Raw genomic sequence first — 112,810 nt, 5'->3', positions numbered from 1 at the left:
CGAGACGCCGATCAGCGCCTCCTGCTGCCGCGTGAGCAGGGCGACCGCCCCCGACAGCGCCGCGAACAGGCAGCTCAGCAGCGCGACGGCGACCAGCATGACGAGCACGCCGGCCCAGCCGCCCGGGAACCGCGCCCCGCCGAGCCACGCGACACCCACGACGACCAGCGCCTGCGCGCAGCCGAGCAGCGCGTACCAGGCCATCGACGCGGACAGCAGCGCGCCGCGGCTGGTCGGCGAGGCGAGGAAGCGATCCATGACGCCGCGGTCCATGTCCTGCACGAACGTGGTGCCCGCCCAGGCCGCGCCGCCCATCGCCGTCATCATGACGACGCCCGGCGTGAGGTACTCGAGGTAGCTGACGTCCGCTCCCCCGGCGAACCCGGGGATCTCGATGACGGACCGGAAGAGCTGCCCGAACAGCAGCAGCCAGATCATCGGCTGCAGCAGGTTCATCACCATGAAGACGGGGATGCGCACGCCTTGCCGGGCCTGCCGCCCCGTGAGGAGCGCGGCCTGGGCCAGTGCGCTCGTGCGGCGGGCCGGACGGCGCGTCGTGGTCGGGTCGATCGTCGCGGTGCTCATGCCGCCACCTCCGTGGCCTCGGCGCCGGCGCTGCCGGCGGTCCCGCTCGCGGCCCGGTGGGCCGCCTCCAGGCTGCGGCCGGTGTGCCGCAGGTAGACGTCGTCGAGCGTGGGCCGGGACAGACCCGCCGCCCGCACGTCGACGCCCGCGGCGTCGAGCGCCGCGAGCAGCGCCGGGAGCGCCGTGGCCCCCGCGTCGGCCCGTGCGCGCAGCGTCCGCCCGTCGGGGGCGACGTCGACGATGCCGGGCACGCGCGCGGCGACCGGTGCGGCGGCGGCCGCGGCCGCGACGTCGTCGAGCTCGACGGTGACGCCGTCGCCGCGCAGCTCGTCCTTCAGCGCGTCGGGGGTGCCCGCGGTGACGACGCGGCCCGCGTCCACGATGACGACCCGGTCGGCGAGGCGGTCGGCCTCGTCGAGGTAGTGGGTGGTGAGCAGGATCGTCATGCCGTCGCCGGCCGCCATGTGCTCGATCTCGGCCCACATCGCGGCGCGCGCCTCGGGGTCGAGGCCCGTGGTGGGCTCGTCGAGGAACAGCACCTGCGGCCGGTGCACGAGGCCGACGGCGACGTCCAGCTTGCGCGCCATCCCGCCGGACCAGGTCTTCACCAGCCGGTCGGCGGCGTGCGCGACGCCGAACCGCTCGAGCAGCTCGCCGGCCCGCGACCGGGCGTCGCGGGCGCCGAGGCCCTGCAGCCGGCCGGCCAGGACGAGGTTCTCGCGGCCCGTGCCCATCGGGTCGGTGACGGGACGCTGCGCGACGTAGCCGATGGCGCGCCGGACGGCGGCCGGGTCGCGCACGACGTCGTGGCCCGCGACGCGCGCGGTCCCGCCGTCCGGGGCCGAGAGGGTCGCGAGGATCTTCACGGTGGTGGACTTGCCGGCGCCGTTCGGGCCGAGCAGCCCCAGCACGCTGCCGGGAGCGGCGGCGAGGTCGAGGCCGTCGAGCGCGCGCACGGTGCGTGCGCCTCGACCGGCGGTGCGGCCGGAGCCGTAGGTCTTGGTCAGGCCGGCGACCTCGATCGCCGGCGCCGACAGGGTCGGGGTGGACATGCTTCCTCCTTGCTGGATGGTCCAGGGGTCGGAGGGTCCGGTGCACGCCCTAGGGTGGGAGTGCGTCTCGTGGTGCGGTCGTGCACCGGACCCGAGCCACCGGTCCCGGGCGATGGCAGTCGCCCGGGACCGTTCTGCTGCTACTGCTTCTGCTGCTCCTCCGTCGACCGGAAGAGCATCCGGGCGAGGACGAGCATCATCACCGCGAGGGCGACGACGAAAGTCAGCCAGGACCACGCCCAGCCGACGGTGAGGCCGAGGACGACGAACACGACGAACGCCGCCAGCCAGATGACGACCGTGTAGACGCCGAACCGCGCGGCAGCGGCCGGGTCGTGGTCGAAGCGGTCGAAGTGGTGCCCGGAGGCGTGGGCCCGCGCGACGTCCCGCACCCACGCCTTCTTCCGGTTGGTCTGCGTGACGCCGAGCATCGTGAACAGGACGCCGCCCACGACGAGGGCGGCCCCCGCGACGACATACATCCACGGGTCGAACGCCCCGAGCAGCACGAAGACGGCCAGGAGCAGCGCGAGGACCGTGAGCCCGGTGGCCAGGTAGTAGCCGCCCGCGCGGCTCGACGGCATCGGGTGGTTGGTCGACGTCTCCTGCGAGAGCGAGGAGCCGACGACGAAGCCAGCCGCGCTGGACGCCGTCAGCAGGAGCGCGGCGACGACAAGGGCGGGCAGGGCGAAGACGTCGAGCGCCGCCAGCACGCAGACGGCGACGAGCGCCGCGAACACGAGGGACGCGAGCACGATGCCCAGCACGAAGCGCGGCCGGGGCCGGACGCGGTGCTGCTGGGCGGCCGCGAAGGCCTCCTGCATCGGGGTGCGAGGGGCGCCGCCGGTCTCGGCGGCCACGTCCGCCTGCGCGTCGGCGACGAGCGCGCGGACGTCGCCGAGCTCGTCGAACGCGCGCCGGGCGGCGTGGTCGGGCGACGCGCCGCCGGCCTGCAGCTCGGCGGCCCGGGCCTCGAGGTTCGCCCGGATCTCCTCCTTGAGGTCCTGGACCTCGGGGGACGGCTCGACGCCCGCGAACGCGTCGTCGAGGAGGCGGTGGACGGTGGTCATCGGGAGGTGTCCTTGTCTGTGCTGGTGCCCGTGCTGGTACCGGTGCTGAGGAGGGAGTCGATGACGTCGCGGGTGGCGACCCACGCGGCGACGTTGCTCCGGAACACGGCCCGCCCGGCGTCCGTGATCCGGTAGTACTTGCGGCGCCCGCCCTGGGACTCGTCGCCCCAGTAGGCCTCGACCAGGCCGTCCTTGGTGAGACGGCGGTACGTCGCGTAGAGCGTGGCCTCCTTGATCTCGTGCGCACCGCCCGTGGCGTCGCGGATCGTCTTGTAGATCTCGAAGCCGTAGCGGTCCCCGCGACGGAGCGTCGCGAGCACGATCGTGTCGGTGTGACCACGCAGCAGGTCGGCGGAGAACGCGTCGTCCGCCGTCGAAGGTTCAGCTCGCTGCATCACACCAATTACTGTATCTCATCAACTACTCGACGACAACAGGTGCTGCACGAGCCCCACCTCCTGCCGAGGGAGTACCCGGGCTGCCGAGGGAGTACGCGATCCGTCGGGGTAGTTCGCCGTGCCCTCCGACGAAGACCGTGCGAGCCTGCCAAGCGGGGACCTGCTCACCGTGCGGACGCCGTCGTCCGCCCGACAGGAAGGGCACGCGATGGCCACAGCACCGAGCGCACCACCCGCCGAGCCGGAGGCCCTGCCGCAGCGCAGGGTGCTGGCCATCTTCGGCGGGCTCATGCTCGCGATGCTGCTCGCCGCGCTCGACCAGACGATCGTCGCCACCGCGCTGCCCACCATCGTGTCCGACCTGGGCGGCGCGGAGCACCTGTCCTGGGTCGTGACGGCCTACATGCTCGCGAGCACGGCCACCACGGTGCTGTGGGGCAAGCTCGGCGACCTCTACGGGCGCAAGGCGCTGTTCATCGCCTGCATCCTCATCTTCCTCGTCGGGTCGATCCTGTCGGGCACGTCCCAGACGATGGGCCAGCTCATCGCGTGGCGTGCCGTCCAGGGCGTGGGCGGCGGCGGGCTCATGGTGCTGTCGCAGGCGATCATCGGCGACGTCGTCCCGCCGCGCGAGCGCGGCAGGTACCAGGGCTTCTTCGGCGCCGTCTTCGGCGTCTCGTCGGTCGCCGGCCCGCTGCTCGGCGGCTTCTTCGTGGACAACCTCGACTGGCGCTGGGTCTTCTACATCAACATCCCCATCGGCGTGGTCGCGCTGCTCGTGGTCGCCTCCGTGCTCCCTCACATCGAGGCCGGCCGGAAGCCCAAGGTCGACTACGCCGGCATCATCCTGCTCGCCACGGTCTCGACGGCGATCGTGCTGGTCACGAGCCTGGGCGGCAGCACCTGGGCGTGGGACTCCGTCGCCGTGTGGGCGATGATCGCGGCCGCCGTGCTCGGGATCGTCGCGTTCGTCGTGGTCGAGCGGCGAGCCCCCGAGCCGGTGCTGCCGCTGCACCTGTTCCGCAGCAGGGTGTTCACCGTGGCCGCGGTCGTCGGATTCGTCGTCGGGTTCGCGATGTTCGGCGCGATCACCTATCTGCCGCTGTACCTGCAGACCGTCAAGGGCTCCACACCCACGGAGTCCGGCCTCGAGATGACGCCGATGATGCTCGGCATGCTGCTCACGTCCATCGGGTCCGGGCAGCTCATCTCCCGCACCGGGCGGTACAAGATCTACCCGATCCTCGGGACCGCGATCACCTCCGTCGGCCTCTACCTGCTCTCGCTCATGGGCCCGGACACGAGCACGCTCCAGGCCGGCTTGAGCATGTTCGTGCTCGGCGCCGGACTGGGCATGGTCACGCAGGTCCTGGTGATCGCGGTGCAGAACGCCGTCGACTACAAGGACCTCGGCACCGCCACGTCGGGCGCCACCTACTTCCGGACCATCGGGTCGTCCGTGGGCGTCGCGGTGTTCGGCACCGTCTTCGCGAACCGGCTCGGCACCGAGCTCACCACCGCCGTCCCGGCGACCGCCCAGGGCCCCTGCTCACCGGCCGCCCTGTCCGCCTCGTCGCAGACGCTCGCGCAGTGCCCGCCCGAGGTGCAGAGCTGGTTCGTCGACGCCTACGCGGGCGCGCTGCACGTCGTCTTCCTCTGGGCCGTACCGGTGGCGGCGCTCGCCTTCGTCCTCACGTGGCTGTTGCCCGAGGTCGAGCTGCGCAGCGCCACCCGCGGTGACGGGCCCGGCAGCGCGGGGCAGGCCGCCGGTGAGTCGTTCGGGCTGGGGTCCGCCCGCACGTCGCTCGACGAGCTGCGGCTCATCCTGTGGCGCCGGGTGGGCAAGCTCGACCCGCTCAAGGTGTACGAGACGATCTCGCGCGACGACGACCTCACCGCCGAGGAGGCGTGGATGGTCACGCGCGTCTCCCTCAAGCGGAAGCGCTCCGTGCAGCTCATGGCCGAGCGCACGGAGGTCTCGCCCGAGACGGTGCGGCGGGTCGCGGAGGCGCTGGAGGCGCGCGGCCTCGTCGAGGTCGACGGCGACGCGGTCCTCGCCACCCCCGACGGCGACGTCGTGGCCGAGTCGATCCGCGAGGCGGAGCGGCAGCGGCTGCGGCGGTACGTCGCCGAGTGGCCCGGCGGCGACGAGCCCGAGGTCGACGAGCTCGTGGAACAGCTCGCTCACCAGCTCCTCGCCGACGACACGGACGCCGTCGAGCGCCGCTGACAGGTACTACCTCGGCGGGTTCGGTACTACCTCGGCACGGTCCGTCCTCCCCGGGCGTCACATCTCCGGGAGGGCGTCCCGCGCCTCCTCGGGCGGCAGACCCGCCGCCTCCAGCAGGTCGACGACGGGCGAGCGCAGCAGCAGCACCAGCGACTGCACCTGCCAGTGCCCCTCGCCCACGGTGCGCGGGTCGACGTCGCGCGCGACGTCGAGCAGCGCGTCGCGCGCCTGCCCCAGGCCCGTGCCCGAGCCGAGGGCGGCGGCGAGCAGCCGCACGCCGTGGGCGAGGCGCACGACGAGGTCGGCCACCGGGTCGGCGGTCGGGTCGACCTCCGGCGGGGGCGGGAGCCCGCCCGAGAGGGGCGCCGCCGTCACGCGGTGGCTCCCCTCCTCCCCCAGCTCTCCCAGCGAGCGGAGCGTCGCCGGGACACGCCGGGCGAGCACCCGCACGCTGCGCATGGCCCGGTCGACCAGCACCGCCTGGCCGGTGAGCCGCGTGATCTCCGCCCTGAGCACGCGGTTGACGCTCACCCGGGCGATCTCGTCCGACTTGGTCGCGACGTCGTGCCACTCCTCGAGCGACTTCTCGGCGGCCCGGCCGCGCACCAGCGCCGCGGCGAGCTCGTCGGCGTCGCCGTCGCGCAGGCCGAGCGCGACGGACTCCAGCGTCAGGGCCAGCTCCCGGGTCGCGCTCTGCGCCAGGTCACGGATGCGCCGCCGCGGGTCGCCGGGCGTGAGGAGCGCGACGAGCAGCGCGACGCCGCCCCCGACCAGGGCGTCCGTCCACCGACCGAACGCGCCGTTGGTCGCGACCGACGCCGGCAGGCCCACGACGACGCCCGCCTGGACCCCCGCCTGGATCGTCACCAGCGGGCCCCGGTCGACGAACCGGGCGAGGAGCGCCGAGACCGCCATCACCAGCGCGATCTGCCACCAGCCCGACCCGATGAGGTGGACCATGAGGTCGCCCAGGCCGACGCCGAGGGCCACGCCCGCGGCCACCTCCGCCACCTTCCGCAGCTCGCGATCGAAGCTGAAGCCGAGGCAGACCCACGCGGCGACGGCGGCGAAGAAGGGCTGGGTGTGCCCGAGCACGACGACCGCGATCCCGTACGCGACGCCCGCGGCCAGCGCCGCCTGGACGATCGGCCAGAACGCGACCCGGACCCGCGAGATGCCCTGCCGGAGCCGGATGCGCCGGGGCAGGGACCGCAGCGCGGCGCGCGCCGCGGCGCCCGCGCGGCGGGACATGTCGCCCGCGGGACGGGCCGCCGGCTCGTCGCTCACGGGCGCCTGCTCACAGCAGGCTCTGCGGGGCGTCGGGCCCGCGCGGGGTGAGGCCGCGGGTCAGCGGCCCGTGCGCCTCGGGGCGGTCGGCCGAGACGCCGTCGCCCGGCACCACGACCTCCTGCGCGGCCGCGACCTGCAGCTCCTGCCCACCGACGTCGCCCACCACGGTGAGCTCGGCGTCCTCGGGGGCGGACCGCTTGATCACGGCGAGCGCGACCGGTCCGAGCTCGTGGTGCCGCGCCACCGTGGTCACGGTGCCGACCGCACGCCCGTCGGGCCCGCCGACGAACACCTGGGCGCCCGCCTCGGGGACCACGTGCTGCGAGCCGTCGAGGTGGAGCAGCACCAGACGCCGCGGCGGGCGGCCGAGGTTGTGCACGCGCGCGATCGTCTCCTGCCCGCGGTAGCAGCCCTTGTGCAGGTGGACTGCGGTGCGCAGCCAGTCGAGCTCGTGCGGCACGCTCCGGTGGTCGACCTCGTGGGCCAGCCGCGGGCGCCACGCCTCGACGCGCAGCGCCTCGGTGGCCCAGGTGCCGGCCAGGCGCCACCCGGCGGCCTCGCGCTCGGCGACGGCGGCCTCCAGGTCGGCGCGCGGCACGAGGACGAGGCGCCACGGACGGTCCAGGCCCGGGTGCTCCGTCTCGGGCGGCCCGTACCGGGTGCCGCCCTGCGCGACGCGCGGCCAGGTGTCCCACCAGGTCACGGGCTCGCCCTCGACGCCCTCGGCGGCGACGGGCTCCCCCAGCGCCGCGTACTCGGCGGAGAGGTCGTCGATCTCGACCCGCATCATGAACTTCATGCGCTCGAGCCAGGCGGTGAGCGGCGCGGCGTGGTCGCCCTCGGTGACCAGCCAGGTGGCCTCGCCGTCGTCGACGACGCCGGCGGCGTGCTCGACGTGGCCCTGCGGCGACAGCACGAACAGCTCGGTGGAGGTGCGCGGCGGCAGCGCCTGCACGTCCTGCGACGTGATCGAGTGCAGCCACGACAGGCGGTCGGGCCCGGCGACGCGCACGACGCCCAGGTGCGACTGGTCGACCACGGCACCGCCGCGGGCGAGCGCGCGCTGCTCGGCCACCGGGTCTCCGTAGTGCCAGGCGACGCCCTCGTCGGCACCCGTGGCGGCCACGGCGCCCTGTCGGGCCAGGAGCGGCGAGTCCATCGGGGTCCCCTCAGTCGTTCTCGACGCGGTCGAGCTGGGCGGAGGCGTACGAGCCGAGCGGGTGCCCGAACGCGGCGAGCTCCTCGACCCACATCAGGCGCCCCTCGACCAGGCCGTACAGGCGCTTCGCCGCGGTGACCTCCGCGGCCGTCGAGGTGCGGGCCACGAAGTCCGTGGCCAGGTCGATGCGGCCGTTGCCCGCGACGCCGAGGAACAGGGAGAGGCGGCCGGACGCGTCGGTGACGAGCACCTCCAGCGCGTGCCGGTCGTCCTCCAGCCCCTCCGGTCGGTCGCTCGACACGCGCCAGTAGCCGGTCTCCGTCGACCAGACCGTGTCGGGCTCGTCGTCGCCCGGAGCGTCACCGCCCTCGCCGTCGGCCGCCGCGGCGGAGCGCACCCGCAACGTGGACTCGAACCGCAGGTAGGGGCCGCCGTCGTGGTCGAAGACGAGGTCGTGCACGAACGGCGTCTCGTCGATGCCGGTGTACTCGATCACGCCCTCGCCCCGCCAGCGGCCCACGAGCCACGCGAGCGGGTAGACCTCGGGCGCGAGTCCCTCGGGGAAGGCGAAGGGCATCAGCGCTGGCCCTGGAACAGCTTGTAGACGACGTAGCCGGCGAACCAGATGATCGTGATCGAGACGACGACCAGCAGACCGGTGAACACTGCCTCGAGAGCGTGGATCGACATGCCGCGATCCTACCCAGCCGTCGCCGGGTCGGTCAGCGTGAGTAAGGTCGCCGCCCATGAGCACCCCCACCGCTGCGACGCCCGCGCGCTCGCTCGTGATCAAGACCACGTCGGGGACGGACCGGCCGGAGGCCGCCAACCAGGCGCTCACCGTGGCGGCCGCGGCCGTCGCCGCCGGCGCGGAGGTGAGCCTGTGGCTCACCGGCGAGGCGGCGTGGTTCGCCGTCCCGGGCCGTTTGGCGGACCTCGAGCTCGAGCACGCGGCACCCGCCGCCGACCTGCTCGACGCCGTCCTCACCTCCGGCTCGGTCACCCTCTGCACGCAGTGCGCCGCCCGCCGCGACCTCGGGCCCGACGACGTCCTGCCGGGCGTCCGCATCGCCGGGGCGGCGGTCTTCGCCGAGGAGGTGCTCCGACCGGGGGCCCAGGCGCTCGTCTACTGACGCCCCGCACCGTCGTGTGAGGCGCACCACCCGGTCGGCGGACGCACTCCCGCCGGGCACCCCCCGTACCGTAGATTGAACGTTGAAGCATCGAGTGACGCCCCGCCGTCGAGCCGGCTGGCGGGCGCACGTGCCCCACGGGCCCGCCCCCCGGCGCCGGCCGACGTCGCGACCACGGAGAACCATCCATGACCTCGTCCACCAGGACCTGGAACGACCTCGTCATCCCCGCCGCCGGCGACTACGTGCTCGACAAGGAGCACCGGCGGCTCGGCTTCCTCGCGATGCACATGATGGTGAGCCCGGTGCGCGGCGAGTTCTCGTCGGGGAGCGCGACCATCCGTGTGGCCGAGGACCCGCTGCAGTCGTCGGTCGCCGCCAGCCTGGACGCCGCGTCGATCAGCACCCACCTGCCGGACCGGGACGCGCACCTGCTCAGCCCCGACTTCCTCGACGTGGAGAACTACCCCACGATCGACTTCCGCAGCACGGGCCTCGAGTGGCGCACCGAGGTCGACCCGATCTTCTCCTGGGCCCGGCTCAAGGGCCGCACCCCGGGGCGCGCCGACACGGCCCCCAGCACGCTGAAGACGTCGGCGAAGTTCGTGCTGCACGGCGACCTGACGATCCGCGGCATCACGCACCCCATCGCGCTCGACGCCGAGTTCGGCGGGGCCGGGCGCGACCCGTACGGCCGCGACATCTTCGGCTTCAGCGCGTCGGCCGACTTCGAGCGCGAGAGGTACGGGCTGGTGTGGAACGTGCCGCTCGAGGCCGGCGGCGTGCTCGTGAGCAAGAAGGTCCGCATCGAGCTGGCCGGCGAGGCCATCAACATGGCGGGCGTGGTCGAGCGCCCGGCGTGACGCCGGGCCGGGCCCGCCGCCGCGGGGCGGCGCGCCGGCTCAGGCGACGACGAGTCGCCCCACGACGAACACCAGGATGCCGCTCACGGCGACCGGCGCCGTGACCGCGGCCAGCATCGCCCGGCGGCCGGTCAGCGCGGGCTGACGCTCGAAGAGCAGGCGCAGCACGGCGACCACCAGGCCGGTCACGGCTCCCGCGACCAAGCCGCTCACCGGGTCGATCGAGGGCAGGAGCGTCGCCACCCCGCCCGCCGCGCCGGCGCCCAGCACCACACCCACGAGCGAGCCCGCCCAGCCGCGCGCGACCGGCGTCGCCGACACCCCTGCGGCGACCGCGAGGCCGAGCGCGCTCACGACCACGAGCGACGCGCCCGCCTCGGAGCGCCCGGCGGCCACCCAGCCGGAGCAGCACACCGCGACGACCGCGCCCGTCACCGTGCCGCTCACCGACTCCACGAGCCGGGGCCGCCCGCCGCGGCGCAGCATCTCCGCGACGAACGCCAGCACCAGCGCCATCGCGAGCACCAGCGGCACGTTCCGCAGCACCGGCTCGCCCTGGGTGGCCCACGCCACGGCGACGGCGCCGAGCCCTGCGACCGCCACGACGACCGTCGTCCCGCCCTGGGCGGGCAGCCGCAGCAGCGGGCCCCAGCCGGTCGCGAGGAGCAGCACGAGGACCCCGGCCACCGCCGTCAGTGGCAGGATCCCGTAGTCGTCGAGGGCGGCGGCCGCCGCGACGACGGCGGAGAGGACGGCCGTCCAGACGGCACGGGTGGTCACGGTCACGACGACGAGTGTCGCAGACGGCGGCCGGCGTCCCGCTGCTCGCGGCCCGGGCCGGGAGCCGCCGCCGACACGTCGCGGCACCCTCGCGGCCACGCCCGTCACAGTCCGGTCGTCGATCGGAAACGCGCCCGCAACACGGTTCGGGGCACACTGCGGGAACCGGTCACACGACCGGGACGGGTGCGGTGTGATCGACACCGCACCGCGGTACGTTGGCGGACGCACCTGTCGGACGCTGTCGAACGGACCGTCCGACGACCGGGAGGAGGTGCCGGTGGCCGAGCTGCTGATCCTCACGCCCGCGTCCGGCGGGTCGGTCGAGGTGCTGCCCGCACTAGGCCTGCTGAGCCACCGGATCCGGGTGCTGCCCATGGAGCCGTCCGCCCTGGTGGACGCCCCCGACTCCGACGTCGTCCTGCTCGACGCGCGTCGTGACCTCGTCGCCGCGCGCACCACGTGTCGGCTCCTGCACGCCACGGGCCTCACCGTGCCGCTCGTGCTCGTGCTCACCGAGGGCGGGCTGACCGTGGTCACGCACGAGTGGGGAGCCGACGACCTGCTGCTCGAGACCGCGTCCCCCGCCGAGGTGGAGGCACGCCTGCGCCTCGTCATCGAGCGGTCCGAGCGCGGCCCCGTCGACGACGGCCCGCAGGAGATCGCCGCCGGCGACCTCGCGATCGACGCCGGCGGCTACACCGCCCGGCTGCGCGGGCGGCCCATCGACCTCACCTACAAGGAGTTCGAGCTCCTCAAGTACCTGGTGCAGCACCCCGGGCGCGTCTTCACGCGGGCCCAGCTGCTGCAGGAGGTGTGGGGCTACGACTACTACGGCGGCACCCGGACCGTGGACGTGCACGTGCGGCGCCTGCGCGCGAAGCTCGGCCCCGAGCACGAGCAGCTCATCGGCACCGTCCGCAACGTCGGCTACCGGTTCGACCCGCCCAAGGAGCCGCGTCCGGCCGAGGGCGGAGACGTGCCGGTCGAGTCCGCCGGTTGAGTCGGGCCTCGGGTCCGCCCGTCGAGCCTGCCTGACCTGAGCCCGTCGAAGGGTCGGGCCCGACGGACGAACCTGTGACATCGCGCGCCTGTACGGGCCCCGGCGCGCCGCAGCGGGTAGGTTCGACCGGTGACCGCGATGTCGGACTCCAGCGACTTCTCCAGCGCCCTGGTCGACGGACCCTGGCGGCACGAGCTCGTGCCCGCGAACGGGGCCCGCTTCCACGTCGCGCTCGCCGGGCCCGACCGGACGAACGGCGGCCGCAGCCCGCTCGTCGTGCTGCTGCACGGGTTCCCCCAGTTCTGGTGGGCGTGGCGGCACCAGATGGAGCACCTCGCCGACGCCGGGTACCGGGTGGCGGCGATGGACCTGCGCGGCGTGGGCGCCTCCGACAAGCCGCCGTCCGGCTACGACGTCCCCACCGGCACCCAGGACGTCGCGGGCGTGGTGCGCTCCCTCGGCCACGACAAGGCGGTCGTCGTCGGGCACGGCACCGGCGGCATCACCGCATGGTCGATGGCGCGGCTGCAGCCGGCGGTGACCGCGGCCGTGGGCGCCGTCTCCGCGCCGCACCCGGCCCGCCTGCACGTCTCGGGCCGCCAGCTGCTCACCCCGCTGGCACGCCGCCAGCTCGCCGCCTACCAGCTGCCCACGCTGCCCGAGCGCCGGCTCACCGACGGTGACCAGGTGGCGCGCGTGCTCCGCGACGGCGCCGCGCGCCCCCTCGGCACCGACGCCTACGACCTGTACCGCACGGTGATGCGGATCCCGTTCGCGGCGCACACCGTGATGGAGTCGCTGCGCTGGATGGTCCGCTCGACGCCGCGCCCCGACGGCCGCCGCTACCTCGCCGCGCTGCGCGAGCCCGTCGACGTCCCGGTGCTGCAGGTGCACGGCGAGCTGGACGGCTTCCTCGCCCCCCGCCACGCACCCGTCGACGGCGCGGCGCTCGCCCGCGACTTCCGCTACGAGACCGTCGACGGCGCCGGGCACTTCCTGCCCGAGGAGGCCCCCGACGAGGTCGGCAAGCTCCTCGTCGACTGGCTCGACCACGCGCTCGCCGCCGCCCGCTGAGACCGGGTCACGGCTCGGCAGGGCTCAGCCCCGCGGCCCCGGCTTGACGAGCTTCGCCGCGGCGACCGGGTCGGTCTCCCCGATCCCGAACGACGGGCACCAGCGCGCCACCGGGCACGCCCCGCACGCCGGCCGCCGGGCGTGGCACCGCCGGCGCCCGTGCCAGACGAGGTGGTGGCTCAACATCGTCCAGTCCTTCTTCGGGAACAGCGCCCCCACCTCGTGCTCGACCTTGACCGGATCCTCCTGGTCGGTCCAGCCGAAGCGGCGCGCCAGCCGGCCGAAGTGCGTGTCCACCGTGATCCCGGGGACGCCGAACGCGTTGCCCAGCACCACGTTCGCCGTCTTGCGCCCCACGCCCGGCAGCGTCACCAGGTCGTCCAGGCGGGCCGGGACCTCGCCGTCGAACCGCTCGACCAGCGCCTGCCCCAGCCCGATGATCGAGCGCGTCTTGGCCCGGAAGAAGCCGAGCGGCTTGAACAGCTCCTCCATCTCCGCGGGGTCCGCGCCCGCGTACGCGGCAGCGTCCGGGTAGCGGGCGAAGATCGCCGGTGTGGTCGCGTTGACCCGCACGTCCGTGGTCTGCGCCGACAGCACCGTCGCCACCAGCAGCTCCAGCGGCGTCGTGAAGTCCAGCTCCGCCCGCGCGTCCGGGTACGTCACGGCCAGCTCGCGGTCGATGCGGCGCGCGCGGCGCACCAGCGCGACCCGCGACTCGCCCGTAGGCGTCGCGTCGGACGTGAGAGCGGTCGAGGAGGCGGGCTTCGTCGGCACACTGCGAGCGTAGCCACGCCCGCCCACACGGGCTCCGGCAACGCTCCCCCGGCGCCTCCCGGCGCTTCGTCGTGCCGCGATTTGGTGCGGTGAGGCAGACTGAGAACCGGAACACACCCTCTTGACAACCCCCGGACGACCGCACCCGACCCGGGACGGCCGCCCACGAACCACGTGAGGAATCCTGTGGACGACACCGTCGTGCTCTCCGCCCCTCTCTTCGCGGACATGGAATCCGAGGAGACGAAGGCGCTCTTCGAGTCCATGGTCCCGGTCGAGCTGACCCGCGGGGACGTCCTCTTCCGCGAGGGCGAGCCCGGCGACCGGCTCTACGTCATCGCGCAGGGCAAGATCAAGCTCGGTCGTCGGTCGAGCGACGGCCGGGAGAACCTGCTGTCGATCCTCGGCCCCGGCGAGATGTTCGGCGAGCTGTCCCTGTTCGACCCGGGCCCCCGCACCGCGACGGCCTCGTCCGTGTCCGACGCGCTCGTCTACGAGCTGCGCCACCAGGCCCTCGTGCAGTGGATCGCCGCGCACCCCAGCGTCGCCACCACCCTGCTCGGCGCCCTGGCCCGCCGCCTGCGCCGCACCAACGAGACCCTGGCCGACCTCGTCTTCTCCGACGTCCCCGGCCGCGTCGCCAAGGCGCTCCTCGACCTCTCCGCCCGCTTCGGCGAGCCCAACGACGACGGCATCCGCGTCGCCCACGACCTCACGCAGGAAGAGCTCGCCCAGCTGGTCGGTGCCTCGCGCGAGACGGTCAACAAGGCTCTGGCGGACTTCGCGACGCGCGGTTGGGTGCGTCGTGAGGGTCGCGCGGTCGTCCTGCTCGACATCGACCGTCTGGAGCGGCGGGCTCGCTGATCCTGGGTTTCGGTCGCTGGGTTGCGGCCGTCACCTCGGTTGCGGCCGACACCTCGCTCGCTGACGCAGGCGGGAGGGGCATTCTTCGCCGGGTCGCGTTCACGGGCGCCAGGGCGCCCTCCACTCCGGGACTTCTACGACCCGGCGAAGAACGCCCCTCCCGCCTGCTCTGCTGTCGTCTCACGGCCCTGATGCCCGACGACGGCGCACACCCCGCGACGTCGTCGCCCGCCCCGTGGCCCGAGGTTGCGCGACGTCGCGTGCGGTCGGGGTGAGGGCACGCTCGCTCGCCGTGGGGGGATCTGCCTGTGCTGTACCCCGGCCGGGGAGCCCCGTCCCTCGCGACCTGCTGTCGCCGAGCTGGTGTGACGCTGCGGGGAGCTGGCCGCCCGCTTGATGAAGATGGGGCCGTGGTCGCCGTCGAGCACGAGCCGATCCCAGGCCGGAGCTCCCGCGACCCTCTCCCTGTCCGGCGAGGGACCGCGCGACGCGCTGCGCGCCGTCACCACCGTCGTCGAGAGCGATTTGAGGTAGCGACGCGCGAGACGGTGCAGGAGCGGGTGGGGACGAGGTCCTCCGCCGGGTCGTAGACGTCCCGAAGTGGAGGGCCCCCTGGGGCCCGTGAACGCGACCTGGCGAAGGACCTCGTCCCCACCCGCGTCCGCAACCAAGAGCTACGGACAGAACCTCACAAAACCTCGACGACCAGCTCCACCTCGACCGGAGAGTCGAGCGGAAGCACCGCCACCCCCACCGCGGAGCGGGCGTGCACTCCCGCGTCGCCGAAGATCTCGCCGAGGACGTTCGAGGCGCCGTTGATGACGCCGGGCTGGCCGGTGAACGACGGGTCGGAGGCGACGAAGCCCGTCACCTTGACGATCCGCGCGCCGTCGAGGGTGCCCACGAGGGAGCGGACGGCGGCGAGCCCGTTGAGCGCGCAGGTGCGGGCCAGGTCGGCGGCCTCCTCCGGCGAGACGGCGGCGCCGACCTTGCCGGTCAGCGGCAGCGCGCCGTCGACGAAGGGCAGCTGGCCCGCCGTGTAGACGTAGTTCCCGGAGCGGACGGCGGGGACGTAGGCCGCGACGGGTGCGGCGACGTCGGGCAGGGTGATGCCGAGCTCGGCGAGCCGGGCCTCGGGCGAGGCGCTCATCACTGCCCGCCGGAAGGGCGCTTGAGGTAGGCGACCAGGTTGGTGCTGTCGGGGCCCGGGACGACCTGGACGAGCTCCCACCCGTCGGCCCCCCATTGGTCGAGGATCGCCTTGGTGTTGTGGATCAGCAGGGGGATGGTCGCGTACTCCCACGTGGTAGCCATGCCGCGATCGTAACCAGCGACCGACCCGAGCGCCGTCGTCCCGTCGCTCCCACGACGGGTCCACACGATCTGCACAGCGGGACCGGCGTCGCGGCCGTGCCGCCTCAGGCTCAGCCCGTACCCTGGTGGGCATGGCCAAATCCGACCCTCGCCGCATCACGCGCACGATGCCGGCGACGCAGCTCGTCGCGCTGCTTCTCGCGTTCGTCCTCGCGGCCGGTGTCGGCGGCGTCCTCGCCGCCGGGCTGGTCATCCCGATGGTGGCGGGAGCCAACGCCGCGGCCGACAGCACGGTCGCGATCTACGACGAGGTGCCCGCGGAGCTGGAGCCGCGGCCGATGTCGCAGCAGTCGCGCATCTACGCCGCGAACGGGAAGCTGCTGGCCACGTTCTACGCGCAGAACCGCATCGTGGTGCCGCTGGACGAGATCTCCGAGCCGATGCAGCACGCGGTGATCGCCATCGAGGACGAGCGCTTCTACGAGCACGGCGGCATCGACGTGCAGGGCATGACGCGCGCGCTGGCCAACAACGTGGCCGGCCATGCCACGCAGGGTGCATCGACGCTGACGCAGCAGTACGTGAAGAACATGCTCATCGACCAGGCGCTGCAGGACGGCGACCAGTTCGGCGTCATCAAGGCGAGCGAGGACTCGATCTCCCGCAAGCTCACCGAGGCGAAGATGGCCATCTCCCTCGAGAAGACGATGACGAAGGACGAGGTGCTGCAGGGCTACCTCAACGCCGCGCAGTTCGGGTCGCGCAGCATCTACGGCGTGGAGGCCGCGGCCCGCTACTACTTCGACAAGCACGCCTCCGAGCTGAGCATCGTCGAGGCCGCGACCATCGCCGGCATCACGAAGTCGCCGAGCCGCTTCGACCCCACGGTGAACCCGAAGGACGCCAAGGAGCGTCGCGACCTCGTGCTGCAGAACATGTGGAAGCTCGGGTACATCTCCACCGAGGAGCGCGACGAGGCCAAGGACACGCCGATCAAGAAGTCGCTCGACGTCAACCCCACCGAGATCGGCTGCGCCGCGGCCGCGGACTCCGCGTTCTTCTGCGACTACGTGACCAAGGAGATCGTCACCAACCCGGTGTTCGGCGAGACGAAGGCCGAGCGCCAGCAGCTGCTGTACCGCGGCGGCCTCGAGATCCACACCACGCTCGACCCGAAGAAGCAGAAGGCGGCCGCCAAGGCGGTCAAGAACGCCGTCCCCGCCGGTGACTCGAGCGGCCTGCAGTCGGCCATCGCGTCCGTCGAGCCGGGCACGGGGAAGATCCTCGCGATGGCGCAGAACATCCCCTACACGCCCTCCGAGGGCAAGGAGGGGACCACGCGCGTCAACTACGCGGCCGACCCGACCCACGGTGCGTCCGGTGGCTTCCAGGTGGGCTCGAACTTCAAGCCGTTCGTGCTGGCCGAGTGGCTCAAGGAGGGTCACACGCTGTCGGAGCGCGTGAACGCGAACGAGGTCACCCGCGTGGTGGGCAACTTCCAGACCAAGCCGTGCGTCCAGTGGCTCGGCCCCGAGACCTGGCAGCCCGGAAACTCCGAGGGCGGCGGGCGCGGGTACATCAGCGCCCTGCAGGCCACGTACGAGTCCGTGAACACCGCCTACGCGTCGATGGGCTACGAGCTCAACCTCTGCAAGCTGCGCAGCACCGCGTGGGACATGGGGTTCCGGCCCACCCGCTCGGTCCACAAGGACAGCAACGGCGGCGTGGTGACGTCCCCGGAGGAGAAGGACATCGACATCCAGGCACCGATGATCATCGGCACCCAGGAGTCGACGCCGCTCTACCAGGCCGCCGCCTACGCGACGCTCGCCTCGGGCGGCACGTACTGCTCCCCCGTCGCCATCACCGCGATCACGGGCCCCGGCGGCAAGGAGTACGACGTCCCGGACGCCAAGTGCGACAAGGACGCCCTGCCGTCCAACGTCGCGAACACCGTGGTGTACGCGATGGAGAAGGTCTTCACCGACGGCACCGCGCGGCGGCTCGGCGGTCTGGCCGACGGCCGTCAGGTCGCCGGGAAGACCGGAACGTCCCAGCTCTCCGCCCAGACGTGGTTCACCGGCTTCACGCCCAACCTCTCGACCTCCGTGTGGGTCGGCAACGCCGACAAGCCGATGGAGGACCACACCGAGGGCAACGTCGTCAACGGCCAGTACTACAAGGTGCTGTACGGCTCGACGATCGCCGCCCCGGCGTGGAAGGAGTACATGGACAAGGCGATCCAGGACGTCCCGGTGAAGAGCTTCGGCGCTCCCGACCAGTCCATGATCGGTGTCACGGCCCCGCCGCCCTCGTCGGGCGGTGACGACGGCGGCGACACGAGCGACGACGACGGCGGCGACAACGGCGGCGACAAGGGCAACGAGCCCAAGGGCGACAAGGGCAACGACCGCGGCGGCAACGGCAACGGGAACGGCCGCGCCGACGCGGCGGCCGCCTGGGACGCCGTCCAGAACGGTGACTGGGAGTCGCTCGGCGACGCCTGGGGCGACAACTGACCCCCGGCTGGCAGGTCGCGGGCGGGCTCGTCGCCGCCGGCGTCGCGGGACTCGGCTACGCCCACCTGGAGACCAAGCTCTTCACGGTGCGCCGGGCCACGGTTCCGGTGCTGCCGGCGGGCGAGCCCGACCTGCGGGTGCTGCACGTGTCCGACCTGCACCTCACGCCGTCGCAGAGCCGCAAGATCGCCTGGGTGCAGTCGCTGGCGGAGTACGAGCCGCACCTGGTGGTGAACACCGGCGACAACCTGGCCCACCGCGACGCGCTCGGGCCGCTGCTGGAGGCGCTCACCCCCCTGCTCACGACGGCGCCCGGCGCGTTCGTCATGGGATCGAACGACTACTACGCGCCGGTGCCGAAGAACCCGGCGCGGTACCTGCGGCGCGACACCCGCATCGTGCACACCCGCCCGGCCGAGCTGCCCTCCGACGAGCTGGCCGGCGCGATGGTCGCCGCCGGGTGGCGGGACCTCACCAACCGGCGCGACACGGTCGAGGCCGACGGCCGGCTGCTGTCCCTGGTGGGCGTCGACGACCCGCACCTGGACCGTGACGACTTCCCCCCGTCGTCGGCCACCACCGGCGGCACGCCGGACGACGCGGTGCTGCACCTCGGCGTCACGCACGCCCCGTACCGGCGCGTGCTGGACCGGATGCAGGCCGACGGCGCGGACGTCGTCCTCGCGGGTCACACGCACGGCGGGCAGCTGCGGCTGCCGGGCGTCGGCGCGCTCGTCACCAACTGCGACATCGACCGGCGACGGGCCAGCGGCCTGCACGGCTGGCCCGGTCCGAGGCCCGACGAGACGGGCGGCGCGGGCTCCGCGTGGCTGCACGTGTCGGCCGGCGCGGGCACCTCGCCGTACGCCCCGGTGCGCTTCGCGTGCCGCCCGGAGGCGACGTTGCTCACGTTCACCGCCCGGTAGCCGGATCTCGTTTTCGTCCAGGCCGGATCGTCGGCTATTCTGAGCAGGCTTCCGCACGAGGACGTAGGTCCTGCGGCGTGGGAGCAGGTCCTTCGGGGTGTGGCGCAGCTTGGTAGCGCGCTTCGTTCGGGACGAAGAGGTCGCAGGTTCAAATCCTGTCACCCCGACCACCAGAGAGGCCCTCTGAACAGCGGAAACGCTGGCCAGGGGGCCTCTTGCTTTGCCCGCTGGAACCCGGAACGGCCGCTGGGGGCTTGACCGGGGGGCCTACGCCTGAGGAGTGCGCCCGTCTCCCGGCATCGCACGTCGCAGGGAGTCAGGCATTGTCGGCCGGGGTGCTGGGCTTCACGGGCGGCGGGGGTTGAGCGGGTCATCGCCGGCCTCGCAGAAGGCCTGCAGGATGCGTGATGCCTCCTCGCGCGGTGGGGTTCTCGTGTTCATAGGGTGATGCCATGTCCCTGCCGCAGCTCCATGAAGAGCTCACCACCGAGATCGTGCGGGAGGTGCGCGGGGGCGGCAGCGTGGTGTTGACGGGGCTCCCGGGCTCCGGGCGCACGTCGCTCCTCTCCCGGGCCGGCGACCTGCTCGATGATGCTGGACACCGGGTGGTGCGGCTCCGGGGTGCGCTCGCGCTGCGCGACCAGGACCTCGAGGCACTGGCGGTCAGCGAGCTCGGGCGGCTGCGGCCTGTCCGGGGCCCGTCCCTGCTCGCCACGTACGTCACCGCAGTGCACGAGCTCGCGGAGGACCGAAGCCTCGTGCTGCTGGTGGACGATGCGGACGATCTGGACCGGTCGTCGATCGGGGCGCTCGTCGCGGCATGGGGGCGGCGGCCGTTCCCCCTGGTCACTGCCACCCGCCCGTACGCCACCCTGGAGGAAGGCCGGGCGTCGCTCTCCGCCGCGGTCAGCCCCGTCGTCCGGATGGCGGTGCCGGCGCTCAGCTACGAGGAGACCGCGCAGCTGGCCGAGAGCCTCCTGGGCGGTCCGATCGAGGCGACCACGGCGGGGCGCGTCCACGCGAAGTCCGGCGGGATGCCGGGCCTCGCCGACGCCATCGTGCGGGCGGCGCGGCGGGGGCAACGGCTCGTCGAGGTCGACGGCACATGGCGGGCGCGCGGCGAGCTTTGGACGCCGGACCTGGGCGAGGTGGTTGACCACCTGCTCGTCGGGCTCGAGGGCCCGGCCCTGCACGCCGTCCGGTCCCTCGCGCTCACGGGACCGGTTTCGACGACGGCCGCCGGGCGGATCGTGCCGTGGTCGGTGCTGGAGGAACTCGACGCCAGGAGTCTCCTGCGCACGCTGCCACAGGGCCGCACGACGCTCGTCGGGCTCTACCCGCCGCTCATCGCGGAGCACCTGCGGCATGCCGGACGCGACACGGTGATGATGCGTCTCTCCCGAGAAATCGAGGAGGCGTTCAGCCAGGACGCGAGCCCCGAGGATGCCGCCGCCATCAGCTCCGAGGGCGCGCTGCGGCGCGCGCACGCGGTGGAGAGCTTCTCGACGGTGGAGGGTCGTGAGCGCGCGGTGGTGCTCGATCGCTACCTCGCGCAGCAGGCGGCGCGCCTACAGCTGGTCCGGGCAGCCGAATGGCGGGACGAGCCCACGCCGACCACGGCGACGCGCTACCTCGAGACACTCCTCATGGTCGGCGCGAACCAGGCGGTCGCGAAGCGGATCGTCGCGGAGACGCCGGAGGTCGGGGACCCGCTGGCCGTGGTGCAGCTCCGCTCACTGGCCGCGATCCAGCTGGCGATCCTCGAGGGTGACATGCCCGCGGCCCGGGCGAGCCTGCGCCGCCCGCTGCCGACCGAAGTGATGGCGGCGGACCCCGACACGGCCGACATCCTCGAGCTGCTCGGGCGGCGCCTGGGGCTGACCCTCGAGAAGGTTCCGGCCGACCCGATCCCTGCCTGCGCTGGCGGGCCGGTCGTCACGACCCTGCGGACGTTGGTCGAGGCCGAGACCCTCGTCACCACTGGCAGCGCGGACGACGCGGTCCGCATTCTCCGCGACCTGGAGCCGGAAGCGCGGCTGGCCGACGACGCGCTCGAGCCGCAGTTCTCCGTCCTGGCACGGCCTCGTGCTGTGGCCCGTGGGCTCGCGCTGCTGCTCACGGGCGACGCCCGGGGAAGCCTGGCGTGGGCCTCACGCCATATGGACGAGGCCATGGCCGGACAGGACATTGAGGGCCTGTGGGCGCACGGATACGTCAAGGCGTTCGCGCTGGCTCTCGCGGGGCGGTTCGACGAGCTACGCGACCACGTCGGCACCGTGCTGTCGCTCGGACTGATCCCCGCCCGTCAGGCACAGCTCGCCGTCGGCAACCTGGTCATCGGCGCTTTCGTCGCCCTCCGGCAGGGCCGAACCGAGGCGGCACGCATGCTCGCGCGGCAGGCGCGGGGCGTGTCCCGGCTGCCCGGGCCCTGGCCCTTCATGTCGATCGGCTGGTTCGACGGCGTTGCCGCCGCCATGGCCGCCGCAGACCCGCGGGGGGAGGCGGACGCGTTCTGGCAGGAGGCGGAGGTGCTTGCTGAGCGCGGGTACACCGTCGCGGCCGCCGCCATGGGCGTCCTGTCCCTGGAGGCCATGCCCGACGGCGAGCGGGCCCGCCGTGTGCGCGACATGCTCGACGGCTCGCACTCCCTCGGGCTTGAGGCGCTCGCCCAGCTCGCCGAAGTGATCGTCGGGGACGACCCAGCGCCCGCGCTCCGCCTGTACCGGCTCGCGCTCCGGCACGGCGCGGGGCTGTACGCCGCGCGCGCCCTGCACCACGCCCTTCGGGGCCTGCGAGCCCGCGGCGACGAGGACGAGGCCGGGAGGCTGGTCGCCGAGGTCCGGGCGGACGACCTGCTCCCCGACGCCATGGTCTCGGCGATCGACGAGATCGACGCGCTGGACGGCACTACCGCACGCGAGCGCGAGGTCGCGCTCCTGGTCGAGAGCGGCATGACCAACCAGCAGATCGCCGGCCGGCTGCTCATCTCCACGTCGACCGTGGAGAACCACCTGAACCGCGTCTACCGCAAGCTCGGGATCGACGGGCGTGCGGAACTGGTTACCCGCCTGCGCCAGCGCGTCCGGTACTGACGGGCACGCGGGCCCTCCCGTCGTCACTGGTGGTGACGTGATGCCAGCCCGCGTCCCGCCCCGTGTGGTGCAGCCACACCGCGTGGAGGTACGCACGCTGCAAGGCAAGGTCGTAGAACAACTCAGGCAGAATCCCCGCCGCCAGGGCGCGAGCTCGCCAGCCGGCCTGCCACACGGTCGTGAGGCGCTCGACCAGGAACACCCCGCCGATCGCGAGCCAAAACGGCACCAACTGGAAGGTGCCGGTCACCACGGCAAGGACGGTGAGGCCGACAAGCGTGGCCAGCATGATCGCGCTCAGCGTGAGCATCACTTGCTGGCCGTGGTACCGCAGGGTCGTACGGGTCACACCATAGGCCGCGAGGTTGTCGAGCATGCCCTTGTACCAGCGAACCCGCTGCCGGTGCAGGTCTCGCCAACTGGGCATGAGCTCCGTCGTGCAGCGCATCGACAACGGCGACGCGAGCTCGTAGCCGAGCGTCCGCAGCGCGAGCGTCAGCTCGCTGTCCTCGGTGATCGCGGCGCGATCGTAGACGTCGCCCGCGACCCCGGGGAGCCGGCTACCACGCTCGCGCGCGACCTCCTCAAGCGCTTCGCGCCGGATCAGCGCGGCGGTGCCTGTGAGCACGCTCGTACGCCGGGTGACGTCCACCTGGACGCCGTAGCGTTCGTACTCGTTGGCCTGGCAGCCCCGCAGGTATCCACGAGGGGACTCCCCCTCGAACACCCCACCGACCGCGCCAAGGCTGGGCCGGGAATCGAGGAGACGCAGCCCGTCCTCGACGAACCGGGGCGTAATCGTCGTGTCGGCGTCCAGCGCCAGCACCAAGTCGGTCCGAACGCGTCGCAGCGCCTGGTTCAGGGCTCCGGCCTTGCGGTCGCGGTTGCCGCTCGTCTCGACGACATCTGCGCCGTGGGCGCGGGCAACGTCCGTGGTGGCGTCACTGCAGTTGTCCGCGACGACGACCACGCGGCCGGGGCGCAGCGTCTGGTCCGCCAACGACCGCAATGTGCGCGGCAGCGCCTCCTCTTCGTCGTGGGCGGGCACCAGGACCGTGACTCGTGGTGTGATCGGGCCTGCGGCCGAACGGGCCGCCGACCCCCGAGACGTCATCGCCCTTCCCTTTGAGCCCTGCGTCGCAGGACGCGGGCCGTCATCACCAGCGCGAGGCCCGCGACAACCAGCGTCCACGCCCCGATCACCATGTACGTCGAGGCGACCGCGCCGGTCATGGCAAGTGCGCCGCCCGACTGTGCCACTGCCGACTGATACATGTGACTCCTCCTTGTGGTTGGTGGAGCCCCACCGTCGAGCCAGCCGAGGCACGGCACAGACCCATACCTGCGTATGGGGTACAGGGGAGACCGGGGTCGGGTGCACATACCCAGCGGACTGGGCGCGATGTCCCGTCTACCTGTGGGCCGATCGAGGGCAGCACCCATGGGGCTGATCGATGGGTCGCGGAGATTTCGAACCCGGTCCTGGTGCACGTCAGAAACATCTGGTTCTGAAGCCCTCGGGGTGTGCTGCTCGTCGAGGCACACCCCCGTGGACCTCGCGGCGTTCCAACGTCGGGACACCGACGTGCCGCGCAGATTCAGGCGCCCGCTCACGTCGTCGCGTGAGAACTTTCCTTACTGACTCAAGCGCGCGGCTCCGCCGCGCGGGCTCGGCCTCCCGTGCTCCGCTACCGATTCATCGCCCTCCCATGTCCCCACCTCCACGAGACGACGCGCTGGGGGCGCAACCGGGGGCTTACCGCCGCGACCACCAGGGGACGCCGGCGGACGCCAACCCGCAGAACAACAACGAACCGAGACCAATGCCCGGCGTCGGATTGCCTGCGGGACGAAGAGGTCGCAGGTTCAAGTCCTGTCACCCCGACCACCAGAGAGGCCCTCTGATCAGCGGAAACCCTAGCCAGGGGGCCTCTTGCTCTGCCTGCTGAGGCCCGGGAACGGTCGTGGGGGCTCGGCTGGGGGCCCGCGCGCACGCGGTGACGGGTGGCGTACCGACCCACGTCCGGGGAGAGTCGCTGCGCGATCTGCAGACCGAGCCCTCCCTCGCCGGCAAGCGGTCGTCGACGTTGGGTGCCGAGCGGAGATCATGGTCGGCGACGTCCAGGAGCCGGACGGTCGCCGGTCGCCGGTCCGGCGAAGGACGCTAGCGCCCCAACCGTCAGCACGCGCGGCGAAACCCCCGGCTACCTGCGAGGCCGCCGTGTGCCCTTCGCCACGTGCCCTTCGGGATGCGAGCCACGAAGACCCGTGGAAATGTCCCGGCCCGACGCAGAAGTGCGTTTTGCTGTGAAGTTCTGTTTCCTGAACGAAAAGGAGATCGTCGTGAGCATCATCGGGTGGATCCTCATCGGGCTCATCATGGGAGCGATCGCCCGGGCCATCGTTCCGGGGGCGCAGAAGGGCGGCTGGATCGTCACGCTGCTGCTCGGGATCGTCGGCGCGCTCGTGGGTGGGTTCATCGCATCGGCTGTCTTCGGCACCAGCGTGAACGACGAGTTCTTCGACCTCGGCACGTGGGGCTTCGCTCTCGTCGGGTCGATCATCGTCGTGGCGATCTGGTCGTGGGCCACAGGTCGCAAGCACGCCTGACTCTCCGTCGCTCGCCCCCTGCGCGTCACGACCCGCGCAGGGGGCGAGTGCCGCAGTCCTGGGTCCGGCCGCGCGCCAGGCCGAGATACTGATCTCGATCGGCGCCGGCGTCGCCATGCGGGCCTACTACGGCGAGCCCGACGTCGACGGAAGGGATGACGATGCGCGGACGTGCGGTGGTCGCGGGCTGGAACGGGTTCATCGGGCACCGGCTGGTGGCCGACCTGACGGAGCGCGGGTACGACGTCGCCCGCGTGGGGCGCACGGGTCCCGAGGCCCGCTGGGGCGACCCCGCGGCGCTGGCCGCCGTCGTCGACGGCGCCGACCTGGTCGTGAATCTCGCGGGCAAGAGCGTCGGCTGCCGGTACACCGAGGCGAACCGCGACGAGATCCTGCGCTCGAGGGTCGCCACCACGCGGGCGCTGCACGAGGCGATCGCGGCGGCCACGGCGCCCCCACGACTGTGGCTCAACGCGAGCACCGCCACCATCTACCGGTACGCGGCGGACCGACCGCAGACCGAGTCCGACGGCGAGCTCGGCACGGGCTTCTCCGTGGACGTCGCCCGCAGCTGGGAGCGCGAGCTCTTCGCCGGCGACCTGCCCGGCACGCGCCGCGTGGCGCTGCGCATGGCGATCGTGCTCGGCGGGCCGGCGTCCGACCTGCTGGCCCGGATCGCGCGGCTCGGCGTGGGCGGGCCGCAGCACGACGGCTGGTGGTTCCCGCACCGCCGCTACCGCGGCATCGGCGACGAGCCGACGGGCGGCCCGGGGCCGGTCCACCGCTCGGGCGGCCGGCAGAAGTTCTCGTGGATCCACGTCGACGACGTGCTCGCCGCGATCCGGTTCCTCGAGTCCCACGACGAGCTCGGCGGGCCGGTCAACCTGTCCGCACCGTACCCGAGCGACAACCGCACCCTCATGGCAGAGCTGCGCCGCGCCGTCGGCATGCCGGTGGGCCTCCCGATCCCGCGCTGGCTGCTGGAGCCCGCGCTCTGGGCGCTCCGCAACGAGTCCGAGCTGGTGCTCAAGAGCCGCTGGGTGCTCCCGGAGAAGCTGACCGCCGCCGGCTTCGAGTTCTCCTGGCCGCAGATGGGGCCCGCGGTCGCCGACGTCGTCGGACGCCGCTGACGCGTCCGGGCGGAGGGTCGCCAGCAGCGCGGAACTGTGGCACCGTCGGCCTCAGAAGCCCTCGTCCCCGCTGGTCAGGAGTCCACCATGCCCGCGTCGTCCACCGCACCCGTCGTCGTCGTCGGAGGCGGCCTGGCCGCCGCCAGGGCCGTGGAGGCCGTCCGCGAGCAGGACCCCGACGTCCACCTCGTCGTCGTCACCTCCGAGGGGCACCGCCCGTACGAGCGCCCGCCGCTGTCGAAGGACTACCTGCGGGGCCAGGCGGAGCCCGACGTCATCTACCCGCTCAAGGCGGGCTGGTGGGACGACCACGCCATCGACCTGCGCACGCTCACCACCGTCGTGGACCTCGCCCCCGCCGACCACGAGGTGACGTTCGCCGACGGCTCCACGCTCGGCTACTCGAGGCTGCTGCTCGCGACCGGCTCCACGCCCCGCGCGCTCCAGGTGCCGGGCCGGAGCTTCATCGGCGTGCACACCCTCCGGACGGTCGACGACGCGGACCTGCTCGCCGGCCTCCTGCTGCCCGCGTCGCTCGAGGGCGAGGGCAAGGTGGTCGTCGTCGGGGACGGCTGGATCGGCACCGAGGTGGCGGCGTCCGCCCGGATGCTCGGTCTCGACGTGTGCCTCGTCGGCCAGACCGAGCACCCCCTCCAGGCCACGCTCGGCCCGGAGCTCGGCTCCCTGTACGGGCGGGTGCACGACGAGCGCGGCGTCCTGCGCCACCGGGGCGACGTCGTCGCGTTCACCGGGGAGTCCGGCCGGGTCAAGGGCGTCGAGCTGGCCGACGGCACCCACCTCGAGGCCGACCTCGTGGTGATGGGCGTGGGCGTCACGCCCAACGTGGGCATCGCGTCGGCCGCGGGCATCGAGCTGCGCTCGCGCGACCTCGGCGGCGGGATCGTCGTCGACGGCACCCTGCGCACCTCCGCGCCCGACGTCTTCGCCGCCGGCGACATCGCGTCCGTCCCCTCACCGCACTACGGCCGCCCGCTGCGCGTGGAGCACTGGGCCGTGGCGCAGGACACGGGCGCGCACGCCGGCCGCGCGATGCTCGGCGACGACGCCGCCTACGACGTCCTCCCGTACTTCTTCAGCGACCAGTACGACGTCGGGATGGAGTACAAGGGCTACGTCGACCCGCGCGCCGGCGACACCGAGGTCGTGATCAGCGGCTCCGTCGACGACCGCGAGCTCGTCGCGTTCTGGCTGCGCGACGGCGAGGTGCAGGCGGGCATGGCCGTCAACGTGTGGGACCGCATGGACGACGTCGAGGAGCTCATCCGCTCGCGCCGCCAGGTCCCCCGCGCCGAGCTGGAGGCGTTCACGGGCTGACCGTCGCCGGGCCGACTGCGGGGCGGCCGAGGGCGCGGACCCGCCAGCCGGCGGCGGCCCAGCGGTCGGCGTCGAGCGCGTTGCGACCGTCCACGACGACGCGGCGCGCGGGCTCGAGGGCCGCCGGGTCGAGGTCGCGGAACTCCTGCCACTCGGTGAGGTGCAGCACGAGGTCGGCGCCGGTGACCGCCTCCTCGACGGTGTCCGCGTAGCCCAACGTGGGGAACGTGCGCGCGGCGGTGGCGTTGGCCCGCGGGTCGTGCACGCGCACGTGCGCGCCCTGCAGCTGCAGCTGGGCGGCGACGTTGAGCGCGGGCGAGTCGCGCACGTCGTCGGTGCCGGGCTTGAACGCCGCGCCCAGGACGGCGATGCGGCGCCCGAGCACGCTGCCGCCGCACTCCTCGACCGCCAGCGCGACGGCGCGCGACCGGCGCCGCATGTTGATGGCGTCGACCTCGCGCAGGAACGTCAGCGCCTCGTCGACGCCGAGCTCGCCGGCGCGGGCCATGAGGGCACGGATGTCCTTGGGCAGGCAGCCGCCGCCGAAGCCGAGGCCCGCGCTCAGGAACTGGTGCCCGATGCGGGCGTCGTGCCCGATCGCGTCCGTGAGCGCGACGACGTCGCCGCCGGCGGCGTCGCACAGCTCGGCGATCGCGTTGGCGAACGAGATCTTCGTGGCGAGGAACGCGTTCGCCGCCACCTTGACCAGCTCGGACGTGGCGAGGTCGGTGACGAGGAACGGCACGCCGGCGTCGACGACGGGTGCGTACAGCTCGCGCAGCGCCTTCTCGTGCCGCGGGTCGGCGACGCCGACGACGATCCGGTCCGGGCGCAGCGTGTCCTCGACGGCGCGGCCCTCGCGCAGGAACTCCGGGTTCCACGCGACGCCCACCTCGACGCCCGCGGGGGCGAGGCGGTCGGCGAGCGCCTGCAGCCCGGCCGCCGTGCCCACGGGGACGGTGGACTTGCCGACGAGCAGCGCGTCGCCGCGCAGGTGCGGCACGAGCGCGGCCACGGCGGCCTCGACGTGGCTCGTGTCCGCGGCCATCGAGTCCCGGCGCTGCGGCGTGCCGACGCACACGAAGTGCAGGTCCGCGAACGCGGCCGCCTCCGCCGGATCGGTCGTGAACCGGAGGCGCCCGGCGGCGGTGTGCCGCTCGACGAGCCCCGCCAGCCCGGGCTCGTAGAACGGCAGGCGCCCCGCGGCCAGGTCGGCGATCTTCGCCGGGTCGGTGTCCAGGCCGAGCACGTCGTAGCCCAGCTCGGCCAGGCACGCCGCGTGCGTCGCGCCCAGGTAGCCCGTGCCGATCACGGTGACGCGCGTGGGCTCGGGCACGGCGGCGTCGGCTGCGGTCCCTGCGGTGGTCGTGGCGGTGGTCGTGGTGGCGTGCGTCATCGGTCCTCCAGGGTGAGCAGGGCGGGCTCGAACGGCAGGGGCCGGTCGAGGTCGGTCAGGAGCGCGCCGGGCACGTCGCGGGGCGCCGGTCGGAAGGCGTACACCGCGGCGAGGCGGGCCCGGGCGGCGGTCGCCCAGGCCCGCAGCGCGGCCGGGTCGGAGCCGGAGCCGTGGCCGTAGCCGTCGACGAGGGCGCGGGCCACGCGGGCAGCGCGGGCGGGCGGGCACAGGCCCTGGTGGACGCGCAGCTCGAGGTGCACGAGCAGGTTGGCCAGGTCGAGCGCCGGGTGCGCGACGGCGGCGAGGTCCAGGTCGAGCAGGCCGACGCGCACCCCGCCGCCGGCGACCGCGTCGTCGTCGAGGTGCACGAGCAGCTGCTTGTCGTGCAGGTCGCGGTGCGCGAGCACCGCGGGGCCCGCGGGGGCGGCGGCCAGCGCGGCACGCACCCGCCGGACGACGGCGTCCGCGGCCGCGTCGGTCGTCGCGCCGTGGGCGGCGGCCAGCCCCCACCAGCGGGCGACGACCGCACCCTCGGCCTCGGCGTCGTGCGCCACGAGGCCCGACGGCGCCGCGTCCTGCAGCAGCCGCAGCCCGCGCCCGACCGCGCGCCCCGCTTCGTCGAGCACGAGGCCGGGCACGGGGTCGAGCCCGCCGTCGGGCACGTCGGGCTCGCGCAGCAGCTCGTGCAGCGTGCGCCCGGGCAGCGCGGTGGTGGTGACGAACCCGTCGCCGCGGCCCACGACCTCCGGGGTGGCGAACGCCGCCGACGGCACCGCCACGTCGGCGGCCTCGCGCCCCGGCCGCGTGACCTTCGTGTACGTGCCGGAGGGGTCGCGCACCACGCCGCGTCGTCCCGAGCGGTGCGCGACGAGCGTCGCGCCGTCCCGCACGCGCGCGGCGAGCGACGGCAGGTCCGGGTCGGCGCCGTCGGGCTGGAGCACCAGCCCGCCGCCGGCGACCTCCCGCGCCCGGGCGTCCACCCGGACGGCGAGGCCCGCCGCCGTGCACGCGTCGGCGTCCCAGCGGCCGGCGACGACCCGGCCGTCGGCCTCGGTGCCGACCACGAGCAGGCGGTCCGCCCGCCGCGGGACCACGGCGGAGAGCCGCCGGCCGTCGTCGGCGAGGACGTCCGCCAGCGCGCACGCGACCGGCGCGTACCTGATCCGTCCCGCCGGCGGGACCGTGCCGTCCGTCGCGGTGGACGTCGCGGGCATGGCGGGCGGTGCGGGCACGGCGGGCGCCCCGGCCGTGCCCGCGGCGGTCCCGGTGCGGGCACGGCCGCCGCGCGACGCCGCGGCGTCGAGCACGTCCCCGAGGTCACCGCCGGCGCCGCCGAGGACGTCGCGGGCGAGGCCGACGAGCCGCGCGGTGCGGTCCGCCCAGCCCGCCTCCCGGCGGCGGAACGGCTCGGTGGCGCGGCGCAGCAGGTGCGCCGCGGTCGCGTGCCGCAGCGCGGTCCGGTCGGGGGCGGGCGCGCCCGCGTCGTCGCGCCCCGCGAGGACGGCGGCGAGCCGGGCCGCCGCCGGGACGTCGTCGTGCGCCCGGACGAGGCTCGCGGCCAGGGATCCCAGGTCCTCCTCGGGAGCGCCCCACCGGGCGGCGTCGCCGTCGACGAGCCACAGCGCGCCGGAGGGGTCGCGCACGAGCTGGTCGAGCGAGAGGTCCCCGTGCAGCGGGACGGCGCGGCCCGGGGCGGTCGGCCGGTGCCGGTCGAGCGCGTCGGCCAGCGGCCCGACCGTCTCCGTGAGCCACGGCAGCAGGCCCGCGAGCGCGTCGGCCACGGGCCGCAGCCCGGCCCGGGCGGGGACGTCCCGCGCGGGCCGTGGCAGCAGCGCGGTGGCCGACCCGTGCAGCGCCGCGACCGCCGCGCCGACGTCGCGCAGCCCGGCGTCACCGAGTGCGCCCGCGGCGTCGAGCGCGTCGAGCGGATCGCCGTCCACCCACCGCGTCACGACGACCCCGCGGCTCGGGTCGTGCGCCAGGACCCGCGACGCGGGCACGCCCGCCGCGGCGAGCAGCCCGTACCCGGCGAGGGCGCGCGGCACCGCCGTCGGTCGCGCCAGGCGCAGGAGCACGCCGCCGCCGTCCGTCGCCACGTGCAGCACCGCGCGCCGCTCGGGGTTGTGCCGCAACAGCCGGGCCGCTGCGCCCTGCCCGGGACCGTCCGGCCCTGCACCGTCCTGCCCGGCACCGTCCTGCCCGACACCGGGCAGGCCGAGGTCGGCGAGCACCGCCGACGCACCGCCGCGGGCGAGGAGCCGGGCTCCGGGCAGGTCGCGGTCGGCCGCCCAGCCGGTCACGACCAGCCCGGCGTCCGCGTCCGCCAGCACGACGTCGCCCGGCGCGGCACGACGCAGGGCCTTGGCGAGCTTGGGGTGGGCGTGGTCGGCGTAGGCACGTACGAGGAGGTCGCGCGGGGCGCCGACGTCGGGCACCCAGCGCGCGGCGAGCAGGCAGCTGGTGCGCGGCTTGTAGCGCAGGTAGGGCCGCGTCACGACGCCCGACGTGCCCGTCGCCGCCGCCACCCTCCGCGCCAGCGCCGCCGGGTCGAGGAGGTCGGCCAGCGCCGGCACGGCCGGGTCGCGGGCGACCAGCTCACGGTCGGCCACGCGGTCGGCCGCCCCGTCCATGATGCGACCGGGTGTCTCGATCAGCCGCTCAGCCACGACCCACCCCCGCGGGGGCGGCCGCGCCGAGCACGGCGTCGGGCGGGCCGGACGCCACGATCCGCCCGGCGTCGAGCCGCACGACGCGGTCGCAGTCGCGGGCGGCGTCGAGGTCGTGCGTCACGACGAACGTGGTGCGGCCGCGGGTGAGGCGGCGCATGGCGTCGACGACCTCCCGCTCGGTCTGCTCGTCGAGGCCGGTCATGGCCTCGTCGAGCAGGACGACGGGCGCGTCGAGCATCGCGGCGCGCGCGATGGCGATGCGCTGCCGCTGCCCGCCGGACAGGGTCGCGCCGCGCTCCCCCACGACCGTGTCGTAGCCGTCGGGCAGGGCGGTGACGAAGTCGTGCGCGCCCGCGACGCGGGCGGCACGCTCGACCTGGGCGTCGGTGGCGTCGGGGACGGCGGCGGCGATGTTCTCGCGCACGGTCCCCCGGAACAGCACGCTGTCCTGCAGCACGACGGCGACCGACTGCCTCACGCTGCGCAGCGTGAGGTCGCGCAGGTTGTGGCCGTCGATCCGCACGACGCCGGACTCGGGGTCGCGCAGGCGGGACAGCAGCGAGACGAGGCTGGACTTGCCGGCCCCGGACGTCCCGACGACCGCGACCCGCTCCCCCGGCCGCACGGCGAGGTCGAGCCCTCGGAGCACCGGGTGGCCGGGCACGTAGGAGAACCACACGCCCTCGAACCGCACGTCGCCGCGGGCGTCCCGCAGCGGGCGCGCCCAGCTCGCGTCGACCACCTCGGGGCTGCGCTCCAGCACCTCGACGACGCGCTCGCTCGACGCGCCGGCCTGCGCGATGCGGCCGGTGTACTTCGCGATGTCGCGCATCGGCTTGAACGCGGCCTTGAGGTAGGTGAGGAAGACGGTGAGCTCGCCCGGCGTGAGGGCGCCGTCGAGCACGCGCTGCGCCCCCACGTAGAGCACGACGGCGGTCGCGAGGCCGACCAGCACGTCGGTGGAGCGCTCGAGGCCGGCGGACAGCCGCTTCGCCTTGACCCCCTCGCGCAGGGAGGACGTGTTGGACCGGGCGAACCCGGCGCTCATACGGTCCTCGAGCGAGTACGCCTGCACCACCTTCACGGCCGCGAGCGACTCGGTGGCCAGGGACGCGAGCTGTCCCTCGGCCTTGCGCTGGTCGCGCGAGACGTGCCGGATGCGCCGCGACAGGCGGCCGCTGGTGAGCAGGAAGACGGGCAGGACGACGAGCATCACGAGCGCCAGGACCGGGTCGAGCACCGAGACAACCACGACCATCCCGACGAGCGTCACGACGTTGCCCAGCATCGGCAGCATCGCGGTGACGGACACCTCCTTGAGCCGCCCGACGTCGCTGGTGAGCCGGGTGACGAGGTCGCCGGTGGTGGAGCCGTCGTGGAACCTCAGGCTGAGCCGCTGCAGGTGGTCGTACAGGTCCGCGCGCACGCCCGTGAGGACGCGGTTGCCGGCCAGCGCGAAGCACACCGTCATGGCGTACGCGGCACCCGCCCGCAGCAGGACGACGACGAGCAGCGACCCCGCGGCCAGCGCGATGACGAGCCCGAGGTTCGCGGGCGCCGGCCCGGCGACGCTCGACCCGGTGGCCGCGACGATCCCGTCGACCACGTACTTCAGCGGCCACGGCTCCAGCAGCCGCATCGCGACCTCCGCGAGCAGCGCCAGGCCGCCCAGCACGAGCAGCCGCCGCTCGGGCCGCACGTGGTGTCGCAGGTGCGGCCAGAACCGGCGGAACGACCGGCCCGCCGCCCGCACCGACCGCTGGCGATCCTCAGCCACGGCGACCACCCCCGTCGGCGAGGGCCGCCGAGGTGTCGGGAAGCGCGACCCCCGCGAACCCCAGCGCCCGGCGCACGACGACCGACCAGTCGTGCCGCTCGACGGCGACGTCCCGGGCGCGGACGCCGAGCGCGGCGCGGCGGTCGCCGTCGTGCGCGAGCGCGACGACGGCGTCGGCGAGCGCCGCGGCGTCACCCGGCGGCACGAGCACCCCGGCACGGCCGTGCTCCAGGGCGTCGGGCAGCTCGCCCACCGCGCTCGCCACGACCGGCAGCCCGGCCGCCAGGTACTCGTAGACCTTGAGCGGCGAGAAGTAGAAGTCGTCGAGGTCGGGGTACGGCGCCACGGCGACGTCGGCCCGGTGCAGCAGCGCGGGGACCTCCGACGGCGCGACGGCGCCCGCGTGCTCCACGGCGTCCGCGATCCCGAGCGCGTTCGCCCGGGCGAGCACCGCCTCGCGCTCGGGGCCGTCGCCGACGAGCAGCAGGCGCGCGTCGGGCACGCGGTCGCGCACGCCGGCGAACGCGTCGACCAGCACGTCCAGCCCGTGCCACGGCTTGAGGGTGCCGACGAACAGCACGGTGAACGCCGTCGCGTCATGCCGGACTCTTCGCGCGGACGTCTCCCTCCCGACGTGGAGCGCGCCCTGGCGCCCGTGAACGCGTCCGCGCGAAGAGTCCGGCAGGTCGCGACGGCCCCCGCACCGGTCCGCGGCCGGAACGATCCGCCCGGTGTCCACACCGTTCGCCAGCACGTGGACCTTCTCCGGGTGCTCGCCGGCGCGGTCGGCCGCCCAGGCCGCGACGGGCCCGCTCACCGCCACGACTGCCGTCGCCGCACCGACGGCCGCGCGGGCGCAGCGCTCGGCTGCTGCCTCGTCGACGAGCTCGCGGTGGGTGCGCTGCTCGGCGACGAGCGGCGCGTTCACCTCCAGCACGCTGGGGACGCCGACGTCGCGCGCCCAGGCAGTGGCCGCCGTGCCCCAGAGGGAGTAGCGCTCGTAGAGGAGGTCGATCCCGGCTCGCTCGTGCAGCGCGTCGAGGAGGTCGCCGACCCGGTCGTCAGCGTCCCGCAGGGCCCGCTCGCGGCCGGCCGTCGATCCGGTCGGGGCCACGCGGACGCGGTGCATGACGACGTCGGTGAGGTCTTCGGGGACGTCGTCGCCGGGGCGCGTGGTGACGACGTGCACCTCGGCGCCGGCGCGCACCAGCTCGCGCAGCACGGCCTGGACGTGCACGGACGACCCCTTGCGGCCGAACACCGGCACCCCCGGATCGGAGCTCACGTACGCGACCCTCATGCCGCCCTCCCCTCCGCGACGGTGGCCGCCGCGGTCTCCAGCACGTCCAGCAGGCGGCGGGACGTGCCGACGACGTCGAACTCCGCCTCGATGTGGGCGCGCGCGCCGTCGGCGAGGCGGGCTGCCTCGCCCGGGTCGTCGAGCAGGGCGCCGAGCGCCGCGGCGAGCGCGGGGGCGTCGCCGGGCGGCACGAGCCGGCCGGTCGCGCCGTCGCGCACCGCCTCGGGGATGCCGGTGACCGGCGTCGAGACGACGGGGGTGCCGAGGGCCATCGCCTCCAGCAGCACGGTGGGCAGGCCGTCGCGGTTGCCGTCGGCGCCGAGCACGCACGGCGCGGCGAAGACGGCGGCACGCGCGACCACGTCACGCACCCGGTCCTGCGGCAGCGGGCCGTGGAACGTCACGTGCTCCGCGCCGCACCGCAGCAGGCCGAGCGCGGCGGCGCGGTCGCGCAGCTCGGCCTCCTGCGGCCCGGAGCCGACGAGGTCGAGGTGCACCTCGCGGCCGGCCTCCACGAGGAGGGCGAGCGCGTCGAGGAGGTCGCCGAAGCCCTTCTTCTCGACGAGGCGCCCGACGGCGCACACGCGCCCGGGCCGTCGGGGCGCCGTCGTGCGGGCGTACTCGTCGAGGTCGAGCCCGTTGTACACGCGCACGACGGCGTCCGCGGCGGGCCCGTAGGTGTCGCGCAGGTAGGCGAGGTTGTGGTCGCTCACGGTCACGACGGCGCGCGCGTCGGCGAGCTTCGTCCGCAGGTCGGCCGGGTCCACCGACTCGTGGAAGATGTCCTTCGCGTGCGCGGTGAACGTGTACCCGATGCCGAGGACGGCGGCGGCGAGCCGCGCGACCGTCGTCGCGACCGACCCGAAGTGCGCGTGCAGGTGTGTCAGGCCGGCGTCGTGCGCGGCGGACGCGACCCACAGCGCCTGCACGGCGTCCTCCGGGTCGGCGGCGAGCAGGTCCGCGAGCACGGCGGCGGGCAGGCTGCGCAGGTCGAGCCGGTCGTGGGCCTCCGCGAGCGCCCACCACGCGTCCGACGCGCGGGCCGCACGCGGCACGAACCGGACCGGCGCGGCGACGTCGGCCAGCGCCGCGTGGAAGCGGGTGTCGACGGGGGCGCGCAACGAGAAGATCTCGATCTCCAGGCCGCGGCGCTCCAGGCCGCGGACCTCGTTGACGATGAACGTCTCCGAGAAGCGCGGGTACATCTTGGTCACGTAGCCGACGCGCGGGGTCGGTGCCGTCGTCGAGGGAGTCATGGGGGTGGTCTCAGGCCGTGGCACGGTGCTCCTCCTCCTGCTGGTCCTGCGGGTGCGGGGTGGCTGCCGCCGGGCGGGCGGCGGCTTCGTTCCGGTGGGCGAGCCGATCCACGAGCGCGTCGACGAGCTCCGGGACGCGCGACAGCCCGTCGAGGTCGACGTCGACCTCCGGGCGCCGGGCCGCGTCGTCGGCGGCGGTGCGGGCGAGCCAGGCGGCCACCCGCTCGGGGGTGATCGCGCCGACGAGGACGTCGAGCAGACCGAGGTCGGCGAGCCGGCGGGCCCGCACGAGCTGCTCGGCGCGGGGATGGGTGCGCGGCACGACGAGGCCGGGCCGGCCGGACGCCAGCAGCTCGCACACGGAGTTGTAGCCGCCCATCGTCACGACGGCGGCGGCGCCCTCGACCAGGGGCACGACGTCGCGCACGAACGCGTGCACCTCGAGGTCGTCGCGGCCGGCGGCGACGGCGTGCAGCCGGTCCCGCGTCGTCTCCGGCAGGTACGGCCCGGTGACGAGCACTCCCCGGTGGCCCACGGGCAGCGGCGCGGCGGCGAACGCCTCCGCGAGGGACGCGCCGTCCTGCCCGCCGCCGACCAGGCAGAGGACGTAGGGCGCCCCCTCGCGCACCGGCTCGGCGAGGGACGCGCGACCGCGACCGAGGTATCCGGTGAACACCGTGCGGGCGGCGATGTGGTCGGGCAGCGCGTACTCGGCGAGCGGGTCGTAGACGTGCGCGTCGCCGTACACCCACACCTCGTCGAAGAACCGCTCGACGACGGACGTGCTGCGCTGCTCGTGCCACTCGCGGACGGCGACCTCGGGGGTGTCGAGCACGTCGCGCAGCCCGAGCACGCACGCGGTCCCGCCCTCGGCGCGCAGCCGCCGCAGCGCGAGCAGCAGCTCGCCGCCGACGCCGAGCGGCACCTTGTCCACCACGAGCACGTCGGGGCGGAACGCGGCCAGCGCGCCGTCGAGCACGCCCGCCCGGACACGGACGACGTCGTCCAGCGTGCCGCCCCAGGCGCGTGGGCCGTAGCCCAGGTCCGGGTCCTTGCCGACGCGCGGCAGCGTCACGACCTCCGTGCGCTCCGGCAGGGGCAGGCTCGTCGCCTCCCGCGCGCCGGACAGGAGGAGCACGTCGACGTCCGGGTCGGCGTCCGCCACCGCGCGCGCCAGCAGCGACGTGCGCCGCACGTGGCCGAGGCCCTGCGTGTCGTGGGAGTAGAACGCGACCCGGCGTCGCGCCGGGAGCTCGGGTTCGACCGCTGAGATCTGTCGCACCCTGGTCACCCTGCGGAGGTTGCCTGAGTCACGGATGAGGCGACCATGAGGGGGTTCTCATCCGGAATGGCGCAGCATCTGCACAGGGCGCGCCCAGGTCCGCCGCTCACCCGTCCCGCGGGTCTGGCACGCTCCCGTCGTGACCCGACGACGCATCTTCGTGCTGGTGAGCGCCCTGATCGTGGCCGCCGCGCTCGCGGCTCTCGTCGCCGTCTGGCGCCCCTGGGACCCCGTGCCGGACGAGCTGCGCGCGGCCGCCAGCCGGGTAGCCGACCTCCCCGGCGTCGTCTCCGCGGAGGTCACCGGCTACGAGGTGGCCTTCCGCGACGCGAAGGACGGCGACGTCGCCCTCGCGACGGTCGACGTCGTGCTGGACGACGGGCTCTCCCCCGAGGCCGCGAGCGCGGCCGCCGCGCGGGCGGACGGTCTGCTCGCGGCAGCGCGGGTCGACGGGGTGCGTACGCTGTCCCGCACCACGGCGGTGCACACCGGCGACCCGCGGACCGTGCACGGCGTCGAGGTCTACCCGCTGACCGCGTGGGTGACCGAGGACGGCGACGCGTCCTCCGTCGCTGACGCCGTCGTCCTCCGCCGTGCGGGCGCGACGACGGTGAGCGGCGCCAGCGCGGAGGCGGCCGACGGAGAGGGACTCGTGCGGCTGGCGGAGGAGGCCGCGGAGCACAAGATCGCCGCGTCGCTCGGCACCGCCGACGACGCCGTACGGTACGACGCCTCCGGGCGCGTCCCCGTGGTGGCGGCCGCGCGGCTGGCCGTCGACGCGGCCGGGCGGCCGGGCGTGGCGTCGGTCGTCGTGCACGCGGAGTTCCCCGCGGGCACGACGGCGGCGGGCGACACCGCGCTGACGCTCCAGGTCGGCCTCGCCGGGCCGACGTCGTCCCCCGAGGCGGACGGCGTCGCGCGCTGGCTCGACGACCCCGCCCGCGACGCCGGGGGCCGCCACCTCGCGTACACGCTCACCGAGCCGGGCTACGCCGCGCGCGTCGACGGCTGGGTCGCGGCCGCGCCGCCTCCGACGCCCGAGGAGCACACCGTGCCGCTGCCCGCGGGCGTCGGGGCGTGGCCGGCCGACGACGACGCCCCTGCCTGCGCGGGCGACGACCTCCGCCTCACCCTCGGCACGCCGGACGCCGCGGCCGGCGGCCGGTATCTCGCCGTGCTCGCCGAGAACGTGTCCGGGCGGCCGTGCGCCCTCGACGGCGTGCCGCGGCTGACCTTCCGGGACGCCGACGGCGAGCCGCAGGACGACGTCACGACCGAGCCGTCCGCGCCCGGCGTCGTCGCGGGCCGCGTCGTCGTGCCGGTGGGCGAGCGCGCGCTGGCGACCGTGGAGTGGCGGGCCATGTCGACGGCGAACGACCCGGACGTCACCACGACGGTGGACGTCGTCGCCGTCCCGGACGGAGATCCGGTCCCGCTGGTCCCGATCACCGAGCTCGACGTGCTCGACGGCGCCGAGGTGCGCGTCGGCCCGTGGGCGCAGGGGGCGGAGGGCTGGTCGTGACCTGCCAGGTCACCCGAAGGTGAACGTGTAGACCGCGACGCCGTCGGGCACGTCGAGCTCCACGACGCCCTCGGTCGGCCCGTCCCCGCGCAGCACGTCGTACAGCGTCGGGTTCCCGGACACGTCGATCTCGCGCTCGGCGCGCACGCTGCCGTCGTCGGCGAGCACGCGGGCGGTGACCGTCCCCTCGCCGCCGAGGACGCTGAACACGTCGGTCGAGCGGTACGCGAGCCGCAGGGTCGCGTCGCCGGAGCCCGCCGTCGCGCCCTGGAAGTCGACGTCCCACGTGCCGCCGAGGGAGAAGGTGTCGCGCGGCTGGCCGTCCGGGTGGGAGTACGCCTCCCGGCCGGAGCCGTACTCGGGGGAGCCCGAGTAGTTGAACACCTTGTTGAGGGCGAGGTAGGTCTCCGGGGTCGTGTCCTCGCCGGGCGTCGTGTCCGCGACGTCCGTGGCGGGCGGCAGGTCGACGTCCGGGTCGGCGGCGCGCAGCAGGTCACGGACGTGCTGCTCGGTGACGTCGTAGCCGCCCTCCCCGTGCTTGATGTAGCGGACGGTGCCCTCGGCGTCGATCAGGTACTCGGCCGGCCAGTACCGGTTCCGGTACGTCGTCCACGTGGAGTAGGAGTTGTCCTGCGCGATCGGGTACTCGACGCCGAGGTCGCGGGCGCCGGCGACGACGTTGCGCGTCTCGCGCTCGAAGGCGAACTCCGGCGTGTGCACCCCGATCACCTCGAGGCCGGCGTCCTCGTACGCGTCGTACCAGGCGTTCACGTGCGGGACGGCGCGCTGGCAGTTGATGCAGGAGTAGGTCCAGAAGTCGATGAGCACGACCTTCCCGCGCAGGTCGTCCAGGTCCAGCGCCGCGCCGTCCGGGGTGTTGAGCCACCGCGTGATGCCGGTGAGCGGCGGAGCGGTGCCGCAGTCGGCCAGCTCCGCCGACCCGTTGGAGCAGTTCGACAGCTCCCGGTTCGCGTCGGTGACGATCCCGCCCAGGTCGAGCGCGTCCTGCACGGAGGCGTTCTCGTCCACCTGCTGCTGCAGCGCGCCGGTGTAGTCCGGCAGCGCGCGCTGCAGCTGCTGGGGCAGGTTCAGCGCCAGGGCCCCCGCCAGCAGGAGGACGACGACGCCGCCCGTGACCCGGATGCCGCGCTGGTGGCGGCGGAACGCCGAGACCCGTTCCGCGACGCGTCGTCCGGCGAGCGCGAAGACCAGCAGCGGCACCGCCGCGCCGACGGCGAACGACACCGTGAGGGCCACCGTCCCCGGCCCGATGTCGCCCGTCGCGCCGGCGACCGTGATCGCCGCGAGGACCGGGCCGGCGCACGGCACGTAGAGCACCCCCAGCCCGAGGCCGAGCAGGAACGCGCCCCGGTCCTGGCCTGCCGCGCGGCGCGACCCCAGCGACGCGAGCCGCAGGAAGGGGCGCTCCAGCACCTCCTCGAACCGCGGCACGATCATCCCGACCCCGAGGGCCGCGAGCAGCACGATGCCGACCCAGCGCAGCAGGTCCTGCGGCAGCCCGAGCGCGCCCAGGACCAGCGAGCCCAGCAGCGTCATCGCGCTGAAGCTCAGCACCAGGCCGGCGATGACGAGGTACGGGCGCCACGACCGCGCACGGGCGCGGGCGGGCCGGTCCGCCAGGTCGACGGCGGCTCCCCCGCCGGTCGGCGCGACGCCCGTCTCGACCTGCCCGCCCGCACCGGTGCGCACCGCCGTCGGCACGTCGAACCGCAGCGCCGGTTCGCGCGCGCCCTGCACCCCGCCGGCGAAGAAGATCACCGGGAGCATCGGCAGGATGCACGGCGAGATGCCGGTGATGAGGCCACCGAGCAGACCGATCAGGACCAGGGTCTCCATGCCCGTCGTTCGGAACCGCGGGGCCGGCGGATGGGGTCGCGGACGACACCCATCCGACGCGGCGCCCGCTCCGAACCCCCGTCGAGCGCCCCGGACCGGAGGGGCGACGACGCAAGGAGAGAGAACGATGAACGTCCGCACTCGCACCCGCACCGCCGCCGCCGGCTTCGCCACCCTGGCCCTGCTGGGGCTCGCCGCCTGTTCGTCCGACTCCGGCTCCGACGCCGCCGGGTCCGGCTCCGAGGAGACGATGGCCGAGGAGTCGCCGATGGCCTCCGACGAGCCGTCGGACGAGATGAGCGAGGACATGTCCGCCGACCTGGCGGCGAACCTCGTCGGCCCCGGCTGCGACGCCTACGCCGAGCAGGTGCCCGACGGCGCCGGCTCCATCACGGGCATGTCGACCGACCCGGTCGCCGTGGCCGCGTCCAACAACCCGATGCTCACCACGCTGACGAAGGCCGTCAGCGGCGAGCTCAACCCCGACGTCGACCTGGTCGACACCCTCAACGGCGGCGAGTTCACCGTGTTCGCGCCGGTCGACGACGCGTTCGCCGAGGTGGACAAGGAGACCCTCGACACCCTCGCCACGGACGCCGACCTCCTGACCACGGTGCTCACCTACCACGTGGTACCCGGCCAGATCCTGCCCGAGGACATCGCCGGGGAGCACGAGACCGTCCAGGGCGACACCCTCGAGGTCACCGGTTCCGGCGACGAGCTCAAGGTCAACGACGCCAACGTCGTCTGCGGCGGCGTGATGACCCAGAACGCCACCGTCTACCTCGTCGACTCGGTGCTGATGCCGCCGATGTGACGCCGCTCCGGGGACCCCGGTCGTCCGTCACGAGGCTCGCAGGGCCGCCGCACGCAGGGGGTGCGGCGGCCCGGCGTGCGTGGACCTCCCGCGGCCGGCGCCCGGGGAGTCAGGACTCGATCGCCAGCACGGGGTCGGTGGTCGGCTGAGCCGAGCCTCCCGCGGGCTCCAGCGTCACCGCGACCACGTGCCCGGCGCCGCCCTGGACGAGCGCGCGCGACACGCCGCCGGAGGCCGCCGGCATCAGGCCTGCCGACACGGGCGTGTCGTCGGCGACGATCCACAGCTGCCAGTCGTGACCCTCACCGGGGGCGGGCATGCCCTCGGCGGAGACCAGGACGTCGTCGCCGGAGACCAGGGCGGTGGCCTCGCCTCCGCCCTCCACGGGTGCCGTGACGAGGCGGGCGTCCGGGTCGGCGAGCATCTGCGCGACGCGGTCCGCCTGCGCCTCCAGCCGGGTCGCCTCGCGGTGCTCCTGGACGGCGATCGTGGTCGGCACGGCGACGGCGACCACGGCGGCCGCCGCGGCGGCGACCAGGCCCCACCGACGGCGCGGCCGGGCGGCCGGCGCCACGGGCACGGCGGTCGCCCCCCGCGCGGCGTCCTGCGGGGTGCCTGCTACCCGCGCGAGCACCGCGTCGCGCACGTGCGCCGGCGGCTCCTCCTCCACCGCGAACGCGGCGACGACGTCGCGGTACTCGTCGAGGGCGCGCCGCGCGTCGGGGTCGGACTCCAGCAGCCGCTCGACGGCGCGCCGCTCCAGGTCGTCCACGGCGTCGAGGGCGTACGCGGGGAGCAGGTCCCAGGCGTCGCGCGTCGTGTCGTCGTCAGGCACGGGCCACCCCCAGGCAGTCGCGCAGGCGGCCGAGGCCGTCGCGGATCCGGCTCTTGACCGTCGGCAGCGCGGCGCCGAGGCGCTCTGCGACCTCGCGGTACGTGCGGCCGCCGTAGTAGGCCTCGACGACGGCCTCCCGCTGCGTCGCCGTGAGCGAGTCGAGGCAGCGTCGTACCGCCGCGCCCTCGAGCCTCCGCTCGACGTCCTCGGCGACGACGTCGTGCACGGGGGTCGCGGTCGAGGCGTCGAGGTCGCGCTGGTCGCGGTCGCGCCGGGACTGCTCCGCGCGGACACGGTCCACGGCCCGCCTGCGGGCGAGCGTCGCGACCCAGGTGCGCGCGGAGGCGCGCGCCGGGTCGAACCGGGCTGCGGTCTGCCACACCTCCACCATCACCTCCTGCGTCACCTCGGCGGCGTGGTCCGGGTCGCGGAGCACGCCGACGGAGACGCCGTACGCGACGGGCGCGAGCGCGTCGTAGACGGGCCCGAACGTGGCCGGGTCCGCGCCGACGCACGCCACGAGGGCGGCGTCGGCCGACCTCGGAGGCGTCGTGGCTGGCGGCACCTGGCCAGTCTGCCGCACCGGCCCGGCCGGATCGATCGCCATCGGCTCCCCGCGTGTCCGATCCCGGACCGTCCGGGACACCCGTGGTTCGGCGCGATCGGCGTCCCGGATGGGCCTCAGGGGTGTGCCGCTGGTCACTCCCCCGGCAACGTCCGTCCCTGCACACTGCTCTCAGCCGGCGGGAAGACCCGCTCCAGGGACGGAGGTCGGGCTGCCTGTGGAGAACGGGCCCGGCGGCGGCTCCGTCCTGGTGCACTCGGACGCGTGCCTCGACGTCTGCCGCCCGTGCCCGACCCGCTGCTGGCCGTCGCCGGTCGGCAGGCGGGGCTGGTGTCCGTCGGGCAGTGCCTGGAGCATGGCGTGACCCGCGACCAGGCCGCGGCGCACGTCCGGCGCGGCGACTGGCAGGTGGCGGCACGGACGGTCTACGACGTCGGGCCGGCGTACGGCACGCATCCCGTCGACCACGCCCGACGACGTGCGGCGGTCCTCGGGGTGCTCGCCCACCCGGGTGCGGTCGCGACAGGCCTGTGCGCGCTGGTCCTGCACGGCGTGCTGGGAGCTCCGCAGGTCGTCGAGCCCGAGGTCACCCTGCCCACCGGGGCCGCCCGCCGGCCGCGCCCGCCGGTACGCCTCCGTCGGATCGTGGTCCGGGCACGCACCGCCCCCGGCGGGTTCCCGGCGGCCACGGTCCCGGACGCGCTGGTCCAGGCGGTGCCTGCGCTGGACCGGAGGCACGCGGTGGCCCTCATGGACTCGGCCCTGCACCAGCGGCTCCTCACCCCGTCGGAGCTGACGGCGGCGCACGCCTCTGCCGCACGCCACCCCGGGATCGCACGCACCCACGGCTGGTGGCCGTCGGCCGACGGGGACGCGGAGTCACCGGCCGAGACCTGGGCACGCCTGTCCTGCGTCGACTCCGGGTGTCCGCCTGACGTCCTGCAGCTCCCGGTCGCCGATGGTGAGGGGCGGCCGTTCGCCCGCATCGACCTGGCCTGGCTGCTGCCCGACGGCCGGGCGCTCCTCGTCGAGATCGACGGTCGGGACGTGCACTCGACCCCCGAGGCGGTCTTCGCCGACCGCCGGCGACAGAACCGCATCGTGACCCCGCAGACCGTGGTCCGGCGCTTCTCGGGCCGGGACGCCTGGCGCGGCGAGGTGGGGCCGGCCGTGCGCCGGGAGCTGCTCGCCGCCGGTTGGTACCGGCGTCCCGTCCGCCCGGGGATCGTGCTGCGGCTCGACCGCTGACACGCGGCCCGACGTCCGTCCCCGGCGCCTGTCGTCCCCCAGGCGGAAGGCGGCAAGCAGGGACGGACGTCGGCCCGGTCAGCCCTCCCGACGCTCCCGCACGGCGGCGGCGAGGACGCCGAGCAGGTCGGCCGTGGTGTCCCAGTCGAGGCACGCGTCGGTGACGGACTGGCCGTAGACGAGGCCGTCGAGCGGCCCCGGCTTCTGGGCGCCCGCCACGAGGAAGCTCTCCATCATCAGCCCGGTGACGTCCCGCTCGCCGTCGGCGACGCGCGCCGCGAGCTCCCGCACCACCTCGGCCTGGCGCACGTGGTCCTTGCCGGAGTTGCCGTGCGACGCGTCCACCACGACGCCCGCCTCCACGGCCCCGCCGAGGCCGGACGTGCGCGCCACCGCCAGCGCGTCCGCGACGTCCTTCTCGGAGTAGTTCGGGCCGCCGCGCCCGCCGCGCAGGATGACGTGGCAGTCCGGGTTGCCGGTCGTCTCGACCGCGGCCGCGCGCCCCTCCGCGTCCGCCCCGAAGAAGGTGTGCTCGCTCGCCGCCGTGATGCACCCGTCGACGGCGATCTGCACGTCGCCGTCCGTCGCGTTCTTGAACCCCACCGGCATCGACAGGCCGGACGCGAGCTGCCGGTGCACCTGCGACTCCGCGTTGCGCGCGCCGATCGCGCCCCAGGTCACGGCGTCGGCGATGTACTGCGGGCTCGTCGGCTCGAGGAACTCGCACGCGGCGGGTACGCCGGCGTCGAGCACGCCCAGCAGCACCTCGCGCGCCAGGCGCAGCCCGTGGTGCACGTCGTGGGAGCCGTCCAGGTGCGGGTCGTTGATGAGGCCCTTCCAGCCCACCGTGGTGCGCGGCTTCTCGAAGTACACCCGCATCACGACGACCAGGTCGTCCGACAGCTCGCGCGCCACCGGCGCCAGACGTCGGGCGTAGTCGAGCGCGGCGGCCGGGTCGTGCACGGAGCACGGGCCGACGATGACGAGCAGGCGGTCGTCCTCGCCGCGCAGGACGTCGCGCACCTCGCGTCGGGACGTCGTGACGAGGTCGCTGCGCGGGGTGCCGAGCGGCAGCTCCGCCCGCATGGCGCCCGGCGCGGGCAGCGGGTCGAGCGCGCGGACCCGCAGGTCGGAGGTCTCTGCCATCAGGTCAGTATGCGGCCGGCCGGTATCGGACGGCGCGGTGCGGGCGGTGGTGGCGGGCGTGGTGCCGGTGGCGGTGCTCATCGTGGGGCTCCTGGAGGGTGTCGGCGGCGGGGCGGTCGGGGTGGGGCTCGGCGTCGTCGTCGTGACTTCTCGAACCGTGGTCCATGCCCGACCGGAGCGGCCCGTCTGACGACGAAGGGCCCGGACGCACGATGCGTCCCAGGCCCTGTGCTGGCTCCGGTGAAGTGGTGTCGGTCAGGCGTCAGCCCGCCGAGCCCCTACCGGAGCCGGCGTAAAGCGCCAATACCAACGGATGTCCACGGCCACGACGGTACGTCGCACCTCCCGGGTCCGTCCACTCGCGTCCATCATCCGGTCCGTCCGCGCCGCGACCGGCGCGCGAGCATCCGTCCTCGTCCCTAGCGTCGAGACGGTCGAGAGGTCGAGGTGTCAGTCACAGAGGGGCGGGGACGATGCAGGGTCTGGACGGCAAGGTCGCGCTGGTCACGGGTGCGGGGTCGGGCATCGGGCGCGCGACGGCGGTGCTCCTCGCCCGCGAGGGGGCCACGGTGGTCGCGCTCGGACACCGGCAGGAGAGCGCCGACGACGTCGCCGACGAGATCCGGAGCGGCGGCGGCACGGTGCTGCCCGTGGCGGCCGACGTCGCGGACGCCGGCGCCGTGCGCGACGTGGTCGCCCGGGTCGAGCGCGAGCTCGGCCGGCTCGACGTCGTCGTCGCCAACGCCGGCGTGAACGGCGTCTGGGCCCCGCTCGAGGAGCTGACACCGCAGGAATGGGCCGACACGATCGCCACGAACCTCACCGGGACGTTCCACACCCTGCGGTTCGCGGCGCCCCTGCTCGTGCGGCAGGGCGGCGCGGTCGTCGTGGTGTCGTCGATCAACGGCACCCGGACGTTCAGCAACTCCGGCGCCTCGGCCTACGCGACGAGCAAGGCCGGCCAGGTCGCGTTCGCCCGCATGGCCGCCGTCGAGCTCGGCCCGCGCGGGGTGCGCGTCAACTCCGTGTGCCCCGGGGCGATCGACACCGAGATCGGCGACAACACCGAGCAGCGGCACACCGAGGACCTCGGCGTGCCCGCCGAGTTCCCCGAGGGACAGATCCCGCTGACGGGCGAGCAGCCCGGCGTGGCCGCGCAGGTCGCGGCGACCATCGCCTACCTCGTGTCCGACGCGGCGAGCCACGTGACCGGCACGGAGGTGTTCGTCGACGGCGGTCAGTCGCTCGTCGCCTGACGACGGCCCCGGCGGCGGCCCGGCGATCGGCGCCGGACGGCCGTAGGGTCGGCGACATGCCCGTCCCCGACTTCGTCGCCGCCCTGCGCTCCCACGTCGGCCACGACCTGCTGTGGCTGCCGGGCGTGTCCGCCGTCGTGCTCGACGACGACGGCCGGCTGCTGCTCGGACGCCGCGCCGACAACGGCCTGTGGGCGGTGGTCTCCGGCATCCTCGAGCCGGGAGAGGACCCGGCCGTCGGGCTGGCCCGCGAGGTGCGCGAGGAGACGGGCGTCGACGTCGTGGTCGACGCGCTCGTGGCGGTCACCGTCACACCGCCTGTCGAGTACCCGAACGGCGACCGCTCGCAGTACCTCGACCTGTGCTTCCTGTGCCGCGCGACGAGCCCCGCGTCGGCCGCACGGGCGCACGTCGCCGACGACGAGTCCACCGAGGTCGCCTGGTTCGCGCCCGACGACGTCCCCGCGGACCTCGCCGTCTCGTCCGCCGAGCGGATCGGCCACGCCCTCGGCTGGCTCGCCGCCGGCTCCGGAGCCCCCTCCTTCGTGCGCTGACCGCCCGCCCGAGAGGACCGCGACCCGTGCCGACGCCCGCCACGCCGTCCACCCCCGAGGACCTGTTCGCGCACTCCCCCACGGGCCTGACGATCTGCCGGGCGTTCGCGGCGCTCGTCGCGGAGGTGACCGGCGACGACGTCACGACGCGCACCACGAAGACGCAGGTCGCGTTCCGCCGCAGGCGCGGGTTCGCGTTCGTCTGGCCGCCGTGGGTGGGGGTGCGCGACCACGTCGACGCGCCCGCCGTCGTCTCGTTCGTCCTCCCCCGCGAGGACCGCTCCCCGCGGGTGACGCAGGTGGTGCACCCGACGTCCAGCGCGTGGACCCACCACGTCGAGGTCCGTGACCCGGCCGAGCTGGACGGCGAGGTCGCCGCCTGGGTGCGCGAGGCGTACGACGCCGCGGGCTGACGACGTCCCCGCCGGTCAGCGACACGTGTCCTGTTCGTCTCGCGGGTGAAACCTGGAAGTGGTTATGTGTGCCCCGCCACAGTTTGCCCCGGCGCACCGACGCGCCCCGGCACGACGGTGCCCGGCCCCCACGGCCGGGTCGCTCCGACACCCCTGGAGGAAAAACCGTGAGAGCACGCACCACGAGCGCGTTCGGCGCAGCGGGAGCCCTGCTGACCGCCGCCGTCCTCGCCCCGGGCCTCGCCGCGTCGGCGTCATCGGCGCCCGCGTCCGACGCCCCACCGTCCGACCCCGCGGCGCACGTCAAGGAGGACGACCGTCCCGACCCGCTGGCCGAGAAGCGCACCGCGCTCAAGCAGGAGGCCGTCGACCGCGTCGCCATGGGTGACGCCACCGTGCAGACCCGGGGCAAGGGCGCCCACACGTCGAAGTCGGTGAAGGTCGGCAAGAACCAGTGGGTCGAGTACGAGACCGAGCAGACGGCGCAGCTGCTCACCTTCCTGGTCGACTTCGGCGACCAGGCCGACACGCGCTTCCCCGACGCGCCGCAGTCCGGCCCGAAGCACAACGAGATCCCGGAGCCCACGCGCAGCGACAACTCCACCTACTGGGAGCCGGACTTCTCCCAGGAGCACTACGAGGAGATGTTCTTCACCGGGCTGGAGGACCAGGGCGGCGAGTCGTTCGCCGGGGTCTACGACGAGATGTCCTCGGGCCGCTTCGACCTGCAGGGCGACGTCTCCGACTGGGTCACGGTCCCGTACAACTCGGCGTCCTACGGTCAGACCGAGTCGAACACGGACATGACGCGCTTCGTGCAGGACTCCGCCGACGCGTGGTACGCCGACCAGGTCGCGCAAGGCAAGACGGCCGAGGAGATCGACGAGTACCTGAAGTCGTTCGACGTCTGGGACCGTTACGACATCGACGGCGACGGGATCTTCGACGAGCCGGACGGCTACATCGACCACTTCCAGGCCATCCACGCGGGCGAGGGCGAGGAGGCCGGCGCCCCGGAGTCGGCCATCTGGTCGCACCGGTGGGCGGTCAACCCGCTGGGCACCGACGGCCCGGCCGGGTTCCCGAAGGTCGGCGGCATCAAGATCGGCGACTCCGACCTCTGGATCCGTGACTACACGACGGAGCCGGAGAACGGCGGGCTCGGCGTCTTCGCGCACGAGTTCGGCCACGACCTCGGCCTGCCCGACTACTACGACACCGAGGGCGGCGAGAACGGCACCGCCTTCTGGACCCTCATGAGCTCCGGCTCGTGGCTCGGCCACGGCGACGGCACCATCGGCACCACGCCGAACCACATGGGCGCCACGGAGAAGATGTTCCTGGGCTGGCTCGACTACGCCACCGTCGACCAGGGCGAGCGCGCCACGGTCAAGCTCGGCCCGTCGTACCACGCGACGACGAACTCGCAGGCCGTCGTCGTGAACCTCCCGGACGGCGTCAAGGACGTCGACCTCGGCGTCGACCCCTACGACGGGGAGTTCGCCTACTCCGGCACCGGCAGCAACGCGAACTACACGCTCACGTCGCCGTCGTTCACCGTGCCCGACGGGGCGTCCCTCACCGCCAAGGTGCAGTACGCGATCGAGCCCGGCTACGACCACGCCTTCGCGGACGTCTCGACCGACGGCGGCGACAGCTGGGAACCGCTGGCGACGAACCTCTCCGACGAGGACGCCAACGGCGGCATCTCGGGCGACTCCGGCAAGAAGTGGGTGGACCTCACCGCCGACCTCGCCGACTACGCCGGCCAGGACGCCCAGGTCCGGTTCCGCTACCAGAGCGACGGCGGCCTGAACCTCAAGGGCTTCATGGTCGACGACGTGGCCGTCGGCGACGCGCTGACCGAGGACTTCTCCGACGGGTTCGGGGACTGGACGAACGACGGCTTCCACGTCATCGGGGCGGACGGCACGTACGAGGTCGAGTTCTCGCACTACTACGTGGCGGAGAACCGGCAGTACGCCGGCTACGACACGACCCTGAAGACCGGGCCGTACAACTTCGGCTGGACGCTCTCGAAGCCGAACACCGTGGAGCACTTCCCGTACCAGGACGGCCTGCTGGTCTGGTACGCGAACAGCTTCTACGGCGACAACAACACGTCGCAGCACCCGGGCGGCGGGCAGGCCCTGCCGGTCGACGCGAACGCGCAGGCGCTGCGGTGGTCGGACGGCGCGCTCGCCCGCAACCGCATCCAGTCGTTCGACGCGACGTTCGGCCTCGGCAAGTCCGACGCGTTCACCCTGCACCGGGAGACCGCGGCGGGCATGACGACGCTGCGGACGTGGAAGGAGAAGGCGGAGAGCGTCTTCAACGACAAGGACCCGTACGCGTACTACGACGAGTCCAACCCGGGCGGCTCGGTCATCGTCGGCGGCACGGGCACGAAGATCGCCGTGAAGTCGGTGAACTCGAAGAACGGCGTGATGACGGTGGACGTCACCACGCCCCGCAACCGCGGCTGACCCGCCGACCCGTCAGGGCCACGTGCACGGGAACGTGCGCGTGGCCCTGACGGGTCTCAGCGGGCGTAGCGGGTCACGAAGTTCCGCAGGATGCGCATGGGGTCGGTGACCCGGTGCTCGCGGGAGAGCGCGACGATGCGGTCACCCTCCTCGGGCGGGAAGTACCCGTAGGTCCGGTACACCTCGACCCGCTGCTCGATGCCGGCCAGGTCCAGCTCGGGGTGGAACTGCGTGGCGTAGAGGTTCCGGCGCACGCGGAACATCTGCACGGGCGCGTCGGCGGACCGGGCGAGCAGGGTGGCCGACGGCGGCAGCTCGCGCACCGCCTCTTTGTGGCCCAGGTACGCGGTGAACCGGGCGGGCATCCCCGCGAGCAGCGGGTCCGCCAGCCCCTCCGGGGTCAGCTCGATCTCGGCGGGGCCCACCGGCTCGGCGTAGGTGCGGTCGACGACGCCGCCCTGGTGGGTGCCGAGCGTCCCGACGCCGTAGCAGGCGCCGAGGAACGGGAAGTCGCGCTCCACGAGCACGTCGAGCAGGCCCGCCATCTCCCGCTCCACGCGGTGCTGGACGGCCGACTTCTCGTCCTCGGGGTCGGAGGAGTTGAACGGCCCGCCCCCGACGATCACCCCGGACAGCTCCTCCGGGTCGACGCGCGGCAGCGGCTCCCGCTCGAGCCGCACGCGGCGCAGGGACGCGGGCCTCAGCCCGGAGTAGCGCAGGACGGCGTCGTACTCGCCGTCGGCCGCGGCGTCCTCCGCGCGGGTACCGAGGAAGAGGAACGGCCTCACGGCTGCAGGCTAGACGCCCTCTCGGCCGCACGCCGGTCGTCCACGGCCACGGGCCGCCGCGCCCAGAACGACGCGAGGATCGACCCCGACACGTTGTGCCAGACCGAGAACAGCGCAGCGGGCAGGGCCGCCGCCGGCGTGAAGTACGTGGTGGCGAGGCTGGCCGCGAGCCCGGAGTTCTGCATCCCCACCTCGACGCTCACCGCGCGGCGGGCCGCCTCGTCCAGCCGGGCCAGGGTCGCCGCCCCGTACCCGAGCAGCAGGCCGAGGCCGTTGTGCAGGATGACGGCGAGCGCCACGAGGATGCCGGTGCTGAGCACGGCGTCGGCGTTGGCGGCCACGATCCCGGCGACCACGATCACGATGCCGAGCACGGAGACCAGCGGCAGGTAGGGCAGCAGGTACCGCTCCACGATCCCGCCCGCGAACGCCCGCACCAGCAGCCCCGCGAGGACCGGGAAGAGCACGATCTGCACGATGGACGTGACGAGCGCGCCGTAGGTGACGTCGAGCTGCGAGCCCGCGAGCCACAGCACCAGGGCCGGGGTGAGCAGCGGTGCCAGCAGCGTGGACACCGACGTCAGCGTGACCGACAGGGCCGTGTCGCCCTTGGCCAGGTAGACGATGACGTTGGACGCCGTGCCGCCGGGGGCGGCGCCGACGAGGATCATGCCGATCATCGCGTCGCCCTCGAGCCCGAACAGGTGCCCGATCCCCCAGGCGAGCAGCGGCATGATCGTGAACTGCGCGACCACGCCCAGCAGCACCGCCCAGGGCCGCCGCACGACGAGCCCGAAGTCGGAGCCCCGCAGCGTGAGCCCCATCCCGAACATGATGATCCCGAGGAACAGCGGCGTCTGCTCCGCGATAGGGGCGAGGGCGGTCGGGGCCAGCAATCCCGCCACCCCGCCCAGCACCACGAGCACCGCGAACCACTTCCCGGCGAGCTCAGCCACTCTGCGCATGGGGTGGGACCTTACTCCCGTGCGCGGTCGAGCCTGCCGGGACCCGCGGGGGCCGGCAGGCTCGACCGGTCGTCACGTCCAGCGGAAGAGCCGGGCCGCGAGGGGCAGCAGCACGGCCGTCCACACGACCATGACGACCACCTGGAGCATGGGGAAGCCCTCCCCGAACCAGCCCGTGTCCATCGCCTGCGCCGCCGCGCCCATCGGGCTGTACTGGCCGATCTGCCGGATGACGTCCGGCATGATCGGGCCCGGTGTCCACAGGCCCGCGAGGAACAGCAGCGGGAAGTAGACGAGCGACCCGACCGCGTTGGCCGTCGAGGGCTTGTTGACCACGGCGGACAGCAGCATGCCGAGGGAGAACATCGACAGCATCCCCAGCACGAACGAGAGGGCGACGATCCCGAGCTGGGTGGGGCGCACGATGCCGAACGCGAGCTGCGCCACCAGGAGGGCGAGGGCCGACCCGACGAGCGTGGTGACGACGTTGATGACCAGGTGCACCACGATGAGGCTCTGCGGGCGCATGGGCGTCGTGGACAGCCGCCGCAGCACCCCCTTGTCGCGGAAGGTGGCGAACGTGACCGGCAGCGACATGACCGCGAGCGTGCCGACGGACATGGCGAGCACGGTGGGCAGGAAGGTCGCGATCGCCGGAACCCCGTACCAGAGCGAGTCCGGCGGGGCGTCCGTGATCGGGTCCCTCATCCCGGGGATGGCGAACCCCACGCCGAGCAGGATGACCGACGGGAAGAGGATCCCGAAGAACACCGACCCGAAGTCGCGCAGCCACACGGTGGTCTCGATGCGCAGCAGGGGCCCGAACCCGCTCCAGCGGTTGCGGGTCGTCCGCGCGGGGGCGGTGGCGACGGCGGTGGTCATGACCGGGCTCCTTCGGTGACGAGGACGGACTGCGACTCGGGGTCGTACGTGCGGCCGGTGACGGCGAGGAAGACGTCCTCCAGGGACCGGGAGACGGTGCGGACGTCGTCGGGCACGAGGTCGGCGGCGGCGAGCGCCGGGACCAGGGAGAACAGCACGCGCCGGGTGCCCGTGACGGCGAGCTCGACGTCGGACCCGTCGACCGCGGCCACGCCCTCGACCTCGGCGTCCCGGTCGGCCAGGACGGCGAGCTCGCGGCGGCCGCGCTCGACGTCCTGCGGAGCGAACCGCACGACGACGGTGCGCCCGCCCTCGAGCCCGTCGATCAGCGCGGCGGGGGTCCCCTCGGCGACGACCTTCCCGGCGTCGATGACGACCAGGCGGTCGCAGAGGCGCTCGGCCTCCTCCATGAAGTGGGTGACCAGCAGGATCGTCACGCCCGTGGCGCGCACCCGCTCCACGAGGTCCCAGGTGGCGCGCCGCGCCTGCGGGTCGAGGCCCGTGGTGAGCTCGTCGAGGACGGCGATCTCCGGGTTCCCGATCAGCGCCAGGGCGATGGACAGTCGCTGCTTCTGACCTCCGGAGAGCTTGGCGAACTGCCTGTCGGCGTGCTCGGTGAGATCGAGCAGGTCGAGGAGCTCGGCCGGGTCGGCCGGGTCGCTGTAGAAGCCGGCGAACAGCCGCAGCGCCTCCCCCACGGTGATCTTGTCGTGCAGCGTGGCCTCCTGGAGCTGCACGCCCAGGATGTCCTTGACGGCCGCCGGGTCGCGCTGCGTGTCGATGCCGCGCACCCGCACGGTGCCGCCGTCGGCCTGTCGCAGGCCGGCGAGCGTCTCGACAGTGGTCGTCTTGCCGGCCCCGTTGGGGCCGAGGATGCCGAAGATCTCACCGGGTTGGACGGCGAACGACACGTCGTCCACGGCCACCTTCGGTCCGTACGTCTTGCGGAGGTTGCGGACCTCCACGATGGGCTCTGCCATCTCGGGTCTCCTTCGCTTCTTCTCGGGTGGTGCGTCAGGGTCGGAACGGGACGGGGTGGAGCATGCGGGTCGCGACGACGGCGGCCAGCGCGGCCGCGACGAGCGCCCCGCCGACGGTGCCGACCACGCCGAGCGCGACGTCGTCGTACCCGCCGCGCAGCCAGAGGGCGAACAGCCCGGTGCGGGTGGCGAGGTCCGCCAGCGCGGCCGGCACCAGGAGCGGGAGGACGAGCAGGTTGCCGCGCAGGCCGCCGAAGCGCCGGTAGCCGGCCACCAGGGCGATGCCGACCATCAGGTAGGTGACGACGACGAGCGTCTCCCCCACGACCTGGACGACCACCCCGGTGGGGGTGTCGACGCCCAGCGGGGCAGCGGGGCCCTGCCAGTACCGGTCGAGCCGCTCGTACACCGCACGCTCGGCGAACGTGAGGAGCACGCCGAGGACGGCGAGGACCGGCCCGGCGAGGACCGCGGCGCGCAGCCCGCCGTCGACGAAGGACCGGCGTGTGCCGCCGGCCGCGACGTGCACGGTGAGCGAGCCCGCGGTGAGCACGACGCCGACCGCGAAGGCGACCCAGCGCACGGGGCCGCCCGCGGCGTCGTAGGTGAGGCCGTCCGCCTCGCCGCCCCAGCGCTCGACGATCCAGGGGAGGCTGAGCACCAGCAACGCCCAGCCCGCCCAGAACCAGAGACCGGCGAGGAGGACGGCGTGCAGGAAGCGGCGCCGGGCGGCGCGGGTCGCGGAGCGGTGGTGCGCGCGGCCGGGAGTCGCGAGGCCGGTGGTGGTCATGGCGGTCACCTCGTCGGCCTCAGTCGCAGGGTGCGCAGCTGCCACCACGCCCAGCCGGCGGCCAGCGCGAGCACGACGAGCGCCTGCAGCAGCCCGAGCGCGGCGGGTGCGCCGTCCCCGCCCAGGCCGAGCGCGCCGAACGCGTCCGCGAACGCCCCGTTGCGGGTGGCGTGGTCGACGAGGACCAGCAGCACCAGGCCCGGCAGCAGGAGCGCCGTCCCCCACCACATCCCGTACGTCCGGTAGGAGGCTTGCGCGGCCATGCCGACCAGGGCGTACACGACGACGGTGATCGCCTCGCCCGCGGAGGTGACGACGAGCCAGGCGGCGCCGGCGTCCAGCCCGCCGCCGAGCTGCTCCCACTCCCAGCCGAGCGCGCCGAAGAGGGCACGCTCCACGAGCAGGAGGAGCGCGTACGCCACGCCGTAGGCGACGCCCGCGGCGAGCGCGGCGACGAGCGCGCCGGTGAACAGGGATCGGCGGGTGCCGCCCGCGGCGAGGTGCGGCACGACGAGCGCGGCGACCGCGACCAGGCCCAGGGACAGCGCGAACCACGGCGCGGCGTACTCGGCACCGGTCATCGCGCCCCCGCCCATGACGCCGCCAGCCTGGCGGACGACCAGCGGCACGCCCACGGTGACGACGAGGAAGATCGCCCAGAAGACGCCGCCGATGACGAGCATCGCCTGGCCGACGTACCGCATCACGCGCCGGACCGCTCGCGCGTGCGCCCGGGCCGTGAACGCGTCGCGCTCGGCCGGGGTGACCATGACGGCGCTCATCGCCGCACCTCCGTCGCGCCGGTGGGCTCCGGCTGGGTGAGCCGCACGAACAGGTCCTGCAACGGCAGCGACCCGAGCTCGACGCCGGCCGCGCGGGCCGCGGCGGCCGTGCCGTCGTCGGGCGCGCCCTCGATCGTGACCTGCACGGTCGTGCCCAGGCGCTGCCGGTGCAGCTCGCGCCGCCCGCGGGCGAGCTCCTCGACCGCGGCGACGGGACCCGTGAGGCTGAACCCGCGGGACTGCATCTCCTCCGCGGTCTCCGCGAGGAGGACCTTGCCGCGGTGCAGCACGACGACGTCCTCGAAGAGCCGCTCGACCTCCTCCACCAGGTGGCTGGACAGCAGGATGGTGCGCGGGTGCTCGGCGTAGTCGGCGAGGATCTCGTCGTAGAACGCGTACCGCGTGGGCGCGTCCATGCCGAGGTAGACCTCGTCGAGGATGGTGAGCGGGGCGCGCGCCGCGAGGCCGATGGTCGCCCCGACGGCGGACCGCTTGCCGCGCGACAGGGCGGTCGGCTTCTTGCGGGGGTTCACCTCGAACGTGTCGAGCAGCCGCGCGGCCAGGTCGGCGTCCCAGTACGGGCGCAGGTCGGCGTAGTACTTGAGGGTCTCGGAGACCCGCTCGTCGTCCATGAGGTCACCGCTCTCGCGCACGAGCTGCACGTTGGCGGTGACCCACGGGTTCTCCCACGGGTCCTCGAGCAGCTCGCCGGCGCCGACGCGGACCGTGCCCTCGGTGGGCCGGTTGAACGCGGCGAGCAGGGTCAGCAGCGTGGACTTGCCGGCGCCGTTGCGGCCGAGCACGCCCGTGATGACGCCGGGCCGCAGGTCGAGCGTCACGCCGTCGAGGGCGGTGCCGGCCTCGTCCTTGACGGCCGCGCCGTCCATGGTCAGGCGGCGCTGGGCTCCGAACCGGACGACGACGTCGTCGAGACGGGCGCCGAAGGGTGCGGGGGTCATGGCTCCTCCGTGGTGGTCGTGGGGCCGCCGGGCTCCCGGCGGACGGTGCCGAGCACGTACGCGACGAGCTCGTCGGTCGTGATGCCGAGCAGGTCGGCCTGGGCGAGCGCCGGGGCCAGCACGTCGTCGAAGTACGCGGTGCGGTGCCGTTCCAGCAGCCGCTCGCGCGCCCCGGGGGCGACGAACATGCCCAGGCCGCGGCGCTTGTACAGGACGCCCTCGTCCACCAGGCCGGCGAAGGCCTTGGCGGCGGTGGCGGGGTTGATGCGGAACGTCGTGGCGAACTGAGTGGTCGACATGACCTGCTCCTCCTCCGCGAGCTCACCGGCGAGCACCTGCGCGCGGATCATCGTGGCGATCTGCACGTAGATGGGTTCAGGACCGTCGAACACGCGGGCCTCCTCACGGCAGGTTCAGTAGTTCTGGGGTTCATTACTCGACTAATGAACCATAGACCCGCGTCGGCACGCAACCCTTTCCGGCGAGGTGGTCCCGGATCCCGCGAGGTAGCACCCCCTCACGGTGGGGCGCGCCGTCCGACCGTGGGCGCGACCACCGCGATCGCGGTCGCCGCGAGCACGTGCCAGGCGGGATGCGAGAGCTGCCCGGCGAGGGTGCCGACGCCGAGCGCGGCCAGCGCCAGGAGCAGCCTTGCCCTCAGGCGCTGCCGGGCCCGGGCGCGCAGCAGCACCGCCACGACGGCGGCGGCCGCGGCCGCGCCCTGCGCGACGACCGAGGCCCCGGGCCAGAGGGCCGCCAGCACGACGTCGGCCAGCGTCGGGACGAGCCACCACCAGGCCCGCAGGCGCCGCCCGGTGAGGTCGGCGACGGCGTCCGCGGCGACGAGCGCGTACGCGCCCAGCAGGGGCGGGTCGTGCACGACGGGGTTCCACGGCGGCGCGGGTCCGTGCTGCACCACCGAGCCGACGCCGACCAGCACGGCGAGGACGCCGAGCGCGGCGCGCGGCCCCGTTCCGGCACCGGGCCGCCGCGCCGTCGTGAGGATCCAGGCACCCGCGACGACGAACGCCAGGCTCGACCAGGTGTCCGCGGACCACGCCATCTCCCCAGTCAAGGAGGCGGGCGGCCTCCTCGCCGCCCGGGACCGGCGGTCAGGAGAGCCCGCGGCGGCGCTCGTACCGACGTCGCGCGGCGTCGTGCGCGGCGCGCAGCAGGCCGAGGACGGCGTCGCTCGTGCGCTCCCCCGGGTTCACCACGCACACCCACCCCAGGTCCCCGTACAGCGGGTGCGGGAGCAGGACGTCGGGGACGACCGCGTCGTGCTCCCGGCCGCCCACGAGCTCCCTCGCCCGCTCGCGGCCCACGTGCACGTTGACGCGCCACCGGTCCGGCCGGTCGAGTCCGCCGGAGACGTCGTCGGGGTAGTTCTTCGTGACGACCGTGCCGTACGGCTGCACGGCGGTCGGCACCTGCCCGTCCGGGGCGTAGTAGAAGAACGCGTCTCCCCACGCGATCTCCGGCGTCCCGTCCCCCGCGCGGGGCTCGAGGACGAGCGCCCCGTCGAGGCGCCGCACCGTGTCGACGATCTGTTCCATACTCGTGCTCATGGTTCAAGCGTGACCTTGAAGTGCATCTGTGGGGTGAGGATGGACCGTACGCTGCGTACCGTCGACGTCGCGCGCGCCGCCGGCTACTCCGTCCAGCAGGTGCGCGACCTCGAACGGCTCGGCGTCCTGCCTCCCGCCCGCCGCGCGCCGAACGGGTACCGCACCTACGACACCCGCCACGTCCTGGCCGCCCGCGCCTACCGGGGGCTCGCCACCGCCGTCGGACCCGTCGTCGCGCGACGCACGACGGCCGAGCTCCAGGGGGCGCCCCTTGCGGGTGCCGCCGCCGCGGTCGACGACCTGCACGCCGGGCTCGCCGCCGAGCGGGCCCAGACCCTCCAGGCGCTCACCGCGCTCGACGCGATCCGGAGCGAAGCCGCGGCGCCCTCCCCCGGGAGCAGCCTGACGATCACCGAGCTCGCCGGCGCGCTCGGCGTGCGCACGTCCACGCTGCGGCACTGGGAGGCCGAGGGGCTGCTGGAGCCCCAGCGGGTGGGCTCCCTCGGCGCGCGCGTCTACGACGTGCCCGCCACCGCGACCGCCCGCGTGGTCGCCGCCCTCCGCGCCGCCGGGTACGGCATCCCCGCGCTGCGCGCCGTGGTGGCCGCGCTGCACGGGCTCGGCGGCACCGCCGAGGCCGAGGCCGCGCTGCGGGAGCGGCTGGACCGGATCGCGGTGCGGTCCGTGGCCCTGATGAAGGCCGGTGCCGACCTCGCCGCCGTCCTGGACGGTGCCGAGCGCGCCCCGTAGCCCGTCCGGCGTCGCGGGGCGGGACCGGCGATGCTGGGAGCGTGAGCGATCCCCGCACAGGCTTCCGCCGCGACAGGATCGTGGCCGGCATCCACGTCGTCGTCGACGGGCCGTCCGACGCGCCGCCGCTGCTGCTCGTCCACGGGTCGGGCGCGACCGCTGCCAGCTGGTCGCCGACGATCCCGGCCCTCGCCGCGTCCCGTCGCGTCCTCGCGATCGACCTGCCCGGCTGCGGCCGCTCGGCCTCCGCGCCCCCGTACGACGTCCCCGCGCAGGCCGACCGCGTCGCGGCGCTCCTCGACGAGCTGGGCGTGACCGCGCCCTGGGTGGTCGGGCACTCCAGCGGCGGGTACGTCGCGACGGAGCTCGCCGTGCGGCGACCGGACCTGGTCGGGTCGCTCGTCCTGCTGAGCACCGGGCCCGCCCCGGACGCGATGCTCCCGGAGGCCGCTGCCGTGCGCGTCCTCATGGGGCGACCGCTCGGCCCGCTGCTCTGGCCGCTGCGCACGACGGGGATGCTGCGCCGCGGGATCCGCTCGGTGACCGCGCACCCGGTCGTCGTGCCCGACGGCTTCCTCGCCGACGTGCGCCGCACCCGGTACCGGGCCTTCCGGCGGATCATGGACGGCTACGCGGCCTACCTCGCCGAGCGGCCGTTGCCTGACCGGCTCTCCGCGGCGGGCGCCGCGCCGCTGGTGGTCTTCGGCGACGCCGACCCGCGCTGGGACCCGGCGTCGGCGCGCCGGTACGAGGCCGTGCCCGGCGCCCGCGTCGAGTACCTGGCGGGGTGGGGCACGTGGCCATGCTCGAGGACCCCGGCGGCGTCAGCCGGCTGATCCTCGGCACCGCCTGACCGCCGCGGGTACGTGCCGGGGCCCGGCGACGATCGCTCGTCACCGGGCCCCGGGGCGGTCGTGCGCCGACGTCAGGCGGGCGCTGCCTCGGCCGCGTCGACGTCGTCGAGCGCGTCCAGCTCGGCCAGGTCCGCGGCGACGATCTCCGCGATCTGCACGGCGTTGAGCGCCGCGCCCTTGCGCAGGTTGTCGTTGGAGACGAAAAGCACGAGGCCGCGCCCGCCGGGCACGGACTGGTCGGTGCGGATGCGCCCGACGAACGACGGGTCGGCGCCCGCCGCCTGCAGGGGCGTCGGCACGTCCGCCAGCTCCACGCCCGGCGCGGCGGCCAGCAGCTCGCGCGCCCGCTCCGGCGTGATCGCGGCGCCGAACTCGGCGTGGATCGCCAGCGAGTGCCCGGAGAACACCGGCACGCGGACGCAGGTCCCCGCGACGGCCAGGTCGGGCAGGCCGAGGATCTTGCGGGACTCGTTGCGGAGCTTCTGCTCCTCGTCCGTCTCGCCGGAGCCGTCGTCCACGAGGTTGCCCGCGAGCGGCAGCACGTCGAACGCGATGGGTCCGACGTACGTCGAGGGCTCCGGGAACGTCACGGCCCCGCCCGAGTGCGCCAGGCCCTCGAGGTCGCCGGCCACGGCGGCGCGCGCCTGGTCGGCGAGCTCCTTGACGCCGCCGAGCCCCGAGCCGGACACCGCCTGGTAGGTGGCGACGCGCAGCCGCTCCAGCCCGGCCTCGTCGGCCAGCGGCTTGAGCACCGGCATCGCGGCCATCGTGGTGCAGTTGGGGTTCGCGACGATGCCCTTGGCGGCGTCGGCGATCGCCTCCGGGTTCACCTCGGAGACGACCAGCGGCACCTCGGGGTCGAGCCGCCACGCGGACGAGTTGTCGATGACGACGGCGCCCGCCTCGGCGAACCGGGGCGCGTGCTCGCGCGACGTGCCGCCGCCCGCCGAGAAGATCGCGACGTCGACGTCCGCGAGGTCGTCGGTGGCCGTGGCCGCGACGTCCTCCACGACGACGTCCACGCCCTCGAACGGCAGCGTGCTGCCCGCCGAGCGCGCGGACGCGAAGAACCGCAGCTCCTTGACCGGGAAGGCGCGCTCCGCGAGCAGGCGGCGCAGCACGCCGCCGACCTGGCCGGTGGCGCCGACGACGGCGACGTTGATCCCGGACTCGTTGATCTGGACCATCAGCGCGTCACCGCCCCGAGCCTGCGTAGACGACGGCCTCGCCGTCGGCGGAGTCCAGGTCGAACGCGGTGTGGATGGCGCGCACCGCGTCGTCCAGGGCGTCCTCCCGGGTCACCACCGAGATGCGGATCTCCGAGGTGGAGATCATCTCGATGTTGATGCCCGCGTCGCGCAGGGCGCCGAACAGGCGCGCCGAGACGCCGGGGTGCGACTTCATGCCCGCGCCGACCAGCGACAGCTTGCCGATCTGGTCGTCGTACTGCAGCGACGCGAAGCCGAGCTCCTCCTGCAGCGCGTTGAGCGCCGCCAGGGTGCTGGGGCTGTCGGCGTGCGGCAACGTGAAGGAGATGTCCGTCAGCCCGGTGTGGGCGGCCGAGACGTTCTGCACGATCATGTCGATGTTCGCGCCGGCGCCGGCCACGACCTCGAAGATGCGGGCCGCGGTGCCGGGCTTGTCCGGCACGCCGACGACGGTGATCTTGGCCTCGCTGCGGTCGTGCGCGACGCCGGAGATGATCGGGGCTTCCATCTGGGTTTCCTCCTCGGCCGCCGGGGCGTTCGGGTCGATCGCGTCGCCGTGCGTGCCGGTGACGAGGGTGCCGGTGGTGTTGCTGAACGAGCTGCGCACGTGCACGGGCACGTCGTAGCGGCGCGCGTACTCCACGGCGCGCAGGGCCAGGACCTTCGCGCCGGACGCCGCGAGCTCGAGCATCTCCTCGTAGGTGACGCGGTCGATCTTGCGGGCGCTCGGGACGATGCGCGGGTCGGCGGTGAACACGCCGTCGACGTCGGTGTAGATCTCGCAGACGTCGGCGTCGAGGCCGGCCGCGAGCGCGACCGCCGTCGTGTCCGAGCCGCCGCGGCCGAGCGTCGTCACGTCGTTGGTGGAGCTGACTCCCTGGAAGCCCGCGACGATCGCGACCTGCCCCTTCTCCACCGTCTCGCGGATGCGGTGCGGCACCACGTCCACGAGCCGCGCGCGGCCGTGCACCGCGTCGGTCATGAGGCCGGCCTGCTGGCCGGTGAAGGACTTCGCCTTGACCCCGAGGTTCGTGATCGCCATCGCGAGCAGGGACATCGAGATGCGCTCACCCGAGGTGAGGAGGATGTCCAGCTCGCGCTGCGGGGGGAGGGGGGTGATCTGCCCGGCGAGGTCGAGGAGCTCGTCCGTGGTGTCGCCCATGGCGCTCACCACGACGACGACGTCGTTCCCCGCTCGCTTGGTCGCGGCGATCCGCTTCGCCACGCGCTTGATGCTGTGGGCGTCGGAGACGGATGATCCGCCGTATTTCTGCACGACAAGTGCCATGTCACAACCTTCTGCTGGCCGGCCTCCGTCTCTCTCAACGGTCCGCCGGGGCTTGTGCTTGCCCGTCGATGGTACGTGCCGTCCCGGCGGGCCCACCGCCGCCGTCTCGCATCGTGGCCTCCGTGAGCACCCGGCACCACCGGCGCCGTGCGGGCCGGGTCGTCCCGCGCGCTCCGGGCCGCGCGACGGCACGAGCCGGTCTATGTTGGCGTCGTCCACCTGCCATCCGTGCCAGGAGACCGACCGATGACAGCACGCCGCTGGACATCCGCCGCCGCCGTCGCCGTGGCGCTCGCGCTCGTCGCCGCCGGGGCTCCCGCGACCGTGGCGGTGCCCCACCTCCCGGCGCGGTCCGCCGCGACCACCACTGCGGGAGGCGGCGCGGGCGGCGACCCGTCCGCCGTCGAGGCGACCGTCGAGGTGACGCCGGCGGCGCCGCCCGCCCCCGGCACCGCCCGCACCTTCGGCTCGGACGAGACGCGGGCCACGAGCGACGACGTCGTCACCGCCACCTCCGACGTCAGCGGGTTCGCGACCGTCGGCGTCACCTGGTCGGGTCCCGCCGACGCCGACCTGGACATCGCGGCCCGCACCTCCGACGACGGCGGGGCCACGTGGTCGGCCTGGAGCCCGATGGAGGTCGAGGCCCCCGATCCGGACGCGTCCGAGGGCGGGTCCGCGCCCCTCGTCGTCGGGGCGGTGGACCGGGTCGAGGTGGCGGTCGGGAACGTGGCGGCCGAGGACGTGCGCGACGTCGAGCTCGTCGCCGTCGACCCCGGCCGGGGCGCGGTGGACCGCGCCGCCACGGACCCGTCGCTCGACGACGACGGCGCCCTCTCGCCCTTCGGGAAGGGTGCCGGCGGCGTCGTGCGGCTCCCGCGCGCGGTGGCGACCGGGGACCAGCACGACGGTCCCGCCATCCGGTCCCGCGCCGACTGGGGCGCCGACGAGTCCCTCATGACCTGGACCCCGCGGCAGGGGCAGGTCGAGGGCGCGATCATCCACCACACCGCCGGGACCAACAGCTACACGTCCTCGCAGGTGCCGTCGATCATCCGTGGCATCTACACGTACCACGCGAAGACCCGCGGCTGGGGCGACATCGGCTACAACTTCCTCGTCGACCGGTGGGGCCGCATCTGGGAGGGACGCACGGGCGGCGTCGAGCTCGAGATCGTCGGGGCGCACGCCGTGGGGGTGAACGACGAGACCGTCGGCGTGTCGGTCCTCGGCAACTACGAGCAGGCCACCGTCAGCGACGCGGCCGTCCGCGGCGTCATCGACCTGCTGGCCTGGAAGCTCACCCTGCACGGCGTCCCCGCCCGCGGCCACACCACCCTCGACGGCTCGCGCGAGGCCCGGATCTCCGGGCACCGCGACGTGGGCAGCACCGCCTGCCCGGGAGCCTCGATCGACCGGCGCATGACCGAGATCCGCAGCAAGGTCGCGCACGACCAGGCCAGGTGGGGACACCTGTGGAACGCGAGCACCGGGTACCTCGTGGAGTACCGGCCGCACGCCTCCCGCGACGAGGTGTGGTTCGTCTCCGGCAGCACCCGGCACCTCCTCACGAGCACCCGGGCTCGCGCCGCGCTGGCGGAGCGGCTCGGCCGGGCCTCGTACGCGAGCCGCACGTTCCTGACGAGCCTGGAGCGGGGCACCGACTTCGACTCCCGCTGGGCCCGGGTGCCGTCCGGCCGCTACGTCATGCTCGACGGCAACGGCGACCTCATGTGGGCGACCGCCTGCGGCACCGTGCGCCACTGGGGTGGCGACTGCACCGACCCCCGGATCCCCGACCGGGCCAAGAACGCCTTCGACGTCGAGCCCATCTCGTTCTTCGCCCGGTCCGACCGGACGGGCTACCTCTACCGGGTCCACGACGGCCGCAGGGAGCGCGTCTACACGAGAGCCGCCTGGTGGCGGCTCACGCGTGCGGTCGGCTGGAGCGAGCTGCGGGACGTGAAGGTCACGTCAGCGCTGCTGAACGAGCTCCCCGCCGGCCCGTCGCACCGCTAGGCGCCGGTGACGACGTCGTAGCCCAGCTTCACGATCAGCGCGCCCACCACGACGACGAAGATGACGCGCACGAACGCGCTGCCCTTGGCGACCGCCATCCGCGCCCCGACGTACGCGCCCACGAGGTTGGCGGCACCGATCATCAGCCCCAGGCCCCACAGGACGGCGCCGTGCGGCACGAAGAACAGGAGCGCGCCGAGGTTGGTCGCGAAGTTGACGATCTTGGCCAGCGCCGACGCCGGGAGGAAGGCGTACCCCAGCACGCTCACCAGCGCGATGACGAGGAACGTGCCGGTGCCCGGGCCGAGCAGTCCGTCGTAGGCGCCGATGACGAGGCCGATGCCCGCGGCCGTCCAGCGGTGCCGGTTGCCCTCCCAGCGGAGGTTGTCGTGCGCGCCGAGCTTCGGCTTGAGCACCGTGTACGTGGCCACGCCGATCAGCACGACGAGGATGATCGGCTTGAACAGGTCGGCCGGGATGCGGCTCGCGAGCGCCGCACCGCCGAACGCCCCCACCAGCGCGGCGACCGCCATCGGTCCCGCCGTCGTGAGGTCCGGTCCCACCCGGCGGTAGTACGTCACGGCGCTGGTGGACGTGCCCATGATCGAGCCCAGCTTGTTGGTGGCCAGCGCCTGCACCGGCGAGATGCCGGGCACCAGCAGCAGCGCGGGAAGCTGGATCAGGCCGCCGCCGCCCACGACGGCGTCGACCCAGCCGGCCGTGAGCCCGGCCAGCACGAGCAGCACGATGGTGAGGGTGTCGAGGTCGGGCACGCGGGGAATCCTCGCACGGCACCCCGGTGGACCACCGCGTCAGGAGTGCAGGGCGTCGTACTCCGCCTCGGCGGCGACGTCGTCCGCGACGTCGAGCCGCAGGTGCGCCAGCACGCCCTGCAGCACGCGCAGCGCCGACGACGCGCGCTCGCCCCACACCGACAGGTAGCTGAACTGCCACCACCACAGGCCCTCGAGCTCGTGGCCGTCGTCGAAGTGCTGCAGGCCCTTGGCGATCTCCTCGGCGACGCACGCCAGGTCGCCGGACAGCGTCGCGGGCGCGACGTCGGCGCTCAGCGCCGGGTCGGACACCTCGACGTAGTCGTCGAAGCCGTCGAACATCCGCGCGAGCGCGTCGCGCAGCGGGTCCACGTCGGTCTCCGGGCCGGCGTCGGGCTCCCACCGCTCGGCGGGGACGACGTCCACGATGGCGGCGAGCCGCGCGCCCGCGGACAGCAGGTCGGACGTCGCGAGGATGAGCAGCGCGATCTCCGCGCCCGGTGCGGCGCCCGACGCGACCTGGGTCGTCGTCGAGAGGAACACGCGCGCCTGCGCGGACATCTGCTCGGCGACGTCCCGGAACTCCGATCCCGCCTCGATCTCCCCCACGGTGCTGCCCCCTCCCGCCGCGGTGGCGGCGTCGGTGATGCGGTCGGTGCGTGTCTCGGGTGCGTCTCGGCCGGTCAGCCGCCGACGACCCGCCGGCCCTCGAACGCGCGACCGAGGGTCACCTCGTCCGCGTACTCCAAGTCTCCCCCGACGGGCAGACCCGACGCGAGGCGGGAGACGGTGACGCCCATGGGCGCGATGAGCCGGGACAGGTAGGTGGCCGTCGCCTCACCCTCGATGTTGGGGTCCGTGGCCAGGATGACCTCGGTGACCGTGCCGTCGGCGAGGCGGGTCATGAGCTGGCTGATGCGCAGGTCGTCGGGGCCGACGTTCTCGATCGGGTTGATGGCGCCGCCGAGCACGTGGTACCTGCCGCGGAACTCGCGGGTGCGCTCGATCGCGACGACGTCCTTGGGCTCCTCGACCACGCAGATCACGTCGTCGGAGCGACGCGGGTCGGCGCAGATGCGGCACCGCTCCGACTCGGCGACGTTGCCGCACGTCTCGCAGAACTGCACGCGCGCCTTGACCTCGGTGAGCGCGTCGGCGAGCCGGCGCACGTCGGCCGCGTCCGCCGCGAGCAGGTGGAACGCGATCCGCTGCGCGCTCTTGGGCCCGACGCCGGGGAGGCGGCCGAGCTCGTCGATCAGGTCCTGGACTGCGCCCTCGTACACAAGGGTCCAGCCTACGGGCTGGCGGGGACGCTCCGGCCGCTCAGACCCAGCCCTGGGCGCGCGCCAGCCGCGCGGCCTCGTGCCGGTTCGCGACGCCGAGCTTCGCCACCGCCGACGACAGGTAGTTGCGCACCGTGCCGGGCGCCAGGGCGGCGCGCTCCGCGATCTCCTCGACGGGGGCGCCGTCCGCCGCGAGCTCGAGCACGTCCGCCTCGCGCGCGGTCAGGGGCGAGTCGCCGGCGGAGATGGCGTCCGCGGCCAGCTCCGGGTCCACGTACCGGCCGCCGCCGGCCACCTGCCGGACCGCCGCCGCCAGCACCGCCGCGGACGCGGTCTTCGGGAGGAACCCGCGCACTCCGGCCGCGAGCGCCTTCTTCAGGTGCCCCGGCCGTCCGTGGCTCGTCACGACGACGACGCCGCACCCCGGGACGACGGGTCGCACCCGCTGCGCGACCTCGATCCCGTCGGCGCCGGGCATCTGCAGGTCGAGCACCGCGACGTCGGGCCGGTGCCGCTCGATCACGGCGACCGCCTCGGGGCCGCTGCCGGCCACCGCCACGACCTCCAGGTCGGCCTCCAGGTCGAGGAGCTGGGCGACGGCGTCGCGGATCAGGGTCTCGTCGTCGGCGAGCACCACGCGGATCATGCGGCGGCCTCCCTGGTCGGGTCGGAACCCTCGGGACCGGGGGCGGGCACGCGGGCGGTGAGCACGAACCGGTCGCCGCGGGCCGCGGCGTCGAGCGCCCCACCGACCGCCGCCAGCCGTTCGCGCAGCCCGACGAGGCCGGAGCCCATCCCGTCCGCGGCCGCGGCGGTGCCGCGGACGCCGTCGTTGGTGACGGTGAGCGCCAGCTCGCGCGCGCCGTCCGCGTCCGCGAGGAGGTCGGTGAGGTCGATGCGGGCCTCGCGCGCGTCGGAGTGCCGCACGATGTTGGTGACGCCCTCGCGCACGACCCACGCCAGCGCCTCGACCTGCGGGGCGGCGAGGTCGGGCACCTCGCCCACGACCCGCACCGTGACGCCGGCGGCCCGCAGCACCGACCGCGCGCCGTCGAGCTCCGTGGCCAGGTTCGCGCTGCGATAGCCCGCGACGACGCCGCGCACCTCGCGCAGCGACTCCTGCGCGAGGGTGCGCACCTCCTCCATCTGGTCCGCGCCGCGCGGGTCGCCGCGCCGGGCGAGGGCGGCGGCCAGCTCGGACTTCACGGCCACGGCGGACAGGGCCCGCCCGACGACGTCGTGCATGTCGCGGGCGATGCGCAGCCGCTCCTCCGCGACGGCGAGGCGCGCCGCGACCCCGCGGGCGTCGTCGAGCCGGCGCACGACCTCGACCATCCACATCGACATCCGCACGGTGCCGCCCCAGAACATGGTGAAGACGAAGACCACCGCCCCGGCGAGGACCGACGCCGCGACGGGCTCGACGCCCGCGAGCACCCGGAGGACGGCGACCACCACCCCGACGACGACCCCGGCCAGCACCACCCGCCGGTACCGGCTCGCGACGGCGAGCGCACCGCAGGCCGCCGCGCCGCACACCCCGATCATCAGGCTGCGCGGATCGTCGCCCAGGCCGCCGCCGGCCAGGGCAGGGAGCACCGCCACCGTCGTCACGGCGACGGCGACGGTCGCGAGCAGGAGGGCGACGACGACGGGTCGCGGCCGCCGGCCGGACCACAACGCCCGGTCGAACCCGGTGTGCACGGCGGCCAGGCACAGGCCGGTGTGCGTGAGGACCAGGACCACGAGGACGGCGGCGCCACCGGCCGACGGTGTCACCCCGAGCCGGGACAGCGCCGCCACGGCGTAGAGGGAGAAGAACGGCTCGAGGAGCACGAACATGTACAGGCTGATGCGCGTGTACAGCTCGACCCCGCGAGCACCGCCGGTGCGCGGCACGGCGGTCGGCCGGTCGGTCGTCACGGGGCCAGCCTGCCATGGCGGGTCGGTCACCGACGCGGCTCCCACCGCATCCACCTCCGGGCGGCGAGCACGCCCACGACGGTCCACGCGGCGAGCACGGCGACGGGCAGCGCGGCGGCGCCGAACGTCTCGGCGAACGTCACCACCTGTCCGTCCCCGTCGATCCCGCCGGCGCCGAGCAGCATGAGGTCGGTGATCGGGCGCAGCGGGGTGAACGTGCCGATCGTGTCGAGCACGCCGCTCGACGCGCCGGGCGCGCCGAAGAGGCCCGCGAACGGGATCGCGACGATGAGCAGCGGCAGCGTGGTGAGCTGCGCGGACTCCACGGTGCGGGACAGGCCGGACGTCGCGGCGGCCAGCAGCGTGAGCATCGCGGCCCCGCCGAGCACGGCCACGACCATCAGCAGCGGGTTGACGAACGCGGGCGGCGTGAGGAACACCGACACCGCGACGATCCCCAGCAGCGTCTGCGCCAGCGCCACCACGACCGCGGGCACCGCGGTGCCGACCAGGATCTCCGCCCGGGAGCACTCCCCCACGAGGTAGCGCTTGAGCACGAGCTCCTCGCGCCGGGCCACGAACGCGACCGTGAGGTTGTAGTAGACGACGAACGCGAGCGCCATGAACGTCAGCAGGTTGAGCAGGACGGCGCCCGCCGCGGCGGGCGCCCCGTCCCCGATGACGCCGAGCGCGGCGAACAGCCCGACCGTCATCGGCGGGAGGGCGAGCGCGTTGAACAGCGCGGTGCGGTTGCGCACGAGCAGGCGCAGCTCCGCGCGGGCGAGCGCGGCGACGCGGCGGGCGCCGCCGCCCGTGCCCGGCGTGGCCCGTCGGCGGGCGGGGGTCGTGGTCGTGGTGGTCATGCCGCTGCCTCCGTGTCGGTCGTGCGCTGTGCACCGGGCGTGCCCTCGGTGTCGTCGAGGGCGAGGAACGCCTGCTCGAGCGACGCCGCCCGGGCGTCGAGGTCGTCGAGCCGCAGGCGCCGGGCGTCGGCCCACTGCAGCAGGGTGAGCAGGTCGTCCTGCAGGCGCGTGGTGCGCAGCCGCAGGCGGCCCGTGCGGTCGACGTCGGGGGCGCCGACGAGGCCGGCCAGCGCGGGCAGGTCCGCCACCGCGGGCGTGACGGCCCGGCCGCCGTCGTTGCGCACCACCGCCTCCACGCGGGCCGGCTCGGCGGCGACGACGTCGGCGACCGACCCCGTCCGCACCACGCGGCCGGCCTGCATGATCGCGATCCGGTCGGCGAGCTGCTCCGCCTCCTCCAGATAGTGCGTGGTGAGCAGCACCGTGGTGCCCGCGTCGAGCATGCCCTGCACCAGCGCCCAGGTGGCGCGACGGCTCTCCGGGTCGAGGCCGGTCGTGGGCTCGTCGAGGAAGAGGAGCTCGGGGTCGCCCAGGGTGGCGAGCGCCAGGTCCAGGCGGCGCTTCTCCCCGCCCGAGAGGCTGGCGACCCGCACGTCGGCGCGGTGCTCCAGCCCGACGGCGCCGAGGACGTCCGCCACCGGGCGGGGGCGCGACAGGGTGCCGGCCCAGGTGCGCGCCGTCTCCGCCACCGTGAGGTCGCCGGAGAACCCGGCGCTCTGCAGCATGATCCCGAGGGAGCCCACGACGCGCCGCCGCTCGCGGTACGGGTCGTGACCGAGCACGCGGACCGTGCCGCCGGAGGCGGGCGCGAGCCCCTCGACGAGCTCGACGAACGACGTCTTGCCCGCGCCGTTGGTGCCGAGCAGGGCGACGAGCTCCCCGCGGTGGACGTCGAGGTCGACCCCGCGGACGGCCTCGAAGGTGCCGTACCGGCGGCGTGCCCCGCGGACGTGGACGATGGGTTCCGAAGTCATGCCTCCACCCTCGCGGCGGGGCGTCGTCGCAGGTAGTGCCGCCCGTCACCGGGTGGCGTGAGCCGCGCACGGACGGGCCGTGACATCTGTCATGCCGGCCGGCGGGTGCGGCAGGATGCTCGTATGGGCGAGGTCGCGGGGGCCGAGGTCGTGGCGCTGTACGACGAGGCGGGGCGCGAGTGCGGGACGGCGCCGCGGGCGCGGGTGCGCGCGGAGAACCTGCGGCACGCGGCCACCGCCGTCGTGGTGCGCAACGGCGCCGGCGACGTCTACGTGCACCGCCGCACCGACACGAAGGACCTGTATCCCGGCCGGTACGACTTCTGCGCGGGCGGCGTGCTGCGCGCCGGCGAGGAGCCGCTCGACTCCGCGCGCCGCGAGCTGGCGGAGGAGCTCGGCGTGACCGGCGTGGAGCTGGCGCCGCTCGGCGTGGCCGACTACGCCGACGACCGCACCCGGATGCGCGAGTTCCTCTACGAGTGCACCTACGACGGACCCGTCACGTGGCAGCCCGAGGAGGTCGCGTGGGGCGCGTGGGTGCCGCCCGCCCGGTTCCTGCGGATGCTCGACGAGCTGCCGTTCATGCCCGACTCCGTGGCCAACCTCGCCGGCTGGCTGGACGACCTGCGCGCCGCCCTGCCGAGGTAGTACGGGCTCCCGCGAGGTAGTCCAGGCTCCCGCGAGGAGCGCCGGTCCGGGGGGTCAGCCCGCGACGAGCTCGGCCTCGAAGCCGTCCGCGTCCTCGAGATAGGCGGCGTAGTGGTCGGGGCCGCCGGCGTACGGGTGCCGGTCCGCGAAGAGGAGGGTCCAGCCGTGCCGGGGTGCGGCGGCAGCCAGCGTGTCGACCTGTGCGCGCGACCCGGCGTGCAGGGCGAGGTGGTTGAGGCCCGGCCGCCGCCGGTCGTGGGTTGCTGCGGTCAGCGCGGGCTCTGCTCGACGACGACGTAGCCGTCGCCCAGCAGCCAGGACCGCCCGTGCTCCCACGACTGGTGCGGCCGGTAGCCGAGCTCGCCGAGGAGCCAGCCCCAGGAGCGCACGGCACGCGGCAGGTCGGGCACCCAGAGCTCGACGTGGTGGATCGCCCCGCGGCGCGGGACGTCGTTCATCCGGCCTCGCGGCGTGCGGCGACGTCGGTCATGAGGTCCGCGGACAGTGGCGCGAGCGGGTGCGGCGCGGCCGGCGCGGCCGGGTCGACCCAGACGTGCTCGGCGAGCTCGGCGCGCGTCTCGACGGCGAACCCGTCGGGCAGCGCGACCTCGAAGACGTGCGCGTCGACCACGTGGTCCGGCTCGTTGGCGGCGACGGCGGTCCGGCGACCGAGCGGGCGGACGGCGGCCGGGTCGACGACGAGGCCGATCTCCTCGGCGCACTCCCGCACGAGCGCGGCGACGGGCTCCTCGCCCGGCTCGATCTTGCCGCCCACCTGCATGAACGCCGTCGTGTCGCGCTTGCGCACGAGCAGCGCGCGGCCGTCGTCGCGCACGATGACGGCCGCGACGATGTGCAGCGTGGTGGTGCGGGTCGCGCCGTCGGTGGTGGGGCCGGTCATGTCAGGGCTGCTCCGCGATCTCCTCGATGACCTTCCCGTCGAGCACCTGCACCACGAGCTGCACGCCGACCAGCCCGGCGGACGCGATGTCGGGGTCGTCGGCGGACGGCTCGTCGTCCGCAGGGTTCCCTCCGGACGCGGACGCCCAGGACGACCGGCCCTCCGACTGCTGCGCCTCGCGCACCCGGCGCTCGGCCGCCTGCCGCGGGGTCTCGCGCGCGGGCGGCACTGCGGGGGCGGGCGGGGACGACGGCGCCGGGACGGCCGCGGGTGCGCTCGCGACCGGCGGTGCCTCGGGCTCCGGTCGCGGCGGCGCGACGGGCCGGGCCACCGGGGCTGCGACCGGCTCGTCCAGCGGCGGCTCGGGGAGGTCGTCGGGCGGGGGCTCGTGCAGGGAGACGCCGGCGAGCCAGGCCGCGTCGGCCTCGTCGACCGAGGCGACCTGCCTCGCCTGCTGCTGCGGCTGCGGGGTCCGCGGGGCGGCCTGCGTCGTGCGCGGAGCGGACGGCGCCGGCGAGTCGAGGACGGCGACGGCGGTGGCCGGGCGCGACCCGGTCGCCGCCACCGTGGTGGTGGACGGGCGCGGGCCGGCTCCGGACCCCGGGCCGCCGGCGGTGGCGCCGCCGCCCCCACCGGAGCGCCCCTCGCCGGGCGGGGGGACGTCGGGCCATTCGGGGTCGACGGGCCGCCCGGAGTCGTCGGGTTCCTCGGCGGCGTCTGCGCCCGGGTCGGACGGGGCCGGGGCGCCGCCGGTCTCCCGCGGACGCCGGCCGGCCTCGTTCTCGACGATCTCGACCTGCACGGCGATACCCAGCGCCTGATAGACGGCGTCCGAGATGGTCTCGGGCCGTCCGCGGCGCGCCAGCCCGACGACGGCAGGCGCGAACCCGAGGCGCAGGACGTCGCCATCCAGGCTCTTCACCTGGGCGTTCTCCCCGAGGAACGCGGCGGCCTGCGGGCTCTGGATGGCACTCAGGACCTCGCGCCAGCGGCGCCGGACCACCTCGGTGGTGACGCCGCTCGCGGGAACGGACTGCGCGGGCTCGGGCGTCGGCTCCGCGGGCTGAGTGGCCTCGACCGGCTCGACCGGCCCCGGCTCGGCGGCCTCGACCGCCGTGGGCTCGGGCTCCGCAACGGGCTCGGGCTCTGTCGCGGCCTCGGGCTCCGCAACAGGCTCGGGCTCCGCGACAGGCGCAGGCTCCGCAACGGCCTCGGGCTCCGCGGCAGGCTCGGGCTCGGCGACGGGCTCCGCGGCAGGCTCAGGCCCCGCGACGGCCTCGGGCTCGGACTCCCCCACCGGACGCCGGCTTGCCTGCAGGGCGGCCCGTGCGGCGGCAGCGCCGCTCAGCCCGCCGCCCCCACTCGCGCCCGCGGACGCCGGCGGGGCGGGCGTCGAGGCGACGTCCCGGTCAGCGGACGGTGCGGGTGGCGCGGGCGTGGCGCCGGCGGCGATCCTGCCCCGCTCGAGCCGCTCGATGCGTGCGGCGAGCCCCTCCGTGCCGTCGTCGGCGCCGGGGAGCAGCAGCCGCGCGCAGAGCAGCTCGAGGTGCAGCCGGGGTGACGTGGCCCCGGTCATCTCGGTGAGCGCGGCGTTGACGAGGTCGGCCGCGCGCGACAGCTCGGACACTCCGAGGCGTCCGGCCTGGGCGCGCATCCGCTCGAGCTGGTCGGCGGGCAGGCCCCGCAGCACGGCCTCGGCGGCATCGCCGGAGACGGCGATGACGATGAGGTCGCGCAGCCGCTCGAGCACGTCCTCGACGAATCGCCGCGGCTCGTGCCCGGTGGCGATCACCTGGTCGACGACGCGGAAGATCGACGCGCCGTCGCCGGCGGCGAGGGCGTCGACGACGTCGTCGAGCAGCGTGGCGTGCGTGAAGCCGAGGAGGCCGACGGCCGTGTCGTACTCGACGACCCCGCCGGTGGCGCCCGCGATGAGCTGGTCGAGCACGGAGAGGCTGTCGCGCACGGAACCGCCGCCCGCGCGGGTCACCAGCGGCACGACGCCGCCGCCCAGCTCGATCCCCTCGGCGGCGGTGAGCTGCTCGAGGTAGGGGCCCAGCACGTCTGGCGGCACGAGCCGGAACGGGTAGTGGTGGGTGCGCGACCGGATGGTGCCGATCACCTTGTCCGGCTCCGTCGTCGCGAAGACGAACTTCACGTGCGGCGGCGGCTCCTCGACGATCTTGAGCAGGGCGTTGAAGCCCTGCGGCGTCACCATGTGCGCCTCGTCGAGGATGAAGATCTTGTACCGGTCGCGGGCGGGGGCGAACGTGGCGCGCTCGCGCAGGTCGCGCGCGTCGTCGACGCCGTTGTGGCTGGCCGCGTCGATCTCGACGACGTCCAGCGAGCCGGGGCCCCCGCGCGCCAGCTCGACGCACGACGGGCACTCGCGGCACGGGGTGTCGAGCGGGGTCTCCGGGGTGTTGCGCGCGCAGTTCAGCGTGCGCGCGAGGATGCGGGCGGACGTCGTCTTGCCGCAGCCGCGCGGCCCGGAGAACAGGTAGGCGTGGTTGACGCGCCCGCTTCGCAGGGCCTGCATGAGCGGTGCGGTGACGTGCTCCTGGCCGATCACCTCGGCGAACGTCTCGGGCCGGTAGCGGCGGTACAGGGCTGTCGTCACCCGCCCAACCCTAGACGCCGCAGCCGACACCGACGAGGCCGCTGCACAGGCCGGTCCGCGCGCGCTCGTCGACGTAGCACCTGGTGACGATTCACGCCCGTGAACCGCCACCAGGTGCTACGTCGAGGGCGTCAGCGGTGCAGCACCTTGCGCGCCAGGCGGTTCCCCACCCACTGCACGACCTGCACGATGACGATGATCACCGCGACGGTGACGAGCACGACCATCCAGTTGTAGCGCTGATAGCCGTACCGCAGGGCGAAGTCACCGAGCCCGCCGCCGCCGATGAGGCCGGCGATCGCGGACATGTCGAGCACCGCGATGAACAGGAACGTGTAGCCGAGGATCAGCGGCGCGAGCGCCTCCGGCACGAGCACGGTCGTGATGATGCGCCACGACGACGCCCCCATCGCGCGGGCCGCCTCGACGACGCCCGGGTCGATCCCGACGAGGTTCTGCTCGACGATGCGCGACGTCCCGAACGCCGTCATGACCGACAGCGGGAAGATGAACGCCTCGGTGCCGAGCGTCGTGCCCACGACCTGCAGGGTCACCGGCCCGAGCAACGTCACGAAGATGATGAACGGGATCGGGCGCACGATGTTGACGACGACGTTGAGGACGCCGAACACGGCCCGGTTCGCCAGCAGGTTGCCCGGCCGCGTCACGTAGAGCGCGAGCCCCAGCGCCAGGCCGGCGATGCCGCCGGTGAGCAGGGCGATCGTGACCATCTGCAGGGTCTGGCCGAACGCCTCCCACAGCAGCGGCCACAGGGTGGACCAGTCCTTGTTCATCACGCGCCTCCGAAGTTGCGCAGGTTGCCGCCCCGCAGGACGTCGTCGCGGGCGGCCGCGTACGGGTCGCCGAGGTCGTCGTCGGGATCAGGCCGCACGCCCTGCGGGTCACGGTCGGCGCGGATCGCACGCGGGTCGTCGACCGGCCGCGCAGCGGTGCCCAGGTCGACGACCTCGGCGCGCTCGCGCAGCGCGGCGAGGAAGGTCGTGATGCGCTCGTCGGGCGCGACGAGCTCGACCGTGAGCGAGCCGAACGGCCGCTGGCCGACCTCGCTGATGCCGCCGAAGACGACGGAGCCGTCCACCTCGTGCTCGCGCAGCAGGCGGAAGAGCTCGGTGCCGGAGCTCGCACCCTCCCGCACGCCGACGGTGACGAGGCGCCCGGGGTGGCGTTCGCGGAGTCGGGCGAGCGCGTCGGGCGAGGGCCGGTCGTGCATGGACGTGCCGACGAACCGCTGGGCGGCGTCGGCGCTGGGCGCGGAGAACACGTCGTACACGTCGCCGACCTCGACCACCTTGCCGTGCTCCATGACGGCGACGCGGTCGCACAGGGAGCGCACGACGTCCATCTCGTGCGTGATCACGACGATGGTGAGGCCGAGCTCGGCGTTGACACGGCGCAGCAGCGCCAGCACGTCACGGGTGGTCTCGGGGTCGAGGGCGGACGTCGCCTCGTCCGCGAGCAGGATGGTGGGCGACGTCGCGAGGGCGCGGGCGATGCCCACGCGCTGCTTCTGCCCGCCGGAGAGCTGGCGCGGGTACGCGCGCGCCTTGTCGGACAGCCCGACGAACTCGAGCAGCTCGGCCACGCGGGCCGCACGCTTCTCCTTCGGCCAGCGCGCCACCTTGAGCGGGTAGGCGACGTTGCCCGCGACGGTGCGCGAGCTCAGCAGGTTGAACTGCTGGAAGATCATGCCGATCCGCGCGCGGATCCCGCGGACCTTGCGCTCCGGCAGCCCGGTGAGGTCGGTGCCCTCGACGAGCACGGAGCCCGCCGTGACGGTCTCCAGGGCGTTCACGAGGCGCACCAGCGTGGACTTGCCCGCGCCGGAGTAGCCGATGACGCCGAAGATCTCGCCCGCGCGGACCGTGAGGGACACGTCGTCGACGGCGTGCACCGCGCGCTCGCCCTCGCCGAACGTCTTCGACACCCCGCGCAGCTCGATCGCCGGCGTCCCGGGGGCCGGTCCGGCCGTGTTGTCGCTCACCTGTTCGTCCTCACTGTCCGCTCGTCATCCGCTCGGCCGCTCGTGCTGCCCATCGTGCCCAGCACGACGGCCGAGACGCGCGGGCTGGCCCGCGCTCCCCGGCCGTCGTCGGGTCAGGAGGCGTTGCGGATGTCGTCCTCGAGACCGGACAGGATCTCCTGCAGCTCCTCGGGCGAGTTGTCCTTGATGACGGCGGTGCCGCCGGAGGCCTTCTGCTCGGCCGCGACGACCTCGTCCGAGTGGGAGATCTCGACCAGCTTCGCCAGGTCGGGGTCGTCCTTGTCCTCGGCGCGGGCCACCCAGACGTTGATGTACGGCGCGGCGGCGTCCGAGTCGGGGTCGTCCTGGAAGAGGGCGTCGTCCGCGGACAGCCCGGCGTCCTCGAGGAAGTCGTTGTTGACGATGGACGCGTCCACCGACTTGAGCTGGATCGGCGTCTGCTCGGCGGCGACCGGCGTCACGGTGACCTTGGAGCTGGGCAGCACGTCGGCCTCGGTGGAGACGGCGCTGCCGCCGTCCTTGAGCTCGATGAGGCCGGCGTCCTGCAGCACGAGGAGCGCGCGGGCCAGGTTGGTCGGGTCGTTCGGCACGGCGACCTCGCCGCCGGCGGGGATCTGCTCGACCGAGGTGTGCTTCTCCGAGTACAGGCCCAGCGGGTAGACGGCGGTGGCGCCGATCGGCGTCAGGTCGTCGTCGGCGTCGACGTTGTAGCCGGCGAGGAACTGCAGGTGCTGGAACTGGTTCGCGTCCAGCTCGCCCTGCGAGAGGGAGGGGTTGGCCTGCGTGTAGTCCTGCAGGTCGACGAGCTCGATGTCGAGGCCCTCCTCCTTCGCCTTGTCGGTGAAGACGGCCCACTTGTCGTCGGACGCGCCGACGACGCCGACGCGGAGCGTGCCGTCGCCCTCGGCGTTGCCGGAGCCGCCGCAGGCGGACAGCGTGAACGTGGCGGCCGCGGCGATCGCGGTGACGGTGAGGAGGCGGGTGCGGGTGCTGTTCCGGGACATGGTGGTCCTTCCGGGCAGGCGCCGGGTGCGGCGCCGATGAGGCGGGGTGGGGGTGCGGCGGCCACGGCCATCAGCTCGAGGCGGCAGGGAGTGCGTGGTTCCCCGGGCGGGCCGGGGAGGGGCGACGACGACGTCGTCGGGTGCGATGCCGGTGAGGCGTCAGCCGAGCTCGCACATTCGGCGCGTGCCCGTGCGGCCCGGGGTCGTCGCGGCGCGGCACATCTCGTCGCGACGGCAGGAGCGCGCGGTCGAGATGGCTGCGGGAGCGATGCGGGACATGACCTCAGAGTGACCACCCGCGACCCGGTTCACCAAGCCGACGGCCAGGAAATCTCACGCAGTGGACGATTCTCCGTCCGGATGGTGGATTCTGTGACCCGCGGCACTTCTCGCGACGCTGCGAGGGCCGGGCCGGACGTGAAGGACCCCCCGCACACCCACCAGAGCTCACTTACCCTTGCTGCCTTCCGGCCCTGGGGGAGTTCGGCGAGATGGTGCCGCACGAGGGGTCTGCCGGACAGCCTAACCGAGACCCCGCCCCGTCCCGAAACCGGCGGGCGAGACCGCCGTCACCCCCGCAGGATTCGGAGCCACGGCAGGGTGTCGGCTATTCTTCTGGGGCTGCCCGCGCAGGATGCGGGTCGCGCTCCAGGAGGATTCGCCTAGCGGCCTATGGCGCACGCTTGGAAAGCGTGTTGGGTTCACGCCCTCGGGGGTTCGAATCCCCCATCCTCCGCCGGACCGAAGGGCCCGGGACCACGAGAGTGGTCCCGGGCCCTTCGTCGTCTCCGAGCCGGGACCCTCGCCGACCAGGCGGTTGCCGCCGGTATCCGCCCTCGTCGCGCTCTATTTCGGTAGCAACCGCCTGGTCGGCGCCCGAGGATGGCGGGATGGACCGCACGTTCGACGAGCTCGTCGGCGAGGCCGACGCCGCACCGATGTCCGGCTGGGACTTCTCCTGGCTTGAGGGCCGCGCCACGGAGGAGCGCCCGAGCTGGCGCTTCTCCCGGCTCCTGCACGACCGGCTCGGCACGGTCGACGCCGCGCTCGACCTGCAGACGGGCGGGGGCGAGGTGCTCGCCGCCGCGCCGGCGCTCCCCCGCCTGCTGGTCGCCACCGAGGGCTGGCCGCCCAACGTCGCGGCCGCCACCCGGCTGCTGCACCCGCGCGGCGTGGCCGTCGTCGCGCACGACGACGCCGGACCGGGCTCGCCGCCCCTGCCCTTCGCGGACGGCGCGTTCGACCTCGTCACGAGCCGGCACCCGGTCGCGCCCCGCTGGGCGGAGATCGCGCGCGTACTGCGTCCGGGCGGGACGTACCTGGCGCAGCACGTCGGGCCGGCGAGCGTCTTCGAGCTCGTCGAGTTCTTCCTCGGCCCCCAGCCCGAGGAGGTCCGGCGCGGCCGCGACCCGGAGGACGAGGTGGCCGCCGCCCGCGCCGCCGGGCTCGAGCTCGTCGACCTGCGGGCCGAGCGGCTGCGGATCGAGTTCTACGACGTCGGCGCCGTCGTCTGGTTCCTGCGCAAGGTGGTGTGGATGGTGCCGGGCTTCACGGTCGACGCGTACCGGACCGAGCTGCGCGACCTGCACGAACGGATCCTGGCCGACGGCCCGTTCGTCGCGCACTCGGCCCGGCACCTGGTGGAGCTGCGCCGGTAGCGGCGGTCAGGACAGGGCGGGCACCGCGAGCTCGACCAGCTCGTCCGCCTGCTCGACGAACCACTGCCCGGCGGGCGGGTCCACCATGCCGCGCTCGGGGTCGAGCGGGCCGCCGGTGCCGCGGAAGCACTGGCCGTCGGACTCCCCCGGCACCTTGATCCACAGGTAGGCGTCGACCAGCGGCTCGCCCGTGTCCAGCGTGGGCCGCAGGCCCAGCCCGCGCCCGGGCGGGTTGCACCAGTCCTCGGCGTCGGAGTACACGTTCTCGGAGGTCGCCGGGTCCCACGGCCCCTGCCCGTCGCGCGAGGTGTCCACGACGAACGGCGTCGTGGCGCGCACGTCACCGAGCTGCTCGGCGTACCGCGAGTCCACGCCCGCCGTGCTCAGCGCCGGGTCGGCGGCGTCCGCGGACCACCGCCCGTACGGCGACATCTCCACGCCCGACCACCCGTTCGCGGGGCCGCCGTTCCAGTACTGGTTCCCGCAGTCGCCGAACGCCCCGCCCGCCTGCGTGACGAGCGCGAGGCACGACGAGATCCAGCGCCCGTACGCCACCGAGTTCTCGGTGTACTGGTAGTTCGAGGCGTTGAGGAAGAACCCGTCCGCCCGGTCGACGCCCGCCTTGAGGAGGCGGTCCGTGTTGTCGCCGACGTTGAGCCACTTGCTGTTGCCCGCGTCGAGGTAGACCTTCGTGCCCGGCAGCGCGCCCAGGGTGTCCACCGCGTGGTTGAGCATGGCGAATCGCTCAGCGGCGGCCGTCTCAGGGTCCGCCTCCGCCGGCTGGCACCACTCCTGGTTGCCCTCGACGGTCGTGTACCAGGGGATGATGCCGAGCCCGTCCGGCTCGAGGATCACGACCGCCTGCTTGGTGCCGATCCCGCGCGCGAACCCGTCGATCCACGCGGTGTACTCCGCGAACGACGTCGCGCCGCCCGCGGAGTACTGCGCGCAGTCGCGGAAGGGGAGGTTGTAGGCGACCAGCACGGGGACCGCCTTGTCGGCGTGCGCGTGCACGACGACGTCCTTGACGTCCTGCTTCACCTCGCGCGGCGTGCCGCCGGTGAACCAGCTCGCGGAGGGGATGCCTGCGAGCGCGAGCGCGTCGTCGCGCGCGTCCCCCGTCAGGCCGAGCTCCTCGACGTGACCGATCGTCGAGCTGTCCGGGTCCACCCACAGCTGCGGGTCCGGGGGCGGTGGCGGCGCCGCCGACGCCGAGAGCCCGCCGAGGGCGAGGCCCGCGGCCGCGGCGAGGACGACGGCCGACCGGACCGCCGTCGGGATGGAGGCAAGACGAGAGGAACCGAGGACCACGGCGATCTCCTTTGATCGGCGCCCGCATGATGAGAGCGCTCCCACGCTGCTGTCGGTCCCAGCGTGCCACAGCGCCCCGGCCGAGGCCAGGGTCGGTCCGCCCCGGCCCGGCTCGACCCCCACGGGGCCCGCCCGTGACGGGATCGTGACGGGATCGTGTCCGTATCGCGAGGCAACGAGGCGGCTGGTCACAGGCCCGCCCCTACGATGGCAGCCATGATCTTCAAGGCCGTGGGGGACGGCCGTCCCTACCCCGACCACGGGCACGTCACCGCCAAGGACTGGGTGGACGTGCCGCCGCGCCAGGTGCGTCTCGACGAGCTCGTCACCACCAAGCGCACGCTGGACCTCGACCACCTGCTCGCGGAGGACTCGACGTTCTTCGGCGACCTCTTCGCCCACGTCGTCGAGTACCGGGGCGTGCTGTACCTCGAGGACGGTCTGCACCGCGCCGTGCGGGCCGCCCTCCAGCAGCGGCCCGTGCTGCACGCCCGCGTCCTCGTGCTCCGGTGACTCCCGCCACGACCGGCGGCGCTCCCGCGAACGATCCCCCGAACTCGGGTAGTTTCTTCGCGTGACATCACCTGCCCCTGACCCGGTCCGCGAGACGCGCCGCAAGCGCGAGCACGAGCGGCAGGCCGTGGTCTTCGGGCTCCTCATCGCGTTCCTGCTGCTCGCGGGCCTGGCGGCCGCGGCGATGTACTCGGGCGCGTTCAGCTCGCCGTTCTCGCGACCCATCTACACGCCGGTCGCCGAGGCGCCGCAGCCCGAGCCGTGCCTGCCGCAGGTCAAGGGCCAGCCCGACGGCGCCCTGCCCGTGCCGTACTCGAAGGTCAAGGTGCGCGTCTACAACGCCGCCGACGGCAGCGAGCCGCTCGCCGGCGCGAACGAGGACGTCCTGAGCGAGCGCGGGTTCAACATCGTCGACACCGGCAACTGGGTGGAGAAGCTGGGCCAGTCGGAGGTGCGCTTCGGCACCAAGGGCATCACCCGCGCCTACACCCTCGCGGCCCAGTACCCCGACGTCCGCCTCGTGCTCGACGACCGCAAGGGCAACACCGTCGACCTGCTGGTGGGCGAGGAGTACAGCCCGCCGCTCAGCGAGGACAGCGTGCTGCTGAACGCCGAGACCCCGATGAAGGACGTCGAGGGGTGCGTGCCCGCCGACGAGATCACGCCGATCCCCCAGGTGACCCTGCCCAAGAAGTAGGGCCGAGCCACCCGGGGCGGGGCGTCAGTCCGTCGTCCCGGCCGCCGCGGGAGCCGACGCCGGCGAGGCCGGCTCCTGGCCGGTGCCGCGCCACCGCGCGATCGCGCGCATGCCGTGGTAGATCACCAGCGCCGCCGCGGTGCCGATCGCGATGCCCTCGAAAGTGAGGTCGCCGGCGGAGAACGTGAAGTTCGCGATGCCGATGATCAGCGGGACGGCGGCGGTGGTGAGGTTCACCGGGTTGCCGAAGTCCACCTTGCCCTGCACCCAGATGCGGGCGCCCAGGATGCCGATCATGCCGTAGAGCATCGTCGTCGCCCCGCCGAGCACGCCCGCAGGGATGGTGGCGATGAGCTCGCCGAACTTGGGCGACATCGACAGCAGCAGGGCCGTCACGGCGGCCACCCAGTACGCGGCCGTCGAGTACACGCGGGTCGCGGCCATGACCCCGATGTTCTCGGCGTACGTCGTGGTGCCGGAGCCGCCGCCCACGCCCGCGAGCGTCGTCGCGAGGCCGTCGCTGAACAGGGCCTTGCCGGCGACGTCGTCGAGGTTCTTGCCCGTCATCGCCGCGACCGACTTCACGTGGCCGACGTTCTCCGCGACCAGCACGAGCACCACCGGCACGAACAGGCCCAGCACCGCCGGCTCGAACGACGGGGTGACGAAGTGCGGGAAGCCGAACCAGTCGGCCGACCGGACCGCGTCGAAGCTCACCTGGCCCTGGAGCATCGCGGCGACGTAGCCGATCACCACGCCGACCAGGATCGACAGGCGGCCGATGATGCCCTTGAACAGCACGGTGACGAGGATGATCGCCGCGAGCGTGATCGTCGCCGTGAGCGGCGCGGCCCGGAACCCGCTGTCGCACGCCTGCACGATCTCGCCGTCGACGACGGACTCGGTGCACGTGCCCCAGGCCGCGGGCGCCAGGTTGAGGCCGATGAGCGCGACGATCGTGCCCGTCACGACCGGCGGCATCACGACGTCGATCCAGCGGGCGCCGGCGAAGTGCACCAGAGCGCCGATCGCCGCGAGCACCAGGCCGGTGACGAGGATGCCGCCGACGGCCACCGACTCGCCGTGCGACGCCGTCGCGGCCGTGATCGGCGCGATGAAGGCGAAGCTCGACCCCAGGTAGCTGGGCAGCCGGTTGCGCGTGATCAGCAGGAACAGCGCCGTGCCGATCGCCGAGAAGAACAGCGTCGTCGCGGGCGAGAACCCGGTGATCAGCGGCACGATGAACGTGGAGCCGAACATGGCCACCACGTGCTGCATGCCGATGCCGATGGTGCGCGGCCAGCTCAGCCGCTCGTCGGGGGCGACGACGTCGCCGGGGGCGACGTGCCTGCCGTCACCGTGCTTGGTCCAGCCGAGGCTCATGGTGCTCCGTCCGTCGGGCCCGCGTGCGGGCCGCCGTGCTCACCGCTGTCGCTCGCCCGTGAACGTCCGGTGAAGATTGCCGCCGCACAGCGTACTGGCCCGCACCGCCCCCGGTTCACCCCCGCGTCAGCCGGTGCCCCACCAGCGCGAGGTTCTGGATCGTGGCGAGGCTGCACTGGGCGGCGTCGTTCGTGGACAGCGTCCGCGCCTCGTCGATCCGCACCAGGGTCTCGGGCGGCAGCACCGGCACGGGGTGGAAGGCCTCCTCGCCCATGAACTCCCCGCCGCGGAAGTACGCGCGCCACGCGACGTCGGCCAGGCCGTCGTCGCCGAGCCGAGCCGCGGCGTACGCGGCGAGACGGGAGTGCGCCTGCTCGAGGTTCGTGCCCGACGGCGCGACGCCGAGCTCGGCCTCCTGCTCCGCCGGCGTCGCGAGGTAGAGGCGGCAGTACTGCAGCCACGCCTCCTTGAAGCCGGGGGCGTCGACGAGGCCCGCGTCGACCAGCGACACCAGCTCCGAGCAGATCTCGACCAGCCCGAAGACGGCGGACAGGTGCGAGACGGTGACGCGGTCGCGGTCGGTGGCGAACCGGCCCGTGCCCAGGTCGTACAGCGCCTCGCCGGTGAAGAAGCCGTGCCTCAGCGCGCCGATGTCGGTCATGGTGCCGACCAGCCGGTCGCGCGACCGCTCGTTCCCCGTCGCCTCCCAGTCCGCGAGCCACGTGGCGGCCAGGGCGCTCCAGTCCGTGCCGAGCCCGACCGCGAGCGCCTCGGGCCGCGGGCGGTACGTGGCGGCGTCGGGCCGCACCTTGCGCGTCGGGTCGAGCCCGAGGAAGTTCCGGTCGGAGTCGCGCAGCTCGAGCATGAGGTCGCGCGTGTGCTCGTCGCCGGTGAGGAAGTAGTGCGGCCGCCGGTACGCCGGTGTCGAGATGCGCACCTGCTTGGCGCTGCACCCCCAGTGCTGCACGTTGTGCCGGCTGCCCAGCCCCTGCCACGGCCCGGCGTGGTAGACGTCCACGTCGCCCGTGTGGCGGGTCATGCGCTCGGCGAGCCGGAAGACGTCGGCCCGGCCGGTGCGCAGGAACGACGTCCACAGCCACAGGTCCGGGGAGAGCTCGGAGTTGTCCCAGGCGTAGCCGCCGACGTCGTAGCGCCACACGTGCCGGTCGGGGTCGTAGGCGTGCATGACGTCGCCGTAGCTCCAGAACCCGTACCAGGAGCGCTGGTCCACCTGACCGACGTAGAAGTCGAGCATGGTGGCGAGCCGGTCCTCCAGCGCCGCCCGCTCGGGGGTGCCCCGGTCGACGAGGTCCCAGTCGCCGAGCACGCGCGCCGCGTGCAGCGCCCCGGGGGTGGGCACGAGCTGGGGCCGAGCCGCGGTGCCCGCGGCGAGGCGCGCGAGCGCGTCGGCGTCGGGCGTGCCGGCGAACGCGGTGACGGTGAGCTCGTGCGTGCGGCCGATGCCGTGCGCGTTCCCGAACCCCGGCTCGTAGTCCTCGTAGGTGATCTCGAGGGCGTCGAGCTGGTCGTCGTACGTGTCCTGGCCGAGGCCGTCGTGGTAGAAGCGCAGGTCCATCGGCGCGGCGTCGGGCGACCACAGCCAGGTCGTGAGCGACCCGACGTCGGTCGTCGCGCGCTCGACGTCGATCCCGGTCGGGTGCGACTGCCAGAACCCGGTGAGCCCGACGGCGAGGCCGCCGCCCGTGTCCCCCAGGTAGCCCAGACCCTCGGACCGCGTGCCCTGCGCGACGTCGATCCACGGCCGGTCCGGCGCCGTCCGCTTGTGCACGGTGAAGCCGTGCGCGGAGAGCTGGCGCAGCGACCAGGCCTCCCAGGTCGGCACCCAGCGCAGCCGGCCGGAGACGCGCTCGTCCCACTCGGCGAGCGGCGGCGTCGCGCGGCCCGCCACCTGGGCCGCGCGCACCTCCGCGCCCGGGTCCCGGCGCAGCCCGGTCACGCCCTGCACCGCCTCGCGCACCAGCCCGCCGTCCGCCCCCGAGAGGCGCACGTGCCGGTCGTAGGGCGCGGCGCGCAGCGGGACGTCGAAGCGCAGGCCGAGCGACGACAGGAAGTCGCGCTCGGGGTCGCCGTCCCACACGAACGAGTGCACCAGCCGGAACGTCGGGGCCCCGGCCGCGAGCACCAGCCGCAGCGTGAACGGCAGCCAGGCGGGCGCGCCGTCCTCGTGGGCCCGGTCGACGTCGCGGTGCGCGCCCGTCACCCGCACGACGGCGCGCACCGGTCCGGCCTGCTCGACGACGACGTCGCGCACCACGCCCACCGACTCGCGCCGTCCCCGGTGGTCGGGCTCCGGGCGGTCCTGCCGGCTGGACACCAGCCGCCCCGCGCGCGCCACCTCCACGCCGCGCACCCGCACGGACCGCACGACGTCAGGACCGGAACGCCCCACGACCACCGTGCACGCGCCCGTGTCCACGACCACCTCGTCGTCGTGCTGCGCCACCGTGACCGCGGGCCCGGCGCCGTCCTGCGTGGCGTCCGGCACGCCCTCGGGGGCGGCGACGACGCGGTAGGACGCGCTGGGCGGCGTCGCTGCGCCGAGGGCGACGCCGGACCACTTCACGCTGCCGTCGGGCCACGTCGCGAGCGGCCACGTCTGCGCCGGGACAGCACGTCCCCAGGCGTCCACGACGGCGAGCTCCGCGGCGTCGCGCACCACGCCCGGGCGGAACGGGACGCCGCAGGTGACGCCCCCGACCGTGAGGTCGGGCGCGACGTCGTCGAGCCAGTGCAGCGGGACGTGGACCCCGTCCGGGGTCTCGACGGACTCGGTCAGCGGGGATGCGGCGGGGGCGGTGGTCATGACAGCGGGGTCACCTCGAGGTTGCGGTAGTGGGCGACGAGCGGGGCCATCTGCCGGAAGCCGATCCGGCCGGCGCCCAGCGGCGCGTCGTCGTGGAACGTGAAGAGGGTGAGGTCGTCGATCGCGAAGGCGACGTCGGCGCCGCGCTTGGTGACGCGCACGCGGTAGTGGCCGTCGGCGTCGTCGGGCCCGGGCAGCGGGTCGGCCCCCTGCGCGACGAGGCGGAAGCCGGGGCTCTTGCGCAGGTTGCAGGTGCGGAACCGCTTCTCGGACGCCCACTTGCGGCGCAGGTAGGACACGTGGAGCGTCGACACGTCGCCCGAGTGGTACTGCGGGTAGAACCCCGTGCGCTCGGCCAGCGAGGGGTCGAAGAGGTCGCGGTCGTCGGTGCCCGTCGCGGCGAAGAACAGCATCGCCAGGCCGTCGCCGGCCAGCGGCCGGAAGTCCCACGCGACCTCGACGTCCGCCGGGAAGACCTCCGGGCACCAGCAGGTGAAGTGCGCGTGGTCCCCGCGGCCGTCGGCGTCGAGCGCGGCCTCGTCGGCCGTGCTGCGCAGCACCAGGCCGCCGTCGCGGTGCTCGACGCCGACGGGCCCCTCCGCCACCCACCCCGTGAGGTCGCCGGGACCGGCCAGGGCGTTGCGATAGGGGGCTGTCACGGCTGCATCACCCACGCCCCGAGCGGCTCCTCCGCGTCGTGCACGCCGTCGAGCGACGCCAGGGCCTCGCCCACGTAGCGGGCGACGGCGCGCGCCCCCGCCGTCGTGAAGTGGGTGTTGTCCTTGGCCAGCTTCTCGTCGACGGGCAGACCCGCCGCCGCGGCGGCGCCGTGCGGGAAGAGGGCCGCCGACGCGTCGCGGCCCAGCCACCCGTACAGCCAGCGCGTGAACGCGGTGAGGTCGAGCACCGGCACGTCGAGCTCGTGCCCGAGGGCCCGGACCGCCGCCGGGTACGGCCCGTGCGACCAGCGCAGCGCTCCGTCGCCGTCGAACAGGCGGCGCTCGACGCTCGTGGCCAGCACGGGCCGCGCCCCGTTCGCGCGCGCCTCCGCGACGAACCGCGCGAGCCGGTCCGTGTACCCGCCCTCGGCCGCGAGCTCGTCGGGCTCCTTCTGGTCGTTGTGCCCGAACTGGATCACCACCGTGTCGCCGGGCCGCAGCTCGGCGAGCAGCTTCTCCCAGCGCCCCTCGGCCCGGAACGACGCCGTGGTGGCCCCTCCGATCGCGTGGTTGCGCACGACGTCGTCCGTGAACGCCGCGAGCTCGTCGCCCCAGCCCAGCAGCGGGATCTCCGGGTACCCCGAGGTGCGGCCGTGGTCGGTGGGGGCGACGGTCGAGTCGCCCGCGAGGTGGATGGTCATGTCAGCCCTTCACGCTCCCGATCAGCATGCCCTTGGCGAAGTGCTTCTGGAGGAACGGGTAGGCCAGGAGCACGGGGATGGTGGCCACGATGACCACCGCGAACTTGATGCCCTGCGCGGGCGGGGGCAGCTCGGCGCCCATGTCCTGCGCTGACAGCGACGCCGACGCGGTGACCTGCCGCAGGAACATCTGCAGGGTCCACATGTCCTGGTCGTTCAGGTACAGCAGCGGGGACATGTAGTCGTTCCAGATGCCGACGGCGTAGAACAGCGCGAACGTCGCGAGCACCGGCTTCGACAGCGGGATCACGACGTGCCGCAGGATCTGCAGCTCGTGCGCGCCGTCGATCTTGGCGGACTCCTCCAGCTCCTGGGGCAGCTGCTGGAAGAAGTTCTTGATGATGATCAGGCTGAACGGGTTGATCGCCATCGGCAGGATCAGCGCCCAGTACGAGTCGAGCAGGCCGAGCTGCTTGACCACCAGGAACGTGGGGATCATGCCCGCGGAGAACACCATCGTGAACACGACGACGGTCATGATGGTGCGCCGCCCGGGCAGGTCGACCTTCGACAGCGGGTAAGCCATCAGCGCCGTCAGCGCGAGCTGGACGAGCGTGCCGACCAGGGTCACGACGACGGTGGTGACGAAGGCCCGCACGAACGCGTCCGAGGACAGGATCGAGGCATAGGAGTCGGTCGTGAAGTCCCGCGGCCACAGGAAGAACGGTCGCGTGGTGATCTCCAGCTCGGTCGCGAACGACCCCGCGAGCACGTACAGGAACGGCAGCAGCGCCAGCAGGCCGACGGCGACGAGCAGCACGACGTTGACGACGTCGAACGCCCGGCCCGCACGGGTGTTGAACCGCTGGTGCTGCGTGGAGGGCCGGGACGCGCGCCGGGACGCGGGGCCGGGCGCCACGGTGGGCGTGGTGGGCACGGTGGTGAGCGGTGCGGCCATCAGAAGATCCCCTGCTGGTTGAAGCGCTTGGCGAGCCAGTTGGTGCCGAAGATCAGCACCAGCCCGACGATCGCCTTCGACAGGCCCACCGCGGTGGAGTAGGAGTACGCGCCCTGCTGGATGCCGGTGAAGTACACGTACGTGTCGAACACGTCCGCGACGGTGCGGTTGAGCGCGTTGGACATGAGGTAGATCTGCTCGAAGCCGGTGTTGAGGATCTCCCCGGTCTGCAGGATGAGCATCACGATGATCGTCGGGCGGATGGCGGGCAGCGTGATGTGCCAGGTGCGCTGCCAGCGGCCCGCGCCGTCGATGACGGCGGCCTCGTACTGCTCCTGGTCCACGCTGGCCAGGGCGGCGAGGAAGATGATCGTGCCCCACCCGGTGGACTTCCAGATCGTCTGCAGCAGGATCAGCGGGCGGAACCAGTCCGGGTCGGCCAGGTAGTTGGTCTCCGTGCCGGTGAGCCCGTCCAGGAAGGACGACAGCGGGCCGGTCCCGATCGCGAACAGCAGCGCGGTCAGCGACACCACGACCGTCCAGGACAGGAAGTGCGGGATGTAGACCAGCGTCTGCACCGTGCGCTTGAGCACCGACAGCCGCACCTCGTTGAGCAGCAGCGCCAGCACGATCGTCAGCGGGAACGCCACGAACAGGCTCAGCGCGGCCAGGATCAGCGTGTTGCCCAGCAGCCGCGGGAAGTCGGGGTTGGAGAAGAACTCCTGGAAGTGGTGCCAGCCCACCCACTCCGACCCCTGGATCCCCAGGAACGGCACGTAGTTCTTGAACGCGATCTGCGCGCCCCACATCGGCCAGATGCGGAACAGCAGGAAGTACAGGATGCCCGGCAGCATCATCACCAGCAGCCACCGGTAGCGCACCACCCGGGCCCAGCCGCGGTGCGGCCGGCGGGGCGCGGGAGGGGCGGCGGGCGCGGGCGTGCCGGCCTGCTCGACGTCGACGACGGCGGTCATCGCAGCCTCCTTCTCGGACGGGGTGCGGGGCCGGGCACCGAGGCCCGGCCCCGCACCGGAGGGGATCAGCCGAGCTGGCCGTAGAGCTCGTTCATCTCGGCCGTGACCGCGTCACCACCGCTGGACTTCCACTGCGCGATCGCCGCGTCGAGCCCTGCCTCGTCGATCTGCCCGCTGATGTACTGGATGCGGGCGTCGGCGATGACCTGGTCGAGCTGGACGCCGTTGGTCATGTAGGTCTCGGAGACGAGCGCCGCCCCGGGGTTGAAGACCGCCTTCTCGAGGTCCTTGGCCTGCAGGTCCGCGCGCTCCTGCTCGAGCTCGGCGTCGTACTCCGTCTCCGGCTTCGGCTTGTAGGCCTCGTAGCCGGCCACGTTGGTGCCGATCTGGGCCCACGAGCCGCTGACCAGGTCCGTGTAGTCCTGCTTCGACTCGTCGTTGACCGCGAAGCCGTCCTCGACCGTGAAGTTGTCCCCCTCGATGCCGTTGTTCTCCAGCACCTGGCCCTCGGTGCTGCTCAGCTCGTTCAGCGCGGTGAGCACCTGCGTGAGCTGCTCCTCGGTCTGCACCGACGCCTTCGGGACGGCGAGGAAGCCGCTGTAGCCGGGCGTCGGGAGCGCGAAGTCGCCGTTCGGCCCGGCGATGTTGCCCTGGAGCGCGACGAACTGGTCGTACGTCTTGGGGTCCTTCTCCTTGAACAGGCCCGCCAGCTGCGACGCGCGCGACTGGACGTCGATGATGATGCCGCCCTTGCCGTTGAGGAACGGCTCGTTCCACTGGGTGGAGCCGTCCATCGTGGCGTAGTCCTTGTTGACGTAGCCGTTCTCGATGAGCTGCTTCTCGTAGTCCAGCGCCTGCTTCCACTCCGGGGTGGTGAACGACGGGATCAGCTGGCCGCCCTCGTCCTTCCACACGTTGCCCGCGCCGAACCAGGTCTCGATGGCGTCGTAGGGGCTGCCCGTGCCGATCGACGCACCCCAGGCGGGGATGATCATCCCGTAGGTGTCGTCCTTGCCGTTGCCGTCGGGGTCGTCCTCGGTGAACGCCTTGGCGAGCGCCATGAGCTCGTCGGTGTTCGTGGGCTCCTCGAGGCCCAGGTTCTTCAGCCAGTCCTTGCGGATGGTGATGGACGTGCGCACGACGTCGCGGGCCCGGTACACGCCGTAGACCTTGCCGTTGACGCTCGAGGCCTGCTGGACGTCGGGGTTCTCCGTGACGAGGTTCGGGTAGTCGCCCGAGGCCAGGTACTCGGTGAGGTCCCAGAAGCCGCCGGCCTCCGCCGTCTGCACGAAGCCCTGGCTCTTCTGCTGGATCACCATGACGTCGGGGATCTCGTCGCCGGCCAGCACCACGTTGGTCCGGTCGCCGTACTCCGCGTTGGGCACCCACTGCATGTCGAGGTCCAGCCCCGCCAGCTCGGAGAGCTTCGCGCCCACCGGATCGTCGTCCTCCGGCGGCGTCGCGGAGAAGTACGGCGCCATGATCGAGAGCGAGTCGAGCGCCTCGCCACCGCCACCGCCACCGCCGTCGCCGTCGCCACCGCCGCTGCCGCAGGCCGCGAGCGTGAGGCTCCCGACCGCGAGGAGGGCCAGAGGGGCCAGCCGTCGTGTGCGCATGCTGTTCCTTTCGTCGGAGTGCACGTCGTCGTTCACTCGTCGAGGGGGTCGGTCTCCGCCTGGTCGCCGAGCCGGCGGTCGTTGGCGGCGTAGAAGGACAGGCAGAGGGCCGTGCACAGGTACGCCCACGCGCCGATCGCGACGACGGGCAGGAGTCCGGGCACGAACGCGGTGACGACGCCGACCAGCGCCGTCGTCGCCGCGAGCAGGAGGGGCGCCCCGGGGGAGCGCAGCAGGAACGCCCAGGCCAGGCGCGGGACGTCGCCGCGACGCAGGTCGTAGTGGGCGTCCATCGTCAGGGCGAGCAGCAGGTGCACGACGCCGAGGCCGGCGACGACGGCGAGCGCGACGCGGAGCACCGCGGGCGCGTCGTCGAGCAGGAGCAGGCTCGTCCCGGTGAGGGCGAGGGCCAGCAGGCCCGGCGCGGCGAGGAGGTTGGCGCGGCCGAAGCCGGAGGCCCAGGCGCGGACGAAGTCGCGCGCGGCGCGCTGGGTGTCGCCCCGCAGCCGCGTGCGGCTGACGACGGTCGCCGCGGCGAGCGCGGGCGCGACGCCGAGCACCACTCCCCCGGCCAGCGTGCCCGCGAGGACGAGGAGGTTGAGCAGGCCCAGGAACGCCAGCGTGTCGACCCACCCGAACCATCGCTCCAGCCGGGCGCCGTCGGCGGGGACCGCCGTACGTGCCGCCGCCACCTCCGCGCGCGCGCCCTCGTGTGCCATGGCCCGGTCCCATCTCCGTCGATGCCCGGGCCGTCGTCGGACCGGTCAGCCTCCGGGCCGGCGACGTCGCCGGCCCGCAGCGGGAAAGCGATTCCCCGCGTTGAATGGATTCACCGTAGAGCCCTCGGACGCCTCCGTCAACAGCCGTTCTGCAACGTTGAGATCACGGCCGCGCCCCGCTCTGCCGGCCTGCTGGACAGGCTCTACGCGGCGCGCACCAGCAGCCACGCGAGCAGCCACGAGCGCGTGTTCCCGTCGTCGATGCGCTCGCCGGGCAGGTCGCGGGCGACGCCGAGCGCCGCGGCGGCGTCCTCCGGCCCGGCCAGCGCGGCGTACACGAGCAGCTGGTCGCCGAACGTCACGTCCCACGACGCGGGGTCGTCGCGCGGCCCGGAGAGCGCCTCGTCGAGGTTGGCCCGGATGCGGTCCGGGTCCCCGCCGAGGTAGGTCGCGACCGGCTGTGCCGGCAGCACGAGGATCCCGAGCATCGCGCTCGGCTCGGCGCTGAACCACGTGGCCCAGTCCCGCTTGCCGCCCCACACGAGCGACGTCACCTGGTGGCCGAAGCCCTCCACGGCGGGGTCGTCCCGGTCGAAGTCGGTCCAGTAGGCGCGCGCCGACGCGGCCTCCGCGCCGAGCATCCACCGCGCCTGCTCCTCGAGCTCGGCGTCCCCCGTCGCCTGCGCCCACAGGGCCAGCCCGTTCCAGGCCGAGACGGCCTCGGACGCCGACTCCTGGTTGTTGCCGTCGGCGAACGGCGCGTACCCGGACGCCCACGAGTGGCCGGCGTAGACGTCGAACACCCGCAGCGCGGGCATCCCGCCGACCCCCGTGCCCGACGCGACGTCCGCGGCGAGCAGGTCCAGCACGGGCGCGAGGTCGGTGGCGAGCCCCGGGTCGTCGGCCGCCACGACGCCCGCCGCGTACAGGAAGTACCCGTAGTGGAAGTGGTGGTCGTTGGCCTCCTCCGAGCCGAAGCCCGGCACCTTCCCGACCACGGTCGCCAGCACCGGGTCGTGCACGAAGCAGCGCTCCGCGCGGTGCTCGCAACCGTCGGGCTCGGCCCACTCCCGCAGTCGTTCCTCGAGTCCCGACCTCAGCGGCCCGGCCACCCCGTCCAGCCCGAGCCCCTCCGCGAGGCCGAGCAGGGTGGCGTCCCGGGCCAGGGCCTTGCCCCCGAAGTACGTGTCGGACGGCGCCTCCAGGGTCCCCGCCTCCACGGCGGCCGCGTCGGCACGCACCTGGTCGGCGAGCTCCGCGCGCGCGTCGTCGTCCAGGCCCGACAGGTCGAGCCTGCCGGCCGGCTCCACCGCGGGGCTCGACCACCCCAGGGTCGTGGCCGTGCAGACGTCGACCGTCCCGTGCACGGTCGCGTACGAGCCGAGGCCGCAGGTGGCCCCCGTGGAGTCCGCCTGGTGGGGCATCCGCACGACGGCCGTGGGGCCCCCGTCCGCGGTGGCGTAGGTCAGCGCGCTGCTCACGCCGTCGTCGCCGGCGCCGTACGACGCGGTCACCCCGGTCACGGGGCGCGAGGCCGCCTCGACGAGGGTGTCGACCGACGCACCCGACGCCCCGTCCGGCACCGGGAACCATGCGACGGACTCGCCCGCGGCGAGCGTGAGCACGCGCCCGTCGTCGGAGAGCCCGGCACCGGGGTCGTCGGTGCCGCCCGGACCCACGAGGACGTGCTCGCGGTCGAGCACCTCGGTCGACGCCCGGCCGTCGGCGACGGTGAACGCCGAGGTCATCGCCACGTCCTGGTCGGACGCCGCGACGTACCGCAGCACGGGAGACCCCTCCACGATCCGCAGGTGCCCGAGCGCCGCCCCGGCGCCGTCGCGCAGCTCGACCGTCACCGACGCGACGTCGTACTCCGACACCACCGACGACGCGGCGCCGACGTCCGCGCCCACCTGCGGGTCGAACGGACCGAGGATCGAGGTCTCGGTCACCTGGACCTGCGGCAGCCCGTACGCGAACCCTCCCCCGGTCAGCGCGACCGCGAGCGGCACCGGGAACACGGGCTGCGGCGCGTCGCCGAGCGCCAGGCTGGAGAACCACCGGTTCGTGGGCGGCGCCAGGCCGTCGGCGAGTCGCGTCGTCGGCGTGGCCGCGACCTGCTCCTGGGGCAGCAGCGACACGTCGACGTCGGGCGCCGCGAGGCTCTCCTCCGGCGCCGGGGCGTCGACAGGGCCCGGAGGGTCCTCCCCGGCGGGCGCCGGCCCCCCGAGGACGCCGCAGCCGGACGACGCCAGGACCACGGCCAGGACCGCCGTCAGCACACCGGCGACCGGCGGCGGCACGCGCCTCCTCCGCCCCCCGGCGCCGCCCCGCGCGGGCGTCGTCACAGGCCCACCCGGCGCAGGAACTGGCTGAACGAGGCGTCCACGCCGGCGAGCGGGCCGTCGTCGTGCAGGTCGATCACCGCGGTGACCGGGGTGCCGGCCATGACGAGCCCGTGCTCGGCGCCGCGCACCAGGCCTGCGCTGGAGACGCGCACCGTCGCCTCCGCCTGGTTCTTCGTGTTCTGCACGGCCACCGCGTCCACGACGCCGTCCACCTCGGCCTGGTTGGGCAGCACCACCGTGACCGTGGCGCCGTCGCGGACGCGGGCGAAGTCCGCCGGGTCGAGCACGAGCCTCGCGTCGACGAACAGCGAGCCCTGGCGCTCGACGGTGGCGAGCACCTCCCCCGACTGCGCGAACGCGCCCTGGGCCACGGCCACGTCGGTGACGACGCCGTCGGCGGGGGCCACCACGGTCATCGTGCCGTCCTCGGCCACCTCGTAGGCGCCACCCTCCCGGCTGACGAGGCCGACGGCGAGGTCGTGCTGCAGCGTGAGGCTGCGCAGCACCAGCAGGGGGTCGCCGGCGCGCACCTCGTCGCCCTCCTCGACGAGCGCCTCGGCGACCGTCCCGGCGTAGTCGGTGCCCACGTCGAGCGTCTCGGCGGAGATGGTCGCGGCCGACGACGTGGCCTGCGACCCGCGACGGTTCATGACCAGGGTGAGCGCGGCGCACAGCAGCACCACGCCGAGCAGGCCTCCCACGAGGCGCAGGCGGTTGGTCCAGGTCACGCGGCACCTCCGGCGGACGGGACGGCGGCGCGGGCGCGGCGCGACTCGCGCAGCGCCGTGACGACGAACGCGCCGAGGATGAACGTGTTGGTGAGGTTCCAGGCCAGCGCCAGGCTGGGCAGCGGGTCGTCGCCCCACTCCTTCCAGACGCCGACGGCGGACGTCAGCAGCAGGAACGCGAAGCAGAGCACCTGCGGCAGCATGAAGTTGAACGGCGACTCGGCCCGGCCGGCGCGACCCGTGACGTGCCAGGCCTGCTCCTTGCCGGTGAGGGCGTTCCACAGTGCCTTCGTGTAGATCGGGAACGACACCGACGCGAGCATCAGCACCTCCCACCGGAACGACCCGAGGGTGAAGAACGCGATCGCGATCTGCATCCCGTAGAAGCCCAGGTAGTACAGCAACCAGGTGCTCGGCGAGATCGTCAGGTCCATCGGCGTGAGGTCCAGGTAGATCTGCAGCGGCGGGACCAGGAGCAGCACGAGGGGCGCGATGCCCGAGAGGTAGTGCGTGGCCGTGACCGTGTACTGCAGGCGCTGGTCGAGGGTGAGCCGTCGCCTCGGGCTCAGCGGGTTGTGCTGGAGCATGATCTCGAAGCCGCCGGTGGCCCAGCGCAGCTGCTGCTTGGTGTACGCCTCGACGGTCTCGGGGGTGTCGCCCACCGCGAGGACCGTCGGGATGTAGACGGTGCGCCAGCCACGCTCGTGCAGCAGGAGCGACGTCCACACGTCCTCCGACTTGGAGTCCGTGTACATGCCGCCGATGTCGTCGACCGCCGCCCGGCGGAAGATCACGTTGGTGCCGACGCAGAACGCCGCGTTGAAACGGTTCCGGCCGGGCTGCACGAAGCGGTAGAACACGGCCTGCATGTAGCCGGCGCCGCGCGAGATGAGGTTGTCGAGGTTGCCGTACGTCTGCGGGGTCTGCACGAAGGCGACGTCGTCGGAGACGAAGAACGGGACCGTCTCGACCAGGAGCTCCGGCCTGGGGACGAAGTCTGCGTCGAGGATGACGAAGTAGTCCCCCTTGGCGATCGTCAGCGCGTGGTTGACGTTGCCGGCCTTGGCGCCGTGGCTCGACAGCCGGCGCACGTAGCGGGCACCGAGCGTGGCGGCGAGGTCGCGCACGTCGTCCGAGCGGCCGTCGTCGAGCACCCAGGTGCGGTGGCGGCCGCGCAGGGCGACGGCGGCGCGCACCGTGCGCGCGACCGTGTCGAGGCTCTCGCCGTACGTCGTGATGAAGACGTCGACGGTCACGGGTCTGTCGTGCAGGTACAGGGTCCAGCGCGTGGGGTCGTCCTCGGCCTCGTCCCGCACGATCTCGGGCAGGTCGAACAGGCGGTCCTGCGCGTGGTGGAAGGAGAAGCCGCGCGGGTCGTAGCCGCTGGAGAGCACCGTCCACATCGCGAGGAGCGCCTGCACGACGAGGATGGTCTCGGCCGTGATCACCATGACGTACGGCAGCGCGTCCCCGCGGTGGGCGGGGTTGAGCAGGAAGACGGCGTAGGCCACGACGCCGAGCGTCGCGAGCAGCATGATCAGGGCGAGCGACGGCGACCGCGAGGCGGCGTTCTCGTCCCTCGGCGGGGCGGTGGGGCGCGGCGGCTCCGCGCGGAGCGGGCCGGGGGGGCGCGACCGGACGTGCTCGGTGCGGCGCGGGGTGACGACGAGACGGTCGAACTCGGAGACGGACATGGCGTGTCCTCCGGGCATGGGCGCGGTCGTGCGGCGGGGAGCGTGGACCACGTCGTCCGGGCGACGGCGGCGTCGTGTCGGTCCTGCGGGCCTGCGGCGGGCGCGACCTCGGCCCTGAACGGGTCGAGGTGACCCGCTCCGGAGAGCGGGCCACCTCGTCGTCTGTCGGGAACATAACCCCGCCGCGCCCCCGTGTCACGGCTTCGGCGGGGTGAGTTCAGCAGGCGAGACCGTCGCCCTGGCCGACTGTCGCCGCAGGTCACAGGCCTGCGGCTCGCCTCAGAGCTGCGTCGCGACCTCCCGCGCCACCAGGTCCAGGTGGTCGAGGTCGTGCAGGTCGAGCACCTGCAGGTACACGCGCTGGATGCCCTGGTCGCGCAGGGAGCCGAGCAGGTCGACGGCCTCGGAGACCGTGCCCGCGACGCCGTGCTCGCGCAGCTCGGCGGGCTCGCGGCCGATCGCGGCCGCACGTCGCGCGAACTCCGCCTCGTCCTTGCCCACCGCGAGCACCAGCGCGACGGACTGCACGATCGAGTCCGGGGTGCGCCCCGCCTCCGCCAGCGCCTCGTTGATGACGCCGATGCGCGGCGCGACCGTGTCCAGCTCGGGGAACGCCTGGTTGTACTCGTCGCCGAACCGGGCGGCCAGCGCCGGCGTGCGCTTCGGCCCGCCCCCGCCGACGATGACCGGGATCTTCGCCTGGGCAGGCTTGGGCAGGGCCGGGGAGTCGACGAGCGTGTAGTGCTCGCCGTCGAACGAGTACGACCCGCCGGCGGGCGTGCCCCACAGGCCGGTGAGGATCTCCAGCTGCTCCTCGAGGAGCCCGAACCGCCGGGCCGGGAACGGGATGCCGTACGCCTCGTGCTCGCGCGCGAACCAGCCGGCGCCGAGCCCGATCTCGACGCGGCCGCCGGACATCTGGTCCACCTGCGCCACCTGGATCGCCAGGACGCCGGGGTGGCGGAACGTGGCCGACGTGACGAGGGTGCCGAGGCGCACTGTCGACGTGTCCCGGGCCAGGCCGGCCAGCGTCGTCCACGCGTCGGTGGGGCCCGGCAGGCCGTCGCCGCCCATCGTCAGGTAGTGGTCGGAGCGGAAGAACGCGCTGTAGCCGAGGTCCTCGGTCGCCTTCGCGACGGCGAGCAGGTCGTCGTACGACGCGCCCTGCTGGGGCTCGGTGAAGACACGCAGGTCGAGGGTCACGGGTTCGCCTCTCGGTGGAACGGTGGGACCGGCGGGGCGCCGGGAGGTCAGTCGAAGGTCGGCGAGGAGGTGCGCGACCGCTTGAGCTCGAAGAAGTCCGGGAACGACGCGAGCGCGACGGCGCCGTCGAAGATCCGCACCGCGTCCTCGCCGCGCGGGATGCGCGTGAGGACCGGGCCGAAGAACCCGACGCCGTCGACGTGGATCGTCGGCGTGCCGACGTCCTCGCCCACCGGCTTCATGCCCTCCTCGTGCGAGACGGCGAGGGCGGCGTCGTAGGCGTCCGACGTCGCGGCGTCGGCCAGCGCGGCGGGCAGACCGGCCTCGGCCAGGGCCTCCACGGCGACGGCGTCGAGGTCGTCCCGGCGGCCGCCCGGGTGGATGCGCGTGCCGGCCGCGGTGTAGAAGGCGCTGAACGCCTCGGGGCCGTGCTCGGTCTGCACCGCCGCGGCGACGCGGCCGATGCCGCGCGACGCCTCGATCTTCGCCCGGTAGTCCGCCGGGACGTCCCGGTCCTTGTTCAGCAGGTACAGGCTCATCAGCCGGAACGTGAGCTCCACGTCCCGGTGCTCCGCCACCTCGAGCGCCCAGCGCGACGTGATCCACGCGAAGGGACACAGCGGGTCGACGTAGACGTCCACGACGGGGACGGTCGTGGTGGGGGCGGTCGTGGTCGTCGGCGCGGTCGTGGTCCCGGAAGTCACGACCGCCACCCTACCCATGCCGGGGGCACGTGTTCCGCGGGAGGGGCAGCGGTAGCCTCGGCCCGTGCGCAAGGTGCGGTGGGCGAGCGTGTGGACCGTGGTCGGGGCGTGCGTCGTCGCGCTCGCGATGCTGTGGGTCGTGCTGCGGGGCAGGGTCTGGGCATGGATCCCGTTCTTCCTCGCCGCAGGGGTCGCCGTCCGGGAGATCCGGTACCTGCAGCGCGCCCGGCGTCCCGCCGAGGCGGGCTTCGACGAGCGCCGCCGAGGGAAGCCGGACGACGACCGCAGGCGCCGTCACGGCTGACGCGGATCACCCGCACGGGCCGTCGACGCGCCGGGCTCCCGCGGGCTAGCGTCGAGACGGGCGCCGCCTCCCGACGACGCCGCGGGGCCCGCACGTCCGGGCCACGGCACGGAGGTGCCGCCATGTCCGACCCGACCGACACCGCCGACACCGGCGACACCGCCGACGCGTTCGCCGAGCGGCTGTTCGCCGCCACGCTCGGCGCCATCGACGTCCTGGCCGTGCACGTGGGCGACCGGCTCGGGTGGTACCGGGCGCTCGCGTCGTCCGGCCCCCTGACGTCCACGGGGCTCGCGGAGGCCACCGGCACGGCCGAGCGGTACGCGCGCGAGTGGCTGGAGCAGCAGGCGGCGTCCGGCGTCCTCGTCGCGGAGGACGCCGGCGCGGCACCCGCGCTCGACGCGGACCCGCAGCACGTCGCCCGGACCCGCCTCTACGCACTGCCCGCGGCGCACGCGGAGGTGCTGACCGACACGTCCTCGCTGTCGTACCTGGCGCCCCTGGCCCGGTTCGTCGGCGCGATCGGACCGCAGCTGCCCCGTCTGCTCGAGTCGTACCGGGACGGCGGCGGGGTGTCGTGGGACCAGCTCGGCGACGACGCCCGCCAGGCGCAGTCCGACGTCAACCGCCCGTGGTTCGAGCGCCGCCTGGCACCGACGCTCGCGGCGCTGCCCGCCGTCCACGAGGCGCTCTCCCGGCCCGGGGCCCGCGTGGTCGACGTCGGCTGCGGCTTCGGCTGGTCGACGCTCGCCCTCGCCGAGGCGTACCCGCTCGCCGAGGTCCACGGCGTCGACGTCGACCGTCCGTCCGTGGCTGCCGCACGGGCGGCCGCCGCGGAGGCGGGGCTCGAGCGGCGGGCCTTCTTCCACCTCGCGGACGCCGCGGAGCTCGCCGTCGCCCAGCCGTACGACGCGGCGTTCGCCTTCGAGTGCGTGCACGACATGCCGCGCCCGGTCGCCGTGCTCGAGGGGGTGCGCCGCGCGATGCGGCCGGACGGCGTGGTGGTGGTCATGGACGAGGCCGTCGCCGACGAGTTCCGCGCCCCGGCCGACGACGTCGACCGGATCATGTACGGCTACAGCCTGTTCGTGTGCCTGCCGGACGGCCTGTCCACGAGCCCGTCGGCCGGCACGGGCACCGTGATGCGCCCGGCCACGCTGCGGCGCTACGCGCGTGCGGCCGGCTACGCCGGCGTCGAGGTGCTGCCGGTCGACGACTTCGGCTTCTTCCGGTTCTACCGGCTGCTGCTGGGGTCCACGGACGAGCGGACGCAGCGGGGACGACCGGCGGTGCCGGAGTAATCTCCCTGGCATGACCGCCGTCCGGACGCACACCCACGCCCAGGCCGTCGACGCCGCGATCGACCTCTTCTCCCGGCAGGGCTACGAGCAGACCACCGTCGAGGAGATCGCCGACGCCGCCCGCGTCAGCCGTGCGACGTTCTTCCGCCGCTTCCGCTCCAAGGAGGACGTGGTCTTCGCGGACCACGAGCTGCTCCTGGAGGAGGTCGTCGTCATGCTCGCGGAGACCCGGCCCGAGGCGCGGGCCAGCGAGGAGTCGGGCCGCGCGCCCGAGCGGGCGTGGGACCCGACCACCGACCCGTACCTCGAGGTCTGCCGCGCGGCCCGGCTCGTCTTCGACCACCACGTGGGCCAGCGAGAGACGTCGATCGCGCGGCACCAGCTGCTGCAGCAGGTGCCCGCGCTGCGCGACCGCGAGCTGGTCACGACGCACCGCTACGAGCGCGCGTTCACCGCCTACCTGCGCGACACGCTGCCGCCCGACCGGTCCACCACCACGATGTCGATCGCGTTCGCGGCGTCCGTCGTCGCGGTGCACAACGCGATCCTGCGGCGCTGGCTGCGCAACCCCCACCTCGACCTGCGCCCGGAGCTGGAGGAGGCGTTCGCCGACCTCCGGCGGGCGGCCGTCGCCCCGTTCGCGCACGACGACGACTCCACGGCGCCGTCATCCGCCCCCGCCGACGCCGCCTCCGCCGGCGAGGGCCGGACGGTCGCCACGGGCGGCGACGGGAAGCGCGTCGTGGTCACGGTGCTGGAGCCCGGGGCGGGGCCGGACGACGTCGCGCGCGCCGTCCGCGACGCGCTGGCCTGACCGACGGTCGAGACGGCCGGACGCGGTGCGGCCGGCGGGAATGCCGCTGTGGCATCCTGAGTTGTGCAGGACACCGCCGGGACCTCCGGCGGTGGAAAGACACGCACGTACGTGCTCCGGGGTCGGTGAAATTCCGAGCCGGCGGTGACAGCCCGCGACCCGGCCTCCCTTGCTCCGGCAGGGTGGGGCCGGCTGACCTGGTGAGATTCCAGGGCCGACGGTCAAAGTCCGGATGGGAGGAAGCACGTGCGGCACGCACCCGTCAGGGTGGGTGCCGCCGGGCGTCGTGCCGCCGACGACGGCCCCACGGGGCCCGACGCGGCGAGCGCCGACCCCTCACCCCGGACGCCGCACCTCGGACCGGGAGAGTGAACGATGGACGCGATCGACGCGTTCTTCAACGCCACGCTGACCATCGGCGACCAGCACATGTCGTGGCGCGAGATCGTCGGCAACCTGTTCGGCCTCGCCTCCGCGCTCGGCGGCATGCGCCGCAAGGTGTGGGCGTGGCCCGTCGGCATCGTCGGCAACCTGGTGCTGTTCACCGTCTTCATGGGCTCGTGGTTCGGCGACTCGAGCCGCGCCGACATGCTCGGCCAGGCGGGCCGGCAGGTGATGTTCCTGATCGTGTCGATCTACGGCTGGGTGCAGTGGCGGCGCACCGAGCGTGCCGCCCTCGAGGTGCGCGCGGACGGCAGGATCCCCGCCGACGGGGGCGCGGCGGTGCACCCGCACTGGGCGTCCTGGCGGGAGCGCGTCGGGATCGTCGTCGTCATGGTGGGCGGCACCCTGCTGCTCACCCCGTTGTTCCGCGCCCTCGGCTCGTACGAGCCCGTGTGGTCGGACGCGTGGATCTTCATGGGGTCGCTGGTCGCCACGTACGGCATGGCCAAGGGCTGGGTCGAGTTCTGGCTGGTCTGGGTGGCGGTCGACGTCGTCGGCGTGCCCCTGCTCTGGTCGGCGGGGTACTACGCCACGGCCCTGATGTACGTGTTCTACGGCGCGTTCACCCTGACCGGGTTCTTCGTGTGGTGGCGCGTGCACCGGCGCGAGCAGGCCGAGGCGGAGACGACGCCCGCCGTCGCGCCCTGACGGCGCTCGGCGCGGCAGCTCGGGCTCGGCGCGGCAGTTCGAACTGCCGCGCCGAGCACGAACTGCCGCGCTGAACGCTCAGTCGTCGATGTCGAGCCCGGTGCCCGGAGGAAGGTCGTCGGTCCGCGAGGCACGGGCAGACTGGCCCCGTGCGCGTCACCGTCGTCCGTCATGCAGCCCCCCACGTGTCCGACGACGTGCCCCCGCACGCCTGGCCGCTCTCGGCGGCCGGCCGCGCGGCGGCGCGCGGGCTCCGGCTCCCGGACGGCGCGCACGCCGTCGCGAGCGACGAGCGCAAGGCGGTGGAGACGCTCTCCCTCGCGCTCGGCGGCGCCGACGTCCCCACGGACCCGCGGTTCGGGGAGGTCCGGCGCCCGCCCGAGCCCGTCTCCACGGAGTTCCGGGAGGCGCGTCGCGCCTGGGTCGAGGGCGCCTCCGACGCGCGGCACGACGGGTGGGAGTCCGCGGCGGACGCGGCCCGCCGCTTCGACGACACCGTGCGCGAGCACGCCGGCGGCGGCGACCTGGTCGTCGCGACCCACGGCATGGTGCTCACGGCCTGGCTGGTCGCGACCGGCCACGTCGCCCCGGGTCCGCCGGCAGGGGCGTTCTGGCTCGGGCTGCGGCTCCCCGACGTCGTCACCGTCGACCTGGGCGGATGACCGCTCAGAGGGTGTCGTTCATGGCGTCGACGAAGCCCTCGGGGTCGAGCTCGCCCGTGAACACCTGATGCAGGTGGTCGAGCAGCGCGGCCGCCTGGTCGGGCGGGACGGCCTGGTCCCAGGAGAGCTGGAAGTGCGGGGCCGAGTCGACCATCTCGTACACGGCACGCAGGTACTCCGCGCTGTCGCCTTGCGTCAGGCGCTCGTCGATCCCCCGCACGGGCGGCACGGTCCGGACCGTGAGGAACGTGTCGACCGCCCGCTCGGAGTACGTCTCCGCGTTGAGGAAGTCGATCGCCGCCTGCTGGTCCGCCGGCGACGCCGAGGCGGACACCGACCAGAAGTTCGCGGGGTTGCCGACCACGTTGTCCGGGTCGCCGACCCCGCCCGCCACGGTGGGGAACGCGCCGAAGCCGATGCCGCCCGCGGCGACGAGCTCCGGCATGGAGGTGACGAGGTCCGGATAGATCCACGCCCCTTGCACCAGGAACGCCGCGTTCCCGGACACGAGCATCCCGACGTCGCCGCTCGAGTCCGCCGTGACCTCGGTGAAGTCGTCGCCGAACGCCCCGGCGTCGACGAGCGCGCGGACCTTGCGCAGCGCCTCCAGGAGCGCCGGGTCGGACCAGGCGCCCGGCTCGCCCGCAACGACGCGCTGGAAGACCTCGGGCCCGCCGATGCGGTCGGTGAGGTACTGCAGGTACATCAGCTCGGGCCAGCGGCTTCCGCCCGCCAGCGCGACGGGCCGCACGCCCGCCTCCCGGAGCACGGGAACGGCGTCGAGCAGGTCGTCGAAGGTCTCCGGCGGCTCGACGCCGGCCCGCTTCAGCACGTCTGCGTTGTGATAGAGCAGCACGGGCTGGGTCTGGTTGGCGGGGACGGCGTACGTGCGCCCGTCCACGGTGCCGTTCTTCGCGACGGAGGGCAGCGCCTTGTCCAGCGCGGCGTCCACCCGGCCCGTGAGGTCGAGGACGTCCCCGTCGGCCACGTACCCCGCGAGGTCGCTCCCGGCCCAGCCGTAGACGAGCGTCGGCGCCGTGCCCGCGTCGATCGCCGCCCGGATCTCGTCCTTGTAGACGTCGTTCTCGAGCCAGCCCACCTCGAACCGGCGGTCGGGGTGGTCGTCGTTCCAGCTCTCGAACGACCGCTCCAGCACGATGTCGCTGCCGCCGGAGAGCGACCAGGCCGTGAGGCCCGCGACCGGCGGGCCCGAGGAGGTGTCCGGCTCGGCTGCCGGCACCGTCGTCGAGCCGCACGCCGCCGCCGTCGTCGTCAGCGCCAGCACCGCCGCCGTCAGGCAGACCTGCCTGAGCCGCATCGCACCCTCCACCTCGTCGTGGTTCGAAAACGATTTCCAGCGCCCGACTCTGGCAGTGGCCCGGGAAAGCGTCAAGCCCCCGTCTCTCCTGGTGAGAGACGGGGGCCCGCGAGGCGGCGACGGCCGGGCGTCAGGCGAAGGCCGAGACCCCGGTGATGTCGCGGCCGACGATGAGCGCCTGCATCGACTCGGTGCCCTCGTAGGTGTGCAGGGCCTCGAGGTCGGCGAAGTGCCGCGCGACGCGGTTGCCGAGCAGGATGCCGTTGCCGCCGAGCATGTCGCGGGCGATCGACGCGACCTCGCGGGCCTGCCGCGTCGTCGTGTACTTCGCGAGCGACGCCTGCTCGCCGGTGAGCGTGCCGGCGTCCGCCAGGCGCGTGATCTGCGCGACGAGCAGCTGCATCTGGGTGACGAGCGAGAGCATGCGGGTGAGCCGCTCCTGCACCATCTGGTTCTTGGCCAGCGGGCGGCCGAACTGGATGCGCTGGGTCGAGTACGCGGCGGCCGCCTCGTAGCAGGCGACGGCGTGCCCGACCGCGGACCACGCGACGGCGAGGCGGGTGGCGAAGAGGACGGCGGCGGTCGCCTTGAACGACGTCGCGCCGGGCAGGGCCGCGCTCGCGGGGACGAACACGTCGTCGAGCACGATGTGCGCCTGCCAGATGGCGCGCAGCGAGACCTTGCCCTCGATCGTCGTGGCGGTGTAGCCGGGCGCGTCCTGCGGGACGATGAAGCCGTGCACCTGGTTGTCGCCGTCGTCGCCGACGAGGCGGGCCCAGACGACCGTGATGTCGCCGCACGAGCCGAAGCCGATCCACTTCTTCTCGCCGTCGAGGACGTAGCCCTCGACCCCGTCGCGCGTCTCCTTGCGGGCCGTGGTCTCCAGCGAGACGGAATCCGAGCCGTGGGTGGGCTCGGTGAGCGCGAACGCGCCGAGGATCTCCCCGCGCGCCATCGGCTCGGCGTACTGCTCGACCTGCTCGGGCGAGCCGTGCATGACGATCGACCGCAGCGCGAGGCCGCCCTGGACGCCGCAGATCGTGGCGACGGAGCCGTCGCCGCGCGACATCTCCATGCTGGCCAGCCCTTCGGCCATGAACGAGATCGACGGGCGGCCGGGGACGTCGACGCCGTCGCGCAGGAAGTCGCGCTCGGCGAGCTTCTTCACGAGGTCGAACGGCACCTCGGCCCGCTCCCAGTAGCCGTCGATGACGGGCAGCACGTCCTCCTGCACGAACTCGCGGACGGCGAGCTGGTGGGCGCGCTCCTCGGGCGTCACGTCGGCGAAGGCGCCCACGTAGTCGAGGTCCAGCGGCTGCGAGACGTCGTAGTCGGGGGCGGTCACACCGGGCATGACGGGGACATCACGGGACGGGCTGCGGGTCATCGACGACCTCTCTCTGCGCGGGGGTCCGGCGTTCCGGGCCCGGTGAGGAGTGCGGACCGGCGCCGTCCGAGGCTGGTGGTGGCCGGCGCCGGTCCTCCTCCATCGTCACCCGCGACCGGGTCTCACGTCAAGCGATACTCCGTCTCACGTCTTCGCCGAGGTCGTACGGCCGGCGGCGAGGGAGTACCGCACCGGCCAGGCGGCCCTCGGGTCACACTGTGACCATGGCGACGACCAGCGCAGGCCTCCTGCTCTACCGCACCACGGACGACGGCGGCCTCGAGGTGCTGCTCGGGCACATGGGCGGGCCGTTCTGGGCGCGCAAGGACGAGGGCGCGTGGACGGTGCTCAAGGGCGAGCTCGAGCCGGACGAGGAGCCGCACGCCGCCGCGCTGCGCGAGGCGGCGGAGGAGCTCGGGCTGCCGCTCCCCGCGCCGTCGTCCCCCGACGTCGACCTCGGCGAGGTGCGGCAGCGGTCCGGCAAGCGCGTCCTCGCCTGGGCCCGCGAGTGGCCCCCGCCGGGGCCGGACCTGGACCAGGTCCGCAGCAACACCGTCGAGATCGAGTGGCCCCCGCGGTCGGGGAAGCGGATCGAGGTGCCCGAGATCGACCGGGTCGCCTGGCTCTCCCCCGACGACGCCCGCCGCCTCGTCGTCAGCGCGCAGGCCGCGCTCGTCGACCGGCTGGAGTCCGCGCTCGGCCGCTGACACCTCGCCCACCCACCTTCCAGCAAGCGATCCGTCGCGGAAAGCGGCCGGTTCCCGCGACGGATCGCTTGCTGGAAGGTCGTGGGGCTATCCGGTGAACGTCAGCCAGAGCAGCGCGACGTTCAGCGCCACGATGACCGCGGCCACGGCCCACGCCGCGACCTGGGTGCCGAGGCCGTTGCGGAAGCCGCCGAGCAGGCCGGCGTCGCGCGTGATCCGCACCAGCGGGATCATCGCGAACGGGATGCCGAAGCTGAGCACCACCTGGCTCACGACGAGCAGCCACGTGGGCGACACCCCCGTGGCGAGCAGCACGATCGCGGGCACGAGGGTGACCAGCCGCCGGGCGAGCAGCGAGACGCGCACGTGCAGCAGACCGGACATGATCTCCGCGCCGGCGTAGGCGCCCACCGACGTCGACGCCAGCCCCGACGCGAGCAGCCCCACCCCGAACAGCACCGCGACGGCGGGCCCCAGCGACGACTCGATGGCCGCGTGCGCGCCCTCGATCGAGTCGGTCCCGGTGCGGCCGGGCAGGTTGGCCGCGGCGAGCAGGAGCATCGCGATGTTCACGCTGCCGGCGAGCACGAGCGCGGCGACGACGTCCCAGCGCGTGGCGGTGAGCAGGCGTCGGACCACCGGCGGCGACGGCGGCCCCGGCACGGCGACGTCGTCCTCCCTCGCGTCGTCGCCCCCCACGAGATCGCGCCCCTCGGCCCCGGCGGCCAGGGCGTGGCGGCGCTCGACGCGGGCGTCGTGCCGCACCCGGTCGCGGGCGAGCGAGGAGTGCAGGTAGATCGCGTGCGGCATCACCGTGGCCCCGAGCATGGACGCGGCGAGCAGCACCGACTCCGGGCCGTCGAGGCGCGGCACCAGGCCGCCGAGCACCGCGCCCAGGTCCGGGGGCGCGAAGAACAGGCCCGCGCAGAACCCGACGGTGAGGACGGCGAGCATCGACGTCACGACCGTCTCGAAGACGCGCTGCCCGCGGCGCTGCTGCACGGTGAGCACCAGCATGGACACGACGCCGGTGATGAGGCCGCCGAGCACGAGCGGCACGCCGAACAGCAGGTGCAGCGCGATGGCGCCGCCGATCACCTCGGCGACGTCGGTGGCCATCGCGACCACCTCCGCCTGCGCCCAGTAGGCGATCCGGCCGCGCCGGGAGAGGCGCTCGCCCAGCACCTCGGGCAGCGAGCGCCCGGTGACCACGCCGAGCTTGGCCGACAGGTACTGCACCAGCACGGCCATGACGTTGGCGACGACCAGCACCCACACCAGCAGGTACCCGAACCGCGCCCCCGCCGTGAGGTTCGCCGCGACGTTCCCCGGGTCCACGTACGCGATCGCCGCGACGAACGCCGGCCCGAGCAGGGTCACCAGGCGCGCAGGGCGCACCCCCTGGGCGGGTCGGTCGAGGGTCGGTCGGCTCATGCGGTCCTCCGTGGGCCAGGCGTCTAAGGTTTCGGGTATCCGAAACCTTAGACGTCCGAACCCGCATCACGCATCTCCCAGGCGGCTCCGGGGCGGCGACGAGCCCGGTCTGTCACCATGTCGGGCGTGCCATCCACGCAGACCGCTGCCGCGCGGAACACCCCCGGCCCCCTCGGCGCCGTGCTGAGGTCCCGGTGGCTGCTGGCGCTCGGCTTCGTGGCCGTGCACGCCTGGGTGGTCGGGCAGGCCATCACCTGGGGCTACACGATCTACGGCGACGTCACGCTGTACGAGTGGTGGGCCCGCCACGGGCTCGACACCGGGCAGTGGCCGGTCCTCGACTACGACTGGGTGTACCCCGCGGGGGCGCTCGTGCCGGTCACGCTGCCTGCGCTCGTGACCGACGGCCTGCTGGGCTACGAGATCGTCTGGACGGCGATGGTCGTGGCGCTGAACGCCGTCGCCACGGTGGTGCTGGTGCGCTGCGCGCCGCGCGGGGTGCGGGGCGCCTGGTGGTGGCTCGCGTTCCTGCTCGCCCTCGGCCCGATCTTCCTGGGCCGGCTGGACGGCGTCGTCGCGCCGCTCATCCTGATCTCCCTGGCGGTCGCGGCACGCCGCCCGACGCTCGCGACGGCGGTCGCCACCGCGGGCGCGTGGATCAAGATCGCCCCGGGGGCCGTGGTCGTCGCGCTGGCCGCGACCCGCGCCCGCTGGCACGACCTGCTGCGGCAGGTGGTGGTGCCGGGCGCCGCGGTGAGCCTCGTCGTCGTCGGGCTCGCCCTCGCGGGCGGGGCCGGGGAGCGCGCGTTCAGCGTGTTCGGCCAGCAGGAGGCGCGCACGCTCCAGGCGGAGTCGGTCTTCGCCACCTGGTTCAGCGTGGCGCGGCTGTGGGACCCGTCGGTGCGGATCGAGTACAACGACGTGATCTTCACCTACGAGGTGCAGGGCACCGCCGCCCGGCAGGTCGCGTCCCTGCTCGACTGGCTCCTGCCGGTCGCGGTGCTGCTCATCGCCGCCCTCACGTGGTGGACGGCGCGCCGCCGGCCCGACCACGCGGCCGACGTCCTGCTGCTCAGCACGGCCGCCCTGCTCCTGTCGCTCATCGTGTTCAACAAGGTGGGCTCGCCGCAGTTCGTGGCGTGGATCGGGCCGCCGCTGGCCGCCGCGATCGCCCTGGCCGGCCCCGGCACGCGGCGACTGTGGTGGCCGCCCGCCGTCGGCGTGCTCCTGGCCGCGCTGGGCACGCAGATCGTCTACCCGGTGGCGTACGGCGAGTTCCTCGGCGGGCAGCCCGCGATGGTCGTCGTCGAGGGGCTGCGGAACCTGGCGCTCGTCGTGCTGCTCGTCGGGGCGGTGTGGCGGATCGTGCAGCTCGGGCTCGACGGCGTGCGGGACGGCGTGCAGAGCGGCGTCGACCGCGACGCGCCCGCCTGAGCGAGGCGTTCACCGGCGGGTCGACACCCGTTCACCCCCGGCTCCCCCGACGGCCATCCGTCCTCCCTACGGTCACCCCGACGGCGCGCTCCGCGCGCGCCCCCGGCCCCGGAGGACCCCTTGCGCACACCGCTCCCCCGCACCCCGCGACTCGCGCCCGCCCCGCGTCGCGCCGTCGTCGCCGGCTGCGCCACCGCCCTCGCCGTCGCGCTGGCCGTGCCCGTCGCGCTCACCGCCTCGGCGCACCGCGACGCAGGGAGCGGCCACGCGACGCCGAGCGCCGGCGTCGTCGCCGACCCGGCCGAGCTGTCGGCCGACGACGCCCGCATCGCCCTGTCTCCCCTCGGCTCGTACGCCACGGGCGTGTTCGACGAGTCGGCGGCGGAGATCGTCGCGTACCACGCGCGCTCGGAGCGCCTCTTCTCGGTGAACGCGCAGGCGGGCGAGGTGACCGTGCTCGACGTCGCGCGCCCGTCGTCGCCCCGCAAGCTCTTCGCGCTCGAGACGACGGGCGTCCGCGCCGCGGACGGCTCGACCGTGCCGGACGGCGCGGTCGCGAACTCGGTCGCCGTGCGCCCGGACGGGCTCGGCGTCGTCGCGGTCGAGTCGCCCGACAAGGTCTCCGACGGCTGGCTGGTGCTGTTCGACGCCGCCGGGGACGGCGGGGCGCTCGGCGCGTGGCGCGTGGGCGCGCTGCCCGACATGGTGACGATCACGCCCGACGGCCGCAGCGCCGTCGTCGCGAACGAGGGTGAGCCCGCCGACGACTTCTCCGTCGACCCCGAGGGCTCGGTGTCCGTCGTCGACCTGCCCCGCCGGTTCACCGGCAAGCACGCCGGCACGGTCGCGCAGTCCGCCGTGCGCACGGCGACGTTCCACGCCTTCGAGGGCGACGCGCTGCCGGACGGCGTGCGCGTCTTCGGGCCGGACGTCGCAGGGCCCGACGGGTCGCTGGAGCACCGCGTCTCGCGCAACCTCGAGCCGGAGTACGTGACCGTGTCGAAGGACTCCCGCACCGCGTACGTGGCGCTGCAGGAGGCGAACGCCGTCGCCGAGGTCGACCTGCGCAGCGCCCGCACCACCGACCTGTGGTCGCTCGGCAGCAAGGACCACTCGCTGCCCGACGAGGGCATCGACCCGTCGGACAAGGACGGCGTCGCCGCCGTGCGCGAGGTCCCCGTCCGGGGGCTGTACATGCCCGACGGGATCGCGTCGTACACCTCGCGCGGCCAGACGTACCTCGTCACCGCGAACGAGGGCGACGCCCGCGAGTGGGGCGACTACGTCGAGCCCGCGCGGGTCAAGGACCTGGGCGACGACGGCCTCGCGCCGGTGTGCGAGGACTCTCCCGCCGCCGGCCTGCTCGGCGACGCCGACCTGGGGCGTCTCAACGTCACCACCGCCTCCGGGCTGCGCGCCGACGGCTCGTGCTACGAGGAGCTGTACGCGTTCGGCGGCCGGTCCTTCTCCGTGTGGACCACCGACGGTGAGCTCGTCTTCGACTCGGGCGACGAGTTCGAGCGTGCGACCGCCGAGGCGCTGGGCGACGCGTTCAACACCAACCACACCGAGACGAAGCGCGACGGCCGCAGCGACGACAAGGGCCCCGAGCCGGAGAACCTCGTGATCGGCGAGGTGTCGGGCCGCACCTACGCCTTCGTCGGCCTGGAGCGCGCGGGCGGCGTCATGGTCTACGACATCACGCGGCCGCAGCGGTCCGAGCTCGTCACCTACGTCTCGAACCGCGACTACTCCGTGTCGGTCGAGGACGCCATCGACGACGGCGCCGACCCGGCCGCCACGCTCGCCGGAGCCGGCGACCTCGGCCCCGAGGGGCTGGCGTTCGTGCCCGCGGCCGACTCCCCCACGCACCGGCCGCTGCTCGCCGTCGCGAACGAGGTGTCCGGCACGACGACGCTCTTCCAGGTGGACCGGCTCGTCGGCCGCCGCTGACGCGCTCCGCCGGAAGGACCCGCGGGACGGGGCCCGGGCGCGCGGGTACCGTAACGCCCATGACCCTGTCCCGCTACCTCGACGAGTGCGCGATCCGCGCCGCGGCCGTGCTCGGCCACGGCGTCGAGGCGAGCATCAGCCTGCGCGAGCACGGCATCTCGCTGCGCGCCGGAAGCAGCACCCACGGCGCGGGTCGCTGCGACCAGGCCGAGGCGCGCGCCGACACCGGGCCCTGCATCGACGCGATGCGGCGGGGCACCGTGCTGACCACGAGGCTCGCCGACACGGTGCCCGGCTGGGAGGCCTGGCAGGCGGCCGCGCAGGGCGAGGGGTTCGTCCAGGCGCTCGCCGTCCCGGCCGAGGTGGGACCCGGCGTCCGGGTGGCGATCAACGTGTACAGCCGCACGCCCGGGGACTGGCCCGCCGGCCTGGTCGACGCCGCCGTGGGGCACGCCGCGCTCACGGCCGACGCCGTGCGCCTGCAGCTCCAGTTCGCCGACCTCGGCGACGCCGTCGCGGGCCTGTACCGCACCATGTCCGACCGGGCGACGGTCGAGCAGGCGGTGGGCGCGATCATGGCCTCGAACGACTGCCCCGAGGACGAGGCACGCACCACGCTGCGGACGTCGGCGGACCGCCGCGGGCTCAGCGAGCGCGAGGTCGCCGAGGCGATCGTGCGGACCCTGGTCCTCGGCGGCGAGGGCGACACCATCGGCGACCTCGACCGCTGAGCCCGGCGTCGCGGTCCGTGTGCATCGGCCATCGGTGCCACACTGGCCGGGAGGCGACAGGACGGAGCGATCGGTGAACACCTCCGAGCTGCTGGGTCTGCTCGCGCGGACCCTGGCCGGCCTCGACGCCGACGAGACGGTCGCGGCGCGGATGTGCCAGGCGTGCACCACGATCCTCGGGGCACAGGGCGGAAGCCTCACGCTCGCCACCATGGCAGGCGAACAGGTCACCGTGACCAGCACGGACGCCGTCGCGGCGCAGGTCGAGAGCCTCCAGGAGCTGCTCGGCGAGGGCCCCGGGCGGCGGGCGTTCGAGGACGACGCGATCGTCACCGCACCCCTGGGCGCCGCGCCGGGCGACGACCCGTTCCCCGTGTTCTCCCAGCTCGCCGGCGAGACCGCCGGCGACGGCACGTGGTTCGGCATCCCCATGCGGGTCGGCGGACAGCCGGTCGGCGTGCTGGGGCTCGTCGTCGGGCCGGGGAACGTGCTGGCCCGGGACGACGAGGACGCGCAGTTCCTCGCGGACGCGATCGGCACCGCCGTCCTCGGCGAGATCGAGCAGGTCGGCTGGGGCGCGCGCGCGAGGGTCGACCAGGCCACGGGCATGGTGTCCGCGCAGCTCCGCGTCCAGCCGCACGACGCCCTCGCCGTCCTGCGCGCGCACGCGTTCGGGCGGGGCAGCACGCTCGAGGACGTCGCGGAGGACGTCGTGGCACGGCGGCTCAGCTTCGCCGACGAGGCCGGGCCCGTCGAGACCCGCCGCACCGACGACTGAGCCCGACCGGGGATCTCGCGGGCGGTCAGTCGCGCCGCAGCACGCGGTCGATCGCCGCGCGGCGGTCGACGTCGCGGCGGTGGGCGACGTCGACGACGGCCCGCGCCAGGTCGCGCACGGCCACGTTGTGGTCGTTGGAGACCCTGCGCATCAGGTCGAAGGCGCCGTCGATCTCGACGTCGTAGACGACGGCGAGCACGCCCTTCGCCTGCTCGATGACGCCGCGGGTCGTCGCGGCCGCCCGGATGTCCTCGGAAGCCCGCGCGCCGGCCCGCTCCGCGACGTCGGAGGTCAGGTCGAGGAAGTAGCCCACCGCCTCGTCGCGGTGCTGGTCGTCCCCCGCGCTGCCCACGACGGCGACCGTGAGCTCGCGGCGCCGGGCCGTCACGATCCGGTGCACGCTCGAGAACGCCCCCGTCGCGAGCGCCGTCCCGAGGGCGGCGCGGACGTCGTCGCGGTCCTCCGGGTGGGTGTGGGCGAGGACGAGGTCGGTGGTGGGCACCACCTCGTGCGGCTCGAAGCCGTGCAGGCGGAAGACCGCCTCCGACCAGGTCCAGCGGTCGGAGGACAGGTCGAGGCGGAAGGAGCCCACCAGGCGTGGGGCACGGAGGCCCGAGGGCTCACCGGTCACGATGGTGTCTACGGGCACGGTCGCCTCCGACACTGCTCAGAGCGGACCGGCCACGGCTTGACCGGCGGTACGACTCTAGCAAGCGGACCGCCCCCGGCTCACGGCGCGGGGGCGTCGTGCTCCTGCGCGTAGCGGCGGAACCAGTCGCGCGCGAAGCGGCCCGAGGCGAGGCCGTAGTCGAGGGTGGCGCGCTGGAACGCGAACACGTCGGCGAGCTCGTCGGGGACCTCCTGCCCGGCGAGCTGCTCCTCGAGCGCCTCCAGCCGCGCGACGTCCTGCTCGACGCGCGCCGTCAGCCGTGGCAGGACGGCGGCCCGCTCGTCCGGCGCGAGCAGGCCGAGGAAGAACAGACGCGGGAGGACGGCGGCCTCCGTGTCAGGCCCGGTCACCGGGCCGGTCAGCCAGGCACGGAAGTCCGCACGGCCGGCGTCCGTGACGCGATAGGTCTTGCGGCCCCGCGCCCCCGGGGCGACGTCGGCGACCTCGATGAGACCGCCGGTCAGCAGCGTCTCCAGCGCGCGCCGGATGCTGCCCGAGCTGGCGCTGTAGAACAGCGAGACCGACGCCTCGAAGTGCTTCACCAGGTCGTACAAGCTGGCCGGCCGCAGCAGGAGCAGCCCGAGGATCACGTGCGCCATGGTCCGACCCTAGACCGTTGACCCTCATAGACCTGTCTAGTAGACATGTCTATGAGACTTATCATCGAAGGAGGGCCCATGAGCACGTCACGCGAGATCGACCGCCTGAGGGCGGGGCTGGACCGGATCGCCCGACGGCGCCCGTCGATGCCACCGCCCCAGGTGCTGGTCGTCGCGCCGGGGCTCGAGCTGGAGTCGGGCGGGTCGCAGCCGTTCCACGCGGCCAGCGTCGGCAAGGTCATGACCGCCACGCTCGTCGCGCTGCTCGTCGAGCAGGGCCGGCTCGGGTTCGACACCCCGGTGGGGAAGGTGCTCCCGGGGAGCGACCTCGACGGCCTGCCGGCCGCCCCAGGCGTCGACGTGGGCACCGACGTCACCGTGGAGCACCTGCTCACCCACACCAGCGGGCTGCCCGACCTCTTCGAGCCGTCGGGCGTCCGCGAGACGACCTACTCCATCGAGGTCACGGCCGGGCGTCCCGACCGGCGGTGGACCCCCGCGACGCTGCTCGACGAGGTGCGCGGCCACGCCG

The 112,810-nt window shown here is 74.2% G+C and carries 105 protein-coding genes, 2 tRNA genes, 1 other RNA gene and 1 riboswitch (2 of these 109 only partly in view); of the genes, 40 read left to right on the top strand and 68 right to left on the bottom strand.

What is annotated here, in order from left to right:
• The 4 genes from ACFQ8T_RS08595 to ACFQ8T_RS08580 form a co-directional block, all read right to left on the bottom strand.
• Positions 1-585, bottom strand: partial view of an ABC transporter permease gene (locus ACFQ8T_RS08595; protein WP_430546125.1) — the 5' portion only. The gene continues 249 nt to the left of window position 1, outside the view; 585 of the gene's 834 nt are visible here — the first part of the coding sequence; it begins with the start codon at positions 583-585; its stop codon lies off the left edge, out of view.
• Positions 582-1,637, bottom strand: coding sequence for an ABC transporter ATP-binding protein (locus ACFQ8T_RS08590; RefSeq protein ID WP_430546124.1), 1,056 nt, complete (start codon positions 1,635-1,637; stop codon positions 582-584). The genes ACFQ8T_RS08595 and ACFQ8T_RS08590 overlap by 4 nt, the downstream gene beginning before the upstream one ends.
• Before the next feature lie 140 nt (positions 1,638-1,777).
• Positions 1,778-2,707: a permease prefix domain 1-containing protein gene (locus tag ACFQ8T_RS08585; RefSeq protein ID WP_430546123.1), complete on the bottom strand. Its 930-nt coding sequence runs from the start codon at positions 2,705-2,707 to the stop codon at positions 1,778-1,780.
• On the bottom strand, positions 2,704-3,102 hold the full coding sequence (locus ACFQ8T_RS08580; protein WP_429766826.1) for a PadR family transcriptional regulator: 399 nt from the start codon (positions 3,100-3,102) through the stop codon (positions 2,704-2,706). The genes ACFQ8T_RS08585 and ACFQ8T_RS08580 overlap by 4 nt, the downstream gene beginning before the upstream one ends.
• A 211-nt stretch (positions 3,103-3,313) precedes the next feature.
• Here ACFQ8T_RS08580 and ACFQ8T_RS08575 point away from each other — a divergent pair, with 211 nt between their 5' ends.
• Positions 3,314-5,335, top strand: coding sequence for a DHA2 family efflux MFS transporter permease subunit (locus tag ACFQ8T_RS08575; protein ID WP_430546122.1), 2,022 nt, complete (start codon positions 3,314-3,316; stop codon positions 5,333-5,335).
• Positions 5,336-5,392: 57 nt separating this feature from the next.
• Here ACFQ8T_RS08575 and ACFQ8T_RS08570 read toward each other — a convergent pair whose 3' ends face one another.
• Genes ACFQ8T_RS08570 through ACFQ8T_RS08560 form a run of 3 tightly spaced genes read right to left on the bottom strand, consistent with a single transcriptional unit; the run spans position 5,393 to position 8,361 of the window.
• Positions 5,393-6,622, bottom strand: coding sequence for an aromatic acid exporter family protein (locus ACFQ8T_RS08570; protein ID WP_430546121.1), 1,230 nt, complete (start codon positions 6,620-6,622; stop codon positions 5,393-5,395).
• Between the two features lie 10 nt (positions 6,623-6,632).
• Positions 6,633-7,784 carry a YgfZ/GcvT domain-containing protein gene (locus ACFQ8T_RS08565; RefSeq protein ID WP_430546120.1) on the bottom strand — a complete coding sequence of 384 codons (1,152 nt, stop codon included), beginning with the start codon at positions 7,782-7,784 and terminating at the stop codon, positions 6,633-6,635.
• A gap of 10 nt (positions 7,785-7,794) precedes the next feature.
• The gene (locus ACFQ8T_RS08560) at positions 7,795-8,361 is read right to left on the bottom strand and encodes an FABP family protein (RefSeq protein WP_429766694.1); all 567 of its coding nucleotides are present in this window, start codon (positions 8,359-8,361) and stop codon (positions 7,795-7,797) included.
• Positions 8,362-8,530: 169 nt separating this feature from the next.
• Here ACFQ8T_RS08560 and ACFQ8T_RS08555 point away from each other — a divergent pair, with 169 nt between their 5' ends.
• Together ACFQ8T_RS08555 and ACFQ8T_RS08550 are read left to right on the top strand one after the other, a co-directional pair.
• A complete protein-coding gene (locus tag ACFQ8T_RS08555) occupies positions 8,531-8,917 on the top strand; it encodes a DsrE family protein (RefSeq protein ID WP_430546119.1) in 387 nt (128 codons plus the stop codon).
• A 188-nt stretch (positions 8,918-9,105) separates the two neighbouring features.
• The gene (locus tag ACFQ8T_RS08550; protein ID WP_430546118.1) at positions 9,106-9,780 is read left to right on the top strand and encodes a YceI family protein; all 675 of its coding nucleotides are present in this window, start codon (positions 9,106-9,108) and stop codon (positions 9,778-9,780) included.
• A 39-nt stretch (positions 9,781-9,819) separates the two neighbouring features.
• Here ACFQ8T_RS08550 and ACFQ8T_RS08545 read toward each other — a convergent pair whose 3' ends face one another.
• On the bottom strand, positions 9,820-10,566 hold the full coding sequence (locus ACFQ8T_RS08545; protein WP_430546117.1) for a hypothetical protein: 747 nt from the start codon (positions 10,564-10,566) through the stop codon (positions 9,820-9,822).
• A gap of 274 nt (positions 10,567-10,840) precedes the next feature.
• On the opposite strand from ACFQ8T_RS08545, the gene ACFQ8T_RS08540 reads away from it, so the two are divergent.
• Both ACFQ8T_RS08540 and ACFQ8T_RS08535 read left to right on the top strand, forming a co-directional pair.
• Positions 10,841-11,563: a winged-helix domain-containing protein gene (locus ACFQ8T_RS08540; protein WP_430546116.1), complete on the top strand. Its 723-nt coding sequence runs from the start codon at positions 10,841-10,843 to the stop codon at positions 11,561-11,563.
• 138 nt (positions 11,564-11,701) lie between these two features.
• Positions 11,702-12,637, top strand: coding sequence for an alpha/beta fold hydrolase (locus tag ACFQ8T_RS08535; RefSeq protein WP_430546144.1), 936 nt, complete (start codon positions 11,702-11,704; stop codon positions 12,635-12,637).
• 24 nt (positions 12,638-12,661) lie between these two features.
• Here the strand turns inward: ACFQ8T_RS08535 and nth are convergent, their stop codons facing one another.
• Positions 12,662-13,411 (bottom strand): endonuclease III, encoded by a 750-nt coding sequence (nth, locus tag ACFQ8T_RS08530; protein ID WP_430546115.1) that lies wholly within the window; start codon positions 13,409-13,411, stop codon positions 12,662-12,664.
• A gap of 186 nt (positions 13,412-13,597) precedes the next feature.
• Between nth and ACFQ8T_RS08525 the strand changes: the two genes are divergently transcribed.
• Positions 13,598-14,275, top strand: coding sequence for a Crp/Fnr family transcriptional regulator (locus ACFQ8T_RS08525; RefSeq protein WP_416345052.1), 678 nt, complete (start codon positions 13,598-13,600; stop codon positions 14,273-14,275).
• Positions 14,276-14,963: 688 nt separating this feature from the next.
• On the opposite strand, the gene ACFQ8T_RS08520 is transcribed toward ACFQ8T_RS08525, so the two are convergent.
• Both ACFQ8T_RS08520 and ACFQ8T_RS08515 read right to left on the bottom strand, forming a co-directional pair.
• Positions 14,964-15,425: a RidA family protein gene (locus tag ACFQ8T_RS08520; RefSeq protein ID WP_430546114.1), complete on the bottom strand. Its 462-nt coding sequence runs from the start codon at positions 15,423-15,425 to the stop codon at positions 14,964-14,966.
• Positions 15,425-15,589, bottom strand: a complete 165-nt coding sequence (locus ACFQ8T_RS08515) for a DUF4177 domain-containing protein (RefSeq protein WP_139820690.1) — start codon at positions 15,587-15,589, stop codon at positions 15,425-15,427. Before ACFQ8T_RS08515 ends, ACFQ8T_RS08520 begins: the two co-directional genes overlap by 1 nt.
• 131 nt (positions 15,590-15,720) lie before the next feature.
• Between ACFQ8T_RS08515 and ACFQ8T_RS08510 the strand changes: the two genes are divergently transcribed.
• The 4 genes from ACFQ8T_RS08510 to ACFQ8T_RS08495 all read left to right on the top strand — a co-directional run bounded on the left by ACFQ8T_RS08510 (position 15,721) and on the right by ACFQ8T_RS08495 (position 22,126).
• On the top strand, positions 15,721-18,108 hold the full coding sequence (locus ACFQ8T_RS08510) for a transglycosylase domain-containing protein (protein WP_430546113.1): 2,388 nt from the start codon (positions 15,721-15,723) through the stop codon (positions 18,106-18,108).
• The gene (locus ACFQ8T_RS08505; protein WP_430546143.1) at positions 18,105-19,034 is read left to right on the top strand and encodes a metallophosphoesterase; all 930 of its coding nucleotides are present in this window, start codon (positions 18,105-18,107) and stop codon (positions 19,032-19,034) included. Before ACFQ8T_RS08510 ends, ACFQ8T_RS08505 begins: the two co-directional genes overlap by 4 nt.
• Before the next feature lie 93 nt (positions 19,035-19,127).
• Positions 19,128-19,204 (top strand) — tRNA-Pro (locus tag ACFQ8T_RS08500).
• A 558-nt stretch (positions 19,205-19,762) separates the two neighbouring features.
• The gene (locus ACFQ8T_RS08495; RefSeq protein WP_430546112.1) at positions 19,763-22,126 is read left to right on the top strand and encodes a LuxR C-terminal-related transcriptional regulator; all 2,364 of its coding nucleotides are present in this window, start codon (positions 19,763-19,765) and stop codon (positions 22,124-22,126) included.
• On the opposite strand, the gene ACFQ8T_RS08490 is transcribed toward ACFQ8T_RS08495, so the two are convergent.
• Entirely contained in the window at positions 22,095-23,240 is a 1,146-nt protein-coding gene (locus ACFQ8T_RS08490) for a glycosyltransferase (RefSeq protein ID WP_430546111.1), read from the bottom strand. The two genes, ACFQ8T_RS08495 and ACFQ8T_RS08490, sit on opposite strands and share 32 nt — an antisense overlap.
• Before the next feature lie 1,229 nt (positions 23,241-24,469).
• Here ACFQ8T_RS08490 and ACFQ8T_RS08485 point away from each other — a divergent pair.
• The 3 genes from ACFQ8T_RS08485 (at position 24,470) to ACFQ8T_RS08475 (ending at position 27,201) form a co-directional block, all read left to right on the top strand.
• A complete protein-coding gene (locus ACFQ8T_RS08485; protein WP_429766673.1) occupies positions 24,470-24,736 on the top strand; it encodes a GlsB/YeaQ/YmgE family stress response membrane protein in 267 nt (88 codons plus the stop codon).
• Positions 24,737-24,897: 161 nt separating this feature from the next.
• On the top strand, positions 24,898-25,866 hold the full coding sequence (locus tag ACFQ8T_RS08480) for an epimerase (RefSeq protein WP_430546110.1): 969 nt from the start codon (positions 24,898-24,900) through the stop codon (positions 25,864-25,866).
• Between the two features lie 87 nt (positions 25,867-25,953).
• On the top strand, positions 25,954-27,201 hold the full coding sequence (locus ACFQ8T_RS08475; RefSeq protein ID WP_430546109.1) for an NAD(P)/FAD-dependent oxidoreductase: 1,248 nt from the start codon (positions 25,954-25,956) through the stop codon (positions 27,199-27,201).
• On the opposite strand, the gene ACFQ8T_RS08470 is transcribed toward ACFQ8T_RS08475, so the two are convergent.
• Genes ACFQ8T_RS08470 through ACFQ8T_RS08445 form a run of 6 tightly spaced genes read right to left on the bottom strand, consistent with a single transcriptional unit; the run spans position 27,191 to position 36,881 of the window.
• Positions 27,191-28,597 carry a UDP-glucose dehydrogenase family protein gene (locus ACFQ8T_RS08470; protein ID WP_430546108.1) on the bottom strand — a complete coding sequence of 469 codons (1,407 nt, stop codon included), beginning with the start codon at positions 28,595-28,597 and terminating at the stop codon, positions 27,191-27,193. The genes ACFQ8T_RS08475 and ACFQ8T_RS08470 overlap by 11 nt on opposite strands.
• Complete coding sequence (locus ACFQ8T_RS08465; RefSeq protein WP_430546107.1) at positions 28,594-31,263, bottom strand: phosphotransferase; 2,670 nt, start codon at positions 31,261-31,263, stop codon at positions 28,594-28,596. Before ACFQ8T_RS08465 ends, ACFQ8T_RS08470 begins: the two co-directional genes overlap by 4 nt.
• Positions 31,256-33,043: an ABC transporter ATP-binding protein gene (locus ACFQ8T_RS08460; protein WP_430546106.1), complete on the bottom strand. Its 1,788-nt coding sequence runs from the start codon at positions 33,041-33,043 to the stop codon at positions 31,256-31,258. The genes ACFQ8T_RS08465 and ACFQ8T_RS08460 overlap by 8 nt, the downstream gene beginning before the upstream one ends.
• A complete protein-coding gene (locus ACFQ8T_RS08455) occupies positions 33,036-34,328 on the bottom strand; it encodes a glycosyltransferase family 4 protein (RefSeq protein WP_430546105.1) in 1,293 nt (430 codons plus the stop codon). The genes ACFQ8T_RS08460 and ACFQ8T_RS08455 overlap by 8 nt, the downstream gene beginning before the upstream one ends.
• An 11-nt stretch (positions 34,329-34,339) precedes the next feature.
• Entirely contained in the window at positions 34,340-35,599 is a 1,260-nt protein-coding gene (locus tag ACFQ8T_RS08450; protein ID WP_430546104.1) for a glycosyltransferase family 4 protein, read from the bottom strand.
• A gap of 10 nt (positions 35,600-35,609) precedes the next feature.
• Positions 35,610-36,881, bottom strand: coding sequence for a glycosyltransferase family protein (locus ACFQ8T_RS08445; protein ID WP_430546103.1), 1,272 nt, complete (start codon positions 36,879-36,881; stop codon positions 35,610-35,612).
• 139 nt (positions 36,882-37,020) lie between these two features.
• Between ACFQ8T_RS08445 and ACFQ8T_RS08440 the strand changes: the two genes are divergently transcribed.
• A complete protein-coding gene (locus ACFQ8T_RS08440) occupies positions 37,021-38,403 on the top strand; it encodes a DUF4232 domain-containing protein (protein WP_430546102.1) in 1,383 nt (460 codons plus the stop codon).
• A 9-nt stretch (positions 38,404-38,412) separates the two neighbouring features.
• On the opposite strand, the gene ACFQ8T_RS08435 is transcribed toward ACFQ8T_RS08440, so the two are convergent.
• Positions 38,413-40,260: a cytochrome c biogenesis protein CcdA gene (locus ACFQ8T_RS08435; RefSeq protein WP_430546101.1), complete on the bottom strand. Its 1,848-nt coding sequence runs from the start codon at positions 40,258-40,260 to the stop codon at positions 38,413-38,415.
• A 127-nt stretch (positions 40,261-40,387) separates the two neighbouring features.
• On the opposite strand from ACFQ8T_RS08435, the gene ACFQ8T_RS08430 reads away from it, so the two are divergent.
• Positions 40,388-41,077: a fasciclin domain-containing protein gene (locus ACFQ8T_RS08430; protein WP_430546100.1), complete on the top strand. Its 690-nt coding sequence runs from the start codon at positions 40,388-40,390 to the stop codon at positions 41,075-41,077.
• 109 nt (positions 41,078-41,186) lie between these two features.
• Here the strand turns inward: ACFQ8T_RS08430 and ACFQ8T_RS08425 are convergent, their stop codons facing one another.
• Together ACFQ8T_RS08425 and sigK are read right to left on the bottom strand one after the other, a co-directional pair.
• Positions 41,187-41,912 (bottom strand): anti-sigma factor domain-containing protein, encoded by a 726-nt coding sequence (locus ACFQ8T_RS08425; RefSeq protein WP_430546099.1) that lies wholly within the window; start codon positions 41,910-41,912, stop codon positions 41,187-41,189.
• Complete coding sequence (sigK, locus tag ACFQ8T_RS08420; protein ID WP_430546098.1) at positions 41,905-42,477, bottom strand: ECF RNA polymerase sigma factor SigK; 573 nt, start codon at positions 42,475-42,477, stop codon at positions 41,905-41,907. Before sigK ends, ACFQ8T_RS08425 begins: the two co-directional genes overlap by 8 nt.
• Positions 42,478-42,741: 264 nt before the next feature.
• On the opposite strand from sigK, the gene ACFQ8T_RS08415 reads away from it, so the two are divergent.
• Positions 42,742-43,725 carry a hypothetical protein gene (locus ACFQ8T_RS08415; RefSeq protein ID WP_430546097.1) on the top strand — a complete coding sequence of 328 codons (984 nt, stop codon included), beginning with the start codon at positions 42,742-42,744 and terminating at the stop codon, positions 43,723-43,725.
• Positions 43,726-43,803: 78 nt separating this feature from the next.
• Here ACFQ8T_RS08415 and ACFQ8T_RS08410 read toward each other — a convergent pair whose 3' ends face one another.
• Complete coding sequence (locus ACFQ8T_RS08410) at positions 43,804-44,871, bottom strand: 3-deoxy-7-phosphoheptulonate synthase (protein WP_430546096.1); 1,068 nt, start codon at positions 44,869-44,871, stop codon at positions 43,804-43,806.
• A gap of 37 nt (positions 44,872-44,908) precedes the next feature.
• On the opposite strand from ACFQ8T_RS08410, the gene ACFQ8T_RS08405 reads away from it, so the two are divergent.
• The 5 genes from ACFQ8T_RS08405 (at position 44,909) to ACFQ8T_RS08385 (ending at position 49,580) form a co-directional block, all read left to right on the top strand.
• The gene (locus tag ACFQ8T_RS08405; RefSeq protein ID WP_430546095.1) at positions 44,909-45,061 is read left to right on the top strand and encodes a hypothetical protein; all 153 of its coding nucleotides are present in this window, start codon (positions 44,909-44,911) and stop codon (positions 45,059-45,061) included.
• Between the two features lie 283 nt (positions 45,062-45,344).
• Positions 45,345-46,127, top strand: coding sequence for an SDR family oxidoreductase (locus ACFQ8T_RS08400; RefSeq protein ID WP_430546094.1), 783 nt, complete (start codon positions 45,345-45,347; stop codon positions 46,125-46,127).
• Positions 46,128-46,183: 56 nt separating this feature from the next.
• Positions 46,184-46,681 (top strand): NUDIX domain-containing protein, encoded by a 498-nt coding sequence (locus tag ACFQ8T_RS08395; protein ID WP_430546093.1) that lies wholly within the window; start codon positions 46,184-46,186, stop codon positions 46,679-46,681.
• Between the two features lie 26 nt (positions 46,682-46,707).
• Positions 46,708-47,094 (top strand): DUF5655 domain-containing protein, encoded by a 387-nt coding sequence (locus tag ACFQ8T_RS08390; protein WP_430546092.1) that lies wholly within the window; start codon positions 46,708-46,710, stop codon positions 47,092-47,094.
• 167 nt (positions 47,095-47,261) lie between these two features.
• Entirely contained in the window at positions 47,262-49,580 is a 2,319-nt protein-coding gene (locus ACFQ8T_RS08385; protein WP_430546091.1) for an immune inhibitor A domain-containing protein, read from the top strand.
• 56 nt (positions 49,581-49,636) lie between these two features.
• Here the strand turns inward: ACFQ8T_RS08385 and ACFQ8T_RS08380 are convergent, their stop codons facing one another.
• The 10 genes from ACFQ8T_RS08380 to ACFQ8T_RS08335 form a co-directional block, all read right to left on the bottom strand.
• On the bottom strand, positions 49,637-50,368 hold the full coding sequence (locus tag ACFQ8T_RS08380; RefSeq protein ID WP_430546090.1) for a glutamine amidotransferase: 732 nt from the start codon (positions 50,366-50,368) through the stop codon (positions 49,637-49,639).
• Entirely contained in the window at positions 50,365-51,333 is a 969-nt protein-coding gene (locus ACFQ8T_RS08375; RefSeq protein ID WP_430546089.1) for a bile acid:sodium symporter family protein, read from the bottom strand. Before ACFQ8T_RS08375 ends, ACFQ8T_RS08380 begins: the two co-directional genes overlap by 4 nt.
• 72 nt (positions 51,334-51,405) lie before the next feature.
• Positions 51,406-52,215 carry an ABC transporter permease gene (locus ACFQ8T_RS08370; RefSeq protein ID WP_430546088.1) on the bottom strand — a complete coding sequence of 270 codons (810 nt, stop codon included), beginning with the start codon at positions 52,213-52,215 and terminating at the stop codon, positions 51,406-51,408.
• On the bottom strand, positions 52,212-53,195 hold the full coding sequence (locus ACFQ8T_RS08365; protein WP_430546087.1) for an ABC transporter ATP-binding protein: 984 nt from the start codon (positions 53,193-53,195) through the stop codon (positions 52,212-52,214). Before ACFQ8T_RS08365 ends, ACFQ8T_RS08370 begins: the two co-directional genes overlap by 4 nt.
• A 34-nt stretch (positions 53,196-53,229) precedes the next feature.
• Positions 53,230-53,985 carry a hypothetical protein gene (locus ACFQ8T_RS08360; protein ID WP_430546086.1) on the bottom strand — a complete coding sequence of 252 codons (756 nt, stop codon included), beginning with the start codon at positions 53,983-53,985 and terminating at the stop codon, positions 53,230-53,232.
• 5 nt (positions 53,986-53,990) lie between these two features.
• Positions 53,991-54,767: a hypothetical protein gene (locus ACFQ8T_RS08355; protein ID WP_430546085.1), complete on the bottom strand. Its 777-nt coding sequence runs from the start codon at positions 54,765-54,767 to the stop codon at positions 53,991-53,993.
• Entirely contained in the window at positions 54,764-55,726 is a 963-nt protein-coding gene (locus tag ACFQ8T_RS08350) for an ATP-binding cassette domain-containing protein (protein WP_430546084.1), read from the bottom strand. The genes ACFQ8T_RS08355 and ACFQ8T_RS08350 overlap by 4 nt, the downstream gene beginning before the upstream one ends.
• Positions 55,723-56,118, bottom strand: coding sequence for a GntR family transcriptional regulator (locus tag ACFQ8T_RS08345; RefSeq protein ID WP_430546083.1), 396 nt, complete (start codon positions 56,116-56,118; stop codon positions 55,723-55,725). The genes ACFQ8T_RS08350 and ACFQ8T_RS08345 overlap by 4 nt, the downstream gene beginning before the upstream one ends.
• Before the next feature lie 125 nt (positions 56,119-56,243).
• On the bottom strand, positions 56,244-56,789 hold the full coding sequence (locus ACFQ8T_RS08340) for a hypothetical protein (protein ID WP_430546082.1): 546 nt from the start codon (positions 56,787-56,789) through the stop codon (positions 56,244-56,246).
• 49 nt (positions 56,790-56,838) lie between these two features.
• On the bottom strand, positions 56,839-57,294 hold the full coding sequence (locus ACFQ8T_RS08335) for a DUF6194 family protein (protein WP_430546081.1): 456 nt from the start codon (positions 57,292-57,294) through the stop codon (positions 56,839-56,841).
• Positions 57,295-57,333: 39 nt separating this feature from the next.
• Between ACFQ8T_RS08335 and ACFQ8T_RS08330 the strand changes: the two genes are divergently transcribed.
• A complete protein-coding gene (locus ACFQ8T_RS08330) occupies positions 57,334-58,044 on the top strand; it encodes a MerR family transcriptional regulator (protein ID WP_430546080.1) in 711 nt (236 codons plus the stop codon).
• Between the two features lie 41 nt (positions 58,045-58,085).
• Positions 58,086-58,880 carry an alpha/beta fold hydrolase gene (locus tag ACFQ8T_RS08325; protein ID WP_430546079.1) on the top strand — a complete coding sequence of 265 codons (795 nt, stop codon included), beginning with the start codon at positions 58,086-58,088 and terminating at the stop codon, positions 58,878-58,880.
• Positions 58,881-58,969: 89 nt separating this feature from the next.
• Here the strand turns inward: ACFQ8T_RS08325 and ACFQ8T_RS08320 are convergent, their stop codons facing one another.
• Together ACFQ8T_RS08320 and ACFQ8T_RS08315 are read right to left on the bottom strand one after the other, a co-directional pair.
• The gene (locus ACFQ8T_RS08320) at positions 58,970-60,085 is read right to left on the bottom strand and encodes an aspartate-semialdehyde dehydrogenase (protein ID WP_430546078.1); all 1,116 of its coding nucleotides are present in this window, start codon (positions 60,083-60,085) and stop codon (positions 58,970-58,972) included.
• A 7-nt stretch (positions 60,086-60,092) separates the two neighbouring features.
• A complete protein-coding gene (locus ACFQ8T_RS08315) occupies positions 60,093-61,394 on the bottom strand; it encodes an aspartate kinase (RefSeq protein WP_430546077.1) in 1,302 nt (433 codons plus the stop codon).
• Between the two features lie 246 nt (positions 61,395-61,640).
• Between ACFQ8T_RS08315 and ACFQ8T_RS08310 the strand changes: the two genes are divergently transcribed.
• The gene (locus tag ACFQ8T_RS08310) at positions 61,641-63,413 is read left to right on the top strand and encodes a peptidoglycan recognition protein (protein ID WP_430546076.1); all 1,773 of its coding nucleotides are present in this window, start codon (positions 61,641-61,643) and stop codon (positions 63,411-63,413) included.
• Here the strand turns inward: ACFQ8T_RS08310 and ACFQ8T_RS08305 are convergent.
• From ACFQ8T_RS08305 to ACFQ8T_RS08275, 7 genes are all read right to left on the bottom strand, one after another.
• Positions 63,410-64,186 (bottom strand): TSUP family transporter, encoded by a 777-nt coding sequence (locus ACFQ8T_RS08305; protein ID WP_429766615.1) that lies wholly within the window; start codon positions 64,184-64,186, stop codon positions 63,410-63,412. The genes ACFQ8T_RS08310 and ACFQ8T_RS08305 overlap by 4 nt on opposite strands.
• A 39-nt stretch (positions 64,187-64,225) precedes the next feature.
• Positions 64,226-64,795 carry a DUF5063 domain-containing protein gene (locus ACFQ8T_RS08300; protein WP_430546075.1) on the bottom strand — a complete coding sequence of 190 codons (570 nt, stop codon included), beginning with the start codon at positions 64,793-64,795 and terminating at the stop codon, positions 64,226-64,228.
• Between the two features lie 74 nt (positions 64,796-64,869).
• On the bottom strand, positions 64,870-65,469 hold the full coding sequence (gene recR / locus ACFQ8T_RS08295; RefSeq protein ID WP_429766609.1) for a recombination mediator RecR: 600 nt from the start codon (positions 65,467-65,469) through the stop codon (positions 64,870-64,872).
• Positions 65,470-65,509: 40 nt separating this feature from the next.
• A complete protein-coding gene (locus ACFQ8T_RS08290) occupies positions 65,510-66,115 on the bottom strand; it encodes a response regulator transcription factor (RefSeq protein WP_430546074.1) in 606 nt (201 codons plus the stop codon).
• Complete coding sequence (locus tag ACFQ8T_RS08285) at positions 66,112-67,392, bottom strand: sensor histidine kinase (RefSeq protein ID WP_430546073.1); 1,281 nt, start codon at positions 67,390-67,392, stop codon at positions 66,112-66,114. The genes ACFQ8T_RS08290 and ACFQ8T_RS08285 overlap by 4 nt, the downstream gene beginning before the upstream one ends.
• A 26-nt stretch (positions 67,393-67,418) precedes the next feature.
• On the bottom strand, positions 67,419-68,255 hold the full coding sequence (locus tag ACFQ8T_RS08280) for an ABC transporter permease (protein WP_430546072.1): 837 nt from the start codon (positions 68,253-68,255) through the stop codon (positions 67,419-67,421).
• A complete protein-coding gene (locus tag ACFQ8T_RS08275) occupies positions 68,252-69,229 on the bottom strand; it encodes an ABC transporter ATP-binding protein (RefSeq protein ID WP_430546071.1) in 978 nt (325 codons plus the stop codon). Before ACFQ8T_RS08275 ends, ACFQ8T_RS08280 begins: the two co-directional genes overlap by 4 nt.
• A 123-nt stretch (positions 69,230-69,352) precedes the next feature.
• On the opposite strand from ACFQ8T_RS08275, the gene ACFQ8T_RS08270 reads away from it, so the two are divergent.
• Positions 69,353-69,877: an NUDIX hydrolase gene (locus ACFQ8T_RS08270; RefSeq protein WP_430546070.1), complete on the top strand. Its 525-nt coding sequence runs from the start codon at positions 69,353-69,355 to the stop codon at positions 69,875-69,877.
• Positions 69,878-69,931: 54 nt separating this feature from the next.
• On the opposite strand, the gene ACFQ8T_RS08265 is transcribed toward ACFQ8T_RS08270, so the two are convergent.
• The 8 genes from ACFQ8T_RS08265 to ffs form a co-directional block, all read right to left on the bottom strand.
• A complete protein-coding gene (locus ACFQ8T_RS08265) occupies positions 69,932-70,213 on the bottom strand; it encodes a hypothetical protein (protein WP_430546069.1) in 282 nt (93 codons plus the stop codon).
• On the bottom strand, positions 70,147-70,335 hold the full coding sequence (locus ACFQ8T_RS08260) for a hypothetical protein (RefSeq protein ID WP_430546068.1): 189 nt from the start codon (positions 70,333-70,335) through the stop codon (positions 70,147-70,149). The genes ACFQ8T_RS08265 and ACFQ8T_RS08260 overlap by 67 nt, the downstream gene beginning before the upstream one ends.
• On the bottom strand, positions 70,332-70,778 hold the full coding sequence (locus ACFQ8T_RS08255) for an NUDIX domain-containing protein (protein ID WP_430546067.1): 447 nt from the start codon (positions 70,776-70,778) through the stop codon (positions 70,332-70,334). Before ACFQ8T_RS08255 ends, ACFQ8T_RS08260 begins: the two co-directional genes overlap by 4 nt.
• Before the next feature lies 1 nt (position 70,779).
• Positions 70,780-73,398 carry a DNA polymerase III subunit gamma and tau gene (locus tag ACFQ8T_RS08250; RefSeq protein WP_430546066.1) on the bottom strand — a complete coding sequence of 873 codons (2,619 nt, stop codon included), beginning with the start codon at positions 73,396-73,398 and terminating at the stop codon, positions 70,780-70,782.
• A 131-nt stretch (positions 73,399-73,529) separates the two neighbouring features.
• Positions 73,530-74,192 carry a methionine ABC transporter permease gene (locus ACFQ8T_RS08245; protein WP_430546065.1) on the bottom strand — a complete coding sequence of 221 codons (663 nt, stop codon included), beginning with the start codon at positions 74,190-74,192 and terminating at the stop codon, positions 73,530-73,532.
• Positions 74,192-75,400, bottom strand: coding sequence for a methionine ABC transporter ATP-binding protein (locus tag ACFQ8T_RS08240; RefSeq protein ID WP_430546064.1), 1,209 nt, complete (start codon positions 75,398-75,400; stop codon positions 74,192-74,194). Before ACFQ8T_RS08240 ends, ACFQ8T_RS08245 begins: the two co-directional genes overlap by 1 nt.
• A gap of 113 nt (positions 75,401-75,513) precedes the next feature.
• Positions 75,514-76,404 (bottom strand): MetQ/NlpA family ABC transporter substrate-binding protein, encoded by an 891-nt coding sequence (locus tag ACFQ8T_RS08235; RefSeq protein WP_430546063.1) that lies wholly within the window; start codon positions 76,402-76,404, stop codon positions 75,514-75,516.
• A gap of 417 nt (positions 76,405-76,821) precedes the next feature.
• Positions 76,822-76,918: signal recognition particle sRNA small type (gene ffs / locus ACFQ8T_RS08230), an RNA gene on the bottom strand.
• 137 nt (positions 76,919-77,055) lie between these two features.
• On the opposite strand from ffs, the gene ACFQ8T_RS08225 reads away from it, so the two are divergent.
• Both ACFQ8T_RS08225 and ACFQ8T_RS08220 read left to right on the top strand, forming a co-directional pair.
• Positions 77,056-77,140 (top strand) — tRNA-Ser (locus tag ACFQ8T_RS08225).
• Between the two features lie 154 nt (positions 77,141-77,294).
• On the top strand, positions 77,295-78,062 hold the full coding sequence (locus ACFQ8T_RS08220) for a class I SAM-dependent methyltransferase (protein WP_430546062.1): 768 nt from the start codon (positions 77,295-77,297) through the stop codon (positions 78,060-78,062).
• Between the two features lie 6 nt (positions 78,063-78,068).
• Here ACFQ8T_RS08220 and ACFQ8T_RS08215 read toward each other — a convergent pair whose 3' ends face one another.
• The gene (locus ACFQ8T_RS08215) at positions 78,069-79,373 is read right to left on the bottom strand and encodes a glycoside hydrolase family 6 protein (RefSeq protein ID WP_430546061.1); all 1,305 of its coding nucleotides are present in this window, start codon (positions 79,371-79,373) and stop codon (positions 78,069-78,071) included.
• 216 nt (positions 79,374-79,589) lie between these two features.
• On the opposite strand from ACFQ8T_RS08215, the gene ACFQ8T_RS08210 reads away from it, so the two are divergent.
• Both ACFQ8T_RS08210 and ACFQ8T_RS08205 read left to right on the top strand, forming a co-directional pair.
• Positions 79,590-79,886, top strand: coding sequence for a type II toxin-antitoxin system VapB family antitoxin (locus tag ACFQ8T_RS08210; RefSeq protein ID WP_430546060.1), 297 nt, complete (start codon positions 79,590-79,592; stop codon positions 79,884-79,886).
• A 61-nt stretch (positions 79,887-79,947) separates the two neighbouring features.
• Positions 79,948-80,583 (top strand): LytR C-terminal domain-containing protein, encoded by a 636-nt coding sequence (locus tag ACFQ8T_RS08205; RefSeq protein WP_430546059.1) that lies wholly within the window; start codon positions 79,948-79,950, stop codon positions 80,581-80,583.
• Positions 80,584-80,607: 24 nt separating this feature from the next.
• Here ACFQ8T_RS08205 and ACFQ8T_RS08200 read toward each other — a convergent pair whose 3' ends face one another.
• The 13 genes from ACFQ8T_RS08200 to ACFQ8T_RS08140 all read right to left on the bottom strand — a co-directional run bounded on the left by ACFQ8T_RS08200 (position 80,608) and on the right by ACFQ8T_RS08140 (position 97,094).
• Positions 80,608-81,966, bottom strand: a complete 1,359-nt coding sequence (locus ACFQ8T_RS08200; protein ID WP_430546058.1) for a uracil-xanthine permease family protein — start codon at positions 81,964-81,966, stop codon at positions 80,608-80,610.
• A gap of 115 nt (positions 81,967-82,081) precedes the next feature.
• Positions 82,082-84,790 carry a Tat pathway signal sequence domain protein gene (locus tag ACFQ8T_RS08195; protein WP_430546057.1) on the bottom strand — a complete coding sequence of 903 codons (2,709 nt, stop codon included), beginning with the start codon at positions 84,788-84,790 and terminating at the stop codon, positions 82,082-82,084.
• A complete protein-coding gene (locus ACFQ8T_RS08190; RefSeq protein WP_430546056.1) occupies positions 84,787-85,449 on the bottom strand; it encodes a DUF1961 family protein in 663 nt (220 codons plus the stop codon). Before ACFQ8T_RS08190 ends, ACFQ8T_RS08195 begins: the two co-directional genes overlap by 4 nt.
• Complete coding sequence (locus tag ACFQ8T_RS08185) at positions 85,446-86,150, bottom strand: rhamnogalacturonan acetylesterase (protein ID WP_430546055.1); 705 nt, start codon at positions 86,148-86,150, stop codon at positions 85,446-85,448. Before ACFQ8T_RS08185 ends, ACFQ8T_RS08190 begins: the two co-directional genes overlap by 4 nt.
• 1 nt (position 86,151) lies before the next feature.
• Positions 86,152-87,108 (bottom strand): carbohydrate ABC transporter permease, encoded by a 957-nt coding sequence (locus ACFQ8T_RS08180; protein ID WP_430546054.1) that lies wholly within the window; start codon positions 87,106-87,108, stop codon positions 86,152-86,154.
• A complete protein-coding gene (locus ACFQ8T_RS08175; protein WP_429766572.1) occupies positions 87,108-88,082 on the bottom strand; it encodes an ABC transporter permease in 975 nt (324 codons plus the stop codon). The genes ACFQ8T_RS08180 and ACFQ8T_RS08175 overlap by 1 nt, the downstream gene beginning before the upstream one ends.
• A 65-nt stretch (positions 88,083-88,147) precedes the next feature.
• Entirely contained in the window at positions 88,148-89,698 is a 1,551-nt protein-coding gene (locus ACFQ8T_RS08170; protein ID WP_430546053.1) for an extracellular solute-binding protein, read from the bottom strand.
• 32 nt (positions 89,699-89,730) lie between these two features.
• Positions 89,731-90,417, bottom strand: coding sequence for a DUF624 domain-containing protein (locus tag ACFQ8T_RS08165; RefSeq protein WP_430546052.1), 687 nt, complete (start codon positions 90,415-90,417; stop codon positions 89,731-89,733).
• 203 nt (positions 90,418-90,620) lie between these two features.
• Positions 90,621-92,720 carry a glycosyl hydrolase gene (locus ACFQ8T_RS08160; protein WP_430546051.1) on the bottom strand — a complete coding sequence of 700 codons (2,100 nt, stop codon included), beginning with the start codon at positions 92,718-92,720 and terminating at the stop codon, positions 90,621-90,623.
• Positions 92,721-92,761: 41 nt separating this feature from the next.
• Positions 92,762-93,493, bottom strand: a complete 732-nt coding sequence (locus ACFQ8T_RS08155; protein WP_430546050.1) for an HlyD family efflux transporter periplasmic adaptor subunit — start codon at positions 93,491-93,493, stop codon at positions 92,762-92,764.
• A complete protein-coding gene (locus ACFQ8T_RS08150) occupies positions 93,490-95,187 on the bottom strand; it encodes a glycosyltransferase (RefSeq protein ID WP_430546049.1) in 1,698 nt (565 codons plus the stop codon). The genes ACFQ8T_RS08155 and ACFQ8T_RS08150 overlap by 4 nt, the downstream gene beginning before the upstream one ends.
• A 279-nt stretch (positions 95,188-95,466) precedes the next feature.
• Entirely contained in the window at positions 95,467-96,390 is a 924-nt protein-coding gene (locus ACFQ8T_RS08145; RefSeq protein ID WP_430546048.1) for an LLM class F420-dependent oxidoreductase, read from the bottom strand.
• 47 nt (positions 96,391-96,437) lie between these two features.
• Positions 96,438-97,094 (bottom strand): disulfide bond formation protein DsbA, encoded by a 657-nt coding sequence (locus ACFQ8T_RS08140; protein ID WP_430546047.1) that lies wholly within the window; start codon positions 97,092-97,094, stop codon positions 96,438-96,440.
• Between the two features lie 64 nt (positions 97,095-97,158).
• Between ACFQ8T_RS08140 and ACFQ8T_RS08135 the strand changes: the two genes are divergently transcribed.
• The 5 genes from ACFQ8T_RS08135 (at position 97,159) to ACFQ8T_RS08115 (ending at position 101,267) form a co-directional block, all read left to right on the top strand.
• Entirely contained in the window at positions 97,159-97,398 is a 240-nt protein-coding gene (locus ACFQ8T_RS08135) for a hypothetical protein (protein WP_430546046.1), read from the top strand.
• Positions 97,399-97,520: 122 nt separating this feature from the next.
• Positions 97,521-98,699: a class I SAM-dependent methyltransferase gene (locus ACFQ8T_RS08130; RefSeq protein WP_430546045.1), complete on the top strand. Its 1,179-nt coding sequence runs from the start codon at positions 97,521-97,523 to the stop codon at positions 98,697-98,699.
• A gap of 10 nt (positions 98,700-98,709) precedes the next feature.
• A complete protein-coding gene (locus ACFQ8T_RS08125) occupies positions 98,710-99,513 on the top strand; it encodes a TetR family transcriptional regulator (RefSeq protein WP_430546044.1) in 804 nt (267 codons plus the stop codon).
• A gap of 107 nt (positions 99,514-99,620) precedes the next feature.
• Positions 99,621-99,763, top strand: a riboswitch (FMN riboswitch).
• 125 nt (positions 99,764-99,888) lie between these two features.
• Entirely contained in the window at positions 99,889-100,605 is a 717-nt protein-coding gene (gene pnuC, locus ACFQ8T_RS08120; protein ID WP_430546043.1) for a nicotinamide riboside transporter PnuC, read from the top strand.
• Between the two features lie 149 nt (positions 100,606-100,754).
• Complete coding sequence (locus ACFQ8T_RS08115) at positions 100,755-101,267, top strand: histidine phosphatase family protein (protein ID WP_430546042.1); 513 nt, start codon at positions 100,755-100,757, stop codon at positions 101,265-101,267.
• 4 nt (positions 101,268-101,271) lie between these two features.
• Here ACFQ8T_RS08115 and ACFQ8T_RS08110 read toward each other — a convergent pair whose 3' ends face one another.
• Positions 101,272-102,585: an extracellular solute-binding protein gene (locus tag ACFQ8T_RS08110; RefSeq protein WP_430546041.1), complete on the bottom strand. Its 1,314-nt coding sequence runs from the start codon at positions 102,583-102,585 to the stop codon at positions 101,272-101,274.
• A gap of 130 nt (positions 102,586-102,715) precedes the next feature.
• Positions 102,716-103,939, bottom strand: coding sequence for an acyl-CoA dehydrogenase family protein (locus ACFQ8T_RS08105; RefSeq protein ID WP_430546040.1), 1,224 nt, complete (start codon positions 103,937-103,939; stop codon positions 102,716-102,718).
• Positions 103,940-104,196: 257 nt separating this feature from the next.
• Here ACFQ8T_RS08105 and ACFQ8T_RS08100 point away from each other — a divergent pair, with 257 nt between their 5' ends.
• A complete protein-coding gene (locus ACFQ8T_RS08100) occupies positions 104,197-104,679 on the top strand; it encodes an NUDIX domain-containing protein (RefSeq protein ID WP_430546039.1) in 483 nt (160 codons plus the stop codon).
• A gap of 87 nt (positions 104,680-104,766) precedes the next feature.
• Here ACFQ8T_RS08100 and ACFQ8T_RS08095 read toward each other — a convergent pair whose 3' ends face one another.
• The gene (locus tag ACFQ8T_RS08095) at positions 104,767-106,113 is read right to left on the bottom strand and encodes an Nramp family divalent metal transporter (RefSeq protein WP_430546038.1); all 1,347 of its coding nucleotides are present in this window, start codon (positions 106,111-106,113) and stop codon (positions 104,767-104,769) included.
• A gap of 126 nt (positions 106,114-106,239) precedes the next feature.
• On the opposite strand from ACFQ8T_RS08095, the gene ACFQ8T_RS08090 reads away from it, so the two are divergent.
• The 4 genes from ACFQ8T_RS08090 to ACFQ8T_RS08075 all read left to right on the top strand — a co-directional run bounded on the left by ACFQ8T_RS08090 (position 106,240) and on the right by ACFQ8T_RS08075 (position 111,009).
• A complete protein-coding gene (locus ACFQ8T_RS08090; RefSeq protein ID WP_430546037.1) occupies positions 106,240-107,547 on the top strand; it encodes a glycosyltransferase 87 family protein in 1,308 nt (435 codons plus the stop codon).
• Between the two features lie 120 nt (positions 107,548-107,667).
• Positions 107,668-109,500 (top strand): choice-of-anchor I family protein, encoded by a 1,833-nt coding sequence (locus tag ACFQ8T_RS08085; protein ID WP_430546036.1) that lies wholly within the window; start codon positions 107,668-107,670, stop codon positions 109,498-109,500.
• 59 nt (positions 109,501-109,559) lie between these two features.
• Entirely contained in the window at positions 109,560-110,231 is a 672-nt protein-coding gene (locus ACFQ8T_RS08080; RefSeq protein WP_430546035.1) for an ANTAR domain-containing protein, read from the top strand.
• Between the two features lie 73 nt (positions 110,232-110,304).
• The gene (locus ACFQ8T_RS08075; RefSeq protein WP_430546034.1) at positions 110,305-111,009 is read left to right on the top strand and encodes an ANTAR domain-containing protein; all 705 of its coding nucleotides are present in this window, start codon (positions 110,305-110,307) and stop codon (positions 111,007-111,009) included.
• A gap of 25 nt (positions 111,010-111,034) precedes the next feature.
• On the opposite strand, the gene ACFQ8T_RS08070 is transcribed toward ACFQ8T_RS08075, so the two are convergent.
• The gene (locus ACFQ8T_RS08070; RefSeq protein WP_430546033.1) at positions 111,035-111,658 is read right to left on the bottom strand and encodes a PAS and ANTAR domain-containing protein; all 624 of its coding nucleotides are present in this window, start codon (positions 111,656-111,658) and stop codon (positions 111,035-111,037) included.
• 80 nt (positions 111,659-111,738) lie between these two features.
• The gene (locus ACFQ8T_RS08065; RefSeq protein ID WP_430546032.1) at positions 111,739-112,278 is read right to left on the bottom strand and encodes a PadR family transcriptional regulator; all 540 of its coding nucleotides are present in this window, start codon (positions 112,276-112,278) and stop codon (positions 111,739-111,741) included.
• 78 nt (positions 112,279-112,356) lie between these two features.
• Between ACFQ8T_RS08065 and ACFQ8T_RS08060 the strand changes: the two genes are divergently transcribed.
• A protein-coding gene (locus ACFQ8T_RS08060; protein WP_430546031.1) for a serine hydrolase domain-containing protein crosses the window boundary here: on the top strand, positions 112,357-112,810 show its 5' portion. The gene runs 611 nt beyond the window's last position; the window shows 454 of its 1,065 coding nt (coding positions 1-454); it begins with the start codon at positions 112,357-112,359; the stop codon falls past the right edge of the window.

Origin of the sequence: Isoptericola sp. NPDC056618 (genome assembly GCF_042792715.1) — a bacterium.
In the GTDB taxonomy this organism is placed as follows: Bacteria; Actinomycetota; Actinomycetes; order Actinomycetales; family Cellulomonadaceae; genus Isoptericola; species Isoptericola nanjingensis.
This window is presented reverse-complemented; position numbering and strand designations above follow the sequence as displayed.

Coding starts and splice junctions, on each gene's coding strand:
- ACFQ8T_RS08310 (WP_430546076.1), top strand. CDS start 61,641: ATGACAGCACGCCGCTGGACATCCGCCGCCGCCGTCGCCGTGGCGCTC.
- ACFQ8T_RS08100 (WP_430546039.1), top strand. CDS start 104,197: ATGGCGACGACCAGCGCAGGCCTCCTGCTCTACCGCACCACGGACGAC.
- ACFQ8T_RS08290 (WP_430546074.1), bottom strand. CDS start 66,115: ATGATCCGCGTGGTGCTCGCCGACGACGAGACCCTGATCCGCGACGCC.
- ACFQ8T_RS08110 (WP_430546041.1), bottom strand. CDS start 102,585: ATGCGGCTCAGGCAGGTCTGCCTGACGGCGGCGGTGCTGGCGCTGACG.
- ACFQ8T_RS08125 (WP_430546044.1), top strand. CDS start 98,710: ATGACCGCCGTCCGGACGCACACCCACGCCCAGGCCGTCGACGCCGCG.
- ACFQ8T_RS08360 (WP_430546086.1), bottom strand. CDS start 53,985: ATGACCACCACCGGCCTCGCGACTCCCGGCCGCGCGCACCACCGCTCC.
- ACFQ8T_RS08210 (WP_430546060.1), top strand. CDS start 79,590: ATGATCTTCAAGGCCGTGGGGGACGGCCGTCCCTACCCCGACCACGGG.
- ACFQ8T_RS08065 (WP_430546032.1), bottom strand. CDS start 112,278: ATGGCGCACGTGATCCTCGGGCTGCTCCTGCTGCGGCCGGCCAGCTTG.
- ACFQ8T_RS08270 (WP_430546070.1), top strand. CDS start 69,353: ATGGGCGAGGTCGCGGGGGCCGAGGTCGTGGCGCTGTACGACGAGGCG.
- ACFQ8T_RS08180 (WP_430546054.1), bottom strand. CDS start 87,108: ATGGCCGCACCGCTCACCACCGTGCCCACCACGCCCACCGTGGCGCCC.
- ACFQ8T_RS08450 (WP_430546104.1), bottom strand. CDS start 35,599: ATGACTCCCTCGACGACGGCACCGACCCCGCGCGTCGGCTACGTGACC.
- ACFQ8T_RS08550 (WP_430546118.1), top strand. CDS start 9,106: ATGACCTCGTCCACCAGGACCTGGAACGACCTCGTCATCCCCGCCGCC.
- ACFQ8T_RS08575 (WP_430546122.1), top strand. CDS start 3,314: ATGGCCACAGCACCGAGCGCACCACCCGCCGAGCCGGAGGCCCTGCCG.
- ACFQ8T_RS08375 (WP_430546089.1), bottom strand. CDS start 51,333: ATGCGCAGAGTGGCTGAGCTCGCCGGGAAGTGGTTCGCGGTGCTCGTG.
- ACFQ8T_RS08165 (WP_430546052.1), bottom strand. CDS start 90,417: ATGGCACACGAGGGCGCGCGCGCGGAGGTGGCGGCGGCACGTACGGCG.
- ACFQ8T_RS08395 (WP_430546093.1), top strand. CDS start 46,184: ATGCCCGTCCCCGACTTCGTCGCCGCCCTGCGCTCCCACGTCGGCCAC.
- ACFQ8T_RS08335 (WP_430546081.1), bottom strand. CDS start 57,294: ATGAGCACGAGTATGGAACAGATCGTCGACACGGTGCGGCGCCTCGAC.
- ACFQ8T_RS08170 (WP_430546053.1), bottom strand. CDS start 89,698: ATGCGCACACGACGGCTGGCCCCTCTGGCCCTCCTCGCGGTCGGGAGC.
- ACFQ8T_RS08430 (WP_430546100.1), top strand. CDS start 40,388: ATGAACGTCCGCACTCGCACCCGCACCGCCGCCGCCGGCTTCGCCACC.
- ACFQ8T_RS08200 (WP_430546058.1), bottom strand. CDS start 81,966: ATGAGCCTCGGCTGGACCAAGCACGGTGACGGCAGGCACGTCGCCCCC.
- ACFQ8T_RS08560 (WP_429766694.1), bottom strand. CDS start 8,361: ATGCCCTTCGCCTTCCCCGAGGGACTCGCGCCCGAGGTCTACCCGCTC.
- ACFQ8T_RS08330 (WP_430546080.1), top strand. CDS start 57,334: ATGGACCGTACGCTGCGTACCGTCGACGTCGCGCGCGCCGCCGGCTAC.
- ACFQ8T_RS08320 (WP_430546078.1), bottom strand. CDS start 60,085: ATGGTCCAGATCAACGAGTCCGGGATCAACGTCGCCGTCGTCGGCGCC.
- ACFQ8T_RS08255 (WP_430546067.1), bottom strand. CDS start 70,778: ATGACCGGCCCCACCACCGACGGCGCGACCCGCACCACCACGCTGCAC.
- ACFQ8T_RS08435 (WP_430546101.1), bottom strand. CDS start 40,260: ATGGAGACCCTGGTCCTGATCGGTCTGCTCGGTGGCCTCATCACCGGC.
- ACFQ8T_RS08095 (WP_430546038.1), bottom strand. CDS start 106,113: ATGAGCCGACCGACCCTCGACCGACCCGCCCAGGGGGTGCGCCCTGCG.
- ACFQ8T_RS08565 (WP_430546120.1), bottom strand. CDS start 7,784: ATGGACTCGCCGCTCCTGGCCCGACAGGGCGCCGTGGCCGCCACGGGT.
- ACFQ8T_RS08175 (WP_429766572.1), bottom strand. CDS start 88,082: ATGACCGCCGTCGTCGACGTCGAGCAGGCCGGCACGCCCGCGCCCGCC.
- ACFQ8T_RS08185 (WP_430546055.1), bottom strand. CDS start 86,150: ATGACCATCCACCTCGCGGGCGACTCGACCGTCGCCCCCACCGACCAC.
- ACFQ8T_RS08235 (WP_430546063.1), bottom strand. CDS start 76,404: ATGTCCCGGAACAGCACCCGCACCCGCCTCCTCACCGTCACCGCGATC.
- ACFQ8T_RS08195 (WP_430546057.1), bottom strand. CDS start 84,790: ATGACCACCGCCCCCGCCGCATCCCCGCTGACCGAGTCCGTCGAGACC.
- ACFQ8T_RS08220 (WP_430546062.1), top strand. CDS start 77,295: ATGGACCGCACGTTCGACGAGCTCGTCGGCGAGGCCGACGCCGCACCG.
- ACFQ8T_RS08400 (WP_430546094.1), top strand. CDS start 45,345: ATGCAGGGTCTGGACGGCAAGGTCGCGCTGGTCACGGGTGCGGGGTCG.
- ACFQ8T_RS08475 (WP_430546109.1), top strand. CDS start 25,954: ATGCCCGCGTCGTCCACCGCACCCGTCGTCGTCGTCGGAGGCGGCCTG.
- ACFQ8T_RS08315 (WP_430546077.1), bottom strand. CDS start 61,394: ATGGCACTTGTCGTGCAGAAATACGGCGGATCATCCGTCTCCGACGCC.
- ACFQ8T_RS08590 (WP_430546124.1), bottom strand. CDS start 1,637: ATGTCCACCCCGACCCTGTCGGCGCCGGCGATCGAGGTCGCCGGCCTG.
- ACFQ8T_RS08555 (WP_430546119.1), top strand. CDS start 8,531: ATGAGCACCCCCACCGCTGCGACGCCCGCGCGCTCGCTCGTGATCAAG.
- ACFQ8T_RS08490 (WP_430546111.1), bottom strand. CDS start 23,240: ATGACGTCTCGGGGGTCGGCGGCCCGTTCGGCCGCAGGCCCGATCACA.
- ACFQ8T_RS08510 (WP_430546113.1), top strand. CDS start 15,721: ATGGCCAAATCCGACCCTCGCCGCATCACGCGCACGATGCCGGCGACG.
- ACFQ8T_RS08130 (WP_430546045.1), top strand. CDS start 97,521: ATGTCCGACCCGACCGACACCGCCGACACCGGCGACACCGCCGACGCG.
- ACFQ8T_RS08150 (WP_430546049.1), bottom strand. CDS start 95,187: ATGTCCGTCTCCGAGTTCGACCGTCTCGTCGTCACCCCGCGCCGCACC.
- ACFQ8T_RS08535 (WP_430546144.1), top strand. CDS start 11,702: ATGTCGGACTCCAGCGACTTCTCCAGCGCCCTGGTCGACGGACCCTGG.
- ACFQ8T_RS08515 (WP_139820690.1), bottom strand. CDS start 15,589: ATGGCTACCACGTGGGAGTACGCGACCATCCCCCTGCTGATCCACAAC.
- ACFQ8T_RS08370 (WP_430546088.1), bottom strand. CDS start 52,215: ATGACCACCGCCGTCGCCACCGCCCCCGCGCGGACGACCCGCAACCGC.
- ACFQ8T_RS08410 (WP_430546096.1), bottom strand. CDS start 44,871: ATGGCAGAGACCTCCGACCTGCGGGTCCGCGCGCTCGACCCGCTGCCC.
- ACFQ8T_RS08365 (WP_430546087.1), bottom strand. CDS start 53,195: ATGGCAGAGCCCATCGTGGAGGTCCGCAACCTCCGCAAGACGTACGGA.
- ACFQ8T_RS08280 (WP_430546072.1), bottom strand. CDS start 68,255: ATGACCACCACGACCACGACCCCCGCCCGCCGACGGGCCACGCCGGGC.
- ACFQ8T_RS08260 (WP_430546068.1), bottom strand. CDS start 70,335: ATGAACGACGTCCCGCGCCGCGGGGCGATCCACCACGTCGAGCTCTGG.
- ACFQ8T_RS08470 (WP_430546108.1), bottom strand. CDS start 28,597: ATGACGCACGCCACCACGACCACCGCCACGACCACCGCAGGGACCGCA.
- ACFQ8T_RS08275 (WP_430546071.1), bottom strand. CDS start 69,229: ATGACTTCGGAACCCATCGTCCACGTCCGCGGGGCACGCCGCCGGTAC.
- ACFQ8T_RS08105 (WP_430546040.1), bottom strand. CDS start 103,939: ATGCCCGGTGTGACCGCCCCCGACTACGACGTCTCGCAGCCGCTGGAC.
- ACFQ8T_RS08080 (WP_430546035.1), top strand. CDS start 109,560: ATGACCCTGTCCCGCTACCTCGACGAGTGCGCGATCCGCGCCGCGGCC.
- ACFQ8T_RS08245 (WP_430546065.1), bottom strand. CDS start 74,192: ATGAACAAGGACTGGTCCACCCTGTGGCCGCTGCTGTGGGAGGCGTTC.
- ACFQ8T_RS08350 (WP_430546084.1), bottom strand. CDS start 55,726: ATGACCCCCGCACCCTTCGGCGCCCGTCTCGACGACGTCGTCGTCCGG.
- ACFQ8T_RS08520 (WP_430546114.1), bottom strand. CDS start 15,425: ATGAGCGCCTCGCCCGAGGCCCGGCTCGCCGAGCTCGGCATCACCCTG.
- ACFQ8T_RS08355 (WP_430546085.1), bottom strand. CDS start 54,767: ATGAGCGCCGTCATGGTCACCCCGGCCGAGCGCGACGCGTTCACGGCC.
- pnuC (WP_430546043.1), top strand. CDS start 99,889: ATGGACGCGATCGACGCGTTCTTCAACGCCACGCTGACCATCGGCGAC.
- ACFQ8T_RS08480 (WP_430546110.1), top strand. CDS start 24,898: ATGCGCGGACGTGCGGTGGTCGCGGGCTGGAACGGGTTCATCGGGCAC.
- ACFQ8T_RS08580 (WP_429766826.1), bottom strand. CDS start 3,102: ATGCAGCGAGCTGAACCTTCGACGGCGGACGACGCGTTCTCCGCCGAC.
- ACFQ8T_RS08340 (WP_430546082.1), bottom strand. CDS start 56,789: ATGGCGTGGTCCGCGGACACCTGGTCGAGCCTGGCGTTCGTCGTCGCG.
- ACFQ8T_RS08585 (WP_430546123.1), bottom strand. CDS start 2,707: ATGACCACCGTCCACCGCCTCCTCGACGACGCGTTCGCGGGCGTCGAG.